Genomic DNA, 115,343 nt, shown 5'->3' with positions numbered 1-115,343 from the left:
TGGTAGGCTTAATTTTTATGCAGAGCGACTAGGGGTTTTAGAAGATCAGGCAGGAGTAAATGAAACCATTATTATAGGAGGTCTTAATGAAGATGCCCCAGAAGATAACTTAGGGCCTACAATACGTCTCTTTATGAATGACGAAAACTTTGTAAACGGCGGTATTACAAATGACTCTCCCATCATTCTAGCAAAACTTGAAGATGAGAATGGTATAAACACTGCTAGCGGTATAGGTCACGATATAGTTGCTATAATAGATGGTGATGAAACTAATCCCATAATTATGAATGACTTTTACGAGACCGAGGTAGATAATTTTATGAAAGGTACAGCGGCAAGAAAAATTAGAAATTTAGAGCCGGGTCCTCATACACTTTCCTTTAAAGCTTGGGATGTTTATAATAATTCATCTACTGCAGAGTTACAATTTGTTGTTCTTGGAGATGATGAGATAGAGCTTGAGAACGTCCTTAACTACCCTAATCCATTTGTAAATTATACAGAGTTCTGGTTTAACCATAATCGTCCGTTTGAGCCTCTTGATGTTCAGGTTCAGATATTTACGGTGAGTGGTAAGGTGGTAAAAACTATAAATCAATCTGTAATGACAGAAGGATTCTTATCTCGAGATATCACTTGGGATGGTCTTGATGATTTTGGACAAGCAATAGGAAAAGGTGTCTACATCTATAAGATAACCGTAAAATCTACGTTAACAAACAAGCGAGTGGAGAAAATCGAGAAGCTTGTGATCTTATAATTATAAAAAAAATAAAAGTCTATATTTACCAAAATTACCCTTTAGTATGAATAAGTTTTTATCGCTGTTAGTAGCAGCTTTTATTTTATCTAGTGCGTCTATCCAAGCACAAGATGAGCCTAATACAATTACCACTGCAGTTCCTTTTCTTGCTATTGCTGGAGACGCGCGTGCTGCAGGTATGGGAGAACAGGGAGTTGCAACGAGTCCAGATGCTTATGCTGTACAATGGAACCCAGCAAAGCTGGCCTTTCTACCAGATCAACATAACGTGGGTATAAACTACACACCTTACTTAGGAAACCTAGTAAATGATATAGGATTGCTCCAGGCAGTCTATGCAAACCGTATTGATGACCGTAGCGCTTTTGCGGCAAGTCTACGTTATTTTAGCCTTGGTACCATTAATACAAGAACAGATGCAGCTGGCCCTGGTTTAGATATTAAGCCAAATGAATTTTCTATAGACGCAACATATGCTCTTAAGCTAGACGATCAGTTCTCAATGGCGGTTTCTGGACGTTTTTTACAGAGTAACTTACGTATACAGCAACTTGATGAGTTTGCAGATGCTAGTCCGGCGAGTTCTTTTGGGGTAGATATCTCAGGTTATTACCAGTCTGAAGAGCAGGTGTATAACAACTTTGATGGTAGATGGAGAGCTGGATTTAATATCTCAAACATAGGTCCTAAAGTTAGTTATGACGATGCTGGTCAAGAAAACTTTATCCCAACTAACTTAAAGTTAGGAGGAGGTTTTGATTTCATACTAGATAGCTACAATAAAATATTTGTAGGTCTTGAGTTTAATAAATTACTCGTGCCTACACCACCTTTAAGAGGAAGAGTAGATACTAATGGAGATGGAGAAATCACATCTGAAGATGATGTTGTAATTATAGCAGGTCAAGATGATGATGTAAACTTCTTCTCAGGTATTTTTCAATCTTTTGGTGATGCGCCAGATGGATTTAGTGAAGAGTTAAAGGAGGTGACTTGGTCACTTGCAACAGAGTATACGTATAATGATGTGTTTGCCTTAAGAGCAGGATACTTTAATGAAAGTGATATTAAAGGAGCACGTAAATTTGCAACACTAGGGGCTGGGTTTGAGTTTAACTCAATAGACCTAGATCTATCTTATCTATTTTCTACAGGATCTGTAAGAAGTCCTTTAGAAAACACACTTCGTTTTGGACTTACATTTACTTTTGGCGAAGAGTACGACGAGTACTAGAATTAAGACATTCGCTTTAAGCGAAATAACTTTATGGAAAAAATAAAAATTGAATCGTTTCTTGATGTGTATTCCTCTAAGGATGAGCTTCCAGAAGCGATTTCTTCTTTAATGGATGCAGCATTTGCTGCTAGAGAGCGAGCGTATGCTCCCTATTCTAACTTCTTAGTGGGTGCGGCTATTCTCCTTGATAATGGAGAGGTTGTTACAGGTAATAATCAAGAGAATGCTTGTTATCCCGCTGGATTATGTGCAGAACGTACAGCCATTTTTTATGCCTCATCGCAGTACCCAGATGCAAAGATGCTCACAATGGCAATCACAGCACGCGCCAGAGATAAAGAAACTACAGATCCTATACCGCCGTGTGGTGTGTGCAGGCAAGCTATTGCAGAGTATGAGATTAAGCAAGCAGCGCCTATTGAGCTTTATTTTATGGGAGAAAAGGGCAAGGTAGTTAAGAGTGCGTCTTTAGAAAACATACTTCCGCTACTATTTACTTCAAAGTATCTATAATAGGTTTATTAGTAAAACCTAGGTTGCGGTGCGTATGATTACGCTTTCGCGAAAGCATAAAAAGGCAACTATTTATTACGAAAGCGATTGCGTAATTTTTCCTCTCTTACAGTTTTTACATATTCCTTTAAATCGTTATTTTTGTTATTCGCCTAAAAATGGGTGGCATTTATACGCTTTTAAATGAAAAAAATCACGAAGGAAACCTACCTTAATTGGTACGAAGAGATGCTCTTCTGGCGCAAGTTTGAAGACAAGCTAGCTCAAGTATATATTCAGCAAAAAGTACGTGGCTTTCTACACCTGTATAATGGGCAAGAAGCAATACTAGCAGGATCACTACACGCAATGGATTTATCTAAGGATAAAATGATTACTGCATACCGTAATCACGTGCAACCTATCGGGATGGGAGTAGACCCAAAGCGAGTAATGGCAGAGCTTTATGGTAAAGGAACTGGTACCTCACAAGGTCTTGGAGGTTCTATGCACATATTCTCTAGAGAAAAAGGATTTTACGGAGGTCACGGTATCGTAGGGGGGCAAATCCCACTGGGTGCAGGAATGGCTTTTGGAGATAAATATAATAAGACAGGTGCGGTGACGCTTTGCTACTTTGGAGACGGAGCAGCAAGACAAGGGTCACTACACGAGACATTTAATATGGCAATGCTCTGGAAACTTCCAGTAGTATTTTGTGTAGAAAATAATGGGTACGCAATGGGAACTTCTGTTGCACGTACTGCAAACCACGAAGATATCTGGAAACTAGGTTTAGGATATGAGATGCCTTGTGGACCTGTAGATGCGATGAATCCAGTTGCCGTAGCCGAAGCGATGGACGAAGCTATCGAGAGAGCTCGCCGTGGTGATGGACCTACATTTTTAGAACTCAAAACATACCGTTATAGAGGTCATTCTATGTCTGATGCACAACACTATCGTACAAAAGACGAGGTAGCAGAGTATCAAAAAATAGATCCTATTACTCAGGTAAAAGAAGTTCTTCTTAAAGAAGGTTATGCAACCCAAGAGGAGATAGATGAAATGGGTAAAAACGTTAAGAAACGCGTTGCAGAGTGTGAGAAGTTTGCAGAAGAAAGCCCATTCCCAGATGTAAATGTTATGTACGACGTAGTGTACGATCAAGAAGATTATCCATTCATACCTCATAGATTATAAGTTATGGCAGAAGTAATAAATATGCCGCGTCTGAGCGACACGATGGAAGAAGGAACAGTCGCTACCTGGTTAAAAAGCGTAGGTGACAAGGTAGAGGAAGGAGACATACTAGCAGAGATCGAGACAGATAAAGCTACAATGGAGTTTGAGTCTTTTAACGAGGGTGTTTTATTACACATCGGGATAGAAGAGGGGCAAACTGCAAAGGTAGATACCCTCCTTGCCATTATAGGTGAAGAAGGAGAAGACATCTCAGGACTGCTTAATGGTGACGCTTCCGCGAAAGAAGAAGAAGATACTTCAACTTCAGATTCTAGTGATTCAGAAGATAACGCAGAGGCAACAGCCGAAGATGATACTCAAGAAGATACATCTAGCGATGTGCCAGAAGGAGTTATTGTAGTAACAATGCCTAGACTCTCAGACACAATGGAAGAGGGAACTGTAGCTACCTGGCTTAAAAGCGTAGGTGATATGGTAGAAGAGGGCGATATTCTTGCAGAGATAGAAACAGATAAGGCTACAATGGAGTTTGAGTCTTTTCAATCTGGAACGCTATTACATATAGGTATCAATGAAGGTGAAACTGCAAAGGTAGATGCCTTACTCGCTATTATAGGCCCAGAAGGGACAGATGTCTCTGGAGTTATAAAAAGTGGTGGAGCACCTGCAAAATCTGCACCTAAAAAAGAAGAAAAGAAAGAGGAGAAAAAAGAAGCACCAAAAGCTTCAAAAGAAAATACAACCAGTGCGCCTAAGGCTGCTGCTCCAGTAAAAGCAACTACAACTACTAGCACAAATGGAGGTCGTATTTTTGTATCACCTCTAGCAAAGAAAATAGCAGAAGAGAAAGGTGTAAATCTTGCTCAAGTAAAAGGGACTGGAGAAAACGGTCGTATTGTAAAGAGTGATGTTGAGAACTTCACACCTTCTACAAGCGGTTCTGTGCAGCAGTTTGTTGCAACCGGAGAAGAAAGCTTTGAAGAGATAGAAAACTCTCAAATGCGTAAAGCGATTGCTCGTGGTCTTGGTAAATCTAAGTTTACAGCACCTCATTATTACCTGAACGTTGAGTTCAATATGGAAAATATGATGAGTTTCCGTAAGCAGTTTAACACACAGCCAGATACAAAGGTTTCTTTTAATGATATGATCATTAAAGCAACTTCTATTGCGCTTAAGCAACATCCTCAGGTAAACTCTCAATGGTTTGATGATAAGATGCGTCTTAACCACCACGTGCATATAGGTGTAGCTGTGGCTGTGCCAGATGGACTTGTTGTACCTGTAGTAGAGTTTGCAAATGAGAAGTCATTACAGCAAATTAATGCAGAGGTAAAGACACTAGCTGGTAAAGCGCGTGACAAGAAGCTTACTATTCCAGAGATGGAAGGTTCTACTTTTACGATATCAAACCTTGGTATGTTTGGAATAACAGATTTTACGTCTATTATTAACCAGCCTAACTCGGCAATATTATCTGTAGGAGCTATTGTAGAGAAGCCAGTTGTAAAGAATGGTCAACTTGCAGTAGGTCACACGATGAAGCTTACGCTTGCTTGTGATCACCGCACAGTAGATGGTGCGACAGGAGCACAGTTCTTACAAACGCTTAAAACATATATTGAGAATCCTGTACTTATGCTTGCATAGACACACAGTAATTATAAATGTATAAACCCACGCATCTGCGTGGGTTTTTTTATCTTTAGCTTTATGAGAAAATTTGTAGTAATAAGCACAGCGGTACTACTTGCCGCTTGTAATTCAGGAGCACCATTAGTGGGTGTTAAGGGTGAGAATGTACCAGAGGTAAAAGCGTCTAGCCCTACTCAGGTAACGATGGTGATGCCAGACATCAAGAAGATGAAATCTGTAGAAAATACGATGACCTTTTTAGCGTCAGATGAGTTGCAAGGCCGTGATACCGGTAGTGAAGGTATAGAGATGGCCGCTCAGTTTATAGAAGCTCGCTTTAAAGATACAGGGGTAAAACCGTATTATAATACCTATCGAGATAATTTTGAAGCAAAGGGGCGTGATGCTTATAACATTGTAGGAGTGCTTGAGGGTACAGATTCTGCGCTTAAAGATGAGGTTGTTGTTATAGGTGCTCATTACGACCACATAGGTAATGGTAAAGCTGTAGATGGTGATGTAATTGCAAATGGAGCAAATGATAACGCAGCAGGTACAACCGCAGTCCTGGCACTTGCAGATCATTTTGCTAAGACAAAGAACAATAAACGAACACTCGTATTTGCATTATTTTCGGCAGAAGAAAAAGGACTGTTGGGATCTAAGCATCTTGCTAAAGAAATGAAAGCCGCAAACACTGCTGTCTATATGGTTTTTAATATAGAGATGATAGGAGTGCCTATGGTAGGTAAAGATCACACAGTGTATGCATCAGGTTATGAGATGTCTAATTTTCCTGAGGTGTTTAATAAATACGCAGGATCTAAGGTGGTAGGTTTTTTACCAAAGGCTAAAGAGTTTAACTTATTTATGCGTAGTGATAACTACCCGTTCTTCTTAGAGTTTGGTGTTCCGGCACATACGATTTCTTCTTTTGACTTCACAAACTTTGATCATTACCACGGTGTAAATGATGAGGTAGAAGAGATGGATATCGCTTTTATGGAAAAAGCCATAAAACAATTTATACCAGGTCTAGAGGGACTGGCAAATAGCAAGACTCAAGAAGTAAAGGTTGTAAAGCAATAGCAAAGAGTAGATAAGACAGGTTATGAAAAGAGTTATTATTACTGGTACAAGTAGAGGGATAGGTTTTGAGCTGGCAAAGCAGTTTGCAAAGGAAGGGCATCAGGTACTTGCGCTTTCGCGAAAGCATAAAAGTTGTGCAGATCTTAATCTACAAAATCTTACCGCATTTCCTTTTGATATTACAAATCAAGATGATTTTCAAAAAGTTGTAGACTTTATAGAGAGCGATTGGGAAGGTGTCGATATCTTAATTAATAATGCAGGTGCATTATTAAACAAACCATTTGCAGAGACTACCATTGCAGATTTTGAGCAAGTGTATCGTGTCAATGTTTTTGGTGTAGCAGAGATGACCCGTGTAGTACTGCCTTATATGAGAAAAGGAAGCCACGTGGTGACTGTATCAAGTATGGGAGGAATACAAGGGAGTATGAAATTCCCGGGTCTGGCGGCGTACAGCTCAAGTAAAGGAGCAGTTATCACCTGGAACGAACTTCTGGCAGAAGAGTATAAAGAAAGCGGTATCGCTTTTAATGTGCTAGCTCTAGGGGCTGTACAAACAGAGATGCTAGAAGAAGCATTTCCGGGTTATGAGGCACCGCTTACTGCAGTGCAAATGGCAGATTATCTTTATGACTTCTCTCGTAAGGGTAATGCTTTTTATAATGGTAAAACACTGCAAGTCTCTGCAAGTACACCTTAATGTATGGTTGAAACCTTAAAAAAATACATTCCGGAGCGGGCAGCACCACCTGTTTTTGAGCTTATAAAAGAACACGGAGTGTATCTTAAAATTGTAAATGAGCGACTCACCAGGCACGGAGATTATAGAATATTACCAGACGGGCAACACCAGATTACCGTTAATGTAAGCCTTAACAAATACAGGTTTCTCGTCACGCTAGTACACGAGATAGCACATCTCGTTGCGTTTAAAAAATACGGTAGGCGTATAAAACCCCACGGAAAAGAGTGGAAGCATACCTTCCAGCACCTTATGTTACCCTTTATACGGCCAGAGATATTTCCTCAAGATTTATTGCCTTATCTCGCAAGACATTTTAAAAACCCAAAGGCAAGTAGTGATACAGATGCACATCTTTCTGTAGCTTTAAAAATGTACGACCCACCGTCTGATAAAAATTATATATTTGAAATACCTACAGGAAGCACCTTTAGAATCCAAAATGGAAAAATTTTTCAGAAAGGAAATAAAAGAGTTAAAAGGTATGAGTGTGTGGAAGTTGCAACCGGAAAAGTGTATCTTTTTCAACCTAATGCAGAGGTAGAACAATTAAAATAAACACAAGTATGAAAGACAATAAAAACTATTATGCCCTTCTTATGGCAGGAGGTGTAGGTTCTAGGTTTTGGCCTGTAAGTACGCAAGCTTTCCCAAAGCAGTTTCACGATATGCTAGGTACGGGAGAAACTCTTTTGCAAAAAACGTTTAAGCGTCTTTCAAAGCTTGTTCCAGAAGAGCAAATACTTGTGCTTACTAATGTAGATTATAACGATCTCGTAAAAGAGCAATTACCACAAATCGCACAAAAAAATATTGTGCTAGAGTCTGCAATGCGTAACACGGCTCCTTGTATTTTACTTTCGGCACTTAAGGTAGAAAAGGAAAACCCAGATGCAGTGATGATTGTAGCGCCTAGTGATGCTTGGATTGAAGATGAAGATGCCTTTGTAGGTGATTTACAAAAAGCCTTTGATGCGGCAGAGAAGGAAGAGGCTATTGTAACTTTGGGTATACAGCCCACATTTCCTAACACGGGGTACGGTTATATAAATTATGATAAGAGTGATAACGCTTTCGCGAAAGCGGTAAAACGTTTTACAGAAAAACCAGATTACCCAACTGCCAAAGAATTTGTAGCCAGCGGAGAATACCTCTGGAATGCCGGAATGTTTATCTGGAGTGTAGCAACTGTGGTAAATAGTTTTAAAGAGTTTTTGCCAGAGATGTATGCGCTATTTAATAAAGGGAATGCTGTTTATAACCTACCAGAGGAGCAAGCTTTTATAGATGAAGAGTATCCTAAGGCAGAAAATATAAGTATAGATTTTGGCGTGATGGAAAAACATCAAAATGTAAAGGTCATCCCAGCCACTTTTGACTGGAACGACTTAGGTACTTGGGGGTCATTATATGATAAAATGAAAGGTGATTCTGGTGAAGATGCCGTAGTAAATGCTCGTGTAATTGCAACAAACACATCGGGGAATATTATAAGAACTGCTAGTGATAAAGTGGTAGTTGTAGACGGACTTAAAGACTACATTATCGTCGAAAAAGAAGATGTTCTCGTTATTGTGCCAAAAAGTAAGGAGCAAGACATCAAGGAGATTCGTAATGAGGTACAATCAAAATTTGGTAATAATTTAGGATAGTGGAAAACAAAGATAATATAGGGGCAAATCCTGACCCAAAGCCTAGCGAGTTAGATATAAATCCTAAAGAAGATATGCGCGATGAGGCGCAGAGTGTCTGGGAGTCTATAAAGCAATTTTTAAACGATCTTCTTGATATACGAGAAGACACAGATCGCTCTACTACGGTAGAGGCGATACGTAAGGATATCCCTTTTAAGGGACACAACGCGTGGATTCTTATATTCTCCATTTTTGTGGCGAGTATAGGTCTTAACGTGAGTAGTACGGCAGTAGTGATAGGAGCGATGCTTATAAGTCCGCTTATGGGACCTATTGTAGGTGTAGGACTTTCTATCGCTATAAACGATGCGCTTATGATGAAGCGCTCGTTTGTAAACCTTGCCGTTATGATTGTACTTAGTGTGCTCACGGCAACGCTATATTTTAGTTTATCACCAGTAAAGGAAGAAACTCCAGAGCTTATGGCTCGTACTTGGCCTACTATACTTGATGTATTTATAGCCATCTTTGGTGGTCTTGCACTTATTGTGGCAAAGACTAAGTCTGGTACAATTGCCAGTGTGATTTTTGGTGTAGCAATTGCAACGGCACTTATGCCACCTTTATGTACTGTAGGGTATGGATTGTCACAATCTATTATAGGTAACAGTGAGGGGCTTTACTGGGCGCTTGGGGCGATGTATTTGTTCTCTATAAATGCTGTATTTATAGCGCTAGCAACATTTACAGTATCAAAACTTCTCAAATTCCCGCTTGTAAAATATGCAAATCAAAAAAGGAGAAAACGCACCACGCGTATGGCTACGCTCATAGCGGTACTTGTTTTAGTGCCTAGTGTGTGGACTTTCTTAAGATTACTCAATCAGCAAATTTTTATCACAAAAGCAAAAGCTTTTGTGACTAATACGATTAAGTATGAAGGTGCAGAGATTGTAAAAGAAACTGATGATGCCGAGAAAAAACGAATAGATGTCTACCTCATAGGGAGTCTGGTACCTCAAAATATTATAGATAGGTGGGAAGATGAATTTAAAAAAACAGAGGACTGTGAAAACTGTACGCTCGTAGTACACCAAGGAGCAGATCAAAGCGGAGAGCTAGCCGCTAGACTGAGTACAGAGGTGCGTTCTGGAATCTTAGAAGATCTTTATGTAAAAAATCAAGAAGCAATGAGCTCAAAAGATGAGCAAATTAGATTGCTAGAAAATGAGGTGACACAACTTAGAAGTACTGCTTTGCCATTTGCATCTATGCGTAATGAGGCTAAGATTAATTATGATGGGCTCAAACGTTTTGGGTATGCGACTGAGATTACTACAGACTTTAGTGGCGCTATAGATACACTCACCGTCGTGCGTGTGATGTGGGCAGATAGTTTATCTCAAGAGGTAAGATCAAGACAAGAGCAAAAAATGGGTCTCTGGATCAAAGAACGTTTTACGCTAGATACTGTGGTGGTAAGTGGTAATGTTGAGGTAAGAAAGTAAACGGAAAGTGTTGCTCTTCTCCATTACTGAAATGGGTTATGTGCTATTAGTAGTTTGATTACGCTTTCGCGAAAGCGCTATTAAAACCTTTCTACTTTGCGTTTTGAGCTTCTCTCACCATTTTAAACAGGTTAGAAGAGTAGACAAAGTTGGTCACATCTTTATTATCTGTTTTAAAAATCTCGTGACGCGTTCCTTCCCAAGCGAGATGTCCTTTTTGTAAATACACAATGTGATCACCTATCTCCATTACAGAGTTCATATCGTGGGTGTTTATGATTGTGGTAATATCATATTCTATAGTAATCTCACGTATAAGATTATCTATCACCGTTGCCGTATTAGGATCAAGACCAGAGTTGGGCTCATCACAAAAAAGATATTTAGGATTGTTTACAATAGCGCGGGCTATAGCAACACGTTTTTGCATTCCTCCAGAAATTTCTGAGGGAAGTTTATGGTTTGCATTTTCGAGATTTACACGCTGTATCACTTCATTTGCTCTGGCGATGCGTTCCTTTTTTTTCATTTTGGTAAACATCTTGAGCGGGAAAGCGATGTTCTCTTCTACCGTCATAGAATCAAAGAGGGCGCTCCCTTGAAAAACCATCCCTATTTGCTCTCTGAGGTCACGTTGCTGCTCTTCATTAAGGTCTGAGTATGCATTGCCATTATATATAATCTGGCCGCTATCTGGCTTGTGAAGACCTAGCATTGTTTTTAAGAAAACCGTTTTTCCAGATCCAGACTGACCAATGATTAGGTTAGTTTGACCTGGTTTAAATGTGGTAGAGAATCCTTTAAGAACCTCAACATCTCCAAAACCTTTGCGTATGTTTTTTACCTCTATCATCTAGCTTAGTAATAATTGAGTTACTATAAAGTTTACAAGGATAATGGCAACACTAGTCCATACAAAGGATGTTGTACTCGCCTTACCTACCTCTAGTGCTCCTCCTCTCATAAAATACCCGTGATATGAGGGTATGGTTGCTAGTAAAAAGGCAAAAAGGAATGTCTTGAAAAAGGCATAAAATAATTGAAATGGTATAAAGTCTTCTTGTAGCCCAGATAAAAAAGCGTCATTTGAGGTAAAGCCTCCGTAAACCGCAGCGGTATATGCACCTATAATACCTAAGAACATTGCTATTGCAATCACAAATGGATATACAAGCATTGCAACGATTTTAGGAAATATGAGGTAGTTAAGAGAGTTAATACCCATAACTTCTAGGGCATCTATCTGCTCTGTTACACGCATTGTACCTATACTAGAGGTAATAAAAGATCCTACTTTACCTGCCATAATTATGGAGATAAATGTAGGTGCAAATTCTAGTATAACAGACTGTCTGGCTGCAAACCCTATAAGTGACTTTGGGATAAGAGGATTATTAAGGTTAAGCGCTGTCTGTATAGCAACTACACCTCCCACAAAGAAAGATATAAATGCTACAATACCTAGAGACCCTATAATAAGGTCGTCTATTTCTTTAAAAATAAGATCACTTAACACTCGACCCTTAGTTGGTTTTACAAAGGTGTCTTTGATCATTATAAAGTACGCTCCTATAGAGTGTAGGTATGACATTGAAGTTATTTAGAAAGCTAAAGTAGGGATTTATCAGTATGTTAAAATAGTATTTAAGATACCTTTATGAATACCTACTCTTTAATAAGGGCTTTAATCTTACTGTAAATTGCCGTATTTTCATAAATACCCATAAACTCTGCAGCGCCCGGTCCATAAGCAAAAACAGGTACCATAGTGGCACTGTGACCACCAGTAGAAAATGAAGGGTTTATTTTATTATAGTCTCCCTCATCAGATGCGAGGGTAAACCCTCCCGTCTCGTGGTCTGCAGTTACAACTACAAGTGTATTTCCATCTTTTGCAGCATAGTCAAGTACTTGACCTATTACAGTATCAAAATCTATGAGTTCGCTCACTAGATATTCTCCATCGTTATTATGACCACCCCAATCTACTTGAGATCCTTCTACCATTAAGAAAAAACCTTCTTTGTTTTTTGAGAGTCTTTTTATTCCGAGTTTTGTAGCGTCATAGAGAAAAGAACCTCTGCCTTCTAGTACTTTAGGCATCCCAGAGTCTGCTAGTAAAAAGCCGTATTTTTTTGAGGCTTTCATTTTAAGTGAAGGGTCAAGACGATCTAAGTACATCTCATATCCAGAACCTTCTAGTGCAGCAACAAGGTTGTTGCCATCCTCTCTGTTTTCAAAAAACTTACGCCCTCCACCGGCAAAAAAGTCTACACCAGAGGTAACGAGTTCTTGAGCAATCTCAAGTTCCATTTTTCTATATTTCTGGTGCGCATAAAAACTGGCAGGCGTCGCGTGGGTAATGGTTGAGGTTGCTATAACACCAGTTGCAAAGTTTCTTTTCTCCAGGTCTTCAAGTATAGTGGGTACAGCTATCGTATCTGTGTTTACACCTATAGCTCCATTGTATGTTTTTACTCCTGCCGAAAATGCAGTTGCTCCAGCTGCAGAGTCTGTAATAAGGTCACTGGCAGATGAAGTTTTAATAAGCCCTATGTGTTTAAATCTGTCATAGTTAGATGGCTGTGAGTTGTAAAACTGACTTGAAGAGATCTGACTTAAACCAGTTCCGTCTGCTATCATAAGGATAACATTTTTTGGTTTTTTGTTTTGTGCTGTGGTCTTTACAGAGGTACAAGAAATAGTAAGCCCAATAAGGCAAAGAGAAAGATATTGTGTAAAAGAGGTAAACTTCATTATTAGTCAATTTTTGTAAAAGTAGTTAATGTCTACGGTACTGTTTTAAAGAAAAAGTTAAGAATTAGAGACCTAGCTTTTTTCTTATGCCAGCCCAGCGGGTAGTTCTTATAAAATAACCCTCCTGTGGAGTCACGAGGTATTCTTTTTTTGCAGCTTTTGCTTTAAGATAGCCACTTAGATAGTCTTTGAGCAATTTTATATTACCTTTTCTTTTGGCGAGTTTACTAGAAGCTATAAGTGTTAGTATAAGCCCGTAGCGCATACCATAAAACGCTTCGCCTTGCTTGTATTGTGCACTTTTATTGTATGTATTTCCGGTAGGTTTAAGATGTTTTACGTGCAGGGTGTCATCTGTGTGAATCTCCCATTTATGATATTTTGCAAGTAGCTCATCTATGGTATCCCATCCCATAGCTTTCTTTATACCACCTATATCTTTAAAACAAGCTTTGCGGTAGCCCTTGAGTGCACCCCTTATGTGATCTTTATTTGTGAGGTTTTCTAGCTCCCAGTTTCCGTCTTTTTCAATGTAACAGAAACCGCCTGCCATTCCAATAGCGTTGTTTTCTGTAAAAGCATTATTTACCTTTTCTAAGTAGTTGTGCGGGAAGATGAGATCTGCATCATACTTGCAAATTACATCATACTCATCATCTATGCTTTCAAAACCTTTGTAAAAAGCGTTTATGACTTTACTTCCTGGTAGATGCTTGTCGCTACTTGTGATGTTGAGTAGGTGTATGTATGAGTGCGCTTTCGCGAAAGCGGAAACAATCTCGGCACTGTTATCTGTGCTTTGGTCATTTACGACTACCACTTTTTTAGGAAGATGCGTTTGCGCTACCAAAGATGCAAGCGTCTGACCAATAAAAGCCGACTCATTGTGACAAGGGATGACAATATAAAAATCCATCTTACTTGCGAGTGGCGTAAATCAAATAATATCGAGGCGTAAAGAGACGCAGCAATGGGCGGAAGCCTAGCTTTTTTACGGGATTAGTAAACTTCTCACGCTTTTGTATCTCCCATCCTGCTTTTTCAAATAACCAGTCAAACTGCCAGTCTTCAAACTCGTGATAATGTCTGTCCCACATATCTGTTTTAGATCTATAGGCTGGAGAAAACCATAATTTGAGAGGCACGCTCGCCACTATCTTATTTGCTTTTATGTCTTGCAATACGGTATAAGGAGAGAGTAGGTGTTCAAAAATCTCAAAAGCCGTAACGACCTCTGCATCTGCATTTTTCACTGCTGTGGTGTCTAGATCTAAGTCTTCGCCAGTTGTGTTTTGTACGTTGTAACCTTCACGCTCCATATATGTTACAAAGGGATTACGCACGCCCAAGTCAAGTATGCTCTGGTCTGTGCTTACCACATCTTTTAAAAAATGTAGCGTGTGCTTATAGCGCTTGTTTGGAAACGTGTTTTCGTACAAGAATAATTTATTAAATGGTTAGGCTTGATAACTTCTTTACAAAAGTAAAGATTGTCTAGTAACGATAAATCATCGCATTGATATTCATCCCTGCACCTACACTTGCAAAAATAACAACATCACCTTTGTTAATCTCGTGATTTTCTAGCGCGCCTTGACGTACAAGGTCAAAAACGGTAGGTACTGTAGCAACTGAGCTGTTACCTAGTTTGTTTATACTCATAGGCATAATGTGCTCTGGCATTTCTAAATCGTGTAGTTTGTAAAAACGACTCACAATAGCTTCGTCCATTTTCTCATTCGCCTGATGGATAAATATTTTCTTTACCTCGTCAATGCTACATCCGCTTTTTTCTAAACAAGACTTCATAGCCTGAGGAACTTGTGTAAGGGCAAAGTTGTAGATCTTACGACCGTACATCTTGATGTATTTTGTGTCTTGGTTTGCTTCTGTGTTATATGAAGAGCCATTAAAGAGGAAATAAGCTTCATCATATGTAAATGTTGCCGTTTCAAAAGCAAGTATACCTGTGTCGCTGTCATCTTCTTCTATAACAGTTGCACCTGCACCATCACTGTATATCATACTATCGCGGTCGTTATCATCTACAACACGAGAGAGCATCTCAGTACCTATAACGAGACATTTTTTTGCCATACCGGCTTTAATAAAAGCCTGGGCTTGAATAACTCCTTCTATCCAACCTGGACATCCAAAGAGGATATCATAAGCCACACATTTAGGGTTTTGTATACGTAAGTTGTGTTTTATACGCGATGCAAGGCTAGGTACAATATCACTAAAGTTTGAACCTTTTTGTACATCACCATAATTATGAGCACAAATGATATAGTCTAGTGTTTCTGGATCAATACCAGCGTCTTTAATAGCTTTCTCTGCTGCTTTTGAGCCCATATCTGAAGATTTCATCTCACTAGGAGCATAGCGTCTTTCTTCAATTCCTGTGATGGCCTTAAATTTTTCTATAATAACTCCATTTTCTGAGGTTATTGCAGAGCCGTCCATATTCAAAAATGTATGATCTTTAAACTGGTCGTTTTTTTGAATCACGTCAGGTATAAAACTGCCTAAACCTGTAATTTTAATTGCCATATAGGGTGTTTTGTAATCGGGTAAAGTTACTAAAATGTATCGGGATAGCGGTGAGGCTTTGTTAATCTGACCTCTTTTGTGAATTCTATAATTTTTAACCTATTAAACGCCATTTACAGCGAGTTATGATACGCACTTACACTATCATTGATATATTGTTAATTTTAAATAATGTTTTATACTTTTTCTTATAATATAAATGGTCTAAAGCATACGCTTTAGACCATTTCATTAATAGATTAGATAGAAGTGTTATGCTTCCATATATTCTTCTATAGGCGCACACGTACATATTAAATTACGGTCACCATATGCATCATCTACACGACGTACAGTAGGCCAGAATTTATTTTCGGCAACGTAGCTTAGTGGGTATGCTGCTTGCTCTCTACTGTATGTAAAGTCCCAAGTATCTGCCGTGAGCATTGCTAGGGTGTGAGGAGCATTTTTCATTATATGATTAGGCTCATCTGCCGTAGCTGTTTCTATCTCTTTTCTTATCGATAACATAGCATCACAAAAACGATCTAGCTCTTCTCTGCTTTCACTTTCTGTAGGCTCTATCATAATAGTTCCTGCAACAGGAAATGATACTGTAGGTGCGTGAAAACCATAGTCCATAAGTCGCTTTGCAATATCTGTTACTTCAATACCATTTGCTTTAAAAGGGCGGCAGTCTATAATCATCTCGTGAGCTGCGCGACCGCGTTCTCCTACATAAAGACACTGGTAAGCACCATCTAGTCTTTCCTTAATATAGTTTGCATTAAGGATTGCATACTCAGTAGAGTGACGCAGTCCTGGTTCACCTAGCATAGTGATATATGCATAAGATATTAAGCAAGCTAGAGCAGACCCCCAAGGAGCAGCACTTATGGCTGTAATAGCTTTATCTCCTCCGGTTGTAATAACAGGGTTAGATGGTAAAAATGGAACTAGTTGCTTTGCAACACAAATAGGTCCTACTCCTGGGCCACCGCCTCCGTGAGGAATAGCAAAGGTTTTATGTAGGTTAAGGTGACACACATCTGCACCTATCGCACCTGGGTTAGTAAGGGCAACTTGTGCATTCATATTTGCACCGTCCATATATACCTGGCCGCCGTTATCGTGTATGAGTTGCGTGATTTCTTTTACAGCACTCTCATAAACACCGTGTGTAGATGGATATGTAATCATAAGTGCGGCAAGATTGTCCTTATGCTTCTCAGCCTTCTCACGTAAGTCGTCTACATCAATGTTTCCATTTTTTAGCGCTTTAGTTACCACTACTTTCATACCTGCCATTACTGCACTTGCAGGATTTGTTCCGTGTGCAGAAGATGGAATGAGGCAAATGTTTCTATGGCTGTCTCCACGAGACTCGTGGTATGCTCTTATAACCATAAGACCGGCATACTCACCTTGTGCACCAGAGTTAGGTTGTAATGAAGTGCCTGCAAAACCAGTGATTTCGGTAAGTTGATCTTCTAGTTTTTTAAGCATTGTCTGGTACCCTTCTGCTTGGTCTAATGGTGCAAATGGGTGCATATTCCCCCACTGCGGATCAGAAAGTGGTAGCATTTCAGAAGCAGCGTTAAGCTTCATCGTACAAGACCCTAAAGAGATCATTGAGTGATTTAATGATAAATCTTTACGCTCAAGTTTTTTGATGTAACGCATTAACTCTGTTTCAGAGTGGTATGTGTTAAAAACTCGAAGCGTTAAAAATGATGTCTCACGTGCTACTGTTTCAGGTATCGCATTTCCTTCGGCTATTTCTGTTACTGTGATTGTTTCTTTTGAGTACGCTTTCGCGAAAGCGGAAATAATATCATTTACATCTTGAAGTGTTGTTGCCTCGTGTATTGATATGGCCACTGTCTCTGCATCTGGATAGTGGAAGTTAATCTCCATCTCTTGTGCAACTGCAGCTACCTTTGCAGCATCTGCCTTAATCTGGATAGTGTCAAAGTAACTCTCGTTTACTTGATATAATCCTAATTTTTCAAGTGCATCTGCTACAGTTGCCGCAGTATTGTGTACTTTATTTGCTATATTTTTTAATCCTTCTGGACCGTGATAAACACCGTACATACCTGCCATAACTGCAAGTAGTACTTGTGCGGTACAAATGTTTGACGTTGCTTTATCACGTTTGATGTGTTGCTCGCGTGTTTGAAGTGCCATACGTAGAGCACGCTTACCATCTGTGTCTTTTGTCACGCCGATGATACGACCCGGGATACTTCTCTTGTAAGCTTCCTTAGTTGCAAAGTATGCGGCGTGAGGACCTCCGTAACCTAACGGAATGCCAAAACGTTGTGTGGTACCTACCACTACGTCTACTCCAAACTCTCCTGGAGCACGCAGTTTTACAAGACTTAATATATCTGCAGCAACGGCTACTTTAATTTCGGCAGCATTTGCTTTTTCTACAAAGGCAGCATAATCATATACTTTTCCAGATACTCCTGGGTATTGTAAAATAGCCCCAAAGTATTCCCTAGAAAAGTCAAAGTCTTCGTGCTTACCTACTACAAGTTCTATTCCTATAGGAGTAGAGCGTGTTTGTAGTAATGACAGCGTTTGTGGTAATATCTCTTCAGATACAAAAAACTTGTGTACACCTTCCTTCTTTTGTGCACGACTACGTACAGAAAATAAGAGTGCCATAGCCTCTGCAGCGGCTGTTGCCTCATCAAGTAGGGAAGCATTTGCAAGCTCCATACCCGTAAGGTCTGTAATCATAGTCTGGTAGTTGAGCAAAGCTTCAAGTCTTCCTTGTGCAATCTCTGCTTGGTACGGTGTATATGCCGTATACCATCCTGGATTTTCTAAAATATTACGCTGTATGACTGCAGGTGTAATTGCTTGATTATACCCTAGACCTATAAATGATCTGTATACTTTGTTTTTGTTAGAAAGTGCAGTAATATGAGCAGCAAACTCGTGCTCACTTATGGCTGGATCTAATGATAATGGATTGTCGAGTCTGATGTTATCTGGAATGGTCTCAAAAATGAGTTGTTCCATAGTCTCAACTCCTACGGTTTTAAGCATCTCTGGGAGATCACTTCTACGTGGGCCTATGTGGCGTAATGCAAACGAATCTGTATTCATCGTATTGATTTATTTAAGGATGCACAAAAATAATGCAATGAAACCGATTTTTAGTACATAATTCACAATGGGAGTACTAATGTTTTCAACCATATAGGTGGCTTATTAACAGTTGTAGTACTTTTGTCTAATGCAGAGCATAAAACGTCTTTTTGATTTTTATATAAATAGTAGCACTCACGTGAGTTTATCTGTTGTAGCACTAGGGTGGATTACCTATTTATCATTAGACATAAACGTTAATTTTGTGGTGCTAAGTTTTTTGTTTTTTAGCACTGTGACGGGATATAATTTTGTTAAATATGCCGAAATAGCTGGTTTACATCACCGTAGTCTAGCACAATCCCTAAAAACAATCCAAATATATTCGGTTATATGTGGAGTAGGTATGCTGGTGACTTCCTTATTTATGTCACTAGAGGTGTGGGTTGCTTGTGGCATACTGGGGCTTGTCACGCTGCTGTATGCTATCCCTTTTTTTATGCCAAAAAACACAGCTTCACTCGTAAAAGGAAATTTGCGTAGTGTAGCTGGTCTCAAGATTTTTATAATAGGTGTCGTGTGGAGTGGGGTTACGGTAATCTTGCCGGTCTTGCAAGATGGAACTATTACTTGGGATGTAGGTGTTATATGTATACAGCGCATATTGTTTGTGCTAGCGCTTATGATCCCTTTTGAAATACGAGATATGGTTTTTGATAATCCAGCTCTTAAAACTTTGCCTCAAATAGTGGGCATAAAAAAAGCCAAAATCATTGGAGTGATTTGGCTTTTATTATGCTGTGTATTAGAATTCTTTAAAGATGAATTTAATCTTGATACCTTTTTAAGTCAGCTGTTTATTATGATGGTAACTAGTAGTTGTATCTACCTATCACAAAAACGCTCTGCAGCTACTATGTACTTTTCTTCCTTTTGGGTAGAAGGAATACCATTGTTATGGCTGTGGCTTGTACTTGTGATTAACTATTTGAGCTATTAAGCTGTTCTTGAAGGCGTTGTTTCATTACCTCTTTTTCAGAGGTACTCACCGTTTGCACGGTAGGATTATTTACAGCCTTAGTGAGTTTAGAATTTCTCATAGAGTATTTTCTACAAGCACGGCAGTAAATAAGGTGTATATTAAGACGCACCTTTTCCATAAAAGTAGCCTCTTTATACTGGTTCTTGTCGCAAATGTGGTTAGCCTCGTGACATTCTGTTTTTAATTTCATTTCTTAAAATTTAGACCCTTGAGAGGGTTTCTTTTTAACTATGTAATCATATTGATTACGATTTTTTTATTCAGCTTGGGGTTATAGCCAGTCTTTTTCCATACAACTAGCCATAGCCGTTCGGGCTCTGTGTATGATCACCCAAAAATTAGACGGAGTAATATCAAATTCATTACAAATGGCTTCAGTATCAAAGTCATCTATAGTTTTCATCTTAAAAATGCGGGCTTGTTTTTCTGGCAGTTTACCTAAGCAATTAAAAATTGCCTCGCCTAGCTCTACGTTTTGTATGCTATCCTCAGCAGTTTTATCAAAGGGGTCTGCTACGCGTTCTTCTAGCCAGTCACCTTCACTTTCTTCATCCTTATAATTTATACGTACTTCTGCCTTACCCTTTTTAGAGTTGCTCTTACGATAATGATCTATAATTTTACGTTTTAAGATCGAGATGAGCCAGGTGCGCTCTGTCGCCTCACCCTTAAAATTCTTCATAGATTTTAATCCCGCAAGAAATGTTTCGGAAATAAGATCTTGTGCCACTTCGCGATCATTTACACGGGCAATCGTATAGTTAAAGAGGTAGTCAGAATATTGATCTACCCACTTTGTGGGGTCAATTTGATTAGTTGCCATATAATAAAGGTCGCATTTGTGGGATTTAAATAACAGCCAAATATAAAGTTTTTCTTATTGCCGTGCTTTTTTACGCTTTCGCGAAAGCGGAATCTCCACCGTTTTCTAGTGTGTGTTTGAGATGCGCGTTCCTTTTTTTTATGAGACGAGTTAAATAATTATAGAGGACTGTTCTATCAAAAAAGTCTCCGGCAAGACCATATGGAGTTTTATAAGTAATGATATCCTGCATTTTAGTGCTACCATTCTGGTCTATGAAAATGTGCTTGTGGTGGAAAGACTTAAACCTACCTTTAATCATTTCATCTACAAAGCTTGTATAGGGTTTATACTCTGAAATAAGACTCGTGTGCGTTAACCAAAGGCCGAAATGTTTTCCTCGCCAGGTAACCGTTTCATCCTTTTTAATGCAACCAGAAGTTACACCAGCTATGGCTTTTTCTTGCGATTGATCCATAGACTGCATATGAAAGTCTATGTTGAGCGATAGTTTAAAAACAGCCGCTACCGGAGCATTAATTATAGTTTCAAGTTGTATGGTGCTCATAGTTATTAAGCTAGTAAGTTATATAGTGCTTTCTTTAATTCTGGGTGTGTAAAAGTAAATCCAGCTTTTATTAACCGTTCTGGTATCACATACCTGCTTTTAAGAAGTAATTCGGTTTCTGTTCTAATGATAAAAGCTCCTATCTCTAAAAGTGGTTTTGACGCAGGAAGACCAAAGGGAACTTTCAAAACAGATCTCATATACTTCATAAGTTCGCTATTAGTTGTGGCCATAGGGGAGACTATATTAAATGGCCCTTTTAAAGTATCGTTTTTAATTAAAAAGTCTAAGCTTCGCACAAAGTCATCTTGATGTACCCAGCTGAATTTTTGTTTACCATCGCCTTGTTTGCCACCTAGGCCTAACTGAGTTATTTTTTTGATAGGTTGTAGTGCTCCTCCATCCTTTCCTAAAACGATAGAAGTACGTAGCGCAACTTTGCGAGTAAGTGGAGTATTGCTGTCAAAAAAAGCTTGCTCCCACGCCTTTGCAACTTCGACAGAAAAGCCAGTGCCTACCTCACCATTTACCTCTGTCATAGGTTTTTCTAGCGAGTGTCTGTATATAGTAGCTGTAGATGAGTTAAGCCACACCTGTGGCGGATTGCTGCACTGAGAGATAGCCTTAGCTATAATGGTTGTCGTGTCTACTCGTGAGTTTAAAATTGCGTTTCTGTTCTTTTTGTGATAACGACAGTCTACAGATCTACCAGCCATATTTATGACTACATCTGTATCTTCAAATTCGTTTTTCCATCCTGCTACATTTTTTGCATCCCACAGTACTGTACGAACATTGTGAGAAGGTGCTTTTTGCTTTCGCGAAAGCAAAACTATTTCCTCAAATTGATTTTGAAAGTGGTTAATAAGTATACTGCCTAAAAAGCCACTACCGCCAGCGATTATTAATTTTTTCATCATTGCCTATTTTTTTTTATTTGATACGATTGAGATGTCTTTTTCTTGCGAGGTAAGTGTATACTCGCTCTGCTTGTATGTGAGTATTAAAAAGTAGATACTTAGAGCAATGCCTAGTATGATAGGAAGCCAAAACAAGAAGTCAAACGATGAGAAATAGTTTAAACATAAAAGAAGCGAAAGGCTCAAGACCGTTACAACTCCATATATTATAAAGTACTTCTTGAGATGGGGTGCCACGTCAGACCAGCGAAATAGGAGGTACACAAAGCAACATACTTGTATGGCTCCAGTTATGGGCAGGAAAAGTAGACCTATGTAGTACAGGAGAAATAGAAAAGCGTTAATGCTTACTAAGATCTTGTTGAGTAGGTATATTGTTTTCATAATTATCAGTTTAAAAGAGATGAGACATTATTAATAAATAGAATTGTAAAGACTACTGCAAAGAGCACAAAAAGTATATTCATACAATAGCCTCCTATTTTGAAAATTTTATCTTTAGGGATATCATACATAGGGTAGTATGCAATCTGTGTTGCTACTTTACCCACCCAGTAGGCTGCGATTAACCCTGTAAGAGCTATTGCTAGTTTGCTTTGGTTTTGTAATTCATTAGTAAGAAGTATTGCTATAAGTCCAAAAGAGAAGTTTAAACCCTGTATGTACCTACCATATGTTTTTGCAATTTCTTGATTGAGTGGTTTTAATTTTTTTACATCAGTATACCAGTCAAAAACGCGATGGCGGATATATGGATATATCAATGCTGTAAAAATCTGGCCTATACCGCCTATAATAATTAACCAATTTGGAATGGGAATATTCATAATATTTATATTTCAGAAATTATTGAAACTTTAAGTGAAATAAAAAGCACTTTCACAGTGCTCCTTAAATGTTATGGTTAACAATTGTTACTTCATTAACTTCATAATTGTTTTTGTAATCCAGCTTTCTTTATAGTCTGTAATTTTTTCTAGCATACTATCTGCTCTAGATACAAACTCATAAAGCTCAGCCGTTTTGGTCTTGAAGTGGGCAGCCTCTGTAGAGCCTGTTTCTTCTATACTACTTACTTCTTGCAAGACACGTAGCGTAGGTTTTATCTCTCTCTTGCTTCTTTCTTTGGCTATTTTTCTGGCAAGCTCATCTATGTTACTTTCGGCTACAAAATACTCTCGGCGTTCACCCGTTTTATACTCTTTAAAGATAATTCCCCAGTCTATAAGTGCTCGCAGGTTCATACTCGCATTTCCTCTAGAGATATAAAGTTCACCCATAATATCTTCCATACTTAACGCCTCTGGAGACACCATAAGTAAGGCGTGTATTTGAGCCATTGTCTTATTAATGCCCCATTGCGTACCTAGCGCTCCCCAAGTTTGTATAAACTTATTTTTTGCTTGATCAAATTCCATACGTCAAATATAAGAATGTTATTGTAATTTCAAAAATAAATGAAAGTTAAATTTTTACTGTCAGTTTTGTTATTCCTATTTTTGGATTATGAATGTACTTGTAATCTCAACAGTTTGGGTAGAGCCCACTTCTTCGGCAGCAGGAAGTAGGATGTTACAGCTGCTTACTATTTTTAAAGAAAAAGGCTGGAATGTCACCTATGCAAGTACAGCCGGAACTTCTCAAAATGCAATCTCGCTAAGTGATTTTGATATTGAGACCGCAACGATACAGCTTAACGATGATTCTTTTAACGCTTTCGCGAAAGCGTACAACCCCACCATCGTACTCTTTGATAGATTTATGGCAGAGGAGCAATTTGGCTGGCGAATAGACGAAGCGTGCCCCAATGCTCTAAAAATACTAGACACCGAAGATCTGCACTGTCTAAGAAAAGCAAGAGCGCAAGCCGTAAAAGAAGAGCGAGTTTTTGAACCCAAGGACTTAATTTCTGATATCGCCAAAAGGGAGATAGCCTCCATTTACAGATGTGATCTCACCTTGATGATCTCAACAGTAGAGATGGATTTGCTACAAACTTTTTTCAAGGTTCCTGCGTCATTATTACATTATGCGCCATTTCTAGTTTCTGCACTTGAGAGTGATTTTGTTCCTTTTAAAGAGCGAGCGCATTTTATAGCCATAGGCAATTTTATACACCCACCTAACTGGGATGCCACCCTAGAACTAAAAAAACATATTTGGCCACACATACGCCAGCAACTGCCGCAAGCAGAGATGCATATTTATGGCGCTTATGAGCCAGAGAAGGCATTACAGCTGCATAATCCCAAAGAGGGGTTTTTGGTAAAAGGAAGAGCAGAGAGCGCTCATCAGGTGATAAGAAATGCCAGAGTTTTACTAGCACCGCTTAGGTATGGGGCTGGCCTTAAAGGTAAATTTATAGATGCGATGCAATGTGGCACTCCATCTGTAACAACAGAGATAGGAGCAGAGGGAATGAACCAGCACTTAGACTGGCCCGGCAGTGTAAATGATGATTATGATGCATTTATAAAAGCTGCAGTCTCCTTATATAGTAATGAGTCAAAATGGCAAAAAGCCCAAGAAAATGGCGTAAGGATAATTAATACCAATTTTCAAAAAGATACTTACGCCAGCCTGCTTACAGATACATTACAGCACCTGATGGATAATTTGATTATGCATCGTGCTGCAAACTTTACAGGCCAGATGTTACAACATCACACAATGCGTAGCACACTATTTATGTCAAAATGGATAGCAGAAAAAAACAAAAAGGAGTAAGCCACGCTTACTCCTTTTTAATTTTAATCGACTTAATAAATTAATCTATAAGTCCTGCTCTTTTGAGTAGTGCTTCTGGTTTAGGTTCTTGACCTCTAAAACGTTTATAGAGTGTCATAGGGTCCTCAGTTCCTCCTTTTGAGAGTACGTGGTCCTTAAACTTAGTTGCTACGTCTTTATTAAATATCCCTTGTTCTTTAAAATATTCAAAAGCATCTGCATCTAGTACTTCTGCCCATTTGTAACTATAATATCCAGATGAGTAACCTCCTTGAAAAATGTGAGCAAAAGCTGTACTCATACAGGTCTCTGGAGTGTCTGGATACAAAGCAGTGTTGCCAAAGGCTTCTTTTTCAAAAGCTTTTACATCTGTTATATTGCTTGGGTCTTGCCCGTGCCACGACATATCTAGTAACCCAAAGCTAAGTTGTCTCAATGTTTGCATTCCTTCTTGAAACGTTGCTGCGTCTTTTATTTTTTGAACAAGCTCCATAGGGATTACTTCGCCAGTTTCATAATGAGTTGCAAAGAGCTCTAGAGCTTCTTTTTCATAACACCAGTTTTCTAGCACTTGGCTAGGTAACTCTACAAAGTCCCAGTACACAGAAGTTCCAGATAGGCTAGGGTAGGTAGTGTTTGCTAGCATACCGTGTAACCCGTGACCAAACTCGTGAAAGAGTGTTGTAACTTCATTAAAAGTAAGTAGGGATGGCTTGCTAGGTGTAGATGGAGTGAAGTTACAAACGTTAGATATATGTGGTCGCTCATTTACTCCATTCTCAATTTTTTGACCTTTAAAAGAGGTCATCCAGGCACCACCACGTTTTCCCTTTCTTGGGTGAAAATCTGCATAAAAAAGAGAGATGTAATTACCATCTACATCTGTAACTCTATATGTTTTTACATCCTTATGATATACATCTACATCTGTTACCTGCTCAAACTGCAAACCAAAGAGACGTGTTGCTACTTCAAACACACCATTTATTACATTTTCTAATTTAAAGTAAGGTTTGAGTTGCTCGTCATCTAGGTTAAAGAGTTCTTTCTTTAGTTTTTCAGAATAGTAAGAACCATCCCATTTTTGAAGTGCGTCTATACCGTCTTGTGTTTTTGCAAAATTTTCTAATTGTGCAAACTCTCTCTCTGCTGCAGGTTTTGCTTTTTCTAAGAGTTCGTTTAGAAAATCTTTAACCTTAGCTGGCGTTTGTGCCATACGTTCTTCAAGTACAAAATGGGCGTGCGTATCATAACCTAGTAGCTGTGCACGCTCGTGACGAAGGTTAACAATCTCAATGACGTTTTTTTGATTATCGTACTCATTACCTTTAAAGGCTTTACTGCCAAAGGCAAGAGAAAGCTCTTTGCGTAGCTCACGATTATCTGCATATTTCATAAAGGGAATGTAGCTAGGGTAGTCAAGTGTTATTACCCAGCCTTCTTTATCTCTAGAAGCTGCCTCTGCTGCAAAGGCTTCTTTTGCACTTGCAGGGACTCCAGCAAGATCTTCTTCATTTGTGAGGTGAAGCTCGTAGCTGTTTGTTTCTGCCAAGATATTTTCGCCAAAACTGAGTTTTAATTTTGCGAGAGCTGTATCAATTTCGCGTAAGCGTGATTTTTTATCTTCAGGTAGGTTTGCTCCATTACGAGCAAAACTTTTATATTTTTTTTCTAATAACGTTTTTTCTTCTACAGAAAGATCCAAATCATCTTTCTGGGCGTATATACTTTTAATACGCTCAAACAGTGTCTCGTTAAGAGTAACATCATTGCTAAAAGCGGTAAGAAGTGGCGATACTTCTTGTGCTATTTTTTGAATAGCCTCAGAGGTCTCTGCGCTATTAAGGTTAAAAAACACACTAGAAATACGATCTAGTTGTTGTCCAGAATAGTCAAGAGCAGCAATCGTGTTTTGAAAGGTAGGCGCCTCAGTATTATTTGTAATAGCATCTATCTCATTACGATTAATTTGTATCGCTTCTATAAAGGCTGGCTTAAAGTGCTCGTCCTTAATAGTATTAAATGGAGCTTCATTAAAGTCTTGTAAAAGTGGATTAGATGTAAGTGACATAAGTGCTTTGAAAATTAGAATTCGTTATAAATGAGTCATTTATCGAAAAAATAACGCATTTTGTCGATATATGCGATATTTTTTTTATGTTCGCTATGTCTATTTGAAATAGGCATATATTTGAGAAAATATGAAATTGATTTCCCCCAATCGATGTAGATATTACGAAAGGTTTGATTAATATTTAGAATGGTTAATAAATACAGTATCAATCCCCCAACAACTGCATTGATAAAGACCGCTCGTAAGAGCGGTCTTTTTTTTATTTAATGCTTTTTGCGCCTTCTATTACTTTTTGCTTAAGCCCTTCTTTATAGTCAAGCATTTTATCTTGAAGTGCGCTATCTCTTGCGCCTAGAATTTGTGCTGCAAGTATTCCAGCATTTTTTGCGCCATCTAGGGCTACTGTTGCGACAGGTACTCCGCCTGGCATTTGTAATATAGAGAGCACAGAGTCCCACCCATCTATAGAGTTGCGAGACTTAACTGGTACGCCTATCACTGGTAATGGTGATAAGGAAGCAACCATACCTGGAAGGTGAGCAGCGCCACCAGCACCAGCTATGATTACATTTATGCCACGCGTATGTGCATTTTTACTATAATCAAAAAGTTTATCTGGTGTGCGGTGTGCACTTACAATGTCTACCTCTATATCGATATCCATCTCTTTTAAGAAGTCTATAGCTTCTTGCATTACTGGGAGGTCACTCGTGCTTCCCATTATGATTCCTACTTTCATCGTGTTTGATTTATTGTGCGATTACTTTTATGCTTCCTTTTACCTTTTCGGCTACAGTTCTTGCTTTTTCTATATTGTGATCTACAATAGTTACGTGACCCATTTTTCTAAAAGGGCGCGTCTCCTTTTTACCATAAATATGAGGGGTTACCCCGTCCATACCCATTATATGCTCTATGTTCTCATATTTTACTTGGCCAGTATAGCCTTCATCTCCTACTAGATTTACCATTACAGAAGCAACTTTACTATCTGTATTGCCTAGTGGTAGATCTAAAATGGCTCTGAGGTGCTGCTCAAACTGGTTTGTAAAACTTCCTTCTATACTGTAGTGACCACTATTGTGTGGTCTTGGAGCTACTTCATTTACAAGAATCTCATCATTTTCTGTCTGAAACATTTCTACCGCAAGTAATCCCACGTGACCAAAAGCGTTAGAAACTTTCTCTGCAATATCTCGTGCTTTTTGAGCTACGGTCTCATCTATACGAGCTGGGCATATAACATACTCTACCTGGTTTGCCTCTGGATGAAACTCCATCTCTACCACAGGATAGGTTTTAACCTCTCCAGATAAATTGCGAGCTACTATTACGGCCAGCTCATTTTTAAATGGGATCATCTTTTCTGCTATGCAAGGTACTTCTGGTAAAGTGTCAAGGTCACTTGCGGTGCGCACTACAGATACTCCTTTGCCATCATAGCCTCCTGTACAAGATTTCCAAATAAATGGTAGGTTGTCTAGCCATTGTGGAGATCCTTTTACCGCTTTCGCGAAAGCGTACTTCTCATAACTTGCCGTCGGGATGTTGTGCTTTTTATAAAAGTCCTTTTGTACACCTTTATCTTGTATGTTTCGTAAAACTGATGGTTGAGGATACACTTGTATGCCTTCCTTTTCTAACGTCTCTAGGGCATCGATGTTTACACTCTCTATCTCAAAGGTGAGTACATCTACCTTACGGCCAAATTTTACTACAGTATCATAGTCCATAAGACTACCTTGTGTAAAATGATTGCAGGCAATCTTGCAGGGAGCCTCGTTGCTCGGGTCAAGTACGTAGGTCTGTATATCATACTTGCGGGTGTCATAAAGCATCATTTTACCTAGTTGACCACCACCTAAGATGCCTAATTTAAATTGAGAAGAGAAGTAATTTTTCATAGCATATAAGTTTTCGCGAAAGCGAAAAATAGTGGTTCAAAAATACAAAATCGTCTGAGAGTAACTCATAATTATGTATTCATATCGAGATAGCTATAAGGACTGATTTTCAAATACTATCTTTGCCCTTTATTATTTATGAAAAATACAATTACACTTCACGACCTAACGTTTGAAAAATCTATTTCAAAAACAGATGTGCAACACGCTGTAAACGGTGTGGCTGTGCGTCTTAATGAAGATTATAGAGGTAAACGACCGGTGTTTCTTACAGTGCTTAATGGTGCTTTTTTATTTAGTGCAGAGCTCATAAAAAAGTTTGACCACGAGTGCGAGATGAGCTTTATCAAGGTGGCTAGTTATGATGGAACTCAACAAAGCGATGAGATTCATACCGTAATGGGGGCAGAGCCGTCACTAAAAGGACGAGATGTAATTGTAGTAGAAGATATAGTAGACTCTGGTAATACCATAGAGACTATTATAAAAATACTTGAACAAGAAGAGGTGGCGTCATATCGTATAGCCTCACTTTTATATAAACCAGAAGCCTATAAGAAACCGTATAAGGTAGATTATATAGGTCTGGAAATTTCTAATGATTTTGTGGTAGGGTTTGGTCTAGATTATAATGGTCTAGGGCGTAACCTCACATCAATATATAAACTTAAAAAAACTCATATGACCAATCTGGTTTTATTTGGCCCTCCAGGTGCCGGTAAAGGAACACAAGCCGAAGTTTTAAAAGAGAAGTATGACCTAGTACATATAAGTACTGGTGATGTTTTTAGATACAACATAAAAAACGCTACAGAACTTGGAACACTGGCAAAGTCTTATATAGACAAAGGACAATTAGTGCCAGATACTGTTACGATAGATATGCTTAGTGCAGAGGTAGAGAAAAACGCAGATGCAAAAGGATTTATTTTTGACGGCTTTCCTCGTACAGAAGCTCAGGCAGATGCTCTTGCAACACTACTGGCTTCAAAAAATACAGAGGTTGCAGGTATGGTTGCACTAGAGGTAGATGATGAGGTGCTTGTACAGCGATTACTTGAGCGTGGTAAAACTTCTGGTCGTGCAGATGATGCAGATGAGGATGTGATACGTAATCGTATAAAAGTATATTATGCAGAGACGGCAATCTTAAAAGGATACTACGAGAAGCAAGATAAGTACCACGGAGTAGACGGGGTAGGAAGTATAGAAGAGATTACTGCAAGATTAAGTGACGTGATTGACACGTTATAGATTAGTGAAGAACTAATCATTACAATTAAATATAAAGGCTAGCTGAAAGATGACTGAAGGAAATTTTGTAGACTATGTAAAGATTCACACAACCTCTGGTAATGGGGGGTCTGGATCTGCGCACTTACACCGCGAAAAGTTTATAGAAAAAGGAGGCCCAGACGGTGGTGATGGTGGTCGTGGTGGACATATTATAGTGCGAGGTAACTCAAACTTATGGACACTTATACACCTTAAATTTAAACGTCACTTGAGAGCTGGTCACGGAGGTAATGGTGCAAAGTCAAGATCTACTGGCCTAGACGGAGAAGATACCTATATAGACGTGCCTCTAGGTACTACAATAAAAGATACAGAGACAGATAAAGTCTTGTTTGAAATCACAGAGGATGGTCAAGAGTTTATCGCTGCCGAAGGTGGTATGGGAGGTCGTGGTAACTGGCACTTTAAAAGTAGCACTAACCAGACACCTAGATATGCACAACCAGGTATAGATGGCTATGAAGTCTCACTTACCTTAGAGCTTAAAGTTCTGGCAGACGTAGGTCTGGTAGGTTTTCCTAATGTAGGGAAGTCTACATTACTAGCATCTATCACAGCAGCCAAACCAAAAATCGCAAATTATGAGTTTACCACTCTTAAGCCTAATTTGGGTATTGTAGAGTACCGCGATTACAGGTCATTTGTAATGGCAGATATACCAGGTATTATAGAAGGAGCCTCAGAGGGTAGAGGGATAGGCCACCGATTTTTACGTCACATAGAGCGTAACTCTACATTGCTCTTTATGATTCCGGCAGATGCAGATAGTATCTCAGAGCAATACGAGATTTTGCTCAATGAGCTTAAAAAGTATAATCCAGAAATGCTCGACAAGAGCAGAATGATTGCTATTACAAAAAGTGATATGCTGGATGATGAGCTTAAAGCAGAGCTTTCTGAAGAGCTAGATAGAGAACTTCCTATTCCATATTTATTTATCTCTGCAGTTGCACAACAAGGTCTTGTAGAACTTAAAGACGCCTTGTGGAAAATGATGAATGAGTAGTTTTACGCTTTCGCGAAAGCGTGATAATGAAACTTTTAGACATTAAATGTAAGTGGTTTCTTTCGTAGATATTAGTTTATTAACTATTTTCGGCGGAAGAAACCATTTTTATATTTATGAAACGACTATTACTCACTTCTTTTCTACTCTTTGTAGTATTCCCTTTAATTGCTCAGTGTCCCACTTCCAGTATTACACTTTCTTCACAGGCAGATGTGGATGCTTTTATTATTGACTATCCAAATTGTACGGGCTTACAAGTAGAATTAGATATAAGCGGAGCTGATATTACTGATTTAAGTCCTTTGCAGAATCTAGAATCTGTAGAAAGTATTACGATTAGTAATAATAATAATTTAACCACTCTATATGGTTTACAAAATATACAGACTATAACAGGTTTTAATTTTATTATAAATCAAAACCCAATGCTTGAAAATCTTGATAGCCTTTCAAGTTTAGTTAATATAGATGTGCAATTTTTTGATATCTCGTTTAACGCCTCTTTAGTTAATCTAGATGGTCTAGCTAGCGCATCTATAACAACTAGAGACTTCACTATAATGGATAATAATGTTTTAGAAAATTTTGATGGACTAATAGGTACTTCTGAAATTATAGATGCTTCAATGTTTAATATAACTAATAATCCAGCGTTAGTGTCGATAACAGGTTTGGCAAATGCAGAGATTACCGGGGCATTTGATTTTCTAATTGCAAATAACAATACGTTGTCTAGTCTAGATGGTTTAGAAGGGATTTTTGGTTTTATAGATATTATTAGTATAAATAATAACGATGCTCTTGAAAGTATTAGTGCCCTCTCTGGAGTAGACACAGTAGGTATGGTAATAGTTATGAATAACCCGACCCTAACCACACTAAATGGCTTAGATGGATTAGAAACTGGGTATAATGACTTTTTATCTATTGAAATTATTGATAATAGTAGTTTAATTGATATAAGTGCTCTAAATGGGATTGACAGATTTACATTAACAAATTTATCGGTTAATAATAATCCGGCCCTTTCAGAGTGTAGTTCTTATCTCTTGTGTAGCATCTTGCAGGATGAGAGTAGTTCTACCAGTTTTGATATCTATGATAATGCACCAGGCTGTAATAGTACAATAGAAATAGAAGAAAACTGTGTTGCCTGTCCTTCTGGCGATCTTATTTTAAACTCTCAAGCAGAGGTTGATGCTGTAGGTGTAGATTATCCAGAATGCTCAATAATAAGTGGACTAGTTATAGACGGTGATGATATTACAGACTTGTCTCCTCTTTCTAATATCTCTAATGTACTTGGTAATATCATTATTAAAAATAATAATATGTTACAAACCCTTGAGGGATTAAATAATCTCTCATCATTTACTGGTAGTGAATTAAGTATCGTAAACAACCCATTGATTACAAGTATAGGAGCCTTAAATAATCTTATAAATTTAAATGAGAACTCTGAGCTGGTTGTTAAGGTAGAAAATAATGCGATGCTAGCCTCTTTGCAAGGGCTGGGGAGTATTGATTTTACAAATGTCATAGAGGCTTACATTGTTAATAATGATGCGTTAGTTAATCTAGTAGGACTGGAGAATGTTACTTTCTTATTTACATTAGTGATAAGCGATAATGATGGTTTAACTTCATTAATAGGGCTAGACAATTATAATGAGGGGATGGATATTTTAATAGATAATAACGCAAGCCTCATACATTTGGACTTGCCCAATTTTATAAGTATTCAATATTTGACAATCTCAAATAATCCATCACTTCAAAATCTCGATGGCCTAAGCTCTCTACAAAATGTTTATGTAGGCATATCTCTTGAAAATAATGTATTGCTAACTAATATAGATGCTCTAAATAGTATAAACTTAAGTAATGAGACGGGAGAGATAATAATAACAGACAACAGTTCTTTAAGCTCTTGTAGTATAGATTACATATGTTCTTATCTTGAGGGAGAGGGAGAGCTTACAGTTGCAAATAATAATGAAGATTGTAATACACTAGATGAAATAAACCAATTCTGCGCGCCGTGTGAATATCCTGTAGTTTTAAATAGTCAAGAGGATGTAAATAATTTTCCAATACTTTATGCAGAATGTCCAAATTCTCTAGTAAATGGTCTTCTAATTCAAGGCGAGGATATTGTAGATTTAACACCTCTAAGTATAATAACTACTGTAGAAAATGGCCTCATCGTAGCTGGGAATCCACTTTTAGAAAGTCTAGAAGGTTTGGAGGGGCTTACAAGTGTAGATCTGTTTGAAATAACCGAAAATAATCAACTGTCATCTCTTGCTGCTTTCTCATCACAACTCACAATAAACAATCTTAATGTTTTAGGAAATAGTTCTTTAACAAGCTTGAGTGGGTTTGAAAATGTAATGCATATTGAGCATTTAGTTTTGTTCAGTGCTACCGGTTTAGTCTCGCTTGACGGTTTTCCCACTAGCCAGACAGCTATAGGTAATATAGAGATCTCTGAAACTACTAATCTAAATGATATTGCAGCCCTATCTAACATTTCTACAGCTGAGAGTGTGAATATTGGGTTCAATCAGTCACTTGACAATCTAGACGGTTTCGAGGGCTTAACTACAATTGCGTCTAACTTAACTATAAGTACTAACTACGTACTCACAAGTCTCCAAGGTTTAAATAATCTATCATCAGAAATTTCTGAAGTATCTATAAAATTCAATCCAGTGCTAATTGACATCAGTGCCATAGGCGGCGTGATGACAAGTTCTCTCACGTCATTGCAAATTGAAGATAACTTGCTTCTAGAAGTTTGTAGTAATCTCGCAATTTGTAATTATCTCAACGACGGAGGTAATGCTGTGATAGCTAATAATAGCGAGGGATGTAATAGTATTGCTGAAATTCAAGAAGCTTGTGAGGCGTATTTTAATATAATCTCGGGCACGGTAGCTTTTGATTTTAACAATGATGGTTGTGATGTGTCAGATTATGACGCCAGTAATATTTTAGTTACCACTACTGGTGAGGGTGAAATATATACCTCCATTACAGATGAGAATGGATATTATGAGTTATTTGTTCCAGAAGGAGTATACGTTTCCTCAGTTGTTCAATCATCATTGCCAGTCGGATTTACGGGAGCGCCAGATACCATCGAAACCGTTTTTGAGGGGTTGACAGAAAGCGCTGAGGTGAGTTTTTGTTTAGTTGCCGAAAATGATACTACAGATGTGAGTATCTCTCTACTACCCTTACAAGATCCTAGGCCTGGACTCGAAGCCCAGTATATTATACAATTTGAAAATCTAGGAGCACAAACCGTTAGCGGAAATATCTCATTTGAATTTGATAATGAGATTATGTTTTATTTAAATTCTTCATTATCTACTTCTGCTATAAATGAAACGAGTATTGAATGGACTTATGATAATCTAGCTCCTTTTGAGAGTAGGTCATTTCTTGTAAATTTTGAGTTATTTATACCACCTACAGTACAAGGCGGGGAAGAGTTAAACTCGCTTGTACAGATCTCTCCACTTGATAGTGATATAGATACAAGAAACAATACACAGGGTATAAAGGAAGTCGTTGTAAACTCTTACGATCCTAATGATAAAACGGTAATACAAGGTTCAGAAATTTTTGAGGAGCAAGTAGGAGATTATTTAGATTATCTCGTGCGTTTTCAAAATACTGGTACAGCAGATGCCTTAGAAGTTGTAGTTACTGATACGCTAAGTAATAATCTAGACTGGAGCACATTTAGAATACTGGATGCAAGTCACGATTACCGTGTAGAAATTACAAATGAGAATGAAATTGCTTTTATTTTTGAAGATATAAACCTCCCTCCAGAAGAGGTGGATGCTCCAGGTAGTAATGGCCATATTGCTTTTGAAATTAAAACAAAAGATGATCTTGTACTAGGTGATACTGTAGAGAATACAGCAAATATTTATTTTGACTTTAATGAACCTATTATTACAAATACTGTTGTCACAACTGTAGTAGAACCATTGGCATTAGAAGATTTTAACCAAATAGAAGTTGTAATATACCCTAACCCAGTACAGACGTTATTTACAGTAGAGTTGCCTACCTATATTGAAGTTTACAATATAAGAGTATTGTCTATTCAAGGTCAAGAACTTATGAAGTCTAAGGCTACAGATGTAGATATTTCTAACTTATCTAGAGGAATTTATTTTCTAAACATTAAAACATCTCAGGGTATTTATACAAAGAAGATCGTTAAGAACTAACAAAATATAATAATCCGTGTAAACCTTTGTTATCTTTATGCAAAACAAAGATTTATGCGGATTTTTTTATGCCTCATTATATGTGCGCTACTCACGAGTTGTGGGACAACATTTGTAGACTATGACTATGATACAAAGGTAGATTTCTCAAAGCTTACCTCTTATAATTATGACTTCTCTGAAGCAACTGGGCTACTTGAATTTGACGAGCGTAGAGTGGTGAAGTATACAGATAGTATGTTGCAATCTCGCGGTTATATCAAGACTGAGACTAATGACTTTTTTTTAAAAATCACCTCAGAAGAGTATGAGACACGCTCTAGAAACACCTTGGGCGTAGGTGTAGGAGGTGGTGGAGGCACTGTAGGGGTAGGAGTAAGTGGCGGCATACCCATAGGCGGTCCAGAGCGACACCTCAAGATGGTTGTTACTGTTTACAAAGCATTAGGTAATCAACCCACGGTATGGGAGGCTATAAGTGAGAGTGATATTAAAGTAAACGCAAAACCTGATAAACGGGATGCACATTTTAAAAAGTTAGTAGAAAAAATTTTTAACAAATTTCCGCCAGAGCAGTAATTGCACTTTGGCACCATAATGGTATATATTTGACTAAAATAATATGATGAAAAAGTGGTTTATTATTCTATTGTTTCCTGTGGCGCTATGTGCTCAGAATGTGAGTGATAACGCTTTCGCGAAAGCGGAAAAACTTTTTAAACAGTCTCAGTACAGCCTTGCACAGCCACTGTTTGTAAACTACCTGAAAGCACATCCAGATGACCCTCAAACTCTAGAATATCTAGGAGATATAGAAGGCTATGCAAAAAACTGGGATGGAGCAATTCCTTATTACGAAAGCTTAGTAGAAAAGTACCCAAACAACGCAAACTACCATTATAAATATGGAGGTGTACTGGGTATGAAAGCTCTTGCTGTAAACAAGCTGAGAGCTGCTACAATGATAGGTGACATAAAAGAGCAATTTGAAACAGCAGCCAGACTAGATCCATCTCATATAGATGCACGCTGGGCACTTGTAGAATTTTATATTCAAATACCAGGTATAATAGGTGGTAGCGAGGCAAAGGCAAGAAAATATGCAGACCAGCTACTTGATATCTCAAAAGTAGATGGATATCTCGCTCACGGCTACATTGCAGAGTATAATGGCAAGCCTAGTGTAGCAGAGTACAATTATAGAAAGGCTGTAGATGTAGGTGGTTCTGTCACTTGTTATACCAAGTTAAGAGAGCATTATGAGAAAAATAATGAACCACAAAAAGCCTTTGAAACGGCTTATGAGGCGCAACAAAAACATTCTCAAGAGAACAGGTTACAGTACCAGCTAGGTAAGGTGGCCGGGCAGTACGGTATAGGGCTTGATCAAGGTATTATGGGGTTGCATCATTACATAAAATACCACTCTGCAGCAGATGGCGTGCCTAAGGATTGGGCATATTTACGCCTTGCTCAAATCTATAAGCACAAAGGTGATAAAGAAAAAGCAGAGCAATGGATTAATAAAGCACTTGCTAGTAGGTCAGATTTTAAAGAGGCCTTACAAGAGCGCAAAGCTATTAGGAATTTATAATATTAAGGGTGCAGCGCAGGATTTATGTCACCTACATTTTCTTTAAGATAGCGATCTATAAAAGTGTCTGTAAAGTGCTCACTTCCTAGTAAGTTTGCAGCTTGTAATTGCGACTTTATATCAAGCGCTTGATATGCTCTGAGGTAATCTAGTGAGAGTGCTTTGTAGCTATAATGCCAGGGTTCATATTTAAAGCCTTTCCTGTCATACGTATCTGTGTAGACAAGGTAAAAGCCAAAACTATTTGCGTGTGCATCCATCCATTCTTTAAACTTACAGAAGGGACCACTACCGTGAAATTTTGACGGAACTAGTAATCCGCTAGTAACTCCTGGTGTGGCGTCTACAATATCTATATCTGTCCCCCAGTGATGCCTTGAGGTGCCAGGTATGGTAGAGTACTCAATAATTTTATTGATGGTTGCAAGGTGGCTTAGACCGCTTTCGCGAAAGCGTTTATACTTACGCTCCCATATTCTGTTTTGATGATTATAATCTCTGTAGCTTGATACTACTTGAAATTTTATACCATCTTTAAGAGCGGCAGTTTTCATCTCTTCAAAAGCGATGGCAGCTTCTGGTCTAAGTTTATAGGTTGAGGTTGTGGTGAGTTGTGGTGAGCCTTTACCTAGTAGCTCGTCTCTATCTATCATATCCAGTATTGCCGCCCTAGCCGTAAGTGGGAGGGAAGCGGCAAGTATACCTAGTGCTGTTAGTTTTGAAAATGATCTTCTATTCATAAGAGCTGCTTTTTCATTCTATAATGAGGTCCCACTTTAGGAATATCAAACAAGGTGCCATCTACTTGATAACCTAAATTTTTATAAAACTGTAAAGCAATAACTCGGGCATTAAACCATAGTAGTGTTTTGCTTTTTTCTTTAAGTAGCGCCTCGCCTTTTTTTAATAAGAGTTCTGCAATGCCTTTTCTTCTATACTCAGGTAACACGGCCATTCCTCGTAGTCTATATTGTGCGCCAGTAAAGCCGTCGTGACTGTCATCCATAAAACTCGCTACACCTATAATGTCATTATTATGAAACATACCTAGGTGAAAGGTGCTTGTCTGCTCGTCTGCCTCCATATAGACATCTTTTAGTGGACGCCCTTTTCTTAAAACTGGATGTCGCACGGGCCAGGTTTCTTTGGCGCTTATTTCTTTGAGTTGATAGGCCTTGTTTTTAAGGTGATATAACCTAGAGGGCATATCGTGATGTGTAATAGTTTTTATATATGAGAAGCTTTGATTGTCCAGTAAGGTTTGAGATGCACTATTATCACGATGTGTACGAGCAATTATATAAGGTAGCTTTAAAGTATCAAAAGCATATGTAATACAAGCTTGTGCGCTTTCTGTAGCATATCCTTGTCTCCAGTATTTTTTATGTAACCTATATCCAAGATCAACCTCTCGACTTTCAGGATTATACTTGAGTCCACACCAGCCTAAAAAGGTGTTGTCAGTTTTTCGTACGATAGCAAATCTACCCAGCCCCGTTTTTATTGTTGTTTGGGGTTTGTAGTAAACTGTTTCAATATAATTTTTTATGAAAGCTTGTGCCTCTTCTGTATTTGCAAAAGCTTTGTCTCCTGTATATTTAAGCACCTCTGGGTCTGCATTCATCTGGAAAAGATCTTCAGAATCTTGAGGTATAAAATCTCTAAGATACAAACGTTCTGTTTCCATCATAACCATTAGGCAAGTACGTCTTTAAAATCTGGATTACGGTCAAATTGAACTTCGGCAAAGGGGCAAAGAGGGTTGATTTTTAGGCCATTCTCTCTAGCAAAAGTAACTGTGTGAGCCACAAGTTTTGAGGCAAATCCTTTACCTTCTTCTGGAATTTTTGTTTCGGTATGGTCTATCGTTATGACAGCGTCTTTGTCTTTAGAGTAGGTAAGTTCTGAGATGATGCCATTATCACCTTTCATATAAAATACACCTCGATCTTCTCTTTCTTTATGCTGGATATCCATATCTCTCTGTTGTGGTTAAAGCCGGAAATATAGATTAAAGAAGTTTAGTAATGATTGACTTTAGGAAAATTTTAGCGGTTTAGGTAGAAGGCTCCTGCTTGATCTTTTTGATCCTTTAATTTAAGCACATAATAATAAGTCCCCACAGGGAGTTTATTATCTTCTGCGATAGTAACGCGGCCTTGCGATGTCCCGTCAAAAGAGTTGTCATAGTTTTTCATACTAAAGACTTCTACACCCCATCTATTATAGAGGTATAGTTCATTGTCTGGACTAGTAGCAAGTCCTTCTATGACAAAAGTGTCGTTAACACCATCTCCGTTTGGGGAGAAAAATGTGTATACATTAATACCGCTACTTGCCTTAAGAACAGATCCCAGTGTATAAGCCGAAAAGTCATTAGGCTCAAAAAGCTCAGATGTAATTTGGCCATTGGTCTCATCACCAGAAAAACTAGCATTTCCTAAATTCACCCATCTATTTAAAACATTAGAAAAACCTACAACACGCAGTGAGCTCAAGCCATCTGCAAGTACTGGTACCTGAGTATCTTCATCCCAAGTAAGTTTTGCTTGTACTGGTAGCGGCCCGTTTAAATCCCAATACTCATTAGGGTCTATAATAGAGAGTGTATTTTCAAATAAATCTGTGTTAAATGATCCAGGTAATGTACTAGGAGTGTCTGGATCTTCAAAAAAGTATGCAGCTTGATAAGTAGTTATTGCAGGGTTGAGAGGTATCACTGTAAGCTGGCGAATTTTAAAATCATCTCCTATAGGAAAGTCAAACTCTAGATTACCTCGATTAGTAACATAACCATCTACGTGATTGCTATCGCTTTCTCCCAGATAGATAGCGTTGTTTGTGAAGTCAAGATTAATACCAAGGTCTTCTCGAGGAGTGGTAATTCTACCATTTATAAAATCTAGTAGGCTAGTAACCCCTACAGATACCTCAAAGTTAAGATCATTTGGTACGTCAACCTCCATATTGAAGAATACAGGCTTGTTATTACCTAGTACAAAAAGTTCTTCTGTTGGATTGTAAAAACCAGCAAGACCAAGATTACTGTCAAAGTCTCCATCATTGATTAAATCACCGTGAAAACCTATAGCCCCATCTTGATGTATCTGCATATTACCAAAGTTGTGCAAAGATTCTTGAGCATATGTGACAGAAGTACTTAAAGCTGTAGCTAGAAGAACTAATGTTACAATTGCATATGTTTTTATATCATTCATAATTTAGGGTAATAAGTAAAAGGTAATACAACCGCAAGAAGTACCTGTTCCCGTGCTTGTAACAAAATTAACTGAGCTTGCAGATATCTCACGATAAGCATTATTACCATTTATAGGGCTAGTGCTAGTAAATAAATAGTCAAAAGTTCCATCTAGATTATCCTGCTCTACTACTGTGTGATTGCCTAGGTTTAAAGTACCTATATCATAAGGTACATTATCTAGCAATATTTCATAATTGTATGTCCCGGGAGCATTAGGCGCATTAAATTGTAATGCCCAGTAAAATGCATTGTTATCATTGAGCTGTATGTTTGTGAAGTCTCCCGTAGGAGTTCCGCTAGAAGTTAATGAGGTCACGCCACTAGGGGGTGAGGTACTTCCAGATAAGGATACATCTGTAACAACTTCAATCTCTGCTGTGACATTAAAATACCAAACTTCCTCTACATAAACATCTGCAGTGCCACCGTTATCACCAGTGCCTATATATACATCAAACCCGTTTGCAGTCTGTGTGCCTGTCACTACTTGTGCGATGCGACCGTCTCTGTTAGTTAAATCTTCTTGTATACCTAGAGTTATTGGGTATGATGCTCCATTAGGGTGTGGAGATGTAAATGCGACACTGTATCTTCCAGTTGTTCCTGCAATTTTTGTCACAGTACAGTTAGTATTATAGTTATTTGTTCCATTTGCAGCTGTTTGAGCAGCAGCAAAGGAATAACCAATGGTTTGCTTGGTAACGTTAAGAGTAGGAGTACTGCTGTTATTTGACCCAAGGTCATTTGTACTTAGTAGACGTACCCATTGTGTAGTGTTTCTGTAGTAAATAGAGTCTAGATTATCGTCGTACATAATAGTACCCTCAAGAGGTGTTCCAGTAACATTAGAGGTTCCTACACCATCGTCGTGCTTAAGTTGTTGTAATAACTGGGCATCTACTGTTTGCGCTTTCGCGAAAGCGATAGAAAATATAACACCGAAAATATATAGGTAACTTTTCATATTTTAGATTTTTATTATTTATAAGCCGTGTATAATACGAGTAGTGCTTCATTATTTACATCTCCAGGTTGAACATCTACTAGAATGTTTGTACTATTTGCGGTCACTATACCATCTGTATAATTTACTGTAACAATAAAGCCATCTGTAGTAAATTCTTTAAAAGCAGCTTCTATCTTACCTAGGCTATTTCCGTTTTGATCGCTATAGCGCACACCTATACAATTACTGCTACTGGCATATCTTGATATATCGTTTATAGAATTTCCGTGACCTCCAGAAAACATTGCCTGTTGAGTTATAGAACTAGCAGCATCTTCTCTTGCAAAACCTTTCATTGTGCCAAAGGAGTTATCAATCCCTCTATCATTATCACCCACACCATTGTCAGAATCTAAATCGCGGCTCTCCACATTTGCAGACGCCGAAAATGTTACTTGTGATGGTTTAAACGGTATGTTGTCTACTGTCACATCACCCTCTCCAGAGATGATAAACCAGCCTGTATACATATTTCTTGCGGTAAGAAGTTCTAAAAATCCATTATTTGTATATTCAAAAATCCTATTTTCATCTGTATTATAAACCAGCATACCAATCTCTAAATCTGCCGGATCGTATGCGTCAATTTCTAACTGTGATGCCTTCTGCACATTAACTAAATATGCAGGGTCTGTGGTTTGCGCTTTCGCGAAAGCGTAAACAAAAACAAGAAGTATAGTTATATATAAAGGATTGTTTTTCATAGTTTTTTATTCGTAAGCCGTAAATAATACAATTACAGACTCGTCAAGTATGTCATCACTAAAAGCAGTACCTCCTATTGTTCCTATTGTATAAGTTACATTAAGATTAAAACCTGCAGCCGTAAAGCTAGTCAGAGATGCTGAGATAACACCTAGATTGTTACCGTTATTATTAGTATACCTTAAACCTATGCACTGTGTATCATTAGCATATCTAGATATGTTATTAATAGAGCTACCACTTCCGCCAGAAAATATAACCGCCTGTGCAATAGGACTGCCTGCTCGAGCAAATCCATTCATTGCGCCAAAGGTGTTTTCAAGCAATCCAGTATTATTTGCTCCTAGCGCATTATCATCATTAATGTTAAACGACCCTATATTAGGATGCGCCTTAAAAGTAACTTGCGAAGGCTCAAAAGGGATGCCTGATATACTCTGGCTATATGTTCCAGTGGTGGTTAATGTGCTGTTGTCTATAATAAAAAATCCGGTGTATGTTCCTGATGGTCCTACGGGTCCCTGTGGTCCTTCTACTCCTTGAGCGCCTGTGGGTCCAGTAGGTCCAGCTGGTCCAGTTGCGCCATCTGCTCCGGTTGCACCAGTAGGTCCCTGCGGTCCAGCATCTCCTTGCGGGCCAGTGGCACCTGTTGCGCCATCTGCACCGGCTGGCCCTTGTGGTCCTGTAGCGCCAGTCGCACCGTCAGCTCCTTTTGGACCTATTGGTCCTTGTGGCCCAGTTGCGCCTGTTGCCCCGTCTGCGCCTGCTGGTCCTTGCGGTCCAATCGCTCCAGTTGCTCCGTCTGCACCTGCGGGTCCCTGTGGTCCAATTGCACCCGTTGCTCCATCTGCACCTGCTGGTCCTTGCGGGCCAATCGCTCCAGTTGCTCCGTCTGCACCTGCCGGTCCTTGCGGTCCAATCGCTCCAGTTGCTCCGTCTGCACCTGCCGGTCCTTGTGGTCCAGTTGCACCCGTTGCACCCGTTGCTCCATCTGCACCTGCCGGTCCTTGCGGTCCAGTTGCGCCCGTTGCACCATCTGCGCCTGCTGGTCCTTGCGGACCAATTGCACCTGTTGCTCCATCTGCACCTGCTGGTCCTTGCGGTCCAGTTGCACCTGTATCCCCATCCGCGCCTGCTGGTCCTTGTGGACCTACAATTCCTACAGTGACAGCGGTGTTGTTTTCATTTGTGTACGTAGCCGTACCATTACCATTATCTACAAAAGTAGTTACTGTTTCAGATACATCGACATCGGTTAGTATTACTAAAAAGCCTGATGTCGTATATTCAAATATTCTATTTACATCTGTATTGTATACTAGCATACCTATTTCTAGATCTGCCGGGTCATAGGCATCTATTTCTGATTGTGACGCTTTTTGCACATTTATTAAATATGCAGGGTCTGTGGTTTGCGCTTTCGCGAAAGCGTAAAAACTTAAGAGAATTATAAAAATTGCTTTTTTCATAGTAGGGGGGAGTCCTTAAAATCCTGGGATGGTTAATACAGTAAACATAAATTCTGAATTGAAGAATGCTCGATCAGAACCACCATTATCATTATCTCCAATATTAACTATAAATCCAGTTGCAGATTGTCCTGAGTATGATATACCTGGATCATCATTTCCTGCGCCTGCTCTTCCTGGCTGGCTTAACTGAATGATGTAATTTGCATTTGGTAGTGCAGTGGTAAATGTTACTTGGTACGTACCTGTACCTGTATTTACTACGGTAGCATTAAAAAGTGCTCCTCCACCAGCAGCTCCCACTTTTCCTACTGAATAAACCGCAGGAGCGACTGCCATAAATGCTCCACCATCTGTTCCGACAGAGAGTGCATTATCTGCATCTGCACTTACAACCTGAGCGGTAAAAGGATTACCAGCCTCATCAGTATAAGTAATTTCTCCTGTTGCTGTAGCATCTGTTGTAGTAGGGGTGTCGTCTTGTACAAAGGTTGTTACTGTCTCTGCTGCGGCATCTGCCCATTCTGTGCCGGTTGCAGTAGCTGTTAGTACTTGCCCTGCTGTTCCAGGTAAATCATTTTCGTCTAGTACAGGTCCGTCTAAGTCTAAGGTCTGATTGATTATAACAACGGTGTTTCCGGTTGTTGCTTCATCGATTTTCATTGCTTCAAATCCTCCTACTGTAAAGCCTATTTCATCTGCTGCTGGACTGTACATTCCTGTATTTGTGTCATCTGTAAATCTATACGCAGGTTCGCCAGCATTACCATCAGAATTTAAAAAACCTGCAGAACGAATAGCTCCCGTTACTTGTAGCTTGTTATCTGGTGTATTAGTACCAACTCCCAATCTATTATTTGTAGCATCCCAAAATAACTGGTCATTATCTTCAGTAGGAGTTTCGTCTGCTCCTGCAAAGAAAATAGAACCTTCAGTTCCTGTATGTTCTAGTGAGCTTAAATCTATTGGGTTTGGAGTGCCAGTTTCATCTATAAACTCTAACTCGTTTGTAGTATCGTCAAAGGTTAGTGAAGTAACTGTCTCTTCAATAGCAAAAGGAGTTGCACCTTCATTGTTATATGTTCCAATAAGATTTGTATTTGTAGCAGTGTTTAAATCTGTTACATCAGTAACTGTTTCCTCTGCTGTTACATCTACAAATAATGCTCCGTCTGTTCCTGCGGTGATGTTGTTATCAGTATCTGCTGATATTAGGTTCACATTAGCATTTGTAGCATCTTCGTTTGCGTAAGTAAGTTCTCCTGCTGCGATTGCTAGTTCCGTTACTGTTTCTTCTTCTGAAACATCTATAAATAATGCTCCGTCTGCACCCGCAGTGATGTTGTTATCTGCGTCTGCTGATATCAGGTTCACATTGGCATTTGTAGCATCTTCGTTTGCGTAAGTAAGTTCTCCTGCAGCGATTGCTAGTTCCGTCACTGTTTCTTCTTCTGATACATCTACAAATAAAGCTCCATCTGTTCCTGCAGTTATGTTGTTATCTGTATCTGCTGATATCAAATTCACATTAGCATTTGTAGCATCTTCGTTTGCGTAAGTAAGTTCCCCTGCAGCGATTGCTAGTTCCGTCACTGTTTCTTCTTCTGATACATCTACAAATAATGCTCCGTCCGTTCCTGCAGTTATGTTGTTATCAGCATCTGCTGATATTAGGTTCACATTAGCATTTGTAGCATCTTCGTTTGCGTAGGTAAGCTCCCCAGCAGCGATTGCTAGTTCCGTTACTGTTTCTTCTTCTGAAACATCTACAAATAAAGCTCCGTCTGCACCTGCAGTAATGTTGTTATCTGCATCTGCTGATATCAGGTTCACATTAGCATTTGTAGCATCTTCATTTGCGTATGTAAGCTCCCCTGCAGCGATTGCTAATTCAGTTACGGTTTCTTCTATAGCAAAAGGAGTAGCATCCTCATTGTTATATGTTCCAATCAGGTTTGTGTTTGCTGCAGCATTTAGATCTGTAATATCAGTTACTGTCTCCTCAGCCGTTACATCTACAAATAATGCTCCGTCTGCACCCGCAGTGATATTGTTATCTGCGTCTGCTGATATTAGGTTTACATTAGCATTTGTAGCATCTTCGTTTGCGTAGGTAAGTTCACCAGCAGCGATTGCTAGTTCCGTCACTGTCTCTTCTTCTGAAACATCTACAAACAATGCTCCGTCTGCACCTGCAGTGATGTTGTTATCTGCGTCTGCTGATATTAGGTTTACATTAGCATTTGTAGCATCTTCGTTTGCGTAAGTAAGTTCTCCTGCAGCGATTGCTAATTCCGTTACTGTTTCTTCTTCTGAAACATCTACAAACAATGCTCCGTCTGCACCTGCAGTTATGTTGTTATCTACATCTGTTGATATTAGATTCACATTAGCATTTGTAGCATCTTCGTTTGCGTAAGTAAGTTCTCCTGCTGCGATTGCTAATTCAGTTACTGTTTCTTCTTCTGATACATCTACAAACAATGCTCCGTCTGCACCTGCAGTGATGTTGTTATCTGCGTCTGCTGATATCAGGTTCACATTAGCATTTGTAGCATCTTCGTTTGCGTAAGTAAGTTCTCCTGCTGCGATTGCTAGTTCTGTTACTGTTTCTTCTATAGCAAAAGGAGTAGCATCCTCATTGTTATAAGTTCCAATCAGGTTTGTGTTTGCTGCAGCATTTAGATCTGTAACATCGGTTACTGTTTGTTCAGCCGTTACATCTACAAATAAAGCTCCATCTGTTCCTGCAGTGATGTTGTTATCTGCATCTGCTGATATTAGGTTCACATTAGCATTAGTTGCATCTTCATTTGCGTAGGTAAGTTCACCAGCAGCGATTGCTAATTCAGTTACTGTTTCTTCTTCTGAAACATCTACAAACAATGCTCCGTCTGCACCTGCAGTGATGTTGTTATCTGCATCTGCTGATATTAGGTTCACATTAGCATTAGTTGCATCTTCGTTTGCGTAAGTAAGCTCCCCTGCAGCGATTGCTAGTTCCGTTACTGTTTCTTCTATAGCAAAAGGAGTAGCATCCTCATTGTTATAAGTTCCAATCAGGTTTGTGTTTGCTGCAGCATTTAGATCTGTAACATCGGTTACTGTTTGTTCAGCCGTTACATCTACAAATAAAGCTCCATCTGTTCCTGCAGTGATGTTGTTATCTGCATCTGCTGATATTAGGTTCACATTAGCATTAGTTGCATCTTCATTTGCGTAGGTAAGTTCACCAGCAGCGATTGCTAATTCAGTTACTGTTTCTTCTTCTGAAACATCTACAAACAATGCTCCGTCTGCACCTGCAGTGATGTTGTTATCTGCATCTGCTGATATTAGGTTCACATTAGCATTAGTTGCATCTTCGTTTGCGTAAGTAAGCTCCCCTGCAGCGATTGCTAGTTCCGTTACTGTTTCTTCTATAGCAAAAGGAGTAGCATCCTCATTGTTATATGTTCCAATCAGGTTTGTGTTTGCTGCAGCATTTAGATCTGTAACATCGGTTACTGTTTGCTCAGCCGTTACATCTACAAATAATGCTCCGTCTGCACCTGCAGTGATGTTGTTATCTGCATCTGTTGATATTAGATTCACATTAGCATTTGTAGCATCTTCGTTTGCGTATGTAAGTTCACCTGCAGAGATTGCTAGTTCCGTTACTGTTTCTTCTTCTGAAACATCTACAAACAATGCTCCGTCTGCACCTGCAGTGATGTTGTTATCTGCGTCTGCTGATATCAGGTTTACATTAGCATTTGTAGCATCTTCGTTTGCGTATGTAAGTTCTCCTGCAGCGATTGCTAGTTCCGTTACTGTTTCTTCTATAGCAAAAGGAGTAGCATCCTCATTGTTATATGTTCCAATCAGGTTTGTGCTTGCAGCAGCATTTAGATCTGTAACATCGGTTACTGTTTGCTCAGCCGTTACATCTACAAACAATGCTCCATCTGTTCCTGCAGTGATGTTGTTATCTGCGTCTGCTGATATCAGGTTCACATTAGCATTAGTAGCATCTTCATTTGCGTAGGTTAGTTCTCCTGCTGCGATTGCCAATTCAGTTATTGTTTCTTCTATATTAGTTAGTGTTCCGTCAGCTTCTGTGATAGTTGCAATAACCTTTCCATCATTAATATCTGCAACAACTATCCCATTTGTGTTTATGACTACATCAGATCCATCATTATTAGTAAATGTGTAAGTTCCGTTTTCATTATCTGTGATATCTGACTTAGCTACTGTTTGTGGATCTCCATTTTCATCAGTATATGTGATTAAACCGTCCATTGCGTCTGCAAATGTTGTTACAGTTTCATTAATATCTGTTGCATTTCCTGCCGCGTCAGTAACCGTTGCAATTGTATTGCCTGCTACAGTATTTGTGATATTAAAGCCATTGGTATCAATTACTGTGGTTATTCCAGTTTCATCGGTATAACCATAGGTTCCGTTGCCATTATCAACAAGCGTTGATACAGAAGTATCTGCGATAGTCGTTGTAGTTCCGCTTGCGTCTGTGAAATCATATGTTCCGTCACCGTTATCTACGAGCGCTACTGTTCCTGCTGCTGCGTTGATTTCGTCGATGGCGTCTTGAACGTTTGTTGCTGCTAATCCAGATGTTGAATTGTCATAAGGATTTGCAGAAGCGTTTGTATCGATTATTTGTGTTGCTCCCGTTTCATCTGTGTAGGTGTATGTTCCGTCTGCGTTGTCAACAAGTGTCGAGATAGACGTATCTGCGATAGTCGTTGTAGTTCCGCTTGCGTCTGTAAAATCGTATGTTCCATCGCCGTTATCTACGAGCGCTACTGTTCCAGCTGCTGCGTTGATTTCATCAATAGCGTCTTGCACGTTTGTTGCTGCTAACCCAGAAGTTGTATTGTCATAAGGATTTGCAGAAGCGTTTGTGTCAATTACTTGTGTTGCTCCTGTCTCATCTGTATAGGTGTATGTTCCGTCTGCGTTGTCAACGAGTGTCGAGATAGAAGTATCTGCGATAGTCGTTGTAGTTCCGCTTGCGTCTGTGAAATCATATGTTCCATCACCATTATCTACAAGAGCTACTGTTCCTGCAGCTGCGTTGATTTCATCTATAGCATCTTGCACGTTTGTCGCTACTAGCCCTGAAGTTGTATTGTCATAAGGATTTGCAGAAGCGTTTGTGTCGATTACTTGCGTTGCTCCTGTTTCATCTGTGTAGGTGTATGTTCCGTCTGCGTTGTCTACGAGTGTCGAGATAGACGTATCTGCGATGGTCGTTGTAGTTCCGCTTGCGTCTGTGAAATCATACGTTCCATCGCCGTTATCTACGAGCGCTACTGTTCCAGCTGCTGCGTTGATTTCATCAATTGCGTCTTGCACGTTTGTCGCTACTAGCCCTGAAGTTGTATTGTCATAAGGATTTGCAGAAGCGTTTGTGTCGATTACTTGCGTTGCTCCTGTTTCATCTGTGTAGGTGTATGTTCCGTCTGCGTTGTCTACGAGTGTCGAGATAGACGTATCTGCGATGGTCGTTGTAGTTCCGCTTGCGTCTGTGAAATCATACGTTCCATCGCCGTTATCTACGAGCGCTACTGTTCCAGCTGCTGCGTTGATTTCATCAATTGCGTCTTGCACGTTTGTCGCTACTAGCCCTGAAGTTGTATTGTCATAAGGATTTGCAGAAGCGTTTGTGTCGATTACTTGCGTTGCTCCTGTTTCATCTGTGTAGGTGTATGTTCCGTCTGCGTTGTCTACGAGTGTCGAGATAGACGTATCTGCGATGGTCGTTGTAGTTCCGCTTGCGTCTGTGAAATCATATGTTCCATCGCCGTTATCTACGAGCGCTACTGTTCCAGCTGCTGCGTTGATTTCATCAATAGCGTCTTGAACGTTTGTTGCTGCTAATCCTGAAGTCGTATTATCGTAAGGATTTGCAGAAGCGTTTGTGTCGATTACTTGTGTAGCCCCCGTTTCATCTGTGTAGGTGTATGTTCCGTCTGCGTTGTCAACAAGTGTCGAGATAGAAGTATCTGCGATGGTCGTTGTAGTTCCGCTTGCGTCTGTGAAGTCGTATGTTCCGTCACCGTTATCTACTAGCGCTACTGTTCCAGCTGCTGCGTTAATTTCATCAATTGCGTCTTGAACGTTTGTCGCTACTAGCCCTGAAGTTGTATTATCATAAGGATTTGCAGAAGCGTTTGTGTCGATCACTTGTGTTGCTCCTGTTTCATCTGTGTAGGTGTATGTTCCGTCTGCGTTGTCAACGAGTGTCGAGATAGAAGTATCTGCGATGGTCGTTGTAGTTCCGCTTGCGTCTGTGAAATCATATGTTCCATCACCATTATCTACAAGTGCTACTGTTCCAGCCGCTGCGTTGATTTCATCAATTGCGTCTTGAACGTTTGTTGCTGCTAGCCCTGAAGTTGTGTTGTCATATGGATTTGAAGAAGCATTTGTGTCAATTACCTGCGTTGCTCCTGTCTCATCTGTATAGGTGTATGTTCCGTCTGCGTTATCAACGAGTGTCGAGATAGAAGTATCTGCAATAGTCGTTGTAGTTCCGCTTGCGTCTGTGAAGTCATATGTCCCATCACCGTTATCTACGAGCGCTACTGTTCCTGCCGCTGCGTTGATTTCATCGATAGCGTCTTGCACGTTTGTTGCTGCTAATCCAGACGTTGAATTGTCATAAGGATTTGCAGAAGCGTTTGTGTCGATTACTTGTGTTGCTCCCGTTTCATCTGTATAGGTGTATGTTCCGTCTGCGTTGTCAACGAGTGTAGAGATAGAAGTGTCTGAGATAGTTGTTGTATTTCCTAAAACATCTGTGAAAGTATATGTGCCGTCATTATTATCTATAAGTGTTACGTTTACGGAGTTTATTTGGTTTAAGATTTCATCTATAGCATCTTGAACATTTGTAGATACTAAACCAGATGTTGAATTGTCATACGGATTTGCAGAAGCGTTTGTGTCGATTATTTGTGTTGCTCCTGTTTCATCTGTATATGTATATGTTCCATCTCCATTGTCTACTAGTGTAGATATTGAGGTGTCAGAAATAGTTATAGTAGTGCCACTTGCATCTGTAAATTGATAAGTCCCATCGCCATTATCTATTAAGCCTACTGTTCCTATAGCAGCGTTTATCTCTTCGATAGCATCTTGAACATTCGTAGAAAGTAAACCTGTCCCTGTATTGTCAAAACTATTACCCTCAGCTGAGATGTCTATAATTTGTGTTGCTCCTGTTTCGTCTGTATATGTGTACGTTCCGTCTCCGTTATCTACTAAAGTGGAGATAGAAGTATCTGCGATAGTTGTGGCTGTTCCACTTGCGTCTGTAAAAATGTAAGTACCGTCGCCGTTATCAACAAGAGCTACTGTTCCTGCTGCGGCATTAATTTCGTCTATAGCGTCTTGCACATTTGTCGCAACAAGCCCTGATGTTGTGTTATCATAAGGATTTGAAGATGCCTGAGTGTTTATGATTTGAGAATTGCCATTTGCATCTGTATAAGTGTATGTGCCATCGCCGTTATCAACTATCATAGAGGCCATCTGGCATAAACTTAGCCAGTTAGATCCATCATATTGATAAAAACAGCTCTCATCTGTATTAAAAACAAGCCCTCCAGCAAGAGGAGAGATACTGTTCATCTGAGAAGTGCTAACTCTTGTTGCAACAAGAACCTTGTTTGTGCTCTCGAGCTCTAGGAGTGATGACGCGTTAATTGTGTTTGGATTATCACCTACCTTAACCTGACCTATTGCAGATATTGATAGTATGAGAAAACTTGTAAGGGTGAGTAGTTTTTTCATTTGAGGGAACATAATTTTATTATATTTCATTGTCGCGAAATTTACGCATTTACTTGTACATTTTTTGTTAAAAATACATACGTAGTACATAGCTTATTAGTTCTAATTTAGAATAAAATTTATTCTAGGCTCAAAGTTAAAATAAGGACTCTGTAAATCAGACGGTTTCAGATGAAGTGCGTATTTGTATCGATGAAATGCGTTATTTTTGAAAATGTTGTATAATAATATTTTTTAATTTTTTTCTTGTGTATCGCTTAAAAAGATTTATTTTTGCCTCGCTTTAGTATTTGAGCTTGTTTATTGAGCCATTTACTAATTACCTTTTGAAGAGTGTTCTTCAATAAATGCGGGAGTAGCTCAGTTGGTAGAGCGTCAGCCTTCCAAGCTGAATGTCGCCAGTTCGAACCTGGTCTCCCGCTCAAAAAAAAAAGCCCTGTAGTCATACAGGGCTTTTTTTATTTTATTTCGCGAAAGCGTAATTTATAGTTTAATTGTAGACAAAGACTCAATCTCATAAGGCTCTTTATCTTGTTTAAATACTCGAGCTGTATGGTCACCCTGCAATGTAATTTGTTTACCCTTTACTCGTATCCAGCTTCCTTCTCGTATTCCTAACACTGGAACTGTATTGTAAATGTGGTATTCTTTAATACGTGTCTCTCGGGTCTCACCCATATGTGTAGAGTCTGTATCTGGATCTAGGTAATGCGGGTTTACATTAAAAGGTAATACTCCCAATGTTTTAAAACTTGGAGGGTAGGCAATGGGCATATCATTTGTAGTTTGCATAGTGAGACCACAAAGATTACTTCCAGCGCTTGTGCCTAGATAGGGAGTTCCGTTTAAGATTACATCTCTAAGCGTATGCATTACATCTATTTTGTATAGCTGGTTAACTAGAACAAACGTATTTCCTCCGCCAGTAAATATGCCTTGGGCAACCTTTAGCGCTTCTGTTGCGTCTTTATAAGTATGGAGACCTTTTACAGAGATATTAATTTTTGCAAAGGCTTTTTGAGCAATCGTTGTATAGTCGTCGTGGGTAATACCACCAGGTCTAGCATACGGTATGAATATAATCTCAGTTACGTTATGAAATAACTTTTTAAGTTCTGGCAGTAAATACTCCAGGTAGGTGTCTCCATAGATAGTAGAGGTGCTTGCGGCAATAATGTTTTTTGACATAGATAATCTTTACTCAAAAATACAAACTTGATGAGGGATATGTGAATTAACAAAACATTAAACCTACAGATTAAAGAGCTGACCTATTTTTACAACACACATAAAACAGAATAATATCGCAAGACATTACATCTATATAATTTCCATACTATTATTTATGAGCAGTTTACTCACTGCTCAAAATAATACAGTGTTAGAAGGTAGAGTTCTTAATGATAGTGTTGAGATAGCTTCCATAACAGTGGTAAATATTAATATGCGTACGGGCACTGTTACTAATCTAGATGGGGTTTTTGAAATATCAGTACGAGTAAATGATACGCTTAATATAAGTGCTGTACAGTATGAGAGTAAGCGCATAATTATTACTCCAGTTATATATAAACGTAAGAAGCTCTCTTTGTATCTTGTGCCTAAGCTTAATGAGTTAGATGAAGTGGTGATAAGTAATATAGACCTTACAGGTGATATGACTAAGGATCTCAAGGCGGTGCCGCTTAAAAAGTTTATCTCTCCCACGTCTTTAGGTATACCAGAAAATGCAAAGCCTACGATGACTATAGAAGAACGCAGAGTATATGCAGCTACCGCAGGGGCTGGGCCACTGGGATCCCTCATAAACGCAATAAGCGGGCGTACTAAAATGCTAAAAAAACACTTAAAAATTTCAAAGTTTAAGATGATGGTTGAACGCAATCGCGAGACATTTTCTGACAGTACTTATATCAAGTCTCTTAATATACCAGAACACCTTATAGAAGACTTTGTATACTATATTTTTGAAGATAAAAAAGCCGTGCATCTATCAAATCAAGGAGATGCTATGGCAATTTTAGACCTTATGTTATTAAAATCTTCTGGATATTTGAAACTAAAAGAGGACGAAGGCGTCTTATTAAATAAACCTCCTAATGATGAGTAAGTATATAAGCTTCTGTTTACTTTTTTTTATATCTGTAGTATTGTATTCTCAAGATGCCATTATGCTAGAGGGACAAGTGCTTAATGATACTATAGATAAGGCAAACCTTACCGTAGTAAATATGACATTAAGAACGGGAACGATCACATCCAAAAACGGAAAATTTACAATTAAAGCACGTCTCAATGATACCATAAATGTGAGTGCTGTACAGTATGAGCCTAGGCAGTTTGTTGTAAATAGCACCATATTTAACAGAGAGAGAATTACATTGTATTTAATTCCTAAAATAACAGAGCTAGATCAAGTAACCATAAGTAATATAGACCTTACTGGTGATATATCAAAAGATGTGGGTACTACAGAGTATGAGATAAAAATTACACCTACAGATCTCGGTATACCAGAAAATACAGCCCCGCCACGTACGGTAGAAGAGCGTCGTTATTATACTGCTATAACAAGTGGGGGAGGCATCCCGCTAGATGGACTCATAAACTCTATAACAGGAAGATTAAAAATGCTCAAAAAGCATATTGAAATATCTAGATTCGAAAAACTTGTACAAGAAAGTAGGCACAGCTTCTCAGACAGTGTTTATATGAATGAGCTAGCTATAAATAAAGAATCTATAGAAGATTTTGTGTATTATACTTTTGAAGATCCAAAAGCAAAAGAGCTCGTAGATACAGATAACGTCTTGGGATTGCTTGAGTTTATGATGAAAAAGTCTGCAGATTATAAAAAACTCAACCCACAAGATTAACTACTGGCACGTTTATTGAAAATTTTTATTACGCTTTCGCGAAAGCGTAAACCCACCATTTATAATCATTATGAAAAAAGTCCTTTTATTATTTATAATCGCTCCATTACTTATGGCAGCTTCCTTACACAAATACTATTTAAGCGTAACAGATATTGCATATGACCAAGATGAGAAGTCTGTACAAATGATTACCAGACTTTTCTATGATGACCTTGAAGCAGTGCTCCAAGAACGCTATGACGAAACTATTGTGGTAGACGCAACGGCAGATCAAGAAAAGCTAGATGTATACTTAAATAAATACCTACAAAAGAAACTGGTAATTACCATAAATGGAGAAGAGAGAGAGTTTCAATTTTTAGGTAAAGAGTATGAAGATGATTACGTGGTTTGTTATATGGAAATAACAGATGTTGAGAGTGTTAACGCATTTGCGGTAGATAACCAGCTGCTTATGGATTTGTTTCCAGACCAAAAAAATATGGTACATACTACTATAGGAAATTACAAGAAAAGTTTCCTTCTCACGATGGGAAATGCTAAAGGGTTGTTAAAATTTTAAAAATTATTCCTAAAGCCTCTTAAGGATGGCTATTTTTAGAGCTAAAACTAATTCAACACACTTATGATTCGTTACTCGTATATGCTGCTCGCAGCATTTTTACTTCTTGGCACAAGCGCCTTTGCTCAAGAAGAACAAACAGAAGAGCGTGCAATGGGGCACGAAAACACAAACAGGTTTAGACAACTTTATAATGAAATGTCTACACCTAACCAGTACAGAACAGCCTCTGGAGCGCCAGGTCACGCATACTACCAGAATAATGCAGATTACAAAATGACCATTGAACTTAACGATGATACACACATCATCAATGGGTTTGAAACAATAACTTATAAAAACAACTCACCAGATGATCTTGAGTACCTATGGGTACAACTTGATCAAAACGTAAGAGAGAAAGACTCACCAGCCAAAGAGAAAAATGGTGGAGGAGTAGGTGCTGTATCACAGCCAGGTTCTTTTGTAGGATCATATATGAAGAGTGAGCCTTTTGACGGAGGTTTTAAAATACAAGAAGTAAAAGCTAACGGTCGTAACCTTAACCACACGATTAACTGGACTATGATGCGCATAGATATGCCACAGCCTCTTAAAGCTGGCGAGTCTTATACATTTTCTATAAAGTGGAGTTACCTTATACCAGAGCACACCGTAGATCGTGCAAGATCTGGATATGAGACTTATAAAGATGGTAATAAAGGATATATCATCGCACAGTTCTTCCCAAGAATGGCAGTTTATAATGATGTAGAAGGATGGCAGAACTACCAGTTCTGGGGTAACGGAGAGTTTGCACTACCATTTGGAGACTATGAAGTAGATATCACAGTTCCTAAAGATCACTTACTTGATGGTACGGGTGAGATTGTAAACCTAAAAGACGTTTACAGCAAAGAAGAAATGAAGAGATGGGAAAAGGCAAAAAAATCTTATGATAAGCCAGTAATCATCCGTACTCAAGCAGAGGCAGAAAAAATTGCCGCTGGAAAAATGAAAGCAACACAAACGTGGAAGCTTAGAGCAAAAAATGTACGTGACTTTGCATTTACATCATCACGTCGTTACATAATGGATGCACAGGCAGTAAAGTTTCCAGAGCGTGATGTAATGGCAATCTCTATTTACCCACCAGAAGGTAACCCATTATGGGAGGAGTACTCTACAAAAGCAATTGTACAAACATTAGACACCTACTCAAAGTATACTTTTAACTACCCTTACCCTAAAGCGATATCTGTACACGCAAAAGGTCAAGGTATGGAGTACCCTATGATATGCTGGAACTACGGTCGTCCTAATGAAGATGGAACGTACAGTGACAGAACAAAGTTTGGAATGATCTCAGTAATTATACACGAGGTAGGTCACAACTACTTCCCTATGATTGTAAACAGTGACGAGCGCCAGTGGGGATGGATGGATGAAGGTCTAGATACCTTTATGCAATATCTTACAGAGCAAGAGTTTGGTCAGAACTTCCCAGAGGCTATAAAAGGAAATGATGCATACCCATCAAGAAGAGGAGCACCTTCTAAAATAGTAGGATATATGAAAGGAAACCAAGAGTATATCGCTCCTATTATGTCTAACCCAGAAAATGCTTTTAACTTAGGGGCAAACGCATATGGTAAGCCTGCAACTGCACTTAACATCTTACGTGAGACAGTAATGGGTCACGAGTTATTTGATCACGCATTTAAGACATATGCACAACGCTGGATGTTTAAACACCCTTCACCAGAAGATTTCTTCCGTACTATGGAAGATGCATCTGCAGTAGATCTTGATTGGTTCTGGAGAGGATGGTTTTACAGTACAGAAGCAGTAGATATAGGTCTTAAAGAAGTAAAGCAATATTACATTACAGATAATGTAACAGAGTCTGGTAGAGCATTACTAGCACGTTATGGCGTTACAGACCCAAGCCAGATAGAAGCTATCTATGTGGTAGATGAAGATAGCCCAGAGTTTACAGAAGATATGAGAGGTAAAGATATGCTAGAAGCATCACCTACCCTTAAAGAATACCTTATGGATAACTTTACGCCAGAGCAGCGCGCAAAAATCAAAACGCCTAAGTATTTATACAAAGTGGTTTTTGAAAAACCAGGAGGAATCCCAATGCCTATCATCGTAGAATACGAGTATGCAGATGGATCAAAAAAGAAGGTAACATATCCTGCACAAGTGTGGAGAAAGAATGATGCAGAGGTAAGTAAAGCTATTGCTTCAGATAAGGAAATCGTAAAAGTAACGGTAGATCCAGATCTTGAAACAGCAGATATTGATACAGATAATAACAGCTGGCCTAAAGCAAAGAAACTAGGTAAGTTTGATAAGTTTAAAAACAATGCAAAAGGTAACTAGTACTAGTTACACTTTGTAATACATTAATAAAGCCGCCTCTCAATCGAGAGGCGGCTTTTTTTAGTAACGCCTGCTACGCATAACACTTTTGTAAACTAGTATAAGTCTTCTTGAGTTCTATGAAGTATATACCTCTTGTATGCAATTGTAATAGATAGAACCTTTCTTAAGTAACGGTTGAGAATATAGATGTGCGAGTTTACGCTTTCGCGAAAGCGTAAAAAAGACCTTTTGTCACCCTTTTTTCTAGAGCATTGCGGTAATGATGTGAGTCTTAAAACTTGTAAGACATCCCAAATTGAGCACCTATGTAGTAAGGTCTAAAATTGCTTAAGTTATTAGAATAAGGGTTGAGTTGGTATCTAAATACGGGCTCAACATTAAGGCGCCATTTCTCGTTTATATTGTAGTGACCTCCTAGACCAAAGTTAAAGGCAAGGCTTAAGCCATTAAGATTAGTCTCTCTTCCTACAAAGACAGATTCTCCAGATGTCGCAGTTGCATAAATCTCATTGTTGCTTAGAACGAAGAGACTTACACCAGGACTTACGCTTAAGGCTAAGCGCTTGTTTAGTAACCTATACTGAAAATCTAAAGGGACTTCTATATAAGAGATATTTTGCTCTATAGATACTACATCATTTGTATTAAAGAAACTTTGAGCTTCTGGTGAAGTTTCTGTAGTACTGCCTCCGTTGAGCGTCGCTAGATTAATAGCCGAAAGTTCGTATATATTAATGTTTCCATCGGTTACAGATACTTGAAAGTTTTCTGTTTGGTATTTTAGAGGGGCATAACCCACACCTAGCCTAAGGCTAGTTCTTTCGTTTAAAGTATAGTCTACACGCACGCCATACCCTACGGTAGATATTGCGTCACGTGGATTATTTACCAGTCTATCATCTATAGAGGATCCTTTGCTCACAGATCCATAGTTTAAAACACTGGTGTAAGGAGATATTGCTATCTCATACTCTGTAGCACGTTTGCGATCTTGAGTGCGTTCTTCTTGTGTTTTAGGAAGGTTTACTTTTTTCGTTTCTGTAGTGTTTTTTGCTAGCATTATTTTTGCTGCATTGTCAAGACTATCTTCCTTTTTCTTTATCAAAGCTGCTATATCTGCCGCAGCTTGTCTCCTTTGTTCTGCAATTTCTAGGGCTGTAGCTTGTTTACTTTTTTCTTGATATTTAAGAAGCGCCTCTTTGTTTTCTTTGCTTGATAGAGATGGTGAAGGGCTGTTAGTTTTATTTAAAACTACATTGTTTGTTTGAGGATTGTTGTTATTAACTTTAAGCGCTTCAATCTCTCTTAGGGAGTAGTTTGTGTTTTCTTTAGAGGTGCTGGATGTCACTATTTGTTCATTAGCTTTCGGCTTTGTGTTTGTGCTCTGTAAAGAGTTTTGTAGTTGTTCTTTAGATTGTACTCGTTGTGAATTGTAAGACTTTATTGCATCACTAGAAGTAATTGTTTTGTCACTTTTTGCTATTACCGTATTTGAGTCTATAATAGAGGCACTGCTTACTGAGTCAAGTTTTATAATAGTATTGTTTACCAGTACTGGCTTTTTCTTTTGACTAGTTACTTCTGGTTGTGCAAACCAGAGCAAGCTTAGAGCTCCTATGACCAGAGCACCTCCAAAAAAGTACCAGAACGGGGCAATACGACGGCCTTTAGTCTGGTCAAGTTCTGCGGCAATGTTGTCCCATAGTCCAGCATCTGGTGATTGCTCTATACCACCTAGACGCTCCTTAAAGAGTTTGCCTATGTCTTTTTTAGTTCCCATTAACTATGGAATTTTTTTGAGCAGCCATTAAGGCTATTATTCTTTCTTTTAATATCATTTTGGCCCTGTGTAAATTAGATTTAGACGTGCCTTGGCTTATATTTAATGATGCTGCTATTTCCTTATGGGTGTAGTTATCTAGTTGGTATAAGTTAAATACGAGTCTATAGCGATCTGGTAATTCTTGTACAAATGTGAGTAAGGTTTGTAATGGTACGGTTATGTTATCTTCATCTATGGTAATATCATCTTCTTTAATCTGATGATCATCTATAGATTCTAAATATGGTTTCCTTTTGTACCTATCTATTGCTTTATTTATTACAATGCGTTTCATCCAGCCTTCAAAAGAACCTGCGTTCTTAAATGAGTCTATTTTTGTAAATATGGTTACAAATGAATCTTGAAGATTATCTTGCGCCTCATCTCTGTTTTTGCAGTACTTCATACTAAGCGCAAAAAGTCTGTCTTTGTATAAATTATACAAAGATTGTTGTGCCTTACGGTCACCCTTTTTACATTTTTTTAAAAGCTTCTCTAGTTCCAAGAGATTTGATGTTTGACGTGTGTGTATATTAAAAGTTTAAGGTCATTTGGGGCAATATTTAGACCTTAAACTATCAATATACTAATAGGAGTTTCTCAAATTCATAACAATCTTTTTCTGTTCTTCATATTATAGACTTGAAGATGTAGAAAGGTTGCGTCACAATGTAACTTTTTATCGGAAACGGTGCTTATACTACTATGTATGCAGTTACTTTGATAAGTAGTTAATTAGAATAGAACTTGGTTTTTACAAGAAGAGTACTACTAGTTAACCTCTGTGTTAATTATAAAGTCTATGTTAAGACCTCCATTAACAGCCGTGTTTGTAGAAGAAAAAATACGACCATCTGTAAGAAGTAATTCAAATCTTGTAGTAAAGATATCACCAGCAGCAATACTGGTAGATGTATTATTTGTGTTACTTAAAAATTGATCTGCTGTAATTGCTAGGTCATAAACAGGGAAGCTGTTTTCGCCAGCAATGAAGCTACTAGCCGCGATTGTCTCAAAAAGAATTTCTTGTTCTACAAGCGCTTCTGTGCTGTCACCACTCATCTCAGATAGGTCGTAGTAAGTTACATACACTCTCATTTCTTCTAGCAATGTGCCATTTTCATCATCCCTGTATTCAAGTCTCGCTTCTAGTGAGCCCTGAGCATCTTCTTGAGAAATGGTGTTATTTGTTGTGCTTACTAGTTCTATTACAGCTCCATTTGAAGCCGAATCTGAAATGTTGCTTAAGTTTACATTATCATCATCACAGCTAGCAAATACGATAATTAATACGAGAAAGTAAATAGCTTTAAATTTCATAATAGTTTGATTTTTGATTAATAATTACAATTTACAAATCAACTTTTAAAATGACTATATAAGTAAAGTCAACTATTATCGGGAGTTACTTAATGGTTTAAAAGTGATAGGATAACGCTTTCGCGAAAGCGTAAATGCAACCCTAAAGAAATCAACCTATTTGTCACCCTTTTTTAAGTCTTTTTACAAAGCATCATATCTAGCGAGATGTAGCGTGCCGTCGAGATATTGAAAAAAACCTAACTAAGAAGTTGAGTTTTCATAACGCACACTGCCACGACGTAATGTATACTTGATATGTATGTACAACTAGTTTAAATCTTACTAAAATAGTGACTTATCCCAGATAGAATACTCTGTACTGCATAAGCTGCCAGTATGAGTCCCATAATCTTACTTATGACAGTTATTCCATAATTGCCTATTCGTTTTTGTAAATTATTTGCGCCTAGTAAGATCAAGCAAGTGAGACCTATAACTACGAGTACGAGCACGGTGGTTATAAGTTGCTCTTGTATGGAATATAAATGATTATCTGTGAGTAAAACAACTGCCATTATAGCCCCCGGAGAAGCTATAGAGGGTATCGCAATAGGAAATATAGTAACGTGTTTATAATCTGTAATGCCATTTTTTTCTTGATCTGGCTTGCCATCACCAAAAATCATAGTAAGGGCAAAGAGAAATAAAATCACACCTCCAGAAATCTGAAATGCGTCTAGCGAGACAGACATTCCCTCTAGTATAAGCTGGCCTATAACAATAAAAAAGAGTAAAATCATAAAGGCCATAACAGAGGCTCTTATGGCAATTTTCTTTTTATACCTTAAGTCAAACTCTTTAGTCGCCTCAAGGTAAACAGGTATGGTCCCTATGGGATCAATAACGGCAAATATGAAAAATATTGATGTTAGTATTTCTGTCATATGTGTAATTTATACGCCAAACTGGCCTAAGTGATAATCAAGGTGTTTATACTCAAGTTGCCCCCATTGCTCGTGAGTAAAGTGGCCAAACATAGGGTGCGGTTGCCACTCTTGTTGCTCACGTTTGTTATAAAAAGCATCTACCATAGATAGAAGTTTCTCACGTTCAAGGTTTAGATCACGGCTATCTGTGATTTTTGCTTCTGGAGCTGTAGGCAGGTTTTTACGCCAGGGCTTATCATTATATAACGATTTTTTAAATAGACGCATAATAGGATTCCACTTTGCCTTTCTTGGTTTATCACTGAGTGCCACCTTAAAAGGAAACTGACAGTGCGTTACCATTTGGCCTACATTCATCTTACCCCAGCTAGCTGCACTATCTGGTTGTAGAGCTTGTATTCTAGTTTTGGTCTCTGTGTACGTAGTTGGGTCAAAAAGTGATTTCATAGCCTATTCTTTGCGATTAGTATTTCTTACGTCAATATTAGACTATTAATGTACAACAATTACAATTCTCAAAAAAAATATGGTTACAGTGATTGTAAGTATAACATTCTTTAGAAATGAAATAAAATGTAAGGCTGTAAAATGCTATATTTAAGCCTTATGCAAGAAAAAAGTGCCGCAGATATATCTTCATATATATCAATAAAAAATTGGTCTGAAGATGACCGACCTCGAGAGAAATTAATGATTAAAGGTCGCTCTGTCCTTTCAGATGCAGAGCTTATAGCGATACTTATAGGCTCTGGCTCGCGAGAAGAGAGTGCCGTATCCCTTAGTAAACGCATTCTTGCACAAGCCGAAAATAACTTGTCTGAACTAGGTAAACTTTCGGTTAAGGATTTAATGAAGTTTAAAGGAATAGGTGAGGCAAAAGCAGTCACTATCGCGGCGGCACTAGAACTGGGTAGAAGACGTAGCGGTGGAGAGACGCTTTCGCGAAAGCGTATTACTTCCTCAAAAGATGCATATACCATCTTACAACCCATTATAGGTGAGTTGCCTCACGAAGAATTTTGGGTGTTGTTTCTTAATAATTCTAATAAAGTTTTACGCAAGGAGCAAGTAAGTAAAGGAGGTCTTACAGGCACGCTGGTAGATGTGCGTATGGTAATGAAAACTGCCATAGAGCTCAGTGCTGTAGGGATGATACTAGGGCATAATCACCCATCTGGAACGCTTAAGCCCTCTCAGGCAGATAAGATGCTCACTACAAAGTTAAAAACCGCTGCTCAAAGCTTAGATATACAAGTATTAGACCATATTATTGTGACCGAAAAGCAGTATTTTAGCTTTGCCGATGATGGTATTCTATAACAGCAGCACCCCATATGTTACTCGTTTACACCCATAAAATTACCCCGCGAGTCTCTTATGTTTTCAAGCATATTTGTACCCGTGTCCTTGGGATTCCTGTAAAGTTTACTAGCAAACTAGAAGAGTTTATTGCACACGAGGGGGCAAAACTGTCTTACACCTCAAAAAAGCTAGGTAATGAGTTACATATACGTAGTGTAGACTTGCTTTTTGAGCAAGGTATACTAGCTATGGATATTGCCGTACAAGACTGGGATGGCGTGCCTTGCTTTTTTCAAATTAAAGATGCCACAGCACAAGTGCCTTATGATATTTTTGCTGCAACTTTTTATTTGCTCAGTAGGTATGAAGAGTATTTGCCACACGTAAAAGATAGTCTAGGTCGCTTTCCAGCAAGCGAGAGTATTGCTGGTGTACACGATTTTATAGAACAGCCAGTTGTAGATATCTGGATACAAAGATTTGCAGAGGTGCTTGCTATGCAATTTCCTAACCTAGCTATACAATCTACTACCTATAAAGCACATATGCTTGTGACAGTTCCGCAGGCATTTAAATATAAAAAGCTTGGAGTATTGCGCGCTGTGGGTGGGTACTTTAAGGATTTTGGGAAATTACGCTTTCGCGAAATTTTAAAACGCACTCAAGTCCTTCTCGGGACGAGAAAAGATCCTTACGACAGCTTTGGCTGGCTTGCAAACGTGCAAAAACAAAGTGCTATTCCGTTTCAAATTTTTTTTCAAATAGGTGATTACGGTCAGACAGCAAAAAATATAAAACACTCAAAACGTAGTTTTCAAAGCACCATAAAGATGATAGGTGACTATTGCAGTGTGGGGCTCTTACTATCTCCACAAGCTGCAACAGATAGGCAAGTACTTGCAGTAGAGCGCAAACGTCTTCAAGAAATCATACATAGACCTATGAGAAGTATGCACGTCTCAGATTTTAAACTCAATTTACCGTATGTGTATAGAGATGCACTAGACCAAGAGATACAAAGTGACTATACAATGGGCTATGCAAATACCACTGGTTTTAGAGCGGGAACCTCTCTGTCATTCTTGTTTTATGATCTAGACTACGAGATACAAACGCCATTACTCATACATCCTGTATGTATGCAATCTGATAATGTGATTAATTACAAAAATCACACTATAGATTTTGTAAACCTCAAAGAACTAAGTGACCGAATTAAAACCGTAAACGGTGTGTTTAGAATTTCATTTTCAAATCATTCCTTTGACGATATTTATAGTAAAAAACTTTTTAGACACCTTATAACAGATGAGTAACATTACAGATGTTTTTTTTGACTTAGATCATACACTATGGGATTTTGATCGCAACAGCGGTCTTGCGTTTATAAAGATTTTTGAAAAAAATAATCTAAGTGTCAATTATGATGAGTTTCTAGAAGTATACAGTCCCATTAATTTTAAACAATGGAAATGGTATAGAGAAGAGCGCATCACAAAAGCTCAGCTACGTTACGGTAGGTTTAAAAAAACATTTGACAAGATGGGTATCTCTGTTACAGATGATATTATAGACAAACTCTCTGAAGATTATATAGATTGTCTACCGGAAAACAACCATCTCTTTGAAGGCACCATAGAGCTGCTAGATTACTTGTCACCACGCTACAAGATGCATATTATCACAAATGGGTTTCAAGAAGTACAGACTACAAAAATGAACAAATCAGGGCTCGCACCATATTTTGAAACAATGACTACCAGCGAGTCTGTAGGAGTAAAAAAGCCTAATGAGAAGATATTTCATTTTGCTATGGATAAAGCCGGTGCAAACCCATCTCAAAGTATTATGATAGGCGATACTTACGAGGCAGATATAGTAGGGGCTTTAAAGGTAGGTATGGATGCTATATGTTTTAACTATCATAAGCTCGTGCTACCTCAAGAAATTAAGGTGGTGGATGATATTAAACATCTTAAGAGCTTTTTATAACAGCAATAACATATGGGTAAAAAACGTTTATAAACCATAAAGAGCCCCAATTATGAAACAATTATCTGTAAGACTATGCTTGAGATATGTACTACTGTTACTACTTTGTTTCACCTCTTGTGTAGATGATGTAGATTTTGACCGCCTAGATCAGGTAATACTTGCGCCACGTTTTGATCTAGACCTGCTATTTTTTTCTGTTAACTATACAAATCTTAGCAACGAGGAGATTGTAAATAGTCAGATAATTTTAAGAGATACCACACAACTCAATTTTTTAGACGATGAGGTTACACAAGAAAATCTTGTTGAGATTGCAATTAGTTATAGAGCTACAAATACATTTAACCATTCTATTACAAACAGAGCTGCATTTTTAAATCAAAATGGAGATGTAGAGTATGAGATTACCTTTCCAGTATCTGGTTCTAGTGATGGAACACCTGTTGTTACAGAATTTACTGAGGTTGTTGAGACACAAGATTTACAAAACATTCGTAATTCTATACAACTAGCAAATGAGGTTGTTATTTCTGCTGGGACTTTACCGCAATCTGGAGACTTGAGTTTGCAAAGCAAAGCTATTTATTCACTAGAGTTTACAGATTTATAAGATGCGATATATCTTATTTGCTACCTGTATTTTTAGTTTGTTTTATGCTTCGGCACAAAACAAGCCACAATTGTATAATCAAGATGAGCTACCACAAACGTTATTGAGTAATCCAGGCGCAGCCATAAGTTTTGATAAACATATAGGAGTCCCGCTTCTTTCTGGTTTTTCATTTCAAGTAGGCTCGTCAGGAGTAAGTGTTTATGATATTTTCAGGGATGATATTCCTATAAATGCTGCAATAAATGAGGCGCTTTTGGATTTGTGTAGCACAGATTACTTTAATATGAATGTGCAACTAGAGTTATTGTCTTTTGGCTGGCGTTCCTCAAGTTCAGATATATATTATTCAGGTGGAGTATATCACGAGATAGATGCTTTCTCATATTTCCCTAAAGATTTAGCAACACTTGCATACAACGGTAATGCAGATTATATAGATGTGCCTTTTGAGTTTTCTGAGTTGGCTTTTACTGCAGAGTCCCTTTCGGTTTACCATTTTGGGATTAATAAGAAGGTAAATAACTCCTGGCAACTAGGTGCAAGAGCAAAAGTGTATATGAGCGTTGCAAACGTAAATAGTATAAATAATAGAGGAGATTTTACCACTAGAACAACACCTAATGGGCCTAATTTTTATACTCACACCCTGCGCAACGTTAGTCTCGTGGCAAATACTTCTGGTGTGGAGTCTTTTTATGATGACGAGATAGATACAGACGTTACAGAGCTAGTGAGTAATGCCTTTTTGAGCGAAAACTATGGTTTTGGATTAGACATAGGCTTAACTCATTTTATAAATGAGCAGTGGTCTTTATCAGCCAGTATTATTGATCTTGGTTTTATAAATCATAGGGAAGATGTGCGAAATTTTACTGCAGCAGGTAATTATGAGACTAATGGTATTGAGCTTACATTTCCTGCGCTTATTGAGGGAGATGAGTTTACAGATTACTGGCAAAATATAGAAGATGAGTTTGAGGACTCAATTAATTTAAGTGATAGTTTATCTAATGATTACAACTCCTGGCGACCGGTAAAGTTTAATACTTCTTTACAGTATGCGTTTGGTGAAGATCGCAGTGGCGAGTGTAATTGTAAGTCTGGAGGTGATAGAAAGTATATAAATAATGTAGGACTTCATATAAACAGTATTAAGAGACCTAGAGGGTTGCAAACAGCCATAACAGCTTATTATGATAGAAAATGGAATAGTGGGTTGCTTACCAGAGTTACATATACCTATGACAAGCGTTCTGCTACTAATCTTGGGTTCTTAGTTAGTACAAAAATTAATAAATTTAATCTTTATCTTGCTACCGATAATCTTGTACAGTCTACAAACATTCCAAAAGCTAGAGGTGCGAGCCTACAGCTCGGGATGCAGCTCGTATTTGAAAATAAATAAGAACCTTATGAAATATCTTTTTACACTACTTATGATTGCCAGCTTAGGTAGTAATTTATATGCACAATCTGTTAATGATTATAAGTATGTAATTGTCCCAGAAAAGTATGATTTTTTAAAGTCACCAGATCAATATCAAGTAAACAGTCTCACAAAATTCTTATTTAATAAATATGGTTTTGAGGCATATAAAGAAAAAGATAAGGAAATACTTAAAAACCCTATTGACCCTTGTGAAGCACTTTATGCACAAGTAACCAGTGAGTCTACTTTTATACAAGCAAAACTCACCGTTATTTTAAAAGACTGCAATGATCAAGTGATTTTTAAAACCTCAGAGGGGAGGAGTAAGAATAAAGATTATAAAAAGGCATACCACGGCGCATTGCGAGAAGCTTTTCTAGATATAGAGGCCTTACAATATAATTATAACCCCTCTGCAACAGCAGTTGAGCGTAAAACTACGAAAATACCAGAGTCTAGTATAGCAAAAGATAAATCACCAGATCTAGACGAAAAAAAGCAGATAGTATCTAAAACTTCTAGTATGCCAGCTGCTATTATTTTTACCAGCGAAGATGGTTTTTATAAAGCAAAGCAAACAGGAACTACGATCACATTTTATGATGACACAAAAAAGATAGGCCTTGCAGAGATGGGTAATGGAGAAGCATTTGATGTTACTACAACAGACTTTAGCGGAACAGCTTTTTTCTTAGAAGGTAGGCTTGTGGTACAGCGAAAAATAAAAGGTATAGCAGGCGTGGTTGAAATGATATTTACAAAAGAATAATGAAGCAATTATACACACTACTTATAAGTATACTTATACTGTCTTGTGGGGATAAGACAGAACAAACTATATTAAAAGAAACTAGCCCTTCAAAAGTCGTAAAGACTAAGGATGTAAAGATTTTTGAACAAATCTCTAGTGACTCCAGTGGCATCACTTTTTCAAACACTCTTAAGGAAGATGTAGGTTCTCTAGCAAACCTATTTGATTTTGACTATTTCTATAATGGAGCAGGCGTAGGAGTAGCAGATGTTAATAATGACGGACTTCAAGATTTATTTTTTACAGGTAACCAAGTGCCTAACAAATTGTATCTCAACAAAGGTAATTTACAGTTTGAAGATATTTCAGATGCCGCAGGTATTAATGTAGGTAAACAATGGGCAAACGGTGTCACATTTGCAGATGTAAATAATGACGGCCTCATAGATATTTACGTATCACAGGGAGGACCTAAGCAAGCACAAGAGCGTGGTAACTTGTTATATATAAATGAGGGTGAAAACCGCTTTCGCGAAAGCGCAAAACAATACAATATTTCAGATACGGGTATAAGCACGCAATCTTCGTTTTTTGACTTTGATAAGGATGGAGACCTTGATCTTGTTGTATCAAACGAAAATGAACTTTATGGACTAGACCCGCAACGATTTTTTGCAAGTATGAAGATTCGTAAAAATCTTGAAAAAAGCAGCGTGCAACTTTACGAAAATACGGGCAACACGTTTAAGAATGTAACAGAAAGGGCTGGATTGCTCAAACCGGCATTTGGACTAGGTCTCGTAGTAAGTGATATAAATAACGATGGCTGGCTAGACCTCTATATTGCAAACGATTATTATGTGCCAGATGCGATGTACATAAATAACCAAGACGGCACTTTTACAGATAAAATAAAAGAACAGACCGCACAAGTCTCATTTTATGGAATGGGGGTAGACATTGCAGATGTTAACAATGATATGCTGCAAGATATATTTGTACTAGATATGGCGGCCAGTGATCACGTGCGCTCTAAAACGCTTATGGCAAGTATGAATGAGCAGCGTTTTAATATGCTTACAGAAGATATGGGTTTCCAGCATCAGTATATGTTTAACTCACTACAGCTTAACCGTGGTAATGGTAGGTTTGATAACGTAGTGCATCAAGCACATATGGCTAAGACAGACTGGAGCTGGGCGGGACTTATAGCAGATCTTGATAACGATGCAGATCGTGATGTTTATGTTACAAATGGATATAGAAGATATGCCCTTGATAATGATTTACAAAATCAGGTAAGAGACACGCAGCGCGCTTTTAATGGTACTGTGCCTCTTGATGTAAAGCAAAAGTTATATGATGCAATGCCTACAGAAAAGCTTAGTAATATTGCTTTTATAAACAATGGAGATTTAGACTTTAAAAATAACTCCTACCAGTGGGGACTAGCTGTGGCTTCTTATTCTAACGGTGGTGCTTATGCAGATCTTGATAATGATGGTGACCTAGAACTTATAACTAATAATATAGATGATACCGCTTTTCTTTTTAAGAATACCTCTGTAGAAAATAAGCTAGGTAATTTCATAAAAATTAAAACAAAAGGAACGCTTTCAGAAGACTTTGCAAAGGTGACTATCATTACAAAAAATGGTACACAAGTAGCCGAGAATAAAAGGACAAGAGGATACCTTTCGGCAGTAGAGGAGGGTGCTCACTTTGGTTTAGGCACTGTAGAGAATGTAGATAAAGTGATTGTACAGTGGCTCTCTGGAAAACGTAGTGAGTTTACAGATATAAAAGCAAACCAGACACTTGTTGTAAAAGAAAACGAAGCAACACTTACTGGGCTTCCTGTTATTGATACAAAAGAGCCTATGTACGCTTTCGCGAAAGCAAAAAATGACTTAGGCATAGATTTTAGTCACAAGGAAAATACCTTTAACGATTTTACAAAGGAAGTATTATTGCCTTATAAGCAATCACAACTAGGCCCTTTTATATCAAAAGGAGATGCAAATAATGATGGTCTTGAAGACTTGTTTATAGGAGGTGCTGCAGGACAAGCGGGAGCATTATACATACAATCAACAACTGGATTTAATAAGATATCACAGCCTGCATTAGATAAAGACAAGGCTTATGAAGATATGGAATCATTATTTGTAGATGTAGATGGTGATGGAGACCAGGATCTTATCGTAGTAAGTGGCGGTAATGAATTTGCCAAACAGGATGCGCTATTAGAAAATAGGCTGTATCTAAATGATGGTGCAGGTAATTATGATAAGGCAGCTTTTGATCAGACCGGGAATAACCGTCTTGTTTATAGTAAAAGTATTGCTGCAATAGATTTTGACCAAGATGGTGATCAAGATATTGTAATAGGTAATCGTATTGAGCAGGGGCAGTTTCCTGTTAGTGCCTCTTCTGTGATTTATCGTAACGATAGAGGTGTGTTTACAGATGTAACTGTAGATGTGGCGCCAGATTTATTAGATTTTGGTATTATAAACGATGTGCTTAATACAGATTATGATAATGATGGAAAAGAAGATTTACTTATAGTAGGAGAGTGGTCACCTATAGGATTACTTAAAAATATAGGAGGGCATTTTGTACGTCAAAGTCTTCCAGAACTTGACGAAAATCTAGGTTTATGGTTTACTGCTGTGGAGACAGATGTAAACAATGATGGAATAAAAGATTATGTGATAGGAAATATAGGAGAGAACACTAAGTATAAGGCCTCAAAGAAAAAGCCATTTAAGGTCTTTGCAAATGATTTTGATAATAATGGCACCTTTGATCTTGTACTCAGTAATGAATATAACGGTAGTTATGTGCCCGCAAGAGGTAGAGAGTGTAGCTCACAGCAAATGCCTTTTATTTTAGATAAGTTTGCTACCTACTCAGATTTTGCAAATGCAACACTAGATGATATATATGGAGATGCATTAAAAGAAGCCTACACAAAAGAAGTAAATACATTTTCTTCCATACTACTTATAGGTCATAAAGATGGAGGGTTTACCACCTCTATGTTACCTGCAATTGCACAAAGTGGTCCAGGTTTATCTATAGAAACAGTAGATGTAAATGATGATGGTTGTCAAGATTTAATACTAGCAGGTGCCATTTATGAAACAGAAGTAGAAACTCCTAGATATGATGCGGGAGTAGGTGTTGTACTTCTCTCTAATAAGAAAGATGGTTATAAAGGACTTTCAACCGCAGAGACCTTACTTTTCTTAGATGGAAATGTAAAAGATGTGGCATCTATTACTCACAAAGGATTGTCAAAAAAACTACTTATTTCTGCAGTAAATAATGGGCAAGCTCAAGTTGTAAATCTAGATTAGTAATTATACTTAGTACCCCACTTTGCTTTTAGGTTTTCCTTGATGGCTTTTTCTCTTGTGTTATCTGTAGGCTCGTAAAAAGTGGTTCCGCTTATTTCTTTTGGTAAAAACTCTTGTGGTATAAAGTTTCCAGGGTAGTCGTGAGAATACTTGTAATCATCACCGTAGCCTATTTCTTTCATAAGCTTTGTAGGAGCATTGCGCAAGGGTAATGGTACAGATAAGTCTCCAGTTTGCTTAACAAGCTGTTGAGCCTTCCCTATTGCAAGATATGCAGCATTACTTTTTGGCGAGCTAGCAAGATAAGTAACGCACTGGCTAAGTATAATGCGCGACTCTGGGTAGCCTATAGTCGTAACCGCTTGAAAGCAGTTATTTGCTATGACAAGAGCAGTAGGGTTTGCATTCCCTATATCCTCAGAAGCAGCAATAATGAGTCTTCTGGCGATAAATTTTACATCTTCTCCACCTTCTATCATTCTAGCTAGCCAGTAAACGGCTGCGTTAGGGTCGCTACCACGTATGGATTTTATAAAAGCAGATATGATGTCATAGTGTTGCTCCCCTGTTTTATCATAGCGCACAATATTTTGTTGCACTTTAGAGAGCACCATATCATTTGTAACATCTACCTCCTTTTCTTTTTCTGTTGTAACAATGAGCTCAAATATGTTGAGTAGTTTCCTTGCATCTCCACCACTTAGCCGCAGTAATGCTTCAGTTTCAGAAAGTGTGATGTTTTTCTTCTTTAAGATTTCATCTTTCTCAATGGCTCGATTAAGGAGTAAAACAAGATCTTTTTTTTCAAACGGTTTTAAAATATACACTTGGCATCTCGACAGTAATGCAGGTATAACTTCAAAACTAGGATTTTCTGTCGTTGCACCCACAAGCGTAACCCAGCCACGCTCTACTGCTCCTAGTAGAGAGTCTTGTTGAGACTTTGAAAATCTGTGTATCTCATCTATAAATAAAATAGGATTCTTTTGGGTAAATAACCCTCCGCTTTGCTTTGCCTTGTCTATTACCTCACGTATATCTTTTACACCGCTGTTTATGGCACTCAGTGTGTAGAATGGTCTCTTAGACTCTTCGGCAATAATTGTTGCTAGTGTGGTCTTACCTATGCCTGGAGGACCCCAAAGTATGAGAGATGGTATAATCCCTGCCTTAAGTGCTTGTTGCAGTGAGCCATTCTCACCTACTAGGTGATGCTGGCTGAGGTAATCTTCAAGTTTTTTAGGGCGTAAACGTTCTGCAAGAGGTGTATTCATCATACAAAAATAGCTATTTTGAAGTTTCTTATATGACAATCTTTCATTTCACATAGTAATGGTTAAAGATTTGCTTTAATAAAGAAAATCATACACTTATGGAGAGTGAGTCGTCTTATTTTAAGTTTTATAATGGAGTAGTGGGGTACCCCTTGCTGTTTGTGCTCATTATCTGGTTTGTGTTTTGGATAGAGATCAAGTTTGGTTTAGATTTTACGCGCTGGGGAGTACGACCTAGAACAGGGATGGGTTTACGAGGTGTGCTTTTCTCACCCTTTATACATAGCGGGATAAAACACTTATGGCATAATACCACCCCATTGCTGGTACTTAGTACTGCACTGTTTTATTTTTATAGAAATATCTCGTGGAAGGTTTTATTATGGATTACCATTTTGAGCGGTCTGGGTACCTGGCTTATAGGCAGGACGTCGTATCACATTGGGATGAGTGGTGTGATTTATGCGCTCGTATCATTTTTATTTTTCAAAGGAATAATAGCGAAGCATTATAGGCTTGTTGCTTTGTCGCTTGTAGTTGTATTTCTTTATGGCAGTCTAATTTGGGGGACAATGCCTACCAGTGAGAATATATCGTGGGAGGGACATCTTTCAGGTTTTATAGCTGGGGCATTTATTGCTTTACGCTTTCGCGAAAGCGTACCTAACCCTATAAAATATGCTTGGGAACAGCCAGATTACAAAGAAGAAGATGACCCATTTATGCGTCAGTTTGATGAAGACGGTAACTTTTTTGAACTACCCCCAGAGCCTACCGTAAATACGGAGGCTGATACTTACACCATCGTTTATCATTATATAACACAGGACGACGAGAAAATTAAGGGTGATAATGCTTATAAAGACGAATTATAAGCGCTGTCTTACTACTTCATAAAGAAAAGCTCCACAGGCTACAGAAACATTTAAAGATGCGATAGAGCCTTTAAGAGGGAGTTTTGCTTGTTGATCTACAATTTTGAGAACTCCAGGAGATACCCCACTATCTTCACGTCCCATCACAATAGCGGTAGGTTGATTAAAATCTACATCATATAATGTATTGTCTGTCTTTTCTGTAGCAGCTACAACTTGTATTCCGGAACCTTGTAAATAGTAGATGGCATCTTTTATGTGATCAACTTTTGCAATAGGCATACTAAAAGCAGCTCCGGCAGATGTTTTTACCGCAACACCATTAAGTGGTGCTCCACCTTTTTTAGGTATAATAACACCGTGCGCTCCTGTACACTCTGCGGTACGAATTATAGCTCCAAAGTTACGTACATCAGATAATTGGTCTAGTAAGATAAAAAGTGGCGTCTCGCCGCTCTCTACTATTTTGTTTACAAGCTCTTCAAAATCGTGATATTTTACAGGAGATATCGTAGCGACTGCCCCTTGGTGATTGAGTTGGGTAAGCTTGTTAAGCTTTTCAATAGGCACAAAGGATGTTTGTATGCCGTGCTTTTTGATGAGTGTGTTAAGTTCGCTTAAAAGTGAGTTGTGTAATCCTTTTTGTAAAAACACTTTGTCTACTTCTTTTCCTGCCTCTATCGCTTCTATTATTGCACGAGTCCCGTGTATTTGTAGTGTTTTTTCCATTAGGTCTTTAATATAATTATTTAAGCAAATTTTTTACTTCAATGTTTTTGTAAGTGACTTGTTCTATTGGCTTTAAAGTTAAATTTGAGAAGCCAGTATGTAATTTGTCTATAGGTAGTGTTCCGTTATCGGCTTGGAAAAGATAGTAATCGGCAAATAAAATTCCTTTTATTTTTTTGTGATTAGTGTAGCGTCTGAATGTTGGTGAATCATACGATAGTTTGTGGTATTGAGCCGAGTACATAACTAAATTGGTCTTTTTGTCAATATAAAAGTAATACTCGTCTGTTGGGACGTCAGGTACTTTTTTTGATTTAACCCGTAAGGTTAGATATACACTATCGTTAATAACTGTATCAGGTAAATTTTCAACGTTGTAACGGTTTCCTGTTAATAAATGTGGCGCAAAGGTATTAAATATAAAACCATCAAGTTTAGAATCAAAAAACTTTCTGTTATAAGTTGATTCATCCTGTAGGGAATCATTTATGAAATATTCAATAAACCCATTTTTGTATGTTGTTTTGTAATCAACATCTCTAGAAGTACGAGACATTGTATAGTGGGTGTCCTGATTATTTAGTTCTATTTTATAATTAACATCATTAACATCAAATGTAATTTCACGTTGCTGTAAAACAGAACTTCCATAATTATTCTGTAGAGAATTTAAAATGTTTTGAGGTGATCTTTTTTGAGGAGAGGATGTCTTGCTTTCGCAGGAAATAATTCCTATTAGTAAAAACCCTATTGAAAAAGAGTATATGAGGTTTTTCATTAGTTTTTTAAAATTTTATGTGTTTCAATGATTCCATTTTTATGTGTTATTTCTACGAAATATAAGCCTCTTGGTAGATGTGATATATTGAGAGTTTTTTTGCTGGACTCTATGAGCTTTTGACCACTTAAATTGAATATAGCAGCTTGCGAAAATATGTAGTCTGTAGAAATATTTATAATGTTCAATGCTGGATTAGGATATACACTTGAATGTTGAGTTAAGGTTGAATTTTCTTGTAAATTCAAAATTTCGCACTCATCCGTTATAGGATTGAGCTCAATGGGACTCCCAGGTGTTAGGTCTTTGTTTTCAAATGCCGAATATTGTGGAGAATATCTCAATGATCTAAAAACCCTAGTTTGACTTGCATCAGGATCATCTCCATCTTGTAGAATTTCTAGATTACTTACGGGGCTTAAGTATTCCCATACAATACTGCCATCTGTTGTAATTTCAAATAATTTTCCATCAGGTCCCGACGTTATAAGGATATTACCATTAGGCAATTCTTGTGCTCCTGAAAGAAATGCAGAAAAAAAGTCACTGGGATTTATGTAAGAAAAAAACGGATTTTCTGGGCCATAAGCACCTCCTGAGTATTCGTAGTTTGAATTCGCCTCGTCATATAAAGGGTCAATGATTAGTATCTCTGAAAATCCTTCATCTGGTTGGTTGTTGAATATTAATATTTTACCCGCATTCGGTCCTGTGTCTTCTATAAACTGGACGTCGTGCATTGCGTTTAATGCTTGGGAATTTATATCACCTTGCCTGTAGCTTTCAGGATTACCATATCTATATAAAATATCTCCCCCTTTCCCACTATTACCTCCAGAGCCTGTGGCTGCTTCTTCCGTAGTTGTACTATGGTCAATAATTATAAACTCATCTAGATTTCTATTGCTAATGATAATATGATCTCTCTCTGGATGATAACTTATGGCATTTGAATGCCACCAGTCAGCTTCGCCAAAACTGGTTCCATAATTGAAGTCAACTTTTTGAGGATTTTCTGCAACATTTCCAAATGTACTACTTTGACTATTGAAGTCTTGTATAATATGATCCCAAGATCGCCATTCCCATATTACATTATAGCTGTCTGCCCCTTGTAATTCTATTTCCCAAATGCGTTCTTCATACAATTCATCCGTTGCTACTGTTTGAGGATCTCGCCCCAGAGCTATGGCTTCGTCTTTTGTCCTCCGGACTGCTACCAAAATGAGAAGATTTCCATTATCTAGCACAACATAATCGTGATGAAAACTTAGATTGGTTTCAGATATTGTAGCCCCCCATAATAGTTCACCCTCCCAAGAAAAGTGTTCTATACGCCCTGTATTACCTGGTATGTTCAAGGTAGATTGATTGTCAACAACAGATCTGAAGAGGGAACCGTCAGGAAGGAGATAATCAGTGCTGAAAAGTGGAAATTGAGATTCCCAAGTATTAATTATTCTTCCACAGTTATCAATCAAATAAGTGTATCTAGGAACTTCAGATGTACGTGGGGAGAATAGTGTATAGCCATTATAAGACTCTGCGAGATTAGTTTGAATCCCAACTGTATTTTGGCAGTTGGTGATTGTGGTAAGGAAAAGTAATAGTAAAAATAAAAGCCGTTTTATAGTATACATATTGTATGTAGTTATATGACTAAAATAAGAAAAGCATCTCTGTTAGGAGATGCTTTTAACTTTAACATTGAATGTTGATTATGTTTATTGCTTTGTAAAGCTTAATGAAGTTTGTATAGCTCCACCACAGTCACCAGTCTCGTCATCTGTTATAATAAGAACAAATGAAGTGTCATCTTGGAAATCATAAGTTCCAAATACATCGGTAGGTGGCCCTATTGTAATTCCAGCACTACACTGTACCCCTGTTGTAGATCCTGTTGGGATAGAAACCTCACCACAAATAAAGTTTAATGTAAATGTACGAGTATTTCCAAATCCTAGTGCTGCTAAGTAATCAGCATCAAATAATCTTTGAGTGTCTTCTAGTACAGTTTCAGTTCCAGGGATAAATCCGTCTTCGTCATTTTCAATTAAAGTAAGAATAACACCACCACCATCTGGATCAAAAGTATCGTATCCGAAAATAGAAGGAGTAAGTTGTTCAACTAGATAATCACCTGAGAAGGTATCTTCATTAACTGGACAAACTACAGGAGTTAAATATTGGAATGGGCTAGCAAAGAAACCACCAGTAATTACTCCACCAGCATTTTCTGCATTGAAAACACGTCCATCAGTAAGATTGAGTGTTAAGAATGTTGAGAAGCTATCTCCTCCAAATATATCTTCATCAGTTAAGTTAACTAATGATAATAATTCAGTTAAAGGTAAAGTAAGTGTATGTCTAGGAAGACCAAATGGGCCATCTTCAAAATCACTTGCAGGAATATTACGCACAAATACGCGTTCTCCAACTATTCCGTTAGATGAATCACCTACATCATCAGAACCATCTGTAAATAGTATTTCAACATCTACACTTTCTAGTAAATCACCTCCAAAGGCATCTTGCTCTTCAAGTAATACCGAAAACTCTGCTGTTGGTACTCCAATAGGAAGAGAGTTTGATATTAATGAAACTGTTCTTAGAACCGCACCTCTCTCTACAGTTTCCTGTACAAGGTCAGTTGTGTTTTGTTCATCGTCCTCACAAGAGGCCATTCCAAAAAGAATGGCTCCAGCAAAGGCAAATTTTAATATATTTTTCATTGTTATTTTTTTTAAATGTTAGTTCGAAGCCGGGAATCCTCCGTTCGGTGAAGATGGTGGGTTCGTATCCCAAAATACTTGAGTATTTTGATCAGGCTTTTGATTAATATTTGGATTAGCAATAACTTCAGAAGATGCATATGGGAATGATCTTGGGAAGTTTCCTGGGTCAGCCTCTAAGTTTGGTTGAAGAGTTGTTGGGAATCCTTGTCTTCTGTAGAAGTTGTAAGATTCAGCAGCTCCTCCGTAAAGAGTTACCCAGTATTGTTGAGCATAAACATTCCATTTACCAGTCATATCTGCTGCATCAAAGTCAGCAATTATATCGCTAATAAAATTATCTACAACCACACTTGAAGGCTCAGTAGAACCATCATTTGTAGCATCTAGAGCTCCAAAAGATTGAACTTTAGCTATAGATTTAATTAAACCAGCTTCAATAAAATCTGCCGCTCCATCAGCATCCCCAGCAATTAGTGCTGCTTCAGCTCTCCAGAAATCTACGTAAGATGCAAGGATGATAGGCTCTATTCCAGCTCCACCGCCACCGGCTCCTAGTGATACACTTTCAAATTCTCCTTGATCATAAAGACCTCCTGAAGGATAAACACCTGTAACAGTTCTTAAGAAGTTGTCAGGAGGAGTTCCGTCATCATCACCGTGATCTCTACCCCAATAACCGTTTTCTAAGAAACAGTAAGTAAATCCAGCATAGTGAGGTGGTGAAGTTTCTAAAGAACAAGATAAAGTTTCACCATTTCCTTCTGGTAAACAAGATGCACCAGGAGTACAATCAGATTGACGATAGAAGTAATAAGTCATTCTAGGATCATTAGTCTCAGACATATAGTTCATCAACCAATTAGAACGGTATAAGTTACCTCCTGAAGGAGTGTAATCTTGTTGGTAATCTGGATGTCTTGTATCTGGATTTAATAAGTTAGACCCAAATTGTAATTGAAGATCATCTTCTGTTTCACTAATGAAATTATCTCCTGCAACAATTGCATTAAAAGTAGCTAAATCACCAGTTGTAATAGCAGCTTTCATTTCAATAGTATTTGATGCTTTAATCCATTTTGAGATATCTTCATCATAAAATAAATCTTCGATAGCACTGTTTACATCCCCTTCAGAAGCTATAAGGTCTGCATTAAGAGCCGCTAGAGCAGCTCTACCTTCAGCAACAAGGTTTATAGCCGCTTCGTAAACAGAAGCACCATCCTGCACATTCGGACTAGGAAAATCTATTGGGTTAAAAGCCTCGTCAAAAGGGATATCACCTATGTAATCTACTAACCACAATAAAGAATGTCCTAGCATTATCTTACCTGTTCCTACTTGAAAACGAAGATCAATACTTGGGTCTGCATCCAACTCTTCAATAGTTTTAACATCTACAAGCATTCCTGCATATGTACGAGACCAAGCTCCATTTAAAGTAGTTCCTGTTAATCCAGCGAAGTAGTTTCTGTTTCCGAAGTATTGTATTCTGGTTAAAGCACCACCGTTACCATTAAATGTTTGTGCATTCAATTGGTAGCTCAGTTGAACTGAATTTAGCAGAAAATTTGGATCTGCTTGGTCTGATGTCAAGTTGTTTGGGTCATTTACTAACTCCAATTCTGTGGTTTCACAAGAATAGAAGAGAGATGAACCAGCTATAACAACAGCCATTATGAACTTAAATGTATTTTTCATAATTCTATTTTTATAAATCTTTTAATTAAAATGATGCTTTTACGCTTAATCCATAACGCTTTGAAGAAGGACCATTGATATAGTCAAATCCACGACCATTACCAACACCTACACCAGCTACGTTAGGGTCGAAGTTTGCTCCATCAGGAGTGTTATAAGCGTCATACCATAAGTTAAATCCACTAGCAGTAACGCTGAATGAACCGAATGGAGTTTTATCTAAGAACTTCTTAGGTAATGAATATCCTAAAGAAAGCTCTTGTAATCTAATAACTGAAGCATCATATACTTGAAGCTCTTTAGGGCCGAAAAGTACATTGTTGAAGTAATACTGTGAGTTGTTGATTTGCACTTGGTTTTCAGATCCATCCGCTTGAACACCTGGAAGAATGTAAGTATTCTCACGATCTTCAGTTTCTGTAATAAGACCACGACCTAATAATACACCTATAGTAGAAGAAGCAATATCTCCACCTTTAGTATAATTCATTTGGAAACCAAGGTTAAAGTTCTTATAAGATAATGTGTTAATCCAGTTTAAAACATAATCTGGGTTAGGATTACCTATGATAGGAGTAATGCTACGACCATCATCAAGAATAACGTTATCTTGTACAACATAGTTACCAGCACCGTTTACTACAAAGTTACCGTCGTCATCTCTAAGGATTCTAGTTCCTACAATAACACCTAATTGCTCTCCTCTAATTGCAGCATTCGCTCCAAGTACTGGGTCAGTAGATCCTGCATAAAGTATCTGGTCATCATCTTGCTCAGTCACAATTTGCTCACTAGTTGTGAAGTTTGCCCTAGTATTCCAGTTGAATCCATCATTTTCACTTTGGAAAATATCAACTCCTAAATCAACTTCAAATCCGTCACCTTCAACCTTACCAATGTTACTCTGTGTAGAAGTAAATCCAGTTGATGGAGGTAATGGTTTAAATACAATTAGATCATCAGTAGATCTGTTAAAGTAAGAGAAATCTAAGCTTACTCTGTTCTTAAGTAAACGAGCATCAAATCCAACTTCAAATTCAGAGATAAGCTCTGGCTTAAGATCAGGATTAGCTTGGAAGTTACTTACACTGTTTGTTGTAGTGTTACCACCACCAGCGTTTTGATCAATGTATTGGTTTGTGAATTGGTTAACAGTATTTACTGTTGGGAAACCACCAGGGAAACCAGCAGAAGTACCTAAACCTGCTCTTACTTTTAAGTAATTAAGTGCATCACCTTTAAGACCGTCAAATGCAGTAGTAGGTAAGAATGATAAACTTACAGAAGGATATAGTTGTGAGTTGTTCTCCTTTGGAAGGTTAGATACCCAGTCATTACGAGCAGCAAGCGTAAGGAAAAGCATATTATCATAATCAATATCTGCTTGTCCTAAAACACCTACGATGTTTTGGAAAGATGTAAATTGGATAGGAGCCTGCTCTAAGAAGTTAAAGTGTCTCTGTACGCCAAATACAAGTTGTCCTGTACTAGCTACACCTTGTTGATCAAATTCAACAGATCTAGAAGTAGCACCTGTAATGAAAGTTAAACCAACTTTGTCAGAAAGATCGTAATCTCCACTTAATGCTAAGTAGTGATCCCAGATACGGTTGTTGTTATCCCAAGTGTTATATTCACCGTTGATATCGTCAACAGTAGCACCTAGTACACCACCTTTATTTACATAACTTACGTTGCGCTCGTTGTAGAAATCTACACCAGCACGGTATTGTAAGTTCAGGTTATCATTAATACTGTATTGTAAAGTCGATGTTCCATATACACGGTTAGTTAACTGTGTATTTTTTGCATTTTGCACAATCCAGTTAGGGTTGTTAATGTCATTACCTTGACGGTAGTAAACACTTCCTCCTGTTTCAGGAATAGTAAATGGTAAGTTTGCTAAGTCTACGTTACGAGGTGTAAAGAATACGTTTGCAAATACTGAAAATCCTAATGTACCGTTACCACGAGATGCAGCTACTGGAGGAGAAGAGAAGTCAGTTCTAGAGAAATTTAACGTTCCTGAGATTGTAAACTTATTAGATAATTGAGCTCTACCACCTACAGAAAGGTTGTTTCTACGTAATTGGTTACCTGGGATAAATCCTTTATCTTCTAAGTGACCGTAGTTTAAGTTGTAATTTACTTTACCATCTTCAGATGCACCGTTTATGTTTATAGAAGTGTTAGCAACACCACCTGTACGGAAAAACTGAGATACGTTATTGTAAGGTCTGTACTCATAACGTTGTCCATCAAACTCATCTCTTAAAATTTGTCCGATATCTGCTCCTGTAGTTGAGTATGGGTGAGCTACTGTACCGTTTTCGTCTATTTGTCCTGAAGGCTCATTTAAGTATCCTGCAACACCACCTGCTTCAAAAGCAGGACCCCAGTTTGAGAAGAACCATCCGAAAGATTGGTCAAAACCTCCACCAAACTTGTCTTGGTAATCTGGTAATGAAGCAATTTCATTAACAAAGTAAGACTGGTTAATTGTGATTTCAGTTTTCTTAGGCCCGCCAGCTCCACTTTGACCTGACTTTGTAGTAATTACGATAACCCCGTTACGTCCAGCTGTACCATATAACGTTGCTGCAGCAAGTCCTTTAAGAACGTTTACACTTGCAATGTTGTTTGGATCAAGATCTAAGAAACGTGAAGAACCATTGTTACCAGCAAGGAAACTACCTTGTGCGTTAGTATCACTACTAAAAGGTACACCATCTACGATAAATAATGCTTGGTTACTTCCGTTTATTGAAGTATACCCACGAATTACAACATTTGTTGCAGATCCAGAAGCACCACTCTGAGAAGTAATCTGTACACCAGAAGCTTTTCCTGATAGTACACGAGCAACGTCACCTTCTGTACGTCCTTCGATTTCTTCAGAAGCAACTTCACTTACTGCGTAACCAAGCGCTTTTTTCTCACGCTTAACTCCTTGTGCTGTTACAATTACCTCGTCTAGAGCATTGTCAGCAGCAAGAGCCACATTAATTGTTGATTGACTTCCTACTGTCACCTCTTGAGTTGAGAAACCAACAAAACTAAAGACAAGTACATCTGTTGGACTTGCTTGAATTGAATAATTTCCATCAAAATCGGTCTGAGTTCCTGTAGACGTACCTTTGATAATGACATTTGCACCAGGCAAAGGACCATTATCTTCAGTAACCGTCCCGGAAACTGTTGATTGTGCAAACGAAACTTGCACTACAAACGCTAGCAATAGCGTTAAAATTCCACTAAACTTTGTTTTCATTTTTATAAATTATTTGAATTAGCCAATGCCAAAAATCACAATAAAAAGTTAATTACACAACTAATAGTTGCTAAAATTTAGTTTTTTTTTAACGCTTTGTAAATCGTGTTAATCCCCTTATTTAAAAGCGTACAGCGAGAATTAGGTGCAGTTTTGTGTTTGAGAAGTCGAACGAAGAATTGTTAAATTTTCCATTTGCAATATTTATTTTAAGGACCCCTGCCTTGGTTTGTATTCCTGCTCCTGCACCTACACTAAGCAAGTAGTTGTTGTTATTGTCTAAGGCGTTTTCAATATAGCCTCCATCCAGTACTGTGTTGATGTATAGGCTGTTGCCTACGTGTATGCGGTACTCTGTATTGACTGCAATGGCAAGATTTGCAAAGAGACTGTTTTCTTCAAACCCGCGTATCGATGTAATTCCGCCAAGTCTAAAAAGTTCATTTGTAAGGTACGTTTTAGAAAATAAATTGTTAAAAATCCCAGAAACATAGATTGAGTTTTTAGCATCAAAATTGAAAATCTTTTTAATATTTAATAAAATTTTCGTCTGAGGTGTTTTTGTCATATTCGCAATTCTTGATCCGTGGTCTATGAGTATTGTCGATTGCGTCGAAATTGGGAAAAATATACTCTTTTGGCGTTTTAGGTAGGTGTGTTCTAGTTGAAGGGAGGACGTTTTGTAGTTGTTTAGGTTGTTTTGGTTCGTTATCGAGTTGAGTAAGTTGTCAGAAGTTGTAGAGTTGTATCCTGCTGCAATTTTGTGTTGAGTGCTTGGTTTATAAAATACCTGTAAGTTGGTTTGCGTAGTTGAGAATGTGCTGTCTTTTCTAAAGATGGATAAGGATGCTTCTATGCCTACTGGTGTTTTAAAAAGATAAGGAAGTGCGGTTCTGATTTTGAGTTGTGATTGATCCTCACCATCAGATTTGTAATTAAGTGATATCTCCTCGCCGTAGTTAAAGTTGTTTAAGAGTTGTAGATTGAGATAGCCATCTAGTCTAAGTGTGTTGTTGTTATTTGAGGCAAAACCTAAAAATCCGTCAAACTGGTTTTGGTTTGTCTTTTCTATGTAATAAAATATTGTGGTGCTGTCTTTTTTGAATAAAGCTTCTGGTGTTCTTGTTGTGTTGAGGAATCGTAAAGTGCTTATTTCATTGTTTACGGTTTCAACTCGCTCTTGGTTGTAAGGTTTGAGGAGTAGTTTTTTGCTTAGGCTTTGTAGATATGTTTTTGGGTATTTCTCATATCCTTTATATATAACGCTTGTTATGGCTCTTTCTTTTTCTGAAATTAATGTTAGTTCTCCGGTGAGCTGGTCGTTTGCTTTCTTAATGTTGGTTATTTGAAAAGTAGCAAATGGATTTCCGTTGTTTGATGCGATTGTCGTGAGCTGTTTGAGTAGCGCTTTCGCGAAAGCGGTCTCAACTTTTATTGAGTTGCTGGCTATTGTGTAGGATGTCTCCTTTATATATGTCTCTAGTTTTGTGTTATTGTCTTGAGGAATTGTTAAGAGAATGTGTTTGTATTTTTTGCCTAGGCTGATGTATGCCGTCAGGTTGTTATTGTTGAATGTTGTTTTGGTTTTTAAATCAATGTACCCTTGGTTAGTGAGTTTTTTTTCTATCTGTTGTATTTCTAGGTAGGCTCTTGATGTTTCGTTAAAGGTTTTTAGGTGTTCAATAGATTTTAGAGTGAGTTTGTCTTGAGGGTTGTGGCTGGTGATGTTTAAAGTTATTTGCGATTTGTCTTTTTGGGCATTTGTGCAAATGCTGAAGATTAATGATAATATAAGGAGTAGATATGTCTTCAAAGAAGCAATTTTTGTGGTGTGTTTTGTAACGTTGTTTTGTGGTGCTAAAGTATGTTAGTTTTTTGGCATTCAGAACTTTTTTGAAAAATTAGCAAGCTGCTATTTGATGGCTGAGAAAAATTTCATACTTTTGCCAACCCTTAAAATGGGTATATTAAGTAAATTAACAATTAGGTAGAAAGAAATTATGCCAACAATTTCACAATTAGTACGTAAAGGAAGAACCAAGATTACCAAGAAGAGTAAATCGGCGGCCCTTGAATCGTGCCCACAACGCCGCGGCGTATGTACTCGTGTTTACACGACTACACCTAAGAAACCAAACTCGGCTATGCGTAAAGTTGCGCGTGTTCGTTTAACAAATGGTAAAGAGGTGAATGCATATATCGGAGGAGAAGGTCACAATTTACAAGAGCACTCGATAGTATTGGTAAGAGGTGGAAGGGTAAAAGATTTGCCAGGAGTTAGATATCATATTGTACGTGGAGCCTTAGACACCGCGGGTGTTGCAGGAAGAACGCAATCGAGATCTAAATATGGTGCAAAACGCCCTAAGAAGTAAATCAACAACACTTTAAGAAGAAGTAATGAGAAAAAAACAGGCCAAGAAGAGACCTATTCTTCCAGATCCAAAATTTAACGATCAGTTAGTAACTCGTTTCGTTAATATGATGATGTGGAGCGGTAAGAAGTCTACAGCTTTTAAAGTATTTTATGATGCAATTGACATCGTAGAGGAAAAGAACACAAATGAAGAAAAAACAGCTCTAGAGCTGTGGAAAGACGCTTTATCTAACGTAATGCCTCACGTAGAAGTACGTAGTCGTCGTGTAGGAGGAGCAACTTACCAGATACCAAACCAAATTCGTCCAGATCGTAAGATCTCTACAGCGATGAAGTGGTTAATTAGCTTTTCTCGTAAGAGGAATGAGAAGTCTATGGCTGCAAAGCTAGCTGCAGAGATTATGGCTGCTGCAAAAGAAGAAGGTGCTGCAGTTAAAAAGCGTGTTGATACACACAAAATGGCTGAAGCAAACAAAGCATTCTCACACTTTAGATTCTAAGAAATGGCAAGAGACTTAAAATTTACTAGAAACATTGGAATTGCAGCACACATTGATGCTGGAAAGACAACTACTACTGAGCGAGTATTATATTATACTGGAGTTTCTCACAAAATTGGAGAAGTACACGATGGTGCTGCTACAATGGACTGGATGGAGCAAGAGCAGGAGCGTGGTATTACAATTACCTCTGCTGCAACAACTTGTACTTGGAAGTTTCCATTAGAAAATGCAGAACCTACTCCTGCGACTAAAGATTATCACTTTAACATCATTGATACTCCTGGTCACGTTGATTTTACTGTGGAGGTTAACAGATCTTTACGTGTATTAGATGGTCTTGTATTCTTATTTAGTGCGGTAGATGGTGTTGAGCCACAATCTGAGACTAACTGGAGGCTTGCAGATAACTATAAAGTACCTAGAATAGGTTTTGTAAACAAAATGGACCGTCAAGGTTCAGACTTTTTAGGTGTTTGTCAGCAGGTTAAGGATATGTTGAAGTCTAACGCTGTGCCTATTGTTTTGAACATAGGTGACGAAGAGGATTTTAAAGGTATTATTGATTTAGTAAAAAACCGTGCTATTGTATGGCACGATGAAACTCAAGGATCTACTTTCGATGTTATCGAGATTCCTGAGGATATGAAGGAAGAAGCTCGTAAGTATCGTGCACTCTTAATAGAAGAGGTTGCAAGTTATGATGAGAATCTTTTAGAGAAATTTATGGAGGATGAAGACTCTATTACAGAAGAAGAAGTGCACAAAGCACTAAGAGCTGCTGTAATGGATATGGCTATCATCCCTATGATTTGTGGTTCTGCTTTTAAGAACAAAGGTGTTCAGTTTCTTTTAGATGCTGTATGTCGTTACCTGCCTTCTCCAGTAGATAAGGAGGGTATTGAAGGTGTGAATCCAGACACAGAAGAGAAAGAAATTCGTAAGCCAGATGTAAAGGAGCCTTTTGCTGCTCTTGCGTTTAAAATTGCTACAGACCCTTTTGTAGGTCGTTTGGCATTCTTTAGAGCATATTCTGGTCGTCTAGATGCTGGATCTTATGTCTTAAATAACCGTTCAGGTAAGAAAGAACGTATCTCGCGTATCTATCAAATGCACGCTAACAAGCAGAATGCAATTGAGTATATAGAAGCTGGAGATATTGGAGCTGCTGTAGGATTTAAGTCTATTAAGACAGGAGATACACTTTCAGATCAAGCACACCCTATAGTACTTGAATCTATGGACTTCCCGGATCCAGTAATTGGTATCGCAGTGGAGCCTAAGACTAAGGCAGACGTAGATAAGCTTGGTATGGGTCTTGCAAAACTTGCAGAAGAGGATCCAACATTTACAGTTCGTTCTGACGAGGCTTCTGGTCAAACTATTATATCTGGTATGGGTGAGTTACACCTTGATGTAATTGTAGATCGTCTTAAGCGTGAGTTTAAGGTAGAGGTTAGTCAAGGTCAACCACAGGTTGAGTATAAAGAAGCTATTACACAAGCTGCAGATCACAGAGAGACTTATAAAAAGCAATCTGGTGGACGTGGTAAGTTTGCAGACATCGTATTTACTATTGAGCCAGCAGATGAGGGCGTGGTAGGATTACAGTTTGAATCTGTTATAAAAGGTGGTAACGTTCCTAAGGAATTTATCCCTTCTGTAGAGAAAGGATTCAAGATGGCTATGGTAAACGGGCCGCTAGCAGGTTATGAAGTAGATGCTATAAAAGTTACTTTAAAAGATGGATCTTACCACGATGTGGATTCTGATCAATTATCTTTTGAACTTGCTGCAAAGTTAGGATTTAAGAATTCTGCAAAAGCTGCAAAAGCTGTAATAATGGAGCCTATTATGAAGCTTGAGGTTATTACACCTGAAGAAAATATGGGTGATATCGTAGGAGATCTTAACCGTCGTCGTGGTCAAGTTTCTGATATGGGAGACCGTGCAGGAGCAAAGACTGTAAAAGCAACGGTGCCACTTTCAGAAATGTTTGGATATGTAACAACGTTACGTACACTTTCTTCTGGTCGTGCAACATCTACGATGGAATTTTCTCACTATGCAGAAACTCCTTCTAATATTGCTGCCGAAGTTATCGCAGCATCAAAAGGAACAAACGATTAATTACTAAGGAAATGAGTCAAAAAATTAGAATAAAACTAAAATCTTACGATCACAACTTAGTAGATAAGAGTGCTGAGAAAATCGTAAAGACTGTGAAGACGACAGGTGCTGTAGTAACTGGACCTATTCCGCTTCCAACACATAAGAAAATCTTTACTGTATTACGTTCTCCACACGTAAACAAGAAATCTCGTGAGCAGTTTGAGCTTAGCTCTTACAAGCGTTTACTTGATATCTATTCTTCTTCATCAAAGACTATAGATGCTTTAATGAAGTTAGAGTTACCATCTGGAGTAGAGGTAGAGATAAAAGTGTGATAGGTGTTTACGCTTTCGCGAAAGCGTAAATAATAACCGCACTAACTTGTCCTGAGCTGCGCGCGAGGGAAAAACGGAAAACACACATTCAAGGTCGAACGTGTTCGGCCTTGTTTTTTGAATTGAATTTTAATAATTAATATTTATAAATATGTCTGGGTTAATCGGAAAGAAAGTAGGTATGACTAGCATCTTTGACGAGAACGGGAAGAACATTCCTTGTACAGTTATTGAAGCAGGTCCCTGCGTTATCACCCAAGTCAGAACCAAAGAAACTGACGGGTATGAAGCCCTTCAACTTGGTTTCGATGACGTTAAAAAGGCAAACAAAGCTGCTACTGGCCACGCCAAAAAAGCAGGAACTGTTGCTAAACGTAAAGTTGTCGAGTTTCAAGGATTTGAAGGAGAGTTTAAATTAGGAGATGCAATTACTGTAGATCATTTTGCTGAAGGAGAGTTTGTTGATGTATCGGGAACTTCAAAAGGTAAAGGATTTCAAGGGGTTGTAAAGCGTCACGGTTTTGCCGGTGTAGGTCAAGCGACTCACGGTCAACATAACCGTCTTAGAGCTCCTGGTTCTATTGGAGCAGCATCTTACCCTGCACGTGTATTCAAAGGAATGCGTATGGCAGGACGTATGGGTGGTGACAAAATAAAAGTTCAAAATCTTAAAGTATTGAAAGTAGTAGCTGAGAAGAACCTACTTGTAGTGAAAGGATGTGTTCCTGGTCACAAAAATGCTTATGTAATCATTCAGAAGTAATGAAGGTAGCAGTTGTAGATATCAAAGGAAAAGAAACAGGGAGAAAGGCAGACCTTTCTGATGCTGTTTTTGGAATTGAACCAAACAAGCACGCTGTTTACTTAGACGTTAAGCAATTTCTTGCAAACCAACGTCAAGGTACGCACAAGGCTAAAGAAAGAGCAGAGATCGCAGGATCTACTCGTAAGATCAAAAAACAAAAAGGAACAGGTACAGCTCGTGCGGGTAGTATCAAGTCTGGTGTTTTTAAAGGTGGAGGACGTATGTTCGGACCAAGACCGAGAAATTACTCTTTCAAATTAAACAAAGGATTAAAGAGACTTGCACGTCGTTCTGCACTTACAATGAAGGCTAACGATAACGCAATCACTGTAATAGAAGACTTCAATTTTGACGCTCCAAAAACAAAAGATTTTGTGAACGTTTTGAAAGCCTTAGGCTTAGAAAATAAAAAGTCACTAATAGTGTTGGGAGAGTCAAATAATAATGTATATTTGTCGTCGCGCAATTTAAAGGCCTCAAAAGTCGTAAAAAGCTCAGAATTAAGCACTTACGGTATTATGAATGCAAACAATGTTGTATTCTTAGAGGGTTCTTTAGAAGGTGTTGAGGCAAACTTAGCAAAATAAGACACGATGAGTATTTTAATAAAACCTGTTATTACAGAAAAAGCGACAAAAGATAGTGAGGAAATGAATCGCTATACTTTTGAAGTTAGTATGAGAACAAATAAGGTTGAAATTAAGAAAGCGGTAGAAGCTGCTTATGGTGTTTCAGTTGAAAAAGTTCGCACAATGAATGTCCGCCCGGATCGCAAGTCTCGTTATACGAAGTCTGGTGTTCTTTCTGGTAAAACAAATGCTATTAAGAAAGCAATTGTACAGCTGGCGGAAGGTGATACAATAGATTTTTATAACAACATTTAAGACAACAAAATGTCAGTAAGAAAATTAAAACCTATCACTCCTGGGCAGCGATTTAGAGTTGTAAATGGTTTCGACCAGATTACAACTGATAAGCCGGAAAAAAGCCTTTTGGCTCCGAAAAAACGCTCAGGTGGTAGAAACAATACGGGTAAAATGACAATCCGCCAAGTGGGTGGAGGTCACAAGAAGCGTTACCGTATTATCGATTTCAAACGTAACAAAGAGGGAGTTCCTGCAACTGTTGCGTCTATCCAGTATGATCCAAACAGAACTGCGTTTATCGCACTTCTTAATTATCAAGATGGAGAAAAGAGGTATGTCATTGCTCAAAACGGTCTTCAAGTAGGTCAGAATTTAGTTTCTGGATCTAATGTAGCGCCAGAGATTGGTAATGCAATGCCACTTTCAGATATTCCATTAGGTACTATAATCTCTTGTATAGAGTTGCGTCCAGGTCAAGGAGCTGTTATGGCTCGTTCGGCTGGAGCATTTGCTCAGTTAATGGCTCGTGATGGTAAATTTGCAACTGTAAAGTTGCCTTCAGGTGAGACAAGATTGATTCTTGCAACGTGTATGGCTACAATAGGAGCTGTGTCTAACAGTGATCACCAGTTACTTGTATCTGGTAAAGCTGGTAGAAGCCGTTGGTTAGGTCGTCGTCCACGTGTACGTCCAGTAGTGATGAACCCTGTTGATCACCCTATGGGAGGTGGTGAAGGTAAGTCTTCTGGAGGTCACCCTAGAAACCGTAATGGTGTACCTGCTAAAGGTTTCAGAACGCGTTCTAAGACGAAGTCGAGTAATAAGTATATTGTAGAACGTAGAAAGAAATAATAAGATATGGCACGTTCATTAAAAAAAGGACCTTACGTTCACTATAAGTTAGAAAAGAAAGTTGCTGCAAACGTAGAAGGCAATAAAAAGACTGTCATTAAGACTTGGTCTAGAGCTTCTATGATTACTCCAGATTTTGTGGGGCAAACTATTGCAGTACATAATGGTCGCCAGTTTGTACCAGTATATGTTACTGAGAATATGGTAGGTCATAAGCTAGGAGAATTTTCACCTACGCGTTCTTACAGAGGACACGGAGCTGATAAGAAAAATAAAGGTAAAAGATAACAGGAGATGGGAGTTCGTAAAAAAGAAGCGGCAAATCGTCGCAAAGAGGCTAACAAGTCTATCGCTTTCGCGAAATTGAATAACTGCCCTACCTCTCCACGTAAAATGCGTCTTGTAGCAGATATGGTACGAGGAACGCAAGTGGAGAGAGCACTTCAGTTATTGAAATTTAGTAATAAAGAAGCATCACGTAAAGTTGAGAAACTAGTTCTTTCTGCAGTTGCAAACTGGGAAGCAAAGAATGAAGACGCAAGTATCGAAGATGCAAATCTTTTTATTAAAGAGATCAAAGTTGATTCTGGAACAATGTTAAAAAGACTACGTCCAGCACCACAAGGTCGCGCGCACCGAATAAGAAAACGTTCTAACCACGTAACAGTGGTTCTTGGAGCAAAAGATAACACACAAAGCAATTAATTAGATGGGACAGAAGACAAATCCAATCGGAAATCGCCTTGGAATAATCAGAGGATGGGAATCTAACTGGTACGGAGGTAATGACTACGGTGATAAACTTGCCGAAGACGATAAGATTAGACGTTATATTCACGCTCGTTTAAGTAAAGCTAGTGTGTCAAGAGTTATCATTGAGCGTACGCTTAAACTTGTAACCGTTACTATTACTACTGCAAGACCTGGTATCATTATCGGGAAAGGTGGTCAGGAAGTAGACAAGTTAAAAGAAGAGCTTAAGAAACTCACAGGTAAAGAAGTACAAATTAATATCCACGAAATCAAACGTCCAGAGCTAGATGCATTTCTAGTAGGTCAGAGTGTTGCTCGTCAGATAGAAGGAAGAATTTCTTTCCGTCGTGCAATAAAGATGGCAATTGCGGCTGCAATGCGTATGAATGCTGAGGGTATTAAGATCCAGATTTCTGGACGTCTGAATGGTGCAGAGATGGCACGTACAGAGTCTTATAAAGATGGACGTATTCCTTTATCAACTTTTAGAGCCGACATAGATTATGCTTTAGTTGAAGCTCACACTACTTACGGTAGACTGGGTGTTAAAGTATGGATTATGAAAGGTGAAGTATATGGCAAGAGAGAGCTTTCTCCTTTAGTTGGACTTCAAAACAGTAAGTCTAAAGGTGGCGGAGGTCGTAAGGATAACCGAGGACCACGTCGTAGAAAGTAATTTTTTAAAAAGACAGTAAAAAATGTTACAGCCTAGAAAAACAAAATTCCGCAAGCAGCAGAAGGGTCGTATGAAAGGACTAGCGCAAAGAGGGCATACGCTTTCTAATGGCCAGTTCGGTATAAAATCATTAGACTCAGCTTTTGTAACTGCGAGACAAATAGAAGCAGCTCGTATTGCAGCAACACGTTATATGAAAAGGGAAGGAACTCTTTGGATTAAGATCTTCCCGGACAAGCCTATTACAAAGAAACCACTAGAGGTACGTATGGGTAAAGGTAAAGGTGCTGTAGAATATTGGGCAGCAGTTGTAAAACCAGGACGCATTATGTTCGAATTAGGAGGTATTCCTGAGCCAGTTGCAAAAGAGGCATTACGTCTTGCAGCTCAGAAATTACCAGTGAGAACTAAGTATGTCGTAGCTAGAGATTTTTCAGCTGAATAAATTTGAGTACTATGAAACAATCAGAGGTAAAAGGATTATCTACAGCAGAATTGCAAGAAGAGCTTGGTAAAGCAAAGAGATCTTATATGGATCTTAAGATGGCTCACGCTATCTCTCCACTTGACAATCCTATTCAATTGCGTTCTATGAGACGTACAGTCGCTAGAATTGCAACTGAATTAACTAAAAGAGAACAATAACGCTGCTTAAGATGGAAAAAAGAAATTTAAGAAAAGAGCGTGTTGGTGTAGTAACTAGTAACAAGATGCAAAAATCTATCGTTGTTGCCGAAGTTAAAAAAGTAAAGCACCCTATGTATGGTAAGTTCGTTTTAAAAACGAAGAAGTATGTAGCACACGACGAAACAAACGACTGCAACGAAGGAGATACAGTTAGGATAATGGAAACACGTCCTATGAGTAAATCTAAGACTTGGAGACTAGTAGAAATCATTGAAAGAGCGAAGTAATGTTACAGCAAGAATCAAGATTAAAAGTAGCAGACAATACAGGAGCAAAAGAAGTTTTGACCATCCGTGTATTAGGAGGTACTAAGAGAAGATATGCTTCTGTAGGAGACAAGATTGTTGTATCTGTAAAGGATGCAACACCTAATGGCCAGGTTAAAAAAGGTGCCGTGTCTACAGCAGTAGTTGTGCGTACTAAGAAAGAAGTACGTCGTCCAGATGGATCTTATATCCGTTTTGATGATAATGCTTGTGTTCTTTTAACTGCTCAAGGTGAGATGCGCGGTACTCGTGTATTTGGACCAGTAGCAAGAGAGCTTCGTGACAAACAGTTTATGAAGATTGTATCATTAGCACCAGAGGTGCTTTAATACAGAGAAGAAGATGACAAAGCTTAAAATAAAAACGGGAGATACTGTAAAGGTTATTGCTGGAGATCATAAAGGATCAGAAGGTAAAGTCGTAAAAGTATTTATCGAGAAGAACAAAGCAATCGTTGAGGGTGTTAATATGGTGAAGAAGCACGAAAAGCCTAGCGCCGCAAATCCTCAAGGTGGAATAAAAGAAAAAGAAGCGCCACTTCAAATATCTAACCTTTCCCTTTTAGATAAGGATGGTAAAACTACGAGAGTAGGTTACCGTATGGAAGATGGTAAGAAGGTACGCTTTGCAAAGTCTAACAACGAAATATTATAGTGATGGGATACGTACCAAGACTAAAACAAGAGTTTAATGACCGCGTGACGCCAGCCCTTCAAGAAGAGTTTGGATATAAGAACGTTATGCAGGTACCTCGTCTTAATAAGATTGTAGTATCTCGTGGTGTTGGAGCTGCGGTTGCAGATAAGAAGTTAGTTGAAAATGCTGTAGAAGAGCTTACTCTTATTACAGGACAAAGAGCTATCTCGACAATGTCTAAAAAAGACGTTGCAACATTTAAATTACGTAAAGGAATGCCTATTGGTGCAAAAGTAACTTTACGTGGGGAGCGTATGTATGAGTTTTTAGATAGACTTGTAACATCTGCATTACCACGTGTACGTGACTTTAACGGTATCAATGCAACAGGATTTGATGGACGTGGTAACTATAGTATGGGTATCACTGAGCAAATCATTTTTCCAGAGATCAACATTGACAGAATTAAGAAAATAGATGGTATGAACATCACTTTTCAAACATCTGCTCAAACTGATAAGGAAGCAAAATCGTTGCTTAAAGAACTAGGTTTACCTTTTAAAAAGAACTAAGATATGGCTAAAGAATCAATGAAAGCCCGTGAGGTAAAGCGTGCTAAAACTGTTGCAAAATATGCTGAAAAACGTAAAGCTTTAAAAGAAGCTGGAGATTACGAAGGATTGCAAAAGCTACCTAAGAACGCTTCACCTATACGTCAGCACAATCGTTGCAAACTTACAGGTCGTCCTAAAGGTTATATGCGTCAGTTCGGTATATCACGTGTGATGTTCCGTCAGATGGCTAACCAAGGGTTGATACCAGGTGTTAAGAAAGCAAGCTGGTAGATTAAAGAGTATAAATTGGTAGAAGGTTCTTTTTATACTTTCGCGAAAGCGGAAATAGAGAAAACCACTACCGTAACTATAATTAAATGAATACAGATACTATTGCAGATTTTCTGACACGTGTGCGTAATGCATCGGCAGCAAATCACAGAGTGGTCGAGATTCCAGCATCAAACCTTAAGAAGGCGATGACTAAAATCTTATTTGACCAAGGTTACATCCTTAGCTACAAATTTGTAGAAGGTAAAGCGCAGGATACGATCAAGATTGCCTTGAAGTATGATCGCATTACTAAAGAAGCAGTTATTAAGGATATCCAAAGAATCAGTAAGCCTGGTTTACGTAAATACTCTTCATCTACAGAGATACCTCGTATCTTAAATGGATTAGGTATTGCTATTGTTTCAACTTCAAAAGGAGTTATGACAGGTAAGCAAGCCGCTCAACATAACGTTGGAGGAGAAGTACTTTGTTACGTTTACTAATCAGATAAAAAGACAAAGACATGTCAAGAATAGGTAAAAGTCCAATTACAGTGCCAGAAGGAGTTACAGTAACTCTTGCTGATAACATTGTAACAGTAAAAGGAAAATTAGGCGAGCTTACGCAAGAGTACTCTGGTATTGAGATCAAAATCGAGGAGGGAGTAATTACTCTTGAGCGCGCATCAGATAAAAAAGATCTTCGTGCAAAGCACGGTCTTTATAGAGCTCTTATCGCAAATATGATAGAAGGAGTTTCTAAAGGTTTTGAAAAGCAACTTGAGTTTGTAGGAGTAGGATACAGAGCAAGTAATCAAGGTAATAAGCTTGATCTTGCTGTAGGTTTCTCTCACAACATCGTTTTAGATGTAGCTCCAGAAGTAAAAGTTGAGACAATCTCAGAAAAAGGTAAGAATCCTATAGTGAAGTTAACTTCACACGATAAGCAACTAGTAGGAGCTGTCGCTGCAAAGATTCGTGGTTTCCGTAAGCCTGAGCCTTACAAAGGAAAAGGAATCAGATTTGTAGGAGAGGTAATAAGAAGAAAAGCAGGTAAATCTGCATAATACATAGAGAAATGGCATTATCAAAAAGTGAAAAAAGAAATAGAATTCACCTTAGAATTCGTAAGACTATTTCTGGATCTGCGGAGAGACCAAGACTCTGTGTATTTAGAAGTAATAAAGAGATTTATGCACAGTTAATAGACGACCTTAACGGGAAGACTATTACAGCTGCATCGTCACGTGATAAGGATATCGCTGCTGCGAAATCTAACAAATCTGAAACTGCAAAACTTGTAGGTAAGGCAATCGCCGAAAAAGCTACAAAATCTGGAGTTGAGGCTGTAGTATTTGATAGAGGAGGTTACCTTTACCACGGAAGAATTAAACAACTAGCAGAGGGCGCAAGAGAAGGCGGTCTTAAATTCTAATAAAGTTATGTATCAAGATTATAAAAACGTAGAGTTAGTAAAGCCAAGTGGCTTAGACTTAAAAGATCGTCTAGTAGGCGTTCAGCGTGTTACTAAGGTAACTAAAGGAGGTAGAGCTTTTGGATTTTCTGCTATAGTTGTAGTAGGTGATGAGAATGGTGTTGTAGGACACGGATTAGGAAAGTCAAAAGAAGTAGCATCTGCAATTGCAAAGGCTATGGAAGATGCTAAGAAAAACCTAGTGCGTATACCGCTTAACAAAGCAACTATCCCTCACGAACAGAAAGGTAAATTTGGAGGAGCTCGTGTATTACTTTTACCAGCAGCTGCCGGTACAGGAGTAATCGCAGGTGGTGCAATACGTGCCGTACTTGAATCAGTAGGTATACACGATGTACTTTCTAAGAATCAAGGATCTTCAAACCCACACAACGTAGTAAAAGCAACTTTTGATGCTTTATTACAATTAAGAAGTGCAGAAACAGTTGCAAAGCAACGTGGTATCTCACTTGATAAAGTGTTTAAAGGATAAATCAAGGAACAATGGCAAAAATCAAAGTAACAAAGGTGAAGAGCGCGATTAATCGCACACAGAACCAGAAGAGAATTTTAGAATCTCTTGGATTGAGAAAAATAGGCCAGGTAAAGGTGCACGAAAACACACCTAACATCCTTGGTATGGTAAATAAAGTAAGTCACTTAGTTTCTGTAGAAGAAGCTTAATATAAATAACAGATGGAGTTAAATAACTTAAGACCTGCAAAAGGCGCTGTTAAGAAAAACGACGGTCGTAAAGGACGTGGCCAGGCAACTGGAAACGGTGGAACAGCTGGTCGTGGACACAAAGGACAGAAGTCACGTTCTGGGTATAGTAAGAAAATCGGTTTTGAAGGAGGTCAAATGCCACTTCAGCGTCGTGTACCTAAGTTTGGATTTACAAACATAAACCGTAAGGAGTATGCTGGTGTAAATCTTGACACGTTACAAGAATATGTAGACGCTGGTCGTCTTACAGAAGAGGTTTCTATAGATACACTTATTGAAGCTGGTCTTGTAGGTAAGAACGATTTAGTAAAGATTTTAGGTAGAGGTGAGCTTAAAGCTAAAATCAAAGTAACTGCTCATAAATTTACTGCAACTGCAAAAGCTGCTGTTGAGGCTGCTGGTGGTGAAGCTGTAACTTTATAATCGATATAAGAGGATGAAATTTATAGATACAATAAAGAATATCTGGAAGATTGATGAGCTTAGGAATAGAATAATTCTTACGCTTACGCTTCTCCTCGTATATCGTTTTGGTGCACAAGTTGTACTTCCAGGTATAGATGCGTCACAATTAGGAGGTCTTCAAGATTCTACAGGCCAAGGGCTTTTAGGCCTTTTGGCTGCGTTTACTGGAGGTGCTTTTTCTAACGCATCTGTATTTGCATTAGGTATTATGCCTTACATTTCTGCTTCTATTGTAGTGCAGTTAATGGGTATAGCAATACCTTATCTTCAAAAATTACAAAAAGAAGGAGAAAGTGGTCGCCGTAAGATCAATCAGATTACTAGATGGTTAACTATCGCAATCTGTTTGTTACAAGCACCAGGTTATCTAGCTGCATTACCTGCACTAGGTGTTCCTTCTACCGCTTTTGTAATGGGTCTTACACCTACATTCTACATATCATCTGTACTTATACTAGTAACAGGATGTATATTTGCAATGTGGCTTGGTGAAAAGATTACAGATAAGGGAATAGGTAATGGTATCTCACTTTTAATTATGGTGGGTATTATTGCAACAATGCCTATATCATTTGTTCAAGAATGGGTTGCTCGTGTAACTGAATCTAACGGAGGATTAATTATGATCCTTATAGAATTAGTAATCTGGTTTGTAATTATTCTACTGTGTATATTGTTGGTAATGGCAGTACGTCAAGTACCCGTATCTTATGCAAGAAGAACTGCAACTGGAGAGTATGAGAAGAACGCTTTTGGAAGTCGTCAATTTTTACCATTAAAATTGAATGCTTCTGGGGTAATGCCTATTATCTTTGCACAAGCCATTATGTTTGTTCCTGGTCTTATAGGAGAGGCAAGTTTTCTTGCTGACACCACTGTAGGTACTTGGTTGCAAACTAATTTTGGAAATAATATTTTCGGATTTTGGTATAATTTAGTTTTTGCATTATTGATTATTATCTTTACATACTTTTATACAGCGATTACGGTCCCTACCAATAAAATGGCAGATGATCTTAAGCGCAGTGGTGGCTTTATAGCTGGGATACGTCCAGGTTCTGAAACTGCAGAGTATTTAGATAAAATTATGTCTCAGATAACGTTACCTGGTTCAATTTTCCTTGCACTTATAGCTATATTTCCTGCAGTTGCAGTAAATGTACTAGGGATGCAACAAGGTTGGGCTTTATTTTATGGTGGTACTTCTCTACTTATTATGGTAGGTGTAGCTATCGATACGATGCAACAAGTGAATTCGTACCTTCTTAATAAGCACTATGATGGTCTTATGAAGTCTGGTAAAAACCGTAAAGCAGTAGCATAATGGCAAAACAAGCAGCAATAGAACAAGACGGATCTATCATTGAAGCATTATCAAATGCAATGTTTCGTGTAGAGTTAGAAAACGGTCACGTTGTGACAGCGCATATCTCAGGTAAGATGCGTATGCACTATATCAAATTATTACCTGGTGATAAAGTAAAATTAGAAATGAGTCCTTACGATTTATCAAAGGCTCGTATAACGTACCGCTATTAAGCGGAAAAAAGCTGGATATGAAAGTAAGAGCATCCATTAAGAAAAGAAGTGCCGATTGCAAGATCGTTCGTCGCAAAGGCAGATTATACGTAATAAACAAAAAGAACCCTAGGTTTAAACAAAGACAAGGTTAATAGTTATGGCTAGAATTGCAGGGATAGATATCCCAAAACAAAAGAGAGGTGTAATTGCATTAACGTACATCTTTGGAATAGGAAAGAGCAGAGCACAAGAAATACTTGCAGCTGCAAATGTATCAGAAGATAAAAAAGTATCTGATTGGGATGATGACGAAATAGGTCGTATTCGTGATGCTGTTGGTACATTTACTATCGAGGGGGAACTTCGTTCTGAAGTATCTTTGAACATTAAGCGTCTGATGGACATCGGTTGTTACCGTGGTATCCGTCACCGTGTAGGTCTTCCATTAAGAGGACAGCGTACAAAGAATAACTCACGTACGAGAAAAGGAAAGCGTAAAACAGTTGCTAACAAGAAGAAAGCAACTAAATAATAAGGCATAATGGCAAAGCAAACTGCAAAAAAACGTAAGGTTGTTGTAGAATCAGTAGGGGAGGCGCACGTAACAGCTTCTTTTAACAACATCATTATTTCGTTAACAAACAAAAAAGGAGATGTAATCTCTTGGTCATCTGCTGGTAAAATGGGCTTCAGGGGTTCTAAAAAGAACACTCCTTATGCTGCTCAAACCGCTGCAGAAGATTGTGCTAAGGTTGCTCACGAGGCAGGCCTTCGTAAAGTAAAAGTATATGTAAAAGGACCGGGTAACGGACGTGAGTCTGCGATACGTGCTGTACATAATAGTGGAATTGAAGTGACAGAAATCATTGATATTACTCCAATGCCACACAACGGGTGTCGTCCTCCAAAAAGACGTCGCGTTTAATAAATAATTATTTAATTAATATCTCGAGGGAGAACGGTTTGCAAAGGATTGACCTTAATTTCTAACCACCCTCAAAACACACATTTAAAATGGCAAGATATACTGGTCCCAAAACAAAGATCGCACGTAAATTTAGCGAGGCAATCTTCGGAGAAGACAAATCTTTTGAAAAAAGAAATTACCCTCCAGGGCAACACGGAAACAACAGACGTAGAGGAAAAAAATCTGAATACGCTGTACAACTAGCTGAAAAGCAAAAAGCAAAGTATACTTACGGTATACTTGAGCGTCAGTTTAGAAATATGTATGACAGAGCAAACCGTGCTCCTGGAATTACAGGTGAAGTTCTTTTACAATTATGTGAGTGTCGTCTAGACAACGTAGTTTATAGAATGGGAATGTCTCCTTCTAGAAGTGGCGCACGTCAGTTAGTAGGACACCGTCATATTACTGTAAATGGTAACATTGTAAACATCCCTTCTTACCAAGTAAAAGCTGGTGATGTTATAGCTGTACGCGAAAAGTCTAAATCTTTAGAAGTAATTTCTAACTCTCTATCTAATGCAAGTCACGTTTTTGAGTGGATCACTTGGAACAACGATAAGAAAGAGGGAACATTTGTGGCAGTACCACAACGTCTTCAGATACCTGAAAACATCAATACACAGTTCATCGTCGAGCTGTACTCTAAGTAATAACCACTAAAGCTAGAAAACCGATATGGCAATATTAAATTTCCAGAAGCCCGATAAAGTCATTATGATTGACTCTACTGATTTTGAAGGTAAATTTGAGTTTAGACCTTTAGAACCAGGTTATGGTTTAACAGTAGGAAACGCTTTACGTCGTGTATTACTATCTTCATTAGAAGGTTTTGCAATCACATCTGTACGTATAGAAGGTGTAGACCACGAGTTTTCTACACTGGCTGGAGTAGTTGAAGATGTTACAGAAATCATTCTTAATCTTAAGCAGGTACGTTTTAAACGTCAGATTGAAGAGATAGATAATGAGACTGTAACAATATCTTTATCAGGTGTTGATCAATTAACAGCTGGAGATTTCCAAAAGTTTATTTCTGGATTCCAAGTGCTTAACCCAGATATGGTTATTGCAAATATGGATAAGAAAGTGAACCTTAATATGGAAATCACTATCGAAAAAGGACGTGGATATGTTCCTGCAGAGGAGAATAAGAAATCTAACGCTCCATTAGGAACTATATTTACAGATTCTATTTATACACCTATCCGTAATGTAAAATACAGTATTGAAAACTACCGTGTTGAGCAAAAAACTGATTATGAAAAATTAGTTTTTGAGATAATTACAGATGGTTCTATCCACCCTAAAGAAGCACTTACTGAAGCTGCAAAAACACTTATCCACCACTTTATGTTATTCTCAGATGAGCGTATCACATTAGAGGCCGATGAGATTGCACAAACAGAAACATATGATGAGGAATCTCTTCATATGCGTCAGTTACTTAAAACTAAGCTTATCGATATGGATCTTTCTGTACGTGCGCTTAACTGTTTAAAGGCTGCAGAGGTAGAAACTCTAGGGGATCTTGTTTCTTATAACAAGAATGATTTGATGAAGTTTAGAAACTTTGGTAAAAAATCACTTACTGAACTTGAAGAGTTAGTAAATGTAAAAGGACTAAGTTTCGGAATGGATCTAGCCAAATATAAATTAGATAAAGACTAGGTAGCTGTACTTTAAATAGAATAGCGCTTTCGCGAAAGCGGAAAAATAAATATTACAATGAGACACGGAAAGAAATTTAATCACTTAGGGAGAAAGACTGCACATAGAAAATCTATGCTTGCAAATATGGCTTGCTCTTTAATTGAACATAAGAGAATAAATACTACAGTTGCAAAGGCAAAAGCACTTAAGCAATTTGTAGAGCCTATGATCACTAAATCAAAATCTGATACGACTCACAACCGTCGTATTGTATTTGCAAAACTTCGTCAGAAGGATGCAGTTACAGAATTATTTAGAGATGTAGCAGCAAAGGTAGGTGATCGTCCAGGAGGTTATACTCGTATCATCAAGTTGGGTAACCGTCTTGGAGATAATGCAGATATGGCAATGATCGAACTTGTAGATTACAATGAGATTTACAACGCTGGTAAACCTGCTAAAAAGAAATCTACTCGTCGTGGAGGTAAGAAAGCTGAAGCTGCTCCTGTAGCTACAGAAACTGCTTCTAACGAGGAAGAATAGAACGGTAAACCTTATAAAAATAGGTTAATTAGTATCGGGATTTACTGCAAGGTAAATCCCTTTTTTTATTTTTGGCAGTATAATTAAATGTTTGGCAAAGTGTTTGCCAGTTAATTACTGAAATTAAAATATTAGAAAATGAAAAAGATAGCTATAGTTGTAATGTGTGTTTTAGCAACATCACTTTATGCACAAAGAGATGATGCAGTAGATGCAAATAATAATGTACTAGGAGCATTAGCTTCATATGGACCAGATGGAGCTGGTGTAGGTGGGTCTAGTGTAGTGTTTAACCCATCAAGACCTATAGATGGATCTGTGCACGTTTTTGACACTTGGCGTAATAATGCCATTATACAAACCACTGGTGGGATGACGCTGCGTTTACGTGATAACATTAATCTCAATGCAAAGAGGAATGTCTTTGAATCAAAAATAGGAAGAGACTCAGTGTTTACTTTTGATTTTACAAACATTGAAAAAATGGTTGTAAATAATAAGACGTACAAGAATATCTTTTCTCCTGTAGAAGGAGGTTACCGTCTGGTGGAAGTAGTTGCGGAAACTAGTGACTTTGCTATCTATAAAGATTATAAGATAGATATTAAAGAAGGAAACCCAAATCCAATGCTTGCTCAACAAAATGATAAGTATCTAATGAAGGATTCTTATTATGTAAAGAAAGGTAGAAGTTTCAAGAAGTTCAAATTGAAGAAATCTAATTTCTTAAAGTTAGCTGGTAAGAAGGCTGATCAACTAGAAGCTTATGCAGATAAAAATAATCTCAACTTTCGAGATGAGAAAGACCTTGAAAAGATAGCCAGTTACTATGGCACTTTATAATATTATTAATGGGAGCTATTTGGTTCCCATTTTTTTTGTTCAGATATGGGATAAACTCTTTTTCTGAAAACCTTTTTTTAACCTATTTTTGTAAAGTTTATAAAATAAATACTTAATGAAATATCAATCTAGAAGACCTGCCTTACTTTTATTATCAGATGGAACCATCTTTCACGGTAAAGCTGTAGGAGATAAAGAAGCAACCTCTTATGGTGAGGTGTGTTTTAATACAGGGATGACCGGATATCAAGAGATCTTCACAGATCCTTCGTATTTTGGGCAATTAATGGTTACTGCAAATGCACACATAGGTAACTATGGTGCTACAGATGTCGAGACAGAATCTGATAAAGTAAAGATTTCTGGTCTTATTTGTAGAAATTTCAGTTACACCTATTCACGTAAAGACGCTCAGGAGTCGCTAGAACAATTTTTAGATAAGAGTAATTTATTTGCCATTTCTGATGTAGACACTAGAGCACTAGTAGCACATATACGAGATAATGGATCTATGAATGCTGTAATTACTACAGATGTAGAAAATATAGAAGCTCTTAAGGCAAAGCTAGCAGAAGTTCCAGATATGAATGGCCTTGAACTAGCTTCAAAGGTTTCAACAAAAGAGCCATATTTCTTTGGTGAAGAAAATGCCGAAGTAAAGATTGCAGCTCTCGATATAGGTATCAAGCGTAACATCTTACGTAACCTTGCAAAACGCGGTGCTTATATAAAAGTATTCCCTTATGATACAACATATGCAGAGATGAAATCTTGGAACCCTGATGGATATTTTCTTTCAAACGGTCCTGGAGATCCAGAACCTCTTGAAAATGCAATACAGGTAGCAAAAGACATTATTGCAGATGATGAGCCACTATTCGGTATATGTCTTGGTCACCAGGTTATTGCTCTTGCAAATGGAATATCTACTTATAAAATGCATAATGGTCACCGTGGGATTAATCATCCTGTAAAGAATCTTATAACTGGTAAAGGTGAGATTACTTCTCAAAACCACGGTTTCTCTATTAATAGAGAAGAGACAGAAGCACATCCAAATGTTGAGATAACACACGTTCATCTCAATGATCATAGCGTAGCGGGTATTAAAATGAAAAATAAAAATTGTTTCTCAGTTCAATATCACCCAGAGGCAAGTCCAGGACCTAATGATGCTACTTATCTATTTGATCAATTTATAGAAAACATAAAAAGCGTTACAGCTTAAAAAATATATCCCTGCCTTACGGTGGGGATTTTTTTATATTACCGCTTACGCGAAAACGTTATCGCGACAATAGCTAGTCAATTTATTTAAATTAAGGTCAAAATCGTATTTTTACGTAACTAATAAAACAACTAAGAAAATGAGTATTATCATAGAAATTCACGCAAGACAAATATTTGATTCAAGAGGAAACCCTACGGTAGAGGTAGATGTATTTACAGAACTCGGGGCGATGGGAAGAGCAGCAGTACCTTCTGGAGCATCTACAGGCGAGCACGAAGCGGTAGAGTTGCGTGATGGTGGTACAGATTTTATGGGCAAAGGTGTAAAGAAAGCTGTAGAGAATGTAAACACGCTTATCGCACCAGAACTACTTGGTGTTTCAGTTTTTGAGCAAAATGCTATAGATGAGTTAATGATAGATCTAGATGGCACTCCTAACAAATCAAAACTAGGTGCAAACGCTATATTAGGAGTTTCATTAGCCTGTGCAAAAGCCGCCGCAGCAGAACTTAATATGCCATTATATAGATACATAGGAGGCGTTAGTGCAAACACACTTCCAGTACCTATGATGAATATTATAAATGGAGGGTCACACAGTGATGCTCCTATTGCTTTTCAAGAGTTTATGGTAATGCCTGTAAAAGCAAAGAGCTTTAGTCACGCCTTACAGATGGGGACAGAAATATTTCATAATCTCAAAAAAGTATTACACGACAGAAACCTTAGTACAGCCGTAGGAGACGAAGGAGGATTTGCTCCAGCTCTTGACGGAACAGAAGATGCACTTGATAGCGTAAAACTAGCAGTAGAAAAAGCAGGTTACTCTTGGGGTGATGAGATTATGATAGCTCTAGACTGTGCCGCTGCCGAATTCTATGTTGATGGGAAGTACAACTATGCAAAGTTCGAAGGAGAAGGAGGAAAAATACGTACGAGTGAAGAACAAGCAGATTATCTAGCAGAACTAGCAGATAAGTATCCTATTATCTCAATAGAAGATGGTATGGATGAAAATGACTGGGAAGGCTGGAAATACTTAACTGATAAGGTAGGTGATAAAGTACAGCTTGTAGGTGATGATTTATTTGTAACCAACGTAGAGAGACTTTCTCGCGGTATAAACGAAGGAATTGCAAACTCAATCCTTATTAAGGTAAATCAAATAGGAACTCTTACAGAAACTATTGCAGCCGTAAATATGGCTCACAATGCTGGGTACACATCAGTAATGTCACACAGGTCTGGAGAAACAGAAGATAATACTATCGCAGATCTTGCAGTAGCACTTAACACTGGGCAGATCAAAACTGGTTCGGCTTCAAGATCAGATCGTATGGCAAAGTACAACCAGCTTATTCGTATAGAAGAGATGCTTGCAGATACGGCATATTTTCCAGCTATGAATGCTTTTAAAATAAAGTAGTAGTATTTTACATACTATATTAAACCCTCTCATAGAGAGGGTTTTTTTTGCTTCCATATATGACACTATATATATCTTAGTATTAGAGCAGGCATAGATAATTGATTATTTAGAGAATTTTTACAAGTAAACTTTTACAAAAATATAAAAGTAAGAATAATCGTACTACAAAATCATTGCACATCGTCAAAAAGTCCGTAAATTGCCGTCATAAAGATAAAGAGGTCGCTGTATTGCACTCGATATGTTTATGATTAGGTAGTTAAAATTCAAGAAGTAACAACCTTAACAGTTTGCCCACATTGTTATAACCGCGTTAGTGAATAAACAGGTATATAATTTTTTAAGTTGGGTAAAGAGCGGGCAGTATGGCCCTTTAGCTGCACGCTCGCTCTTTTTAAGAAACTGGTTTTGATTAAATTCAAAACCTTTATTTTGAAGTTGGGTAAGGATATTTGCGATTGCAAGTATCCTTTTTTTTATGTCTTATATGCAGATAATATTTACCAGATTCTATCAATAGTTAAGCTGTGGGCAATATAATGGTCAAAAGACCAATATTTTTACATTTTATTAACCATCTAGCGGCGTATTATGTTAAATAAAACGACTTCTTTTTTGTAATTTAGCTGTCCAAAATAAACTAAGTAAAAACAATTTTTTTCAGGCATAGATGGCAGATAAAGCAACTTTAACAATAGACGGAAAGAGCTATGAGTTTCCTATCATTACAGGAACAGAGCAAGAGCAAGCAATAGATATTAAAGCATTAAGAGGTGCTACTGGAGGTATTACTACCATAGATCCAGGTTATAAAAATACGGGTTCTTGCCAGAGTGCTATTACCTTCCTTGATGGAGAAAAAGGTATCTTAAGATATAGAGGATACTCAATAGAAGAACTGGCCGAAAAAGCAGACTTTCTTGAAACTGCTTATCTTTTGATTTTTGGAGAATTACCAACAAAAGAACAACTTGCAAAATTTGATGCAGACATTAAGTCTGAGTCTCACGTAGATGAGGATATGAAGAAAATCTTAGATGGTTTTCCTAAGTCTGCTCACCCTATGGGAGTATTAAGTGCTCTTACATCTGCACTTATTGCATTTAACCCTTCTACCGTAAATGTAGATTCTGAAGAAGAAATGTATAACGCAATTGTAAAGCTACTAGCAAAGTTTCCAGTGCTAGCTGCTTGGGCAATGCGTAAGAAGAAAAGTCAGCCACTAGATTATGGTGATAATTCTTTAGGTTACGTAGAGAACTTCCATAAAATGATGTTCTCAAAACCTAATGAAGCTTACTCTGTTGATAAAGAGATAATCGCTGCTATAGACAAGTTATTAATCTTACACGCAGACCACGAGCAAAACTGTTCTACATCTACAGTACGTATTGTAGGTTCATCTCACGCTGGTCTATTTGCTTCTATCTCTGCAGGTATCTCTGCATTATGGGGTCCTTTACACGGCGGAGCAAACCAAGCAGTTATAGAAATGCTTGAGGCAATAAAGAATGATGGTGGTGACACTAAAAAATATATGGCAAAGGCAAAGGATAAGCAAGATCCTTTCCGTCTTATGGGCTTTGGACATAGAGTTTATAAAAACTTCGATCCACGTGCAAAGATTATAAAAGTTGCTGCAGACGAGGTTCTTGGTCAACTAGGTATACAAGATCCTGTTCTTGATATTGCAAAAGGTCTTGAAAAAGAAGCACTAGAAGATCCATATTTTGTAGATCGTAAATTATATCCTAATGTAGATTTTTACTCAGGTATTATTTACAGAGCTCTAGACATTCCAGTAGAAATGTTTACGGTTATGTTTGCTTTAGGTCGTCTTCCAGGGTGGATAGCTCAATGGAGAGAAATGCGTCTTAACAAAGAACCTATAGGTCGTCCACGTCAGGTTTATACTGGTGAAAACTTAAGAGCTTTTAAAGAAGTTTCTGAGAGATAAAAACTCAATAGTACAATATAAAAGAGCAAACGTTTAGTTTGCTCTTTTTTTTATGCCTCAAAAGCAATAACGTAACTATTTAAAAAATTGTAAATTCACTTTCGTGAAAGATACCAAACACCCATCACCAGTTATCATAGAGCAACCTGCACTTACTCTTGTAGGTTTACAGGCTACAATGTCTCTATCTCATAATACTACAATGCAGTTATGGCAAACCTTTGGACCGCTTAGGAAGACTATTCTTAATAAGTCTAATGGAGGGAGTTATAGTGTGCAATGCTATGCAGATGATTTTATGACTACTTCATTTACACCAGAAACCAAGTTTGTAAAATGGGCCGCAGTAGCGGTAACAACCGAAAATGATATTCCAAATCAATTAGAAGTATTAAAAATCCCAAAAGGTAAATGGGCAGTTTTTCCATATAAAGGAACCACACGTGATTTTGGAACATTTGCTCAATATATCTACAGTCAGTGGTTACCAAATTCTGAGTATCAATTAGATCATAGACCACATTATGAATTTATGCCAGAGGAGTACTTAGGCCCAAATAATCCACAATCTGAAGAAGAAGTGTGGATACCTATTAAGTAAGCTTTCGCGAAAGCGTAAAAATCACGATGCACTGCGTATATGATAAATTTCATATAGATAGGCATTCTTTTTTTAGCAAAACTGAGTTATCTTTACCTTATGCTTAAACTAAACGTAAAGAACGAAACTTCAAGGCTTAGAGCCGTAATCTTAGGTACTGCTGAAAGTAATGGGCCTACTCCAAAACTTGAGGATGCCTACGACCCAAAATCTGCGCTACATTTAAGAGAAGGAACATATCCTCTAGAGAAAGATATGGTTCCCGAAATGGAAGCTGTAGCAGCAGTTTTTAAAAAGTATGATGTAGAGGTTTATAGGCCAAAGCTTATTAAAGATCTTAATCAGATTTTTACTCGTGATATTGGTTTTGTAATAGATGATAAGTTCTTTAAGGCAAATATTCTTCCAGATAGGGAAGAGGAGATAGATGCTATTGAGCACGTTATAAAACAGGTGCCATCTACCCACGTTTTTAGATTACCAGAAGAGGCACATATAGAAGGAGGAGATGTGATGCTGGTAGATGATCATATTTTTATAGGTACCTATCGTGGTGATGATTATCCAGATTATATCATTGCGCGTACTAATATGCTTGCGGTAGGTATGATTCAAGATTTATTTCCTCGCAAAAAAGTAATGTCTTTTGACCTTAGAAAGTCTAATACAGATCCTTATAATAATGCCTTACATTTAGATTGCTGTTTTCAGCCAGTGGGGAATGGGAAAGCTATACTTCATAAAAATGGCTTTTTACAAGAAAAGGAATACGAGTGGCTAGTAAACTTTTACGGAAAAGAAAATATCTTTGAAATCACCTCTCAGGAGATGTTTAATATGAATTCAAACATCTTTAGTATCTCTCCAGAAGTTGTTATTTCTGAGCGTAATTTTACCAGATTAAACACTTGGCTACGCAATCAAGATATCACTGTAGAGGAGGTTCCTTATGCAGAGATTGCAAAGCAAGAAGGTTTACTGCGATGCAGTACATTGCCACTTATAAGAGACTAGAAAAATAAAAAGGCTGGAAGTTTTATCTTCCAGCCTTTTTTATATTAATTAGTCCAGTAATCTATTACCATAACATCTGCTACGTGGGGCTGTATAGAGGCTACAAAATTTTGATGAGCTGTATGGGGTAGATACGTATCTAGAGCATCTTGCGAATCAAACGTTAATAAAAATGCGTGGGTAAAGCCTTTGTTTAAATCTTCTGCACTTTTATGTAATCCCCATTCATAATCTTTTATGCTTTTAATTTGAGATGGTAAGGCCGAAAAATCTGTAATAATTTTTTCGATTTCTTGTGTCGTACTCTCTTCATTAAATTTAAAGAGCACCATATGCCTTAGCTGTCTTGTATGTGTCATTTCTTGCTTGCTTATTTTACGAGTTTTCATCGTGTTTTCTTGTGAGCACCCAAGGGTGATTATTAATATAAATAAGGTTACGACTAGTCTCATATGGTACACTTTAAATTAAACATTTTAAAAATCAAGCATTAAGTAGTTTTAACCTTGGCAGCTAGCTCTTTTGCTCTCGATACTACCTCTGTAATATCTCCATCAAGGCTATCGTAGGTCACCACAACTCCCATACGCCTGTATGGGCGAGAAGTAGGTTTTCCAAAGAGCCTAAAATCGCTTTTTGGCGCGGTGGCTAGTTCATTAATCCCTGTAAATCCTGGATTGTCTGAATTCTGAGTTGCCAGAATTACAGCACTCGCACCTATACGTTCTTGAGTAATTTCTTTTATGGGAAGTCCTAGCACGGCTCTTAAGTGTAGCTCAAACTCATTATAATTTTGCGTGTTTGCAAGCGTTACCATACCTGTATCGTGTGGGCGTGGAGAAAGCTCAGAAAAGTACACACCATCATCTCCTACAAAGAACTCAACACCCCATAATCCAGCTCCGCCTAATGCAGCGGTAACTTGAGCCGCCATTTCTTGAGCGGTTTTAAGATGGGCATCTTCCATAGTAGCGGGTTGCCAACTTTCTTGATAATCACCACGTTCTTGACGGTGACCTACAGGTGGGCAAAATAATGTCTCACCATCTCTCTGCGTTACAGTAAGTAGTGTGATCTCATAATTAAAGTTTACAAAAGCTTCTACAATCACCTCTGCAACATCACCACGAGAGCCTTCTTGAGAGTAGTCCCACGCTCGTTGTATGTCGTCTGGTGTTTTGATAGTAGATTGTCCTTTTCCGCTAGAAGACATTAGGGGTTTTACCACGCAAGGAATCCCTACTTCCTTCACCGCTTTTTGTAGCTCTTGAGCAGAGGTTGCATAGCGATAATTTGCAGTTTTTAAGCCAAGGTCTTTTGCAGCAAGATCGCGTATAGACTTGCGATTCATTGTGAAGTTTGCAGCTTTTGCACTTGGGATCACAGTGTATCCTTGCTTCTCATATTCATAAAAACGCTCGGTGCGTATGGCCTCTATTTCTGGAACGATGTAGTCTGGCTTATGCTTCTCTACAAGTTTATCTAGCGCCTCTCCATCAAGCATATTTATCACTTCGCGACCATCTGCTACTTGCATAGCAGGGGCATTATCATAACTATCTACAGCAATTACGGTCTGACCTAGTCGTTGTGCAGCTATTACAAATTCCTTTCCTAGTTCTCCTGAGCCTAGTAATACTATTTTTTTATTCATAATGTTTTGCTTTCGCACTTCGGCAAGCTTAGTGTAAACTTCACTTGCGTGAAAACGGTATTATTTACTTTCTTCTATCCAACCATTAATTTTTTCCTCAAGTAGCGCAAGAGGGATACATCCTGTCTCAAGCACCTCTTTGTGAAAATCTCGTATGTCAAATTTATCACCTAGCTCCTGAGTTGCTTTTTCTCTAAGTTCTCTAATCTTAAGTTGACCTATTTTATAAGAAAGCGCTTGTCCTGGATTTGCCATATAGCGCTCAATTTCTGATGTAATACCTGCTTCACTTTCGGCTTCATTTTCTAGGCAATATGCGATTGCTTTCTCACGGCTCCATCCTTTGGTGTGGATTCCTGTATCTACTACAAGCCTAACTGCTCGGTGCATTTCGGCTCCTAGTGTTCCAAAATATTGGTATGGGTCTGTATAAAGTCCTAACTCTTTACCAAGCGACTCTGTATATAATGCCCAGCCCTCGCCATAAGCACTGTACCATAAAGTTTTTCTAAACTGTGGTAGTGTCTCGCTTTCTTGCGTGAGTGATACTTGGAAGTGGTGACCTGGTATAGCCTCGTGTAAAAATAAAGACTCGTCTGAGTATACATTATAGGTAGTTGCGTCTGGTATAGGCGTGTAGAAAATACCTGGTCGAGTACCATCTAGCGATCCTGGGTTATACTCTGCACTTGCAGATTTCTCACGGAAAGCTTCTGTCTGTCTTACTTCAAAAGCTGTTTTAGGCTGTAGGCTAAAGAGCTGGTCTACCTGCGGCTTTATAGTCTCGTGCATTGCATTAAAGTTTGCAATAATCTCTTCTGGAGTACTGTACGGCATTAGTTTTTTGTTAGTACGTACATCGTCAAAAAATGCTTTAAGATCTCCTTTAAAACCTACTTGCTCCTTTACTTTTTCCATCTCCTTACGTATACGAGCTACCTCACTTAGTCCAAGCTGGTGTATCTCGTCTGCGCTCATTGTAGTAGTGGTATATAATTTTATGGCATAGTCATAATACTCACTTCCTTGTGGTAAGTCACTATAACCAGAGCTATCACGTCCAGCTGCTAGGTATTCATTTTGTAAGAAGTCACGCATCTTTGCATAAGCAGGGATTATTTTACCTTCTATCATATTTTTATAATCTGTGCGTATGATATTCTGGTCTTCTTCGGTAATTCCATCAGGAAAATTTGCAACAGGCTTGTAAAAAAGGTGATTCTCTATGGTAGGCTCTGTCATAGCATCCATTTGCGGGATGATTTTCTTAATAAGTGATTTAGGAAGTACATATCCTTCTGTCATACCCTTGCGCATATTTGTTTCTGAGCTGTTGAGCCAAACTAGGTACTCATCTACGCGTTGTTGCCAGTTGCGGTAATCTTCTACAGTGTTAAAAGGTTGCGCACTCGCTCCACTTGCAAGCTGGCCAAACATAAGATGAGGTGACCACATCTGGTCTATAGGCGTGAGGTCTTTTTTAAACTCCATACCCTCTAGATTGATAGCAATATCCCAGAGCAATACCTCCTTACTCATCTTCTCCGTGTCTGTGAGGTCACTGTCGTTAAACTGCTGTATAGAGTCGCGGTAAGATGTATAATAAGTTTTTACTGCATCCTTATGAGATTGAGATAATGCATCTGGAAATTTATCATTATACCTATTATCACCAGACATTGTCGCATTAAGCGGGTTAAGCTTTAGGCCGTCTTCATAATAGTTATCTAGCACATTGTTAAATGCTAGAGAGGTATCTCCTGTGCTAGTTGTTTCTGTGGTAGCGTCGTTTTTACAAGCTATAAGGCTTAGAGCCATCATTCCTGCAAGTAGCGTTTTTTTCATAAGTCGAGTCGTATTAATTCTCACAGTATTTTACTACTGATGGTGGTTTTTGTGGGTTTTTACGCTTTCGCGAAAGCGAGATTACTCATTTTAAAAATTACTCTACTAAGATACCTATAAGTACATAAATTATGAGGTAATAACTTGCTTGTTAAATTAGGTGTGTATGTGATTTTTGTTGCATCTTTAAGGAAGTCAGGTTCTTAAAGCTGTAAATTATGATTCATCTATTGACAAAGAAAGTGAGCAATACCTCTAGAAAGTGGTTATTAACGCTATGTTTAATTGCTGCTTGTGCTAGTTCTATGTATGCGTGTTCTATTTTGTATTATGTAGATAAAGAAACGGGTACCATCTATGCCGTAAATAATGAAGACTTCTGGCTTGATACCGATGCTTATATACAGATAGAAAAAGCGACTTCAAAAAAGCTAGCTAGATTATGGTATGGCTGGGATAATTTTGCTCAGGGAGGTATAAATAGCGCGGGATTGTTTTTTGACGTAGCGGTAACGCCAGAACAAAAAATGCCAGAAGGGTATGGTTGGGCAAAAGGTAACATAGGAGATGATTTACTGGCAAACGCAAGTACAGTAGAGGAAGCGCTTGCCTGGATAGAGGAGCAAAAACTCGCCGTGCATCAGAGTCATTTTTTAATAGGTGATGCCACCGGTAATGCAGTTATTGTAGAGTGGATAGACGGCAAGAAACATATCATACCTATGGAGGGCAACACGCTAGTAGCCACAAATTTTTTGATAAATGCTCCAGAAGAAGGTGGCTTTCCTTGCCACCGATATCAATCTATAAACTCACGCGTAGATGAGCTAGAACGCAGTGGAGAAGACATCACCTTAAAATCTGTGGGGCAAACGATGGCTGGAGCAGTGCAACCAGCTGCAGACTGGGGTGAAGGTAGAATGGGAGGGACGCTCTACACTACCTTTTTTGATATTACAGCGATGCAAATGGTTATGGTGCCAAAACTAGATGGAAGCAAAATGATGCGTATAGATCTCAAAAAAGAATTTGCACTTAACAAAAAACGAAAAATCGATATGGATTAACTTCGTTATAAATGAAAAAACCCGCTAAGAGATTAGCGGGTTTTGTTTTGCTTTCGCGAAAGCGTAATATATAAGGTCTATGAAACTGCAGATTTAATCTGCTTCATTGCGTCTTTAATGTTGTCTACACTCGCTGCATAAGATATACGTATACAATCTGGGTTTCCAAATGCTTCACCAGTAACTGTTGCAACATTTGCCGCCTCAAGAAGGTAAAGAGAAAAATCTGTTGCGTTTTCTATTTTTTGACCTCCTAGCGTTTTTCCAAAGTAGTGTGAGATATTTGGAAATACGTAAAACGCACCTTCTGGCTCGTTACATTTAAAGCCTTCAATATCATTGAGTAAGTCCAGTATTAACGTACGACGACTTTTAAACTCATCAATCATATATTGTACTTTACTTACTGGGGCTTCAAGAGCGGTAATTACTGCACGTTGTGCAATACAGTTTGTACCACTAGTAATCTGTCCTTGCATCTTGTTACAAGCGCGTGCAATATATTCTGGACCTCCTATGTAACCTACACGCCATCCCGTCATTGCAAATGCTTTTGAAACACCGTTTACAGTTACCGTACGGTCATACATATCTGGAAACTGTGCCATACTTGCGTGATCTCCCACATAATTAATGTGTTCATAAATCTCGTCACTTACTACTATAATTTGTGGGTGCTTTGCAAGTACATCTGCCAGAGCGCGTAGCTCTTCTTTACTATATATCGATCCAGATGGATTACAAGGAGAGCTATACCAAAGCATCTTTGTCTTAGGCGTGATAGCTGCTTCTAGCTGCTCTGGTGTCATTTTAAAATCTGTATCTATTGAGGTTTTTACCTCTACTGGTACACCTTCGGCTATTTTTACAATGTCTGAGTAGCTCACCCAGTAAGGGCAAGGTAATATTACCTCGTCACCTGGGTCAAGGCATACAAGTGCAATATTTGCAAGTGACTGCTTTGCACCTGTAGAAACCACAATTTGTGGGAGGGTGTAATCCAGATTATTATCTCTTTTAAATTTTGTGATAATCGCCTCTTTTAACTCTACATAACCATCTACCGGTGTGTACGAATTGTAATTATCATTTACTGCTTGAATTGCAGCATCCTTAATAAAGTCTGGAGTATTAAAATCTGGTTCTCCTAGACTAAGACCTATAATGTCTTTTCCTTCTGCTCTTAATTCGCGAGCCTTTGCAGCCATTGCAAGAGTTGCAGAGGTTGCCATATTTGTAACGCGGGTAGATAAATTCTTCATACGAGGCGCATTCTTTATTTAGTTGATAAAAGATTGTAGTGCAAGGTAACTAAAAACGCCAAATCCTTATGGGATTTGGCGTTTGATATTTTCTTAAAAATTTAACCACTTCTATGCAGAAATCGCAGGTTTCATACCCATCTCACGTAAGTGACTAAAGTGAGCGATAAGTGCCTTTCTAGTAGTTTTATACTCGTGGTAAGGTAAATTAAACTCTTGTGCTGTCTCCTTTACAATTTTACTAATCTTAGTATAGTGTACGTGGCTTATGTGAGGAAAGATGTGGTGCTCCACCTGGTGGTTTAATCCTCCAGAAAACCAGTTCATCACCTTATTTTTAGTTGAGAAGTTTACAGTAGTAAATAACTGGTGTATCGCCCAAGTATTTTTCATAGTTCCTGTCTCATCTGGTAGCGGCATATGTGCATCTTCTACCATATGCGCAAGCTGGAAAATAATACTCAAAATAAGACCTGCCGTATAGTGCATAATAAAGAAGCCTATTAAAATTTTCCACCAAGCAAGATCAATAAATACAAGAGGTATAACAATCCACATCGCGATGTATATCGCTTTTGTAATAAGTAGTGTGCTCCACTGCTTTGCAGGGCTCTGTAGTTTTCCGTAAGATAATTTACGTTTCATATAACGTTTCATCTGGAAGAAATCTGTAGTAAGTGCCCAGTTAAAGGTAAGTAGACCATATAAAAACACCGAGTAGTAGTGCTGGAACTTATGTGCCCAGTGCCATTTTCCGTGTTTTGAAAAACGTAGCACGCGACCAGCCTCCATATCTTCATCGTGACCGTGTATGTTAGTATACGTGTGGTGAAGCACGTTGTGTTGTACTTGCCAGTTATAAACATTACCGGCTAGTATGTAAATACTGCTTCCCATTAATTTATTTACCCATTTTTTACTAGAAAATGAACCGTGATTACCATCGTGCATCACATTCATCCCTATGCCAGCCATACCCACACCCATAACAATGGTAAGGACAATCTGAAGCCAGGTAGGCATATCTAGCGTTAAAAATAAAAAGTAAGGAACTAAGTAAATGGCAAACATAATGATTGCCTTTAGGTACAATTTCCAGTTACCTGTGCGTTTTATATTATTCTCTTTAAAGTAGTTGTTTACACGTTTATTTAAAGTTCTGAAGAACTTTGCAGAGTCCGTGCGAGAAAATTTTATAGTAGTCTCCATAATGTAATAATTACTCTCATAGCGCTACAATAGCTGTTTTATTGTAGTGTTGTTGAGGTTTTTGATTCCGCTTTCGCGAAAAAAAATAATCTTCTTTTAATAGCTTGGTAAAAGTAATGCATAATATAGGCTACATCTATGAACCTGCGTTAAAATAATAGCGGGTATTATGGTACTTTTACACCGTTAATATACTAAATAATGGATATCATATTAAAATATTTTCCAGATCTAACAGATACTCAGATCGAGCAGTTCTCAAAACTGAAAGATTTATATCAAGATTGGAATCTCAAAATCAATGTAGTAAGCCGTAAAGATATAGATGAGATTTACTTACGTCACGTACTG

General features: G+C 38.2%; 113 protein-coding genes and 1 tRNA gene (2 of these 114 only partly in view). 70 read left to right on the top strand and 44 right to left on the bottom strand.

Going from position 1 to position 115,343, the window contains the following annotated elements:
• From porU to ACJJVM_RS04890, 10 genes are all read left to right on the top strand, one after another.
• A protein-coding gene (gene porU, locus ACJJVM_RS04935; protein WP_405210974.1) for a type IX secretion system sortase PorU crosses the window boundary here: on the top strand, nucleotides 1-763 show its 3' end. 3,047 nt of this gene lie to the left of the window's left edge; the window shows 763 of its 3,810 coding nt (coding positions 3,048-3,810); its start codon lies off the left edge, out of view; it ends in the stop codon at nucleotides 761-763.
• 46 nt (nucleotides 764-809) lie between these two features.
• Nucleotides 810-2,000: a type IX secretion system outer membrane channel protein PorV gene (porV, locus tag ACJJVM_RS04930; protein ID WP_298351528.1), complete on the top strand. Its 1,191-nt coding sequence runs from the start codon at nucleotides 810-812 to the stop codon at nucleotides 1,998-2,000.
• A gap of 33 nt (nucleotides 2,001-2,033) precedes the next feature.
• A complete protein-coding gene (locus tag ACJJVM_RS04925) occupies nucleotides 2,034-2,516 on the top strand; it encodes a cytidine deaminase (protein WP_405210973.1) in 483 nt (160 codons plus the stop codon).
• Between the two features lie 183 nt (nucleotides 2,517-2,699).
• Entirely contained in the window at nucleotides 2,700-3,698 is a 999-nt protein-coding gene (gene pdhA, locus ACJJVM_RS04920) for a pyruvate dehydrogenase (acetyl-transferring) E1 component subunit alpha (RefSeq protein WP_299150585.1), read from the top strand.
• 3 nt (nucleotides 3,699-3,701) lie between these two features.
• The gene (locus tag ACJJVM_RS04915; protein ID WP_405210972.1) at nucleotides 3,702-5,351 is read left to right on the top strand and encodes a pyruvate dehydrogenase complex dihydrolipoamide acetyltransferase; all 1,650 of its coding nucleotides are present in this window, start codon (nucleotides 3,702-3,704) and stop codon (nucleotides 5,349-5,351) included.
• A 63-nt stretch (nucleotides 5,352-5,414) separates the two neighbouring features.
• A complete protein-coding gene (locus ACJJVM_RS04910) occupies nucleotides 5,415-6,425 on the top strand; it encodes a M28 family metallopeptidase (RefSeq protein ID WP_405210971.1) in 1,011 nt (336 codons plus the stop codon).
• A gap of 22 nt (nucleotides 6,426-6,447) precedes the next feature.
• The gene (locus ACJJVM_RS04905; protein ID WP_405210970.1) at nucleotides 6,448-7,128 is read left to right on the top strand and encodes an SDR family NAD(P)-dependent oxidoreductase; all 681 of its coding nucleotides are present in this window, start codon (nucleotides 6,448-6,450) and stop codon (nucleotides 7,126-7,128) included.
• Between the two features lie 3 nt (nucleotides 7,129-7,131).
• The gene (locus ACJJVM_RS04900) at nucleotides 7,132-7,728 is read left to right on the top strand and encodes a SprT-like domain-containing protein (RefSeq protein WP_298351547.1); all 597 of its coding nucleotides are present in this window, start codon (nucleotides 7,132-7,134) and stop codon (nucleotides 7,726-7,728) included.
• 8 nt (nucleotides 7,729-7,736) lie between these two features.
• Nucleotides 7,737-8,822, top strand: a complete 1,086-nt coding sequence (locus ACJJVM_RS04895) for a mannose-1-phosphate guanylyltransferase (RefSeq protein ID WP_405210969.1) — start codon at nucleotides 7,737-7,739, stop codon at nucleotides 8,820-8,822.
• Complete coding sequence (locus tag ACJJVM_RS04890; protein WP_298351554.1) at nucleotides 8,822-10,312, top strand: DUF389 domain-containing protein; 1,491 nt, start codon at nucleotides 8,822-8,824, stop codon at nucleotides 10,310-10,312. The genes ACJJVM_RS04895 and ACJJVM_RS04890 overlap by 1 nt, the downstream gene beginning before the upstream one ends.
• 91 nt (nucleotides 10,313-10,403) lie before the next feature.
• Here ACJJVM_RS04890 and ACJJVM_RS04885 read toward each other — a convergent pair whose 3' ends face one another.
• From ACJJVM_RS04885 to gcvP, 7 genes are all read right to left on the bottom strand, one after another.
• Entirely contained in the window at nucleotides 10,404-11,165 is a 762-nt protein-coding gene (locus ACJJVM_RS04885; protein WP_035327447.1) for an ABC transporter ATP-binding protein, read from the bottom strand.
• Entirely contained in the window at nucleotides 11,166-11,903 is a 738-nt protein-coding gene (locus tag ACJJVM_RS04880; protein ID WP_298351558.1) for an ABC transporter permease, read from the bottom strand.
• Nucleotides 11,904-11,977: 74 nt separating this feature from the next.
• Nucleotides 11,978-13,069, bottom strand: a complete 1,092-nt coding sequence (locus ACJJVM_RS04875) for an alkaline phosphatase (RefSeq protein WP_405210968.1) — start codon at nucleotides 13,067-13,069, stop codon at nucleotides 11,978-11,980.
• 64 nt (nucleotides 13,070-13,133) lie between these two features.
• The gene (locus ACJJVM_RS04870) at nucleotides 13,134-13,985 is read right to left on the bottom strand and encodes a glycosyltransferase family 2 protein (RefSeq protein WP_405210967.1); all 852 of its coding nucleotides are present in this window, start codon (nucleotides 13,983-13,985) and stop codon (nucleotides 13,134-13,136) included.
• 1 nt (nucleotide 13,986) lies between these two features.
• Nucleotides 13,987-14,508 (bottom strand): methyltransferase, encoded by a 522-nt coding sequence (locus ACJJVM_RS04865; RefSeq protein ID WP_405210966.1) that lies wholly within the window; start codon nucleotides 14,506-14,508, stop codon nucleotides 13,987-13,989.
• Between the two features lie 55 nt (nucleotides 14,509-14,563).
• On the bottom strand, nucleotides 14,564-15,622 hold the full coding sequence (locus tag ACJJVM_RS04860) for a 3-oxoacyl-ACP synthase III family protein (RefSeq protein ID WP_405210965.1): 1,059 nt from the start codon (nucleotides 15,620-15,622) through the stop codon (nucleotides 14,564-14,566).
• A 252-nt stretch (nucleotides 15,623-15,874) separates the two neighbouring features.
• Nucleotides 15,875-18,724, bottom strand: coding sequence for an aminomethyl-transferring glycine dehydrogenase (gene gcvP / locus ACJJVM_RS04855; protein WP_405210964.1), 2,850 nt, complete (start codon nucleotides 18,722-18,724; stop codon nucleotides 15,875-15,877).
• Nucleotides 18,725-18,854: 130 nt separating this feature from the next.
• On the opposite strand from gcvP, the gene ACJJVM_RS04850 reads away from it, so the two are divergent.
• On the top strand, nucleotides 18,855-19,706 hold the full coding sequence (locus ACJJVM_RS04850; RefSeq protein WP_298351578.1) for a hypothetical protein: 852 nt from the start codon (nucleotides 18,855-18,857) through the stop codon (nucleotides 19,704-19,706).
• Here the strand turns inward: ACJJVM_RS04850 and ACJJVM_RS04845 are convergent.
• From ACJJVM_RS04845 to ACJJVM_RS04815, 7 genes are all read right to left on the bottom strand, one after another.
• Nucleotides 19,687-19,938, bottom strand: a complete 252-nt coding sequence (locus ACJJVM_RS04845) for a hypothetical protein (protein ID WP_298351581.1) — start codon at nucleotides 19,936-19,938, stop codon at nucleotides 19,687-19,689. The two genes, ACJJVM_RS04850 and ACJJVM_RS04845, sit on opposite strands and share 20 nt — an antisense overlap.
• A gap of 81 nt (nucleotides 19,939-20,019) precedes the next feature.
• Entirely contained in the window at nucleotides 20,020-20,571 is a 552-nt protein-coding gene (locus ACJJVM_RS04840; RefSeq protein ID WP_298351584.1) for a sigma-70 family RNA polymerase sigma factor, read from the bottom strand.
• Nucleotides 20,572-20,641: 70 nt separating this feature from the next.
• Nucleotides 20,642-21,118, bottom strand: a complete 477-nt coding sequence (locus tag ACJJVM_RS04835) for an SRPBCC family protein (protein ID WP_299150615.1) — start codon at nucleotides 21,116-21,118, stop codon at nucleotides 20,642-20,644.
• 5 nt (nucleotides 21,119-21,123) lie between these two features.
• Nucleotides 21,124-22,038: a TIGR01777 family oxidoreductase gene (locus tag ACJJVM_RS04830; RefSeq protein ID WP_405210963.1), complete on the bottom strand. Its 915-nt coding sequence runs from the start codon at nucleotides 22,036-22,038 to the stop codon at nucleotides 21,124-21,126.
• A gap of 3 nt (nucleotides 22,039-22,041) precedes the next feature.
• Nucleotides 22,042-22,422: a hypothetical protein gene (locus ACJJVM_RS04825; RefSeq protein ID WP_405210962.1), complete on the bottom strand. Its 381-nt coding sequence runs from the start codon at nucleotides 22,420-22,422 to the stop codon at nucleotides 22,042-22,044.
• 5 nt (nucleotides 22,423-22,427) lie between these two features.
• Nucleotides 22,428-22,865: a hypothetical protein gene (locus ACJJVM_RS04820; RefSeq protein ID WP_299150621.1), complete on the bottom strand. Its 438-nt coding sequence runs from the start codon at nucleotides 22,863-22,865 to the stop codon at nucleotides 22,428-22,430.
• Between the two features lie 87 nt (nucleotides 22,866-22,952).
• Nucleotides 22,953-23,456 (bottom strand): GbsR/MarR family transcriptional regulator, encoded by a 504-nt coding sequence (locus tag ACJJVM_RS04815; protein WP_298351593.1) that lies wholly within the window; start codon nucleotides 23,454-23,456, stop codon nucleotides 22,953-22,955.
• Between the two features lie 88 nt (nucleotides 23,457-23,544).
• Between ACJJVM_RS04815 and ACJJVM_RS04810 the strand changes: the two genes are divergently transcribed.
• Nucleotides 23,545-24,765 (top strand): glycosyltransferase, encoded by a 1,221-nt coding sequence (locus tag ACJJVM_RS04810; RefSeq protein ID WP_405210961.1) that lies wholly within the window; start codon nucleotides 23,545-23,547, stop codon nucleotides 24,763-24,765.
• A gap of 40 nt (nucleotides 24,766-24,805) precedes the next feature.
• Here the strand turns inward: ACJJVM_RS04810 and ACJJVM_RS04805 are convergent, their stop codons facing one another.
• The 3 genes from ACJJVM_RS04805 to ACJJVM_RS04795 form a co-directional block, all read right to left on the bottom strand.
• Nucleotides 24,806-26,836, bottom strand: coding sequence for a M3 family metallopeptidase (locus ACJJVM_RS04805; protein WP_405210960.1), 2,031 nt, complete (start codon nucleotides 26,834-26,836; stop codon nucleotides 24,806-24,808).
• Nucleotides 26,837-27,098: 262 nt separating this feature from the next.
• Entirely contained in the window at nucleotides 27,099-27,578 is a 480-nt protein-coding gene (gene purE / locus ACJJVM_RS04800; RefSeq protein ID WP_299150633.1) for a 5-(carboxyamino)imidazole ribonucleotide mutase, read from the bottom strand.
• Between the two features lie 10 nt (nucleotides 27,579-27,588).
• Entirely contained in the window at nucleotides 27,589-28,743 is a 1,155-nt protein-coding gene (locus tag ACJJVM_RS04795) for a 5-(carboxyamino)imidazole ribonucleotide synthase (protein WP_405210959.1), read from the bottom strand.
• A gap of 138 nt (nucleotides 28,744-28,881) precedes the next feature.
• Between ACJJVM_RS04795 and ACJJVM_RS04790 the strand changes: the two genes are divergently transcribed.
• The 5 genes from ACJJVM_RS04790 to ACJJVM_RS04770 all read left to right on the top strand — a co-directional run bounded on the left by ACJJVM_RS04790 (nucleotide 28,882) and on the right by ACJJVM_RS04770 (nucleotide 36,895).
• Nucleotides 28,882-29,997, top strand: coding sequence for an adenylate kinase (locus ACJJVM_RS04790; RefSeq protein ID WP_081965013.1), 1,116 nt, complete (start codon nucleotides 28,882-28,884; stop codon nucleotides 29,995-29,997).
• A gap of 49 nt (nucleotides 29,998-30,046) precedes the next feature.
• Entirely contained in the window at nucleotides 30,047-31,045 is a 999-nt protein-coding gene (gene obgE, locus ACJJVM_RS04785; RefSeq protein ID WP_375252967.1) for a GTPase ObgE, read from the top strand.
• 116 nt (nucleotides 31,046-31,161) lie between these two features.
• Complete coding sequence (locus ACJJVM_RS04780; protein ID WP_405210958.1) at nucleotides 31,162-35,301, top strand: T9SS type A sorting domain-containing protein; 4,140 nt, start codon at nucleotides 31,162-31,164, stop codon at nucleotides 35,299-35,301.
• 54 nt (nucleotides 35,302-35,355) lie between these two features.
• Entirely contained in the window at nucleotides 35,356-35,880 is a 525-nt protein-coding gene (locus tag ACJJVM_RS04775) for a DUF4136 domain-containing protein (protein ID WP_299150635.1), read from the top strand.
• A 43-nt stretch (nucleotides 35,881-35,923) separates the two neighbouring features.
• Nucleotides 35,924-36,895, top strand: a complete 972-nt coding sequence (locus ACJJVM_RS04770) for a tetratricopeptide repeat protein (protein WP_405210957.1) — start codon at nucleotides 35,924-35,926, stop codon at nucleotides 36,893-36,895.
• Nucleotides 36,896-36,897: 2 nt separating this feature from the next.
• Here the strand turns inward: ACJJVM_RS04770 and ACJJVM_RS04765 are convergent, their stop codons facing one another.
• The 8 genes from ACJJVM_RS04765 to ACJJVM_RS04730 form a co-directional block, all read right to left on the bottom strand.
• Entirely contained in the window at nucleotides 36,898-37,635 is a 738-nt protein-coding gene (locus ACJJVM_RS04765; RefSeq protein WP_405210956.1) for a M15 family metallopeptidase, read from the bottom strand.
• Nucleotides 37,632-38,585: a GNAT family N-acetyltransferase gene (locus ACJJVM_RS04760; RefSeq protein ID WP_405210955.1), complete on the bottom strand. Its 954-nt coding sequence runs from the start codon at nucleotides 38,583-38,585 to the stop codon at nucleotides 37,632-37,634. The genes ACJJVM_RS04765 and ACJJVM_RS04760 overlap by 4 nt, the downstream gene beginning before the upstream one ends.
• Nucleotides 38,586-38,590: 5 nt before the next feature.
• Nucleotides 38,591-38,872, bottom strand: coding sequence for a GNAT family N-acetyltransferase (locus ACJJVM_RS04755; protein WP_405210954.1), 282 nt, complete (start codon nucleotides 38,870-38,872; stop codon nucleotides 38,591-38,593).
• A 71-nt stretch (nucleotides 38,873-38,943) separates the two neighbouring features.
• Nucleotides 38,944-40,113 carry a gliding motility-associated C-terminal domain-containing protein gene (locus ACJJVM_RS04750; RefSeq protein ID WP_405210953.1) on the bottom strand — a complete coding sequence of 390 codons (1,170 nt, stop codon included), beginning with the start codon at nucleotides 40,111-40,113 and terminating at the stop codon, nucleotides 38,944-38,946.
• Nucleotides 40,114-40,116: 3 nt separating this feature from the next.
• Complete coding sequence (locus tag ACJJVM_RS04745; RefSeq protein WP_298351632.1) at nucleotides 40,117-41,121, bottom strand: hypothetical protein; 1,005 nt, start codon at nucleotides 41,119-41,121, stop codon at nucleotides 40,117-40,119.
• 14 nt (nucleotides 41,122-41,135) lie between these two features.
• Entirely contained in the window at nucleotides 41,136-41,867 is a 732-nt protein-coding gene (locus ACJJVM_RS04740) for a hypothetical protein (protein WP_405210952.1), read from the bottom strand.
• Nucleotides 41,868-41,873: 6 nt separating this feature from the next.
• Nucleotides 41,874-43,337, bottom strand: coding sequence for a hypothetical protein (locus ACJJVM_RS04735; protein WP_405210951.1), 1,464 nt, complete (start codon nucleotides 43,335-43,337; stop codon nucleotides 41,874-41,876).
• 15 nt (nucleotides 43,338-43,352) lie between these two features.
• Complete coding sequence (locus ACJJVM_RS04730) at nucleotides 43,353-51,170, bottom strand: beta strand repeat-containing protein (protein ID WP_405210950.1); 7,818 nt, start codon at nucleotides 51,168-51,170, stop codon at nucleotides 43,353-43,355.
• 319 nt (nucleotides 51,171-51,489) lie between these two features.
• Here ACJJVM_RS04730 and ACJJVM_RS04725 point away from each other — a divergent pair.
• Nucleotides 51,490-51,562: transfer RNA gene (locus ACJJVM_RS04725), tRNA-Gly, on the top strand.
• Nucleotides 51,563-51,623: 61 nt separating this feature from the next.
• Here the strand turns inward: ACJJVM_RS04725 and pepE are convergent.
• Nucleotides 51,624-52,328, bottom strand: coding sequence for a dipeptidase PepE (gene pepE, locus ACJJVM_RS04720; RefSeq protein ID WP_299147918.1), 705 nt, complete (start codon nucleotides 52,326-52,328; stop codon nucleotides 51,624-51,626).
• A gap of 157 nt (nucleotides 52,329-52,485) precedes the next feature.
• Here pepE and ACJJVM_RS04715 point away from each other — a divergent pair, with 157 nt between their 5' ends.
• From ACJJVM_RS04715 to ACJJVM_RS04700, 4 genes are all read left to right on the top strand, one after another.
• On the top strand, nucleotides 52,486-53,250 hold the full coding sequence (locus tag ACJJVM_RS04715) for a carboxypeptidase-like regulatory domain-containing protein (RefSeq protein WP_405210949.1): 765 nt from the start codon (nucleotides 52,486-52,488) through the stop codon (nucleotides 53,248-53,250).
• Nucleotides 53,240-54,016 (top strand): hypothetical protein, encoded by a 777-nt coding sequence (locus ACJJVM_RS04710; protein WP_405210948.1) that lies wholly within the window; start codon nucleotides 53,240-53,242, stop codon nucleotides 54,014-54,016. Before ACJJVM_RS04715 ends, ACJJVM_RS04710 begins: the two co-directional genes overlap by 11 nt.
• Nucleotides 54,017-54,086: 70 nt before the next feature.
• Complete coding sequence (locus ACJJVM_RS04705) at nucleotides 54,087-54,581, top strand: DUF6702 family protein (RefSeq protein ID WP_299147924.1); 495 nt, start codon at nucleotides 54,087-54,089, stop codon at nucleotides 54,579-54,581.
• 63 nt (nucleotides 54,582-54,644) lie between these two features.
• Nucleotides 54,645-56,951 carry a M1 family metallopeptidase gene (locus ACJJVM_RS04700; protein ID WP_405210947.1) on the top strand — a complete coding sequence of 769 codons (2,307 nt, stop codon included), beginning with the start codon at nucleotides 54,645-54,647 and terminating at the stop codon, nucleotides 56,949-56,951.
• 274 nt (nucleotides 56,952-57,225) lie between these two features.
• Here ACJJVM_RS04700 and ACJJVM_RS04695 read toward each other — a convergent pair whose 3' ends face one another.
• The 5 genes from ACJJVM_RS04695 to ACJJVM_RS04675 form a co-directional block, all read right to left on the bottom strand.
• Complete coding sequence (locus ACJJVM_RS04695) at nucleotides 57,226-58,734, bottom strand: hypothetical protein (protein WP_405210946.1); 1,509 nt, start codon at nucleotides 58,732-58,734, stop codon at nucleotides 57,226-57,228.
• Entirely contained in the window at nucleotides 58,724-59,221 is a 498-nt protein-coding gene (locus ACJJVM_RS04690; RefSeq protein ID WP_405212175.1) for an RNA polymerase sigma factor, read from the bottom strand. Before ACJJVM_RS04690 ends, ACJJVM_RS04695 begins: the two co-directional genes overlap by 11 nt.
• 326 nt (nucleotides 59,222-59,547) lie before the next feature.
• Nucleotides 59,548-60,096: a hypothetical protein gene (locus ACJJVM_RS04685; RefSeq protein WP_405210945.1), complete on the bottom strand. Its 549-nt coding sequence runs from the start codon at nucleotides 60,094-60,096 to the stop codon at nucleotides 59,548-59,550.
• Nucleotides 60,097-60,410: 314 nt separating this feature from the next.
• The gene (locus tag ACJJVM_RS04680; RefSeq protein ID WP_035327511.1) at nucleotides 60,411-61,022 is read right to left on the bottom strand and encodes a MarC family protein; all 612 of its coding nucleotides are present in this window, start codon (nucleotides 61,020-61,022) and stop codon (nucleotides 60,411-60,413) included.
• A gap of 9 nt (nucleotides 61,023-61,031) precedes the next feature.
• Entirely contained in the window at nucleotides 61,032-61,472 is a 441-nt protein-coding gene (locus tag ACJJVM_RS04675) for a DUF1569 domain-containing protein (protein ID WP_405210944.1), read from the bottom strand.
• A 159-nt stretch (nucleotides 61,473-61,631) separates the two neighbouring features.
• On the opposite strand from ACJJVM_RS04675, the gene radC reads away from it, so the two are divergent.
• From radC to ACJJVM_RS04640, 7 genes are read left to right on the top strand one after another with little or no spacing between them, the layout of a single operon-like run.
• A complete protein-coding gene (radC, locus tag ACJJVM_RS04670) occupies nucleotides 61,632-62,345 on the top strand; it encodes a DNA repair protein RadC (protein WP_298351681.1) in 714 nt (237 codons plus the stop codon).
• Between the two features lie 14 nt (nucleotides 62,346-62,359).
• Nucleotides 62,360-63,643 carry a polysaccharide deacetylase family protein gene (locus tag ACJJVM_RS04665; RefSeq protein WP_299147934.1) on the top strand — a complete coding sequence of 428 codons (1,284 nt, stop codon included), beginning with the start codon at nucleotides 62,360-62,362 and terminating at the stop codon, nucleotides 63,641-63,643.
• The gene (locus tag ACJJVM_RS04660; RefSeq protein ID WP_298351687.1) at nucleotides 63,636-64,319 is read left to right on the top strand and encodes a YjjG family noncanonical pyrimidine nucleotidase; all 684 of its coding nucleotides are present in this window, start codon (nucleotides 63,636-63,638) and stop codon (nucleotides 64,317-64,319) included. The genes ACJJVM_RS04665 and ACJJVM_RS04660 overlap by 8 nt, the downstream gene beginning before the upstream one ends.
• Nucleotides 64,320-64,371: 52 nt before the next feature.
• Complete coding sequence (locus ACJJVM_RS04655) at nucleotides 64,372-64,932, top strand: hypothetical protein (protein ID WP_405210943.1); 561 nt, start codon at nucleotides 64,372-64,374, stop codon at nucleotides 64,930-64,932.
• A 1-nt stretch (nucleotide 64,933) separates the two neighbouring features.
• A complete protein-coding gene (locus ACJJVM_RS04650) occupies nucleotides 64,934-66,340 on the top strand; it encodes a DUF5723 family protein (protein ID WP_405210942.1) in 1,407 nt (468 codons plus the stop codon).
• A 7-nt stretch (nucleotides 66,341-66,347) separates the two neighbouring features.
• Nucleotides 66,348-67,133, top strand: coding sequence for a hypothetical protein (locus tag ACJJVM_RS04645; protein WP_405210941.1), 786 nt, complete (start codon nucleotides 66,348-66,350; stop codon nucleotides 67,131-67,133).
• On the top strand, nucleotides 67,133-70,480 hold the full coding sequence (locus ACJJVM_RS04640) for a VCBS repeat-containing protein (protein ID WP_405210940.1): 3,348 nt from the start codon (nucleotides 67,133-67,135) through the stop codon (nucleotides 70,478-70,480). Before ACJJVM_RS04645 ends, ACJJVM_RS04640 begins: the two co-directional genes overlap by 1 nt.
• On the opposite strand, the gene ACJJVM_RS04635 is transcribed toward ACJJVM_RS04640, so the two are convergent.
• A complete protein-coding gene (locus tag ACJJVM_RS04635; RefSeq protein ID WP_405212174.1) occupies nucleotides 70,477-71,754 on the bottom strand; it encodes a replication-associated recombination protein A in 1,278 nt (425 codons plus the stop codon). The two genes, ACJJVM_RS04640 and ACJJVM_RS04635, sit on opposite strands and share 4 nt — an antisense overlap.
• A 98-nt stretch (nucleotides 71,755-71,852) precedes the next feature.
• Here ACJJVM_RS04635 and ACJJVM_RS04630 point away from each other — a divergent pair, with 98 nt between their 5' ends.
• Nucleotides 71,853-72,629, top strand: a complete 777-nt coding sequence (locus ACJJVM_RS04630; RefSeq protein WP_405210939.1) for a rhomboid family intramembrane serine protease — start codon at nucleotides 71,853-71,855, stop codon at nucleotides 72,627-72,629.
• On the opposite strand, the gene rlmB is transcribed toward ACJJVM_RS04630, so the two are convergent.
• From rlmB to ACJJVM_RS04595, 7 genes are all read right to left on the bottom strand, one after another.
• Complete coding sequence (gene rlmB, locus ACJJVM_RS04625; RefSeq protein WP_298351706.1) at nucleotides 72,624-73,358, bottom strand: 23S rRNA (guanosine(2251)-2'-O)-methyltransferase RlmB; 735 nt, start codon at nucleotides 73,356-73,358, stop codon at nucleotides 72,624-72,626. The two genes, ACJJVM_RS04630 and rlmB, sit on opposite strands and share 6 nt — an antisense overlap.
• Before the next feature lie 16 nt (nucleotides 73,359-73,374).
• On the bottom strand, nucleotides 73,375-74,136 hold the full coding sequence (locus ACJJVM_RS04620; RefSeq protein ID WP_298351709.1) for a DUF6503 family protein: 762 nt from the start codon (nucleotides 74,134-74,136) through the stop codon (nucleotides 73,375-73,377).
• Nucleotides 74,136-75,776, bottom strand: a complete 1,641-nt coding sequence (locus tag ACJJVM_RS04615) for an aryl-sulfate sulfotransferase (RefSeq protein WP_405210938.1) — start codon at nucleotides 75,774-75,776, stop codon at nucleotides 74,136-74,138. The genes ACJJVM_RS04620 and ACJJVM_RS04615 overlap by 1 nt, the downstream gene beginning before the upstream one ends.
• An 84-nt stretch (nucleotides 75,777-75,860) precedes the next feature.
• A complete protein-coding gene (locus tag ACJJVM_RS04610) occupies nucleotides 75,861-76,868 on the bottom strand; it encodes a hypothetical protein (protein WP_299147953.1) in 1,008 nt (335 codons plus the stop codon).
• Nucleotides 76,869-76,886: 18 nt separating this feature from the next.
• Nucleotides 76,887-78,491: a SusD/RagB family nutrient-binding outer membrane lipoprotein gene (locus ACJJVM_RS04605; RefSeq protein WP_405210937.1), complete on the bottom strand. Its 1,605-nt coding sequence runs from the start codon at nucleotides 78,489-78,491 to the stop codon at nucleotides 76,887-76,889.
• A gap of 103 nt (nucleotides 78,492-78,594) precedes the next feature.
• Nucleotides 78,595-81,840 carry a SusC/RagA family TonB-linked outer membrane protein gene (locus ACJJVM_RS04600; RefSeq protein ID WP_405210936.1) on the bottom strand — a complete coding sequence of 1,082 codons (3,246 nt, stop codon included), beginning with the start codon at nucleotides 81,838-81,840 and terminating at the stop codon, nucleotides 78,595-78,597.
• Nucleotides 81,841-81,961: 121 nt separating this feature from the next.
• Nucleotides 81,962-83,653, bottom strand: coding sequence for a ShlB/FhaC/HecB family hemolysin secretion/activation protein (locus ACJJVM_RS04595; RefSeq protein ID WP_405210935.1), 1,692 nt, complete (start codon nucleotides 83,651-83,653; stop codon nucleotides 81,962-81,964).
• Nucleotides 83,654-83,840: 187 nt separating this feature from the next.
• On the opposite strand from ACJJVM_RS04595, the gene rpsL reads away from it, so the two are divergent.
• The 38 genes from rpsL to ACJJVM_RS04405 all read left to right on the top strand — a co-directional run bounded on the left by rpsL (nucleotide 83,841) and on the right by ACJJVM_RS04405 (nucleotide 107,955).
• The gene (rpsL, locus tag ACJJVM_RS04590; protein WP_013751318.1) at nucleotides 83,841-84,215 is read left to right on the top strand and encodes a 30S ribosomal protein S12; all 375 of its coding nucleotides are present in this window, start codon (nucleotides 83,841-83,843) and stop codon (nucleotides 84,213-84,215) included.
• A gap of 25 nt (nucleotides 84,216-84,240) precedes the next feature.
• Nucleotides 84,241-84,717 carry a 30S ribosomal protein S7 gene (rpsG, locus tag ACJJVM_RS04585; RefSeq protein ID WP_035327538.1) on the top strand — a complete coding sequence of 159 codons (477 nt, stop codon included), beginning with the start codon at nucleotides 84,241-84,243 and terminating at the stop codon, nucleotides 84,715-84,717.
• A gap of 3 nt (nucleotides 84,718-84,720) precedes the next feature.
• Nucleotides 84,721-86,847, top strand: a complete 2,127-nt coding sequence (gene fusA / locus ACJJVM_RS04580) for an elongation factor G (RefSeq protein ID WP_405210934.1) — start codon at nucleotides 84,721-84,723, stop codon at nucleotides 86,845-86,847.
• Nucleotides 86,848-86,858: 11 nt separating this feature from the next.
• The gene (gene rpsJ / locus ACJJVM_RS04575; RefSeq protein WP_013073266.1) at nucleotides 86,859-87,164 is read left to right on the top strand and encodes a 30S ribosomal protein S10; all 306 of its coding nucleotides are present in this window, start codon (nucleotides 86,859-86,861) and stop codon (nucleotides 87,162-87,164) included.
• A 151-nt stretch (nucleotides 87,165-87,315) separates the two neighbouring features.
• Nucleotides 87,316-87,927, top strand: a complete 612-nt coding sequence (rplC, locus tag ACJJVM_RS04570) for a 50S ribosomal protein L3 (RefSeq protein WP_035327543.1) — start codon at nucleotides 87,316-87,318, stop codon at nucleotides 87,925-87,927.
• Nucleotides 87,927-88,556, top strand: a complete 630-nt coding sequence (gene rplD / locus ACJJVM_RS04565) for a 50S ribosomal protein L4 (RefSeq protein ID WP_035327545.1) — start codon at nucleotides 87,927-87,929, stop codon at nucleotides 88,554-88,556. The genes rplC and rplD overlap by 1 nt, the downstream gene beginning before the upstream one ends.
• A gap of 6 nt (nucleotides 88,557-88,562) precedes the next feature.
• Nucleotides 88,563-88,853, top strand: a complete 291-nt coding sequence (gene rplW, locus ACJJVM_RS04560; RefSeq protein ID WP_035327547.1) for a 50S ribosomal protein L23 — start codon at nucleotides 88,563-88,565, stop codon at nucleotides 88,851-88,853.
• Nucleotides 88,854-88,862: 9 nt separating this feature from the next.
• Nucleotides 88,863-89,687: a 50S ribosomal protein L2 gene (rplB, locus tag ACJJVM_RS04555; RefSeq protein WP_405210933.1), complete on the top strand. Its 825-nt coding sequence runs from the start codon at nucleotides 88,863-88,865 to the stop codon at nucleotides 89,685-89,687.
• A 6-nt stretch (nucleotides 89,688-89,693) separates the two neighbouring features.
• A complete protein-coding gene (rpsS, locus tag ACJJVM_RS04550; protein ID WP_035327551.1) occupies nucleotides 89,694-89,975 on the top strand; it encodes a 30S ribosomal protein S19 in 282 nt (93 codons plus the stop codon).
• Between the two features lie 6 nt (nucleotides 89,976-89,981).
• Entirely contained in the window at nucleotides 89,982-90,392 is a 411-nt protein-coding gene (rplV, locus tag ACJJVM_RS04545) for a 50S ribosomal protein L22 (RefSeq protein ID WP_035327553.1), read from the top strand.
• Nucleotides 90,393-90,396: 4 nt separating this feature from the next.
• Entirely contained in the window at nucleotides 90,397-91,116 is a 720-nt protein-coding gene (gene rpsC / locus ACJJVM_RS04540; RefSeq protein ID WP_035327555.1) for a 30S ribosomal protein S3, read from the top strand.
• 22 nt (nucleotides 91,117-91,138) lie between these two features.
• Nucleotides 91,139-91,561 carry a 50S ribosomal protein L16 gene (rplP, locus tag ACJJVM_RS04535; RefSeq protein ID WP_035327557.1) on the top strand — a complete coding sequence of 141 codons (423 nt, stop codon included), beginning with the start codon at nucleotides 91,139-91,141 and terminating at the stop codon, nucleotides 91,559-91,561.
• An 11-nt stretch (nucleotides 91,562-91,572) separates the two neighbouring features.
• Nucleotides 91,573-91,761: a 50S ribosomal protein L29 gene (gene rpmC, locus ACJJVM_RS04530; RefSeq protein WP_035327559.1), complete on the top strand. Its 189-nt coding sequence runs from the start codon at nucleotides 91,573-91,575 to the stop codon at nucleotides 91,759-91,761.
• Between the two features lie 11 nt (nucleotides 91,762-91,772).
• Nucleotides 91,773-92,030 carry a 30S ribosomal protein S17 gene (gene rpsQ / locus ACJJVM_RS04525; protein ID WP_013751331.1) on the top strand — a complete coding sequence of 86 codons (258 nt, stop codon included), beginning with the start codon at nucleotides 91,773-91,775 and terminating at the stop codon, nucleotides 92,028-92,030.
• Entirely contained in the window at nucleotides 92,030-92,398 is a 369-nt protein-coding gene (gene rplN, locus ACJJVM_RS04520; RefSeq protein ID WP_035327562.1) for a 50S ribosomal protein L14, read from the top strand. The genes rpsQ and rplN overlap by 1 nt, the downstream gene beginning before the upstream one ends.
• Nucleotides 92,399-92,411: 13 nt before the next feature.
• Complete coding sequence (gene rplX, locus ACJJVM_RS04515) at nucleotides 92,412-92,723, top strand: 50S ribosomal protein L24 (protein WP_035327563.1); 312 nt, start codon at nucleotides 92,412-92,414, stop codon at nucleotides 92,721-92,723.
• Between the two features lie 2 nt (nucleotides 92,724-92,725).
• Nucleotides 92,726-93,277, top strand: a complete 552-nt coding sequence (gene rplE, locus ACJJVM_RS04510) for a 50S ribosomal protein L5 (protein ID WP_035327564.1) — start codon at nucleotides 92,726-92,728, stop codon at nucleotides 93,275-93,277.
• Nucleotides 93,278-93,280: 3 nt separating this feature from the next.
• On the top strand, nucleotides 93,281-93,550 hold the full coding sequence (gene rpsN / locus ACJJVM_RS04505; protein WP_035327565.1) for a 30S ribosomal protein S14: 270 nt from the start codon (nucleotides 93,281-93,283) through the stop codon (nucleotides 93,548-93,550).
• A gap of 86 nt (nucleotides 93,551-93,636) precedes the next feature.
• The gene (rpsH, locus tag ACJJVM_RS04500; RefSeq protein ID WP_298351783.1) at nucleotides 93,637-94,035 is read left to right on the top strand and encodes a 30S ribosomal protein S8; all 399 of its coding nucleotides are present in this window, start codon (nucleotides 93,637-93,639) and stop codon (nucleotides 94,033-94,035) included.
• A 20-nt stretch (nucleotides 94,036-94,055) separates the two neighbouring features.
• A complete protein-coding gene (gene rplF, locus ACJJVM_RS04495) occupies nucleotides 94,056-94,598 on the top strand; it encodes a 50S ribosomal protein L6 (RefSeq protein ID WP_298351785.1) in 543 nt (180 codons plus the stop codon).
• A gap of 11 nt (nucleotides 94,599-94,609) precedes the next feature.
• The gene (gene rplR, locus ACJJVM_RS04490) at nucleotides 94,610-94,966 is read left to right on the top strand and encodes a 50S ribosomal protein L18 (RefSeq protein WP_038599615.1); all 357 of its coding nucleotides are present in this window, start codon (nucleotides 94,610-94,612) and stop codon (nucleotides 94,964-94,966) included.
• Between the two features lie 7 nt (nucleotides 94,967-94,973).
• A complete protein-coding gene (rpsE, locus tag ACJJVM_RS04485) occupies nucleotides 94,974-95,498 on the top strand; it encodes a 30S ribosomal protein S5 (RefSeq protein ID WP_035327573.1) in 525 nt (174 codons plus the stop codon).
• Between the two features lie 11 nt (nucleotides 95,499-95,509).
• Nucleotides 95,510-95,689, top strand: coding sequence for a 50S ribosomal protein L30 (gene rpmD, locus ACJJVM_RS04480; RefSeq protein WP_035335938.1), 180 nt, complete (start codon nucleotides 95,510-95,512; stop codon nucleotides 95,687-95,689).
• A gap of 12 nt (nucleotides 95,690-95,701) precedes the next feature.
• Nucleotides 95,702-96,154 carry a 50S ribosomal protein L15 gene (gene rplO, locus ACJJVM_RS04475; protein ID WP_038599618.1) on the top strand — a complete coding sequence of 151 codons (453 nt, stop codon included), beginning with the start codon at nucleotides 95,702-95,704 and terminating at the stop codon, nucleotides 96,152-96,154.
• Nucleotides 96,155-96,167: 13 nt separating this feature from the next.
• On the top strand, nucleotides 96,168-97,520 hold the full coding sequence (gene secY / locus ACJJVM_RS04470) for a preprotein translocase subunit SecY (RefSeq protein WP_405210932.1): 1,353 nt from the start codon (nucleotides 96,168-96,170) through the stop codon (nucleotides 97,518-97,520).
• Nucleotides 97,520-97,735 (top strand): translation initiation factor IF-1, encoded by a 216-nt coding sequence (gene infA / locus ACJJVM_RS04465; protein WP_013751343.1) that lies wholly within the window; start codon nucleotides 97,520-97,522, stop codon nucleotides 97,733-97,735. The genes secY and infA overlap by 1 nt, the downstream gene beginning before the upstream one ends.
• A gap of 17 nt (nucleotides 97,736-97,752) precedes the next feature.
• Nucleotides 97,753-97,869 carry a type B 50S ribosomal protein L36 gene (ykgO, locus tag ACJJVM_RS04460; protein ID WP_010519235.1) on the top strand — a complete coding sequence of 39 codons (117 nt, stop codon included), beginning with the start codon at nucleotides 97,753-97,755 and terminating at the stop codon, nucleotides 97,867-97,869.
• 5 nt (nucleotides 97,870-97,874) lie between these two features.
• Nucleotides 97,875-98,249, top strand: coding sequence for a 30S ribosomal protein S13 (gene rpsM, locus ACJJVM_RS04455; RefSeq protein ID WP_298351802.1), 375 nt, complete (start codon nucleotides 97,875-97,877; stop codon nucleotides 98,247-98,249).
• A gap of 9 nt (nucleotides 98,250-98,258) precedes the next feature.
• The gene (gene rpsK / locus ACJJVM_RS04450; RefSeq protein ID WP_035327583.1) at nucleotides 98,259-98,642 is read left to right on the top strand and encodes a 30S ribosomal protein S11; all 384 of its coding nucleotides are present in this window, start codon (nucleotides 98,259-98,261) and stop codon (nucleotides 98,640-98,642) included.
• An 89-nt stretch (nucleotides 98,643-98,731) separates the two neighbouring features.
• Complete coding sequence (gene rpsD, locus ACJJVM_RS04445; protein WP_038599625.1) at nucleotides 98,732-99,337, top strand: 30S ribosomal protein S4; 606 nt, start codon at nucleotides 98,732-98,734, stop codon at nucleotides 99,335-99,337.
• A 25-nt stretch (nucleotides 99,338-99,362) separates the two neighbouring features.
• The gene (locus tag ACJJVM_RS04440; protein ID WP_013751347.1) at nucleotides 99,363-100,355 is read left to right on the top strand and encodes a DNA-directed RNA polymerase subunit alpha; all 993 of its coding nucleotides are present in this window, start codon (nucleotides 99,363-99,365) and stop codon (nucleotides 100,353-100,355) included.
• Nucleotides 100,356-100,412: 57 nt separating this feature from the next.
• Nucleotides 100,413-100,880, top strand: coding sequence for a 50S ribosomal protein L17 (gene rplQ, locus ACJJVM_RS04435; protein ID WP_299147963.1), 468 nt, complete (start codon nucleotides 100,413-100,415; stop codon nucleotides 100,878-100,880).
• A 138-nt stretch (nucleotides 100,881-101,018) separates the two neighbouring features.
• A complete protein-coding gene (locus tag ACJJVM_RS04430; RefSeq protein WP_299147965.1) occupies nucleotides 101,019-101,723 on the top strand; it encodes a hypothetical protein in 705 nt (234 codons plus the stop codon).
• A gap of 115 nt (nucleotides 101,724-101,838) precedes the next feature.
• A complete protein-coding gene (gene carA / locus ACJJVM_RS04425; RefSeq protein ID WP_405210931.1) occupies nucleotides 101,839-102,951 on the top strand; it encodes a glutamine-hydrolyzing carbamoyl-phosphate synthase small subunit in 1,113 nt (370 codons plus the stop codon).
• Between the two features lie 139 nt (nucleotides 102,952-103,090).
• Nucleotides 103,091-104,380, top strand: a complete 1,290-nt coding sequence (gene eno, locus ACJJVM_RS04420; protein WP_299147967.1) for a phosphopyruvate hydratase — start codon at nucleotides 103,091-103,093, stop codon at nucleotides 104,378-104,380.
• A gap of 673 nt (nucleotides 104,381-105,053) precedes the next feature.
• Nucleotides 105,054-106,340, top strand: coding sequence for a citrate synthase (locus ACJJVM_RS04415; RefSeq protein WP_405210930.1), 1,287 nt, complete (start codon nucleotides 105,054-105,056; stop codon nucleotides 106,338-106,340).
• A 103-nt stretch (nucleotides 106,341-106,443) separates the two neighbouring features.
• Nucleotides 106,444-106,941 carry a GyrI-like domain-containing protein gene (locus tag ACJJVM_RS04410; protein WP_405210929.1) on the top strand — a complete coding sequence of 166 codons (498 nt, stop codon included), beginning with the start codon at nucleotides 106,444-106,446 and terminating at the stop codon, nucleotides 106,939-106,941.
• Nucleotides 106,942-107,040: 99 nt separating this feature from the next.
• Nucleotides 107,041-107,955 (top strand): dimethylarginine dimethylaminohydrolase family protein, encoded by a 915-nt coding sequence (locus ACJJVM_RS04405; protein ID WP_405210928.1) that lies wholly within the window; start codon nucleotides 107,041-107,043, stop codon nucleotides 107,953-107,955.
• Nucleotides 107,956-107,999: 44 nt separating this feature from the next.
• Here ACJJVM_RS04405 and ACJJVM_RS04400 read toward each other — a convergent pair whose 3' ends face one another.
• From ACJJVM_RS04400 to ACJJVM_RS04390, 3 genes are read right to left on the bottom strand one after another with little or no spacing between them, the layout of a single operon-like run.
• Entirely contained in the window at nucleotides 108,000-108,407 is a 408-nt protein-coding gene (locus tag ACJJVM_RS04400; protein ID WP_405210927.1) for a Dabb family protein, read from the bottom strand.
• Nucleotides 108,408-108,445: 38 nt separating this feature from the next.
• The gene (gene purT, locus ACJJVM_RS04395; RefSeq protein WP_405210926.1) at nucleotides 108,446-109,609 is read right to left on the bottom strand and encodes a formate-dependent phosphoribosylglycinamide formyltransferase; all 1,164 of its coding nucleotides are present in this window, start codon (nucleotides 109,607-109,609) and stop codon (nucleotides 108,446-108,448) included.
• 60 nt (nucleotides 109,610-109,669) lie between these two features.
• A complete protein-coding gene (locus ACJJVM_RS04390) occupies nucleotides 109,670-111,454 on the bottom strand; it encodes a DUF885 domain-containing protein (RefSeq protein WP_405210925.1) in 1,785 nt (594 codons plus the stop codon).
• Between the two features lie 218 nt (nucleotides 111,455-111,672).
• On the opposite strand from ACJJVM_RS04390, the gene ACJJVM_RS04385 reads away from it, so the two are divergent.
• Complete coding sequence (locus ACJJVM_RS04385) at nucleotides 111,673-112,521, top strand: carcinine hydrolase/isopenicillin-N N-acyltransferase family protein (protein ID WP_405210924.1); 849 nt, start codon at nucleotides 111,673-111,675, stop codon at nucleotides 112,519-112,521.
• A 77-nt stretch (nucleotides 112,522-112,598) separates the two neighbouring features.
• Here the strand turns inward: ACJJVM_RS04385 and ACJJVM_RS04380 are convergent, their stop codons facing one another.
• A complete protein-coding gene (locus ACJJVM_RS04380) occupies nucleotides 112,599-113,783 on the bottom strand; it encodes a pyridoxal phosphate-dependent aminotransferase (RefSeq protein WP_298351841.1) in 1,185 nt (394 codons plus the stop codon).
• 111 nt (nucleotides 113,784-113,894) lie between these two features.
• A complete protein-coding gene (locus tag ACJJVM_RS04375) occupies nucleotides 113,895-114,992 on the bottom strand; it encodes an acyl-CoA desaturase (protein WP_299147982.1) in 1,098 nt (365 codons plus the stop codon).
• Nucleotides 114,993-115,193: 201 nt separating this feature from the next.
• Here ACJJVM_RS04375 and rsmG point away from each other — a divergent pair, with 201 nt between their 5' ends.
• Nucleotides 115,194-115,343: the start of a 16S rRNA (guanine(527)-N(7))-methyltransferase RsmG gene (rsmG, locus tag ACJJVM_RS04370; protein WP_038599649.1), read on the top strand. Its footprint extends 480 nt past the window's final position; only the first 150 of its 630 coding nucleotides appear in the window; its start codon is at nucleotides 115,194-115,196; the stop codon falls past the right edge of the window.

Origin of the sequence: Dokdonia sp. Asnod2-E02, assembly GCF_045063915.1 — a bacterium.
Taxonomy (GTDB): domain Bacteria; phylum Bacteroidota; class Bacteroidia; order Flavobacteriales; family Flavobacteriaceae; genus Dokdonia.
The sequence above is the reverse complement of the archived record's forward strand: the minus strand, read 5'-3'. Positions and strand labels throughout refer to the sequence as shown.

Coding starts and splice junctions, on each gene's coding strand:
- rpsE (WP_035327573.1), top strand. CDS start 94,974: ATGTATCAAGATTATAAAAACGTAGAGTTAGTAAAGCCAAGTGGCTTA.
- ACJJVM_RS04405 (WP_405210928.1), top strand. CDS start 107,041: ATGCTTAAACTAAACGTAAAGAACGAAACTTCAAGGCTTAGAGCCGTA.
- ACJJVM_RS04815 (WP_298351593.1), bottom strand. CDS start 23,456: ATGGAATTTGATCAAGCAAAAAATAAGTTTATACAAACTTGGGGAGCG.
- ACJJVM_RS04700 (WP_405210947.1), top strand. CDS start 54,645: ATGATTCGTTACTCGTATATGCTGCTCGCAGCATTTTTACTTCTTGGC.
- radC (WP_298351681.1), top strand. CDS start 61,632: ATGCAAGAAAAAAGTGCCGCAGATATATCTTCATATATATCAATAAAA.
- ACJJVM_RS04675 (WP_405210944.1), bottom strand. CDS start 61,472: ATGAAATCACTTTTTGACCCAACTACGTACACAGAGACCAAAACTAGA.
- rpsD (WP_038599625.1), top strand. CDS start 98,732: ATGGCAAGATATACTGGTCCCAAAACAAAGATCGCACGTAAATTTAGC.
- rpmC (WP_035327559.1), top strand. CDS start 91,573: ATGAAACAATCAGAGGTAAAAGGATTATCTACAGCAGAATTGCAAGAA.
- rplB (WP_405210933.1), top strand. CDS start 88,863: ATGTCAGTAAGAAAATTAAAACCTATCACTCCTGGGCAGCGATTTAGA.
- rplC (WP_035327543.1), top strand. CDS start 87,316: ATGTCTGGGTTAATCGGAAAGAAAGTAGGTATGACTAGCATCTTTGAC.
- eno (WP_299147967.1), top strand. CDS start 103,091: ATGAGTATTATCATAGAAATTCACGCAAGACAAATATTTGATTCAAGA.
- ACJJVM_RS04385 (WP_405210924.1), top strand. CDS start 111,673: ATGATTCATCTATTGACAAAGAAAGTGAGCAATACCTCTAGAAAGTGG.
- ACJJVM_RS04900 (WP_298351547.1), top strand. CDS start 7,132: ATGGTTGAAACCTTAAAAAAATACATTCCGGAGCGGGCAGCACCACCT.
- rpsL (WP_013751318.1), top strand. CDS start 83,841: ATGCCAACAATTTCACAATTAGTACGTAAAGGAAGAACCAAGATTACC.
- ACJJVM_RS04665 (WP_299147934.1), top strand. CDS start 62,360: ATGTTACTCGTTTACACCCATAAAATTACCCCGCGAGTCTCTTATGTT.
- ACJJVM_RS04630 (WP_405210939.1), top strand. CDS start 71,853: ATGGAGAGTGAGTCGTCTTATTTTAAGTTTTATAATGGAGTAGTGGGG.
- ACJJVM_RS04715 (WP_405210949.1), top strand. CDS start 52,486: ATGAGCAGTTTACTCACTGCTCAAAATAATACAGTGTTAGAAGGTAGA.
- rplW (WP_035327547.1), top strand. CDS start 88,563: ATGAGTATTTTAATAAAACCTGTTATTACAGAAAAAGCGACAAAAGAT.
- ACJJVM_RS04600 (WP_405210936.1), bottom strand. CDS start 81,840: ATGAAAACAAAGTTTAGTGGAATTTTAACGCTATTGCTAGCGTTTGTA.
- ACJJVM_RS04430 (WP_299147965.1), top strand. CDS start 101,019: ATGAAAAAGATAGCTATAGTTGTAATGTGTGTTTTAGCAACATCACTT.
- rpsN (WP_035327565.1), top strand. CDS start 93,281: ATGGCTAAAGAATCAATGAAAGCCCGTGAGGTAAAGCGTGCTAAAACT.
- purT (WP_405210926.1), bottom strand. CDS start 109,609: ATGAATAAAAAAATAGTATTACTAGGCTCAGGAGAACTAGGAAAGGAA.
- ACJJVM_RS04680 (WP_035327511.1), bottom strand. CDS start 61,022: ATGACAGAAATACTAACATCAATATTTTTCATATTTGCCGTTATTGAT.
- ACJJVM_RS04655 (WP_405210943.1), top strand. CDS start 64,372: ATGAAACAATTATCTGTAAGACTATGCTTGAGATATGTACTACTGTTA.
- pepE (WP_299147918.1), bottom strand. CDS start 52,328: ATGTCAAAAAACATTATTGCCGCAAGCACCTCTACTATCTATGGAGAC.
- rplN (WP_035327562.1), top strand. CDS start 92,030: ATGTTACAGCAAGAATCAAGATTAAAAGTAGCAGACAATACAGGAGCA.
- ACJJVM_RS04760 (WP_405210955.1), bottom strand. CDS start 38,585: ATGATGGAAACAGAACGTTTGTATCTTAGAGATTTTATACCTCAAGAT.
- rpsM (WP_298351802.1), top strand. CDS start 97,875: ATGGCTAGAATTGCAGGGATAGATATCCCAAAACAAAAGAGAGGTGTA.
- ACJJVM_RS04835 (WP_299150615.1), bottom strand. CDS start 21,118: ATGAGCACCATACAACTTGAAACTATAATTAATGCTCCGGTAGCGGCT.
- gcvP (WP_405210964.1), bottom strand. CDS start 18,724: ATGAATACAGATTCGTTTGCATTACGCCACATAGGCCCACGTAGAAGT.
- ACJJVM_RS04820 (WP_299150621.1), bottom strand. CDS start 22,865: ATGAATATTCCCATTCCAAATTGGTTAATTATTATAGGCGGTATAGGC.
- ACJJVM_RS04440 (WP_013751347.1), top strand. CDS start 99,363: ATGGCAATATTAAATTTCCAGAAGCCCGATAAAGTCATTATGATTGAC.
- ACJJVM_RS04850 (WP_298351578.1), top strand. CDS start 18,855: ATGCAGAGCATAAAACGTCTTTTTGATTTTTATATAAATAGTAGCACT.
- ACJJVM_RS04695 (WP_405210946.1), bottom strand. CDS start 58,734: ATGGGAACTAAAAAAGACATAGGCAAACTCTTTAAGGAGCGTCTAGGT.
- ACJJVM_RS04805 (WP_405210960.1), bottom strand. CDS start 26,836: ATGTCACTTACATCTAATCCACTTTTACAAGACTTTAATGAAGCTCCA.
- ACJJVM_RS04775 (WP_299150635.1), top strand. CDS start 35,356: ATGCGGATTTTTTTATGCCTCATTATATGTGCGCTACTCACGAGTTGT.
- ACJJVM_RS04830 (WP_405210963.1), bottom strand. CDS start 22,038: ATGATGAAAAAATTAATAATCGCTGGCGGTAGTGGCTTTTTAGGCAGT.
- ACJJVM_RS04390 (WP_405210925.1), bottom strand. CDS start 111,454: ATGAAAAAAACGCTACTTGCAGGAATGATGGCTCTAAGCCTTATAGCT.
- carA (WP_405210931.1), top strand. CDS start 101,839: ATGAAATATCAATCTAGAAGACCTGCCTTACTTTTATTATCAGATGGA.
- fusA (WP_405210934.1), top strand. CDS start 84,721: ATGGCAAGAGACTTAAAATTTACTAGAAACATTGGAATTGCAGCACAC.
- ACJJVM_RS04730 (WP_405210950.1), bottom strand. CDS start 51,170: ATGAAATATAATAAAATTATGTTCCCTCAAATGAAAAAACTACTCACC.
- rpsJ (WP_013073266.1), top strand. CDS start 86,859: ATGAGTCAAAAAATTAGAATAAAACTAAAATCTTACGATCACAACTTA.
- rpsC (WP_035327555.1), top strand. CDS start 90,397: ATGGGACAGAAGACAAATCCAATCGGAAATCGCCTTGGAATAATCAGA.
- ACJJVM_RS04895 (WP_405210969.1), top strand. CDS start 7,737: ATGAAAGACAATAAAAACTATTATGCCCTTCTTATGGCAGGAGGTGTA.
- ACJJVM_RS04885 (WP_035327447.1), bottom strand. CDS start 11,165: ATGATAGAGGTAAAAAACATACGCAAAGGTTTTGGAGATGTTGAGGTT.
- ACJJVM_RS04845 (WP_298351581.1), bottom strand. CDS start 19,938: ATGAAATTAAAAACAGAATGTCACGAGGCTAACCACATTTGCGACAAG.
- infA (WP_013751343.1), top strand. CDS start 97,520: ATGGCAAAACAAGCAGCAATAGAACAAGACGGATCTATCATTGAAGCA.
- ACJJVM_RS04735 (WP_405210951.1), bottom strand. CDS start 43,337: ATGAAAAAAGCAATTTTTATAATTCTCTTAAGTTTTTACGCTTTCGCG.
- ACJJVM_RS04710 (WP_405210948.1), top strand. CDS start 53,240: ATGATGAGTAAGTATATAAGCTTCTGTTTACTTTTTTTTATATCTGTA.
- ACJJVM_RS04840 (WP_298351584.1), bottom strand. CDS start 20,571: ATGGCAACTAATCAAATTGACCCCACAAAGTGGGTAGATCAATATTCT.
- ACJJVM_RS04705 (WP_299147924.1), top strand. CDS start 54,087: ATGAAAAAAGTCCTTTTATTATTTATAATCGCTCCATTACTTATGGCA.
- ACJJVM_RS04640 (WP_405210940.1), top strand. CDS start 67,133: ATGAAGCAATTATACACACTACTTATAAGTATACTTATACTGTCTTGT.
- rplF (WP_298351785.1), top strand. CDS start 94,056: ATGTCAAGAATAGGTAAAAGTCCAATTACAGTGCCAGAAGGAGTTACA.
- obgE (WP_375252967.1), top strand. CDS start 30,047: ATGACTGAAGGAAATTTTGTAGACTATGTAAAGATTCACACAACCTCT.
- rplX (WP_035327563.1), top strand. CDS start 92,412: ATGACAAAGCTTAAAATAAAAACGGGAGATACTGTAAAGGTTATTGCT.
- rpsQ (WP_013751331.1), top strand. CDS start 91,773: ATGGAAAAAAGAAATTTAAGAAAAGAGCGTGTTGGTGTAGTAACTAGT.
- ACJJVM_RS04620 (WP_298351709.1), bottom strand. CDS start 74,136: ATGAAAAACCTCATATACTCTTTTTCAATAGGGTTTTTACTAATAGGA.
- ACJJVM_RS04765 (WP_405210956.1), bottom strand. CDS start 37,635: ATGAATAGAAGATCATTTTCAAAACTAACAGCACTAGGTATACTTGCC.
- ACJJVM_RS04645 (WP_405210941.1), top strand. CDS start 66,348: ATGAAATATCTTTTTACACTACTTATGATTGCCAGCTTAGGTAGTAAT.
- rplR (WP_038599615.1), top strand. CDS start 94,610: ATGGCATTATCAAAAAGTGAAAAAAGAAATAGAATTCACCTTAGAATT.
- ACJJVM_RS04375 (WP_299147982.1), bottom strand. CDS start 114,992: ATGGAGACTACTATAAAATTTTCTCGCACGGACTCTGCAAAGTTCTTC.
- pdhA (WP_299150585.1), top strand. CDS start 2,700: ATGAAAAAAATCACGAAGGAAACCTACCTTAATTGGTACGAAGAGATG.
- ACJJVM_RS04860 (WP_405210965.1), bottom strand. CDS start 15,622: ATGGCAATTAAAATTACAGGTTTAGGCAGTTTTATACCTGACGTGATT.
- rpsG (WP_035327538.1), top strand. CDS start 84,241: ATGAGAAAAAAACAGGCCAAGAAGAGACCTATTCTTCCAGATCCAAAA.
- ACJJVM_RS04810 (WP_405210961.1), top strand. CDS start 23,545: ATGAATGTACTTGTAATCTCAACAGTTTGGGTAGAGCCCACTTCTTCG.
- rplQ (WP_299147963.1), top strand. CDS start 100,413: ATGAGACACGGAAAGAAATTTAATCACTTAGGGAGAAAGACTGCACAT.
- ACJJVM_RS04790 (WP_081965013.1), top strand. CDS start 28,882: ATGAAAAATACAATTACACTTCACGACCTAACGTTTGAAAAATCTATT.
- secY (WP_405210932.1), top strand. CDS start 96,168: ATGAAATTTATAGATACAATAAAGAATATCTGGAAGATTGATGAGCTT.
- ACJJVM_RS04415 (WP_405210930.1), top strand. CDS start 105,054: ATGGCAGATAAAGCAACTTTAACAATAGACGGAAAGAGCTATGAGTTT.
- ACJJVM_RS04915 (WP_405210972.1), top strand. CDS start 3,702: ATGGCAGAAGTAATAAATATGCCGCGTCTGAGCGACACGATGGAAGAA.
- rplP (WP_035327557.1), top strand. CDS start 91,139: ATGTTACAGCCTAGAAAAACAAAATTCCGCAAGCAGCAGAAGGGTCGT.
- ACJJVM_RS04660 (WP_298351687.1), top strand. CDS start 63,636: ATGAGTAACATTACAGATGTTTTTTTTGACTTAGATCATACACTATGG.
- ACJJVM_RS04875 (WP_405210968.1), bottom strand. CDS start 13,069: ATGAAGTTTACCTCTTTTACACAATATCTTTCTCTTTGCCTTATTGGG.
- ACJJVM_RS04870 (WP_405210967.1), bottom strand. CDS start 13,985: ATGGATTTTTATATTGTCATCCCTTGTCACAATGAGTCGGCTTTTATT.
- ACJJVM_RS04740 (WP_405210952.1), bottom strand. CDS start 41,867: ATGAAAAACAATCCTTTATATATAACTATACTTCTTGTTTTTGTTTAC.
- ACJJVM_RS04880 (WP_298351558.1), bottom strand. CDS start 11,903: ATGTCATACCTACACTCTATAGGAGCGTACTTTATAATGATCAAAGAC.
- ykgO (WP_010519235.1), top strand. CDS start 97,753: ATGAAAGTAAGAGCATCCATTAAGAAAAGAAGTGCCGATTGCAAGATC.
- ACJJVM_RS04610 (WP_299147953.1), bottom strand. CDS start 76,868: ATGAAAAATATATTAAAATTTGCCTTTGCTGGAGCCATTCTTTTTGGA.
- ACJJVM_RS04635 (WP_405212174.1), bottom strand. CDS start 71,754: ATGAATACACCTCTTGCAGAACGTTTACGCCCTAAAAAACTTGAAGAT.
- ACJJVM_RS04615 (WP_405210938.1), bottom strand. CDS start 75,776: ATGTATACTATAAAACGGCTTTTATTTTTACTATTACTTTTCCTTACC.
- ACJJVM_RS04745 (WP_298351632.1), bottom strand. CDS start 41,121: ATGAAAAGTTACCTATATATTTTCGGTGTTATATTTTCTATCGCTTTC.
- rplV (WP_035327553.1), top strand. CDS start 89,982: ATGGGAGTTCGTAAAAAAGAAGCGGCAAATCGTCGCAAAGAGGCTAAC.
- ACJJVM_RS04925 (WP_405210973.1), top strand. CDS start 2,034: ATGGAAAAAATAAAAATTGAATCGTTTCTTGATGTGTATTCCTCTAAG.
- ACJJVM_RS04770 (WP_405210957.1), top strand. CDS start 35,924: ATGATGAAAAAGTGGTTTATTATTCTATTGTTTCCTGTGGCGCTATGT.
- rplE (WP_035327564.1), top strand. CDS start 92,726: ATGGGATACGTACCAAGACTAAAACAAGAGTTTAATGACCGCGTGACG.
- rplO (WP_038599618.1), top strand. CDS start 95,702: ATGGAGTTAAATAACTTAAGACCTGCAAAAGGCGCTGTTAAGAAAAAC.
- rpsS (WP_035327551.1), top strand. CDS start 89,694: ATGGCACGTTCATTAAAAAAAGGACCTTACGTTCACTATAAGTTAGAA.
- rlmB (WP_298351706.1), bottom strand. CDS start 73,358: ATGGAAAAAACACTACAAATACACGGGACTCGTGCAATAATAGAAGCG.
- ACJJVM_RS04910 (WP_405210971.1), top strand. CDS start 5,415: ATGAGAAAATTTGTAGTAATAAGCACAGCGGTACTACTTGCCGCTTGT.
- purE (WP_299150633.1), bottom strand. CDS start 27,578: ATGAAAGTAGGAATCATAATGGGAAGCACGAGTGACCTCCCAGTAATG.
- rpsH (WP_298351783.1), top strand. CDS start 93,637: ATGAATACAGATACTATTGCAGATTTTCTGACACGTGTGCGTAATGCA.
- ACJJVM_RS04905 (WP_405210970.1), top strand. CDS start 6,448: ATGAAAAGAGTTATTATTACTGGTACAAGTAGAGGGATAGGTTTTGAG.
- ACJJVM_RS04380 (WP_298351841.1), bottom strand. CDS start 113,783: ATGAAGAATTTATCTACCCGCGTTACAAATATGGCAACCTCTGCAACT.
- ACJJVM_RS04795 (WP_405210959.1), bottom strand. CDS start 28,743: ATGAAAAATTACTTCTCTTCTCAATTTAAATTAGGCATCTTAGGTGGT.
- porV (WP_298351528.1), top strand. CDS start 810: ATGAATAAGTTTTTATCGCTGTTAGTAGCAGCTTTTATTTTATCTAGT.
- ACJJVM_RS04650 (WP_405210942.1), top strand. CDS start 64,934: ATGCGATATATCTTATTTGCTACCTGTATTTTTAGTTTGTTTTATGCT.
- ACJJVM_RS04780 (WP_405210958.1), top strand. CDS start 31,162: ATGAAACGACTATTACTCACTTCTTTTCTACTCTTTGTAGTATTCCCT.
- ACJJVM_RS04825 (WP_405210962.1), bottom strand. CDS start 22,422: ATGAAAACAATATACCTACTCAACAAGATCTTAGTAAGCATTAACGCT.
- ACJJVM_RS04750 (WP_405210953.1), bottom strand. CDS start 40,113: ATGAATGATATAAAAACATATGCAATTGTAACATTAGTTCTTCTAGCT.
- ACJJVM_RS04755 (WP_405210954.1), bottom strand. CDS start 38,872: ATGGATATCCAGCATAAAGAAAGAGAAGATCGAGGTGTATTTTATATG.
- rpmD (WP_035335938.1), top strand. CDS start 95,510: ATGGCAAAAATCAAAGTAACAAAGGTGAAGAGCGCGATTAATCGCACA.
- ACJJVM_RS04685 (WP_405210945.1), bottom strand. CDS start 60,096: ATGAAATTTAAAGCTATTTACTTTCTCGTATTAATTATCGTATTTGCT.
- rplD (WP_035327545.1), top strand. CDS start 87,927: ATGAAGGTAGCAGTTGTAGATATCAAAGGAAAAGAAACAGGGAGAAAG.
- ACJJVM_RS04400 (WP_405210927.1), bottom strand. CDS start 108,407: ATGAGACTAGTCGTAACCTTATTTATATTAATAATCACCCTTGGGTGC.
- rpsK (WP_035327583.1), top strand. CDS start 98,259: ATGGCAAAGCAAACTGCAAAAAAACGTAAGGTTGTTGTAGAATCAGTA.